Genomic DNA, 113,450 nt, shown 5'->3' with positions numbered 1-113,450 from the left:
CCGCAGCAGGTCACCGAGGCGTTCCCGCAGGGCGGCAAGGGCATCGATCTGAGCTGGCGGGCGCCAGCCAACGCGGGCGAGGGCACCACCTACACCGTGACCGGCGGAGGTGCCGACACCGACGGGAGCACCCGCAACACCGGTGCCCGGCTGCGGAACCTGACGAACTTCAGGACCTACACGCTCACGGTCGCCGCCCGGAACGCGGCCGGCTCGGGCGGCAGCGCCGTGAAGCAGGTCGACCTCTCCAACCCGCAGCGGACCAAGGTGCACAACAACGTGGACGACGGCGAGGAAGTGGGCATCCGCTCCCAGCCGAGCACCACGGGGGGAACCCGGCTGGGGCACGTCCCCAGCGGGCAGACCCCCGCACTCACGGTGATCTGCCAGACCACCGGCACCAAGGAGACCCACGACACCTACGGGTGGCAGAGCGACAAGTGGGACCGGATCGAGTGGAACGGCAGGACCGCCTACATCAGCGACCTGTGGGTGTACGCGACGAAGGCGGAACAGAACAGCTACAACCCGGAGGTCTGGCGGTGCCACTAGAGGACCAGCAACTCCCCGCGTCCGGCGCCGGCGCGGCCTCCCAGGAGTCCGTCGCGCTGCTCGCCCAGTGCTTCCACGCGCTCGGCGACAACATCGAGCGGGTCGTCAAGGGCAAGCGGGAGACCGTCGAACTGGCGTTGGTGTGCCTGTTCTCGGAGGGGCATCTGCTGATCGAGGACGTGCCCGGGACCGGCAAGACGACGCTGGCCCGCTGTCTGGCCGCCTCGCTGGACGCCGACTGGCACCGGGTGCAGTTCACACCCGACCTGCTGCCCTCGGACATCACCGGCGTGACCGTCTACCGGCAGAACACCGGCGCGTTCGAGTTCCTGCCGGGCCCGGTCTTCGCCAACATCGTGCTCGGCGACGAGATCAACCGGGCCTCCCCCAAGACACAGTCCGCGCTGCTGGAGGTGATGGAGGAGCGGCAGGTCACCGCGGACGGCAGCACTCATGCGGTGCCGCGCCCGTTCATGGTGATCGCCACCCAGAACCCGGTGGACATGGGCGGCACCTATCCGCTGCCGGAGGCGCAGCTCGACCGGTTCCTGATGCAGGTGACGCTGGGCTACCCGGACCACGCCTCGGAGGTCGCGGTGCTGTCCGGCGCGGCCGACCAGTCGGGAGTCGAGCAGTTGCCCACCATCGCCACGGACCGGCACATCGCGGAGTTCGTCCGGCTCGCGCGGCGGATCCAGGTGGCGCCGCGGCTGTACGACTATCTGGTGCGGGTCGTCGCGGCCACCCGGGAGCTGCCCGAGGTGCGGCTGGGCGCCAGTCCCCGCGGCTCGGTGGCGCTGCTGCGCGCCGTGCGGGTGCGGGCGGCCTCGCAGGGGCGCACCTACGCGCTGCCGGAGGACGTCAAAGCGCTGGCACGACCGGTGCTCGCGCATCGGCTGATCCTCACTCCGGAGGCGGAGTTGAGCGGCCGGAGCGGCGCCGACGTGATCGCCGAGGCGCTGGCCACGGTTCCCGTACCGCAGACGGGGGCAGCGGGCTGATGCTGTCGCCGACGGGGTGGGGGGCACTGGTCGGCGGCGGGGGGCTCGTCGGCGCGGGGTACGCGTTCGGCTACCCGGAGGCGGTGGTCCTCGGGGTCGGCTGCCTGCTCGCGGTGACCGTGGCGCTGGTCTGGACGGGCCGCCCCCCGCGACTGGCGGCCCGCCGCAGGGTCACCCCGCGCAAGGTGGCGCGCGGGGACCGCGCCGAGGGCGCCGTGACCCTCACCCATACGGGGGGCCGTACCCGGCGCGGGCTGGAGGTCGTCGACCGATGCGGCGAACGGCCGCTCGTCCTGCGGGTGCCGCCGCTCGCGGCGGGCGCGGAGCACACCGTGCGGTATGCGCTGCCCACCGAGCGGCGCGGCCGGATCGCGCTGGGGCCGCTGCGGCTGGAGCGTACAGATCCGCTCGGACTGGCCCGCCGGGTGCGGGTGTTCGGGCCCGGCGAGGGCGGCACCGACGCCCTGCTGGTCCGGCCCCGGGTGTGCCCGCTGCCTGTCCTGCCTTCCGGTACGGCGCACCATGTCGAGGGGCCGACCTCGGACACCGCGGACGAAGGGTCGCTGACCTTCCACGCGTTGCGCGAGTACGTGCTCGGCGACGATCTGCGGCGGGTGCACTGGCGGTCCACGGCCCGCACCGGAACGCTGATGGTCAAGCACCTGGTGGACGTCTCGCTGCCGCACACCACGCTCGTCCTCGACACCCGGCGGTCCGCCTACCGCAGCGAGGACGACTTCGAACTGGCCGTGGACAGCGCCGCCTCCGTGGCCTTCGCCGCGGCGCGCTCCCACTTCCCCGTCGAAGTGCTGAGCGAGACCGGAACGGTGCTGCGGACGGACGGTACGGGCGGCGACGACGCGGAAGCGCTGCTGGACCGGCTCGCACTGGTGCGCCGCTCCGAACACGCCTCGGCCGCGGGGGCCTTCGACAGCCTGGGGCAGGCACGCCGCCGCGGCTCGCTCACCGTCGTCACCGGTACGGGCGATGCCACCGGGCTGAGCGCCCTGGAACGGGTACGGCGCCGGTTCGACCGTACGGTGGTGCTGCGCACCGGCGGCGGGGCGGAGGACGATCGGCACGAGCCGCCTGCCCTCGGCAGCGACGTTCCGCAGCTTCGGGTGAGGGCGCTGGACTCCCTGCCGGCCGCCTGGCGCCGGGAGGCCGTGCGATGAGCCCGGCCTCCACCCCGCGCGCCGCCGCGCTGCCGGACGGGCGGCCGGCGGGGCTCCCCGGCCACGACGGCCCGTCCTGGGCGCCGCCGCGTCCGACGGCCCCGGGTGCGGCGGGGCCGGACCCGGTGGCCTCCGCGCCGGAGGGCGGGACGGTCGGCGACGGGCCCGCGGACGGGCCGGTGACGGCGGCACGTCCGGCGCCGCGCCGACTCTCGCTGCGCCGCCGCCTGTGGTCCCTGCTGCCGGTCACCGGGCTGCTGGCCGGTGCGGGCCTGGGCTTTCACCGGGTGTTCCCGCTCGGGCCGCTGCTGCCGGTGCTGATGGTCGCCGTGCCGCTGCCGATGGCGGTCTCGGCCGGACTCTTCCTGGCCCGGGCCCGCAGGGGACGGCCGGCACCGCTGTGGCCCTCGCTGGTGCTGGGGGCCGTGGTGTGGCTGGTGGCGGTGCGGGTGACGCTGTTCCGGGACGCGGCGGGCGGGCTCGCCTCGGGCGGTGCCGTGGGCGAGATCTGGTCGGCGCTGCTGGACGCACCCCACACGGTCCTCACCACGATCCTGCCCGCACCGACCGGACCCGGATTCCTCGTCCTGCCGCACGCGGTGGTGTGGGCGGCCTCGCTCGCCGCCACGGAGCTGGCGCTGCGCACCCGCTCACCGCTGCTGCCCGCGCTGCCGCCGGTGCTCGCGTTCGGCGTACCGCTGGTGCTGGGCGTCTCCGGGCCGGGCTCGAACACGTCCGTCGCGGCGGGCCTGGTGGCCGGAACGGGACTGCTGGTGCTGCTGCGGTCGCCGGCGGCCCGGCGCGGCACGGTCCGTGCCCTGAGCACCGGCCTGCCCGTCGTCGCCGTGCTGGCGCTGGCCGCTGCGCTCCTGGGACCCCGGTTGCCGGGGCTCTCCTCGCGCGAACCGTACGACCTGCGCCACCGGGTGCACCCGCCGGCCGTCCACCCGCAGTCCACCAGCCCGCTCGACCAGGTGGGCGCCTGGCTCCAGCACCCGGAGACGCGGCTGTTCAGAGCCCGGACCACGGCCGGGAGCCACAACTGGCGGCTCGCCGTGCTGGACCGGTACGACGGCGTGAAGTGGACGTCCGGCGCCGAACTGGCCCGCTCCGGCGGCCGGGTGCCCCCGCAGCCGGGCACCGACCCGGGCGGCCGGGAGCGGGTCGAGCAGCAGGTGACCCTCCAGAACCTGCCCGGCATCTGGCTGCCCGCGGCGGACCGGCCCGCCTCGGTGCGGATCACCCGCAGGGGCGAAGGCGATGCCCCCCAGACCGTGGGGCAGGGCACGGAGGACGGCACCGACGACGTGGCGCGGCAGCTCGCGGTCGACCCGGCCAGCGGCGTGCTCGCGCTGGGCGAGGGCGGCGGTGCCGGTGCCCGGGGCAACCGCGGATTGTCGTACACCGCCGTCTCGCAGGCGCCGGTCTTCGACGCCAAGCGGCTCCAGTACGCGGCGGTGCCGGACGGCGCGCCGCACACGGCCGCCACCTCGCTGCCCCGCACCGATGCGGCGGGCAAGCCGATCGAGGCGGTCAGGACGTTCTCGGAGCTGGCGGCCGAGGCAACAACCGGCAGCAGCTACCCGTACCAGCAGGCGCACCGGCTCGCCGCCTGGCTGCGCGAGCACTACCGCTACGACCCCACGGCGCTTCCCGGGCACGCCTACCGCAACCTGGAGTTCTTCCTCACGACCGGCAAGCACGGCACCTCGGAGCAGTTCGCGGCCTCGTTCGCGGTGCTGGCACGGACGCTGGGCCTGCCGACGCGGGTGGCGGTCGGCTTCCGCGCGGACGGCGCCGGCGGCCGGAGCGCGGGCGAGGACGGCACCACGCAGATCACCGGGCGGGACGCGCTGGCGTGGCCGGAGGTGCGGTTCGAGGGCGTCGGCTGGGTGCCCTTCTATCCGACACCGGGGCAGACGTCGAAGGACGGCTCGTCCGTCCCGCCGGCGGGACAGCCCGAGGAACGCGAGAAGACCGACCGGGCCATCACGAAGCAGCCGCCCCCCTCCACGGCACCCGACGAGCAGGACGGCGGCAAGCAGCACGACAGGGCCGCACCGCCCGGCGGCGGCGGACTGCCTCTCTGGGTGTACGCCGCAGCGGCGGTCGTGCTGCTGCTCCTGGCCTACTGCGGCGGTGCGGCCTGGGTTCCCTACCGGGTCCGGCGTCGGCGCCGCCGCGCACGCGATCCGGGGCAGCGGGTGCTGGGCGCGTGGCAGCAGATCGTCGACCGGCTCACCGAGGTCGGGCTGCCCGCCACCGCGGCGCACACCGCGACCGAGGTGGCGGCCTTCGGTGTCGCGCGGGTCGGCGGCAGCGGCAGTGAGCAACTTCCGGCGCTGGCACGGCTGGTGAACGAGGTCGGCTACGGCGGCAGGGCGCCCGACGAGACGGCCGCGGAGGCCGCCTGGCGGCACTGCGACGCGATCGAGACGAGCGTCGCGCGGACGGTACCGCGGCGGGAACGGGTCAAACGGGCGCTGCGGCCCAGCACGCTGCTACGTCACAGCCGATCAGGAGCACGCCAGTGAACACCATCCCGAACCGGGACAGCGCCAAGGCTCTCGGTACGTCCGCGCACCCCGCCGCGGCCGCCGCGCCGCAGGGGACCGCGGCCGGTGCGCCCGCCGCCGTGCCCGCCCTGCCAGACGGCTACCAGCCCCAGCGCCTCCTGGCGACGGGTGCGCGCAGCAGCGTCGTCCTGAGCCGGGAGACGTCCAGCGGCCGGGAGGTGGCTGTCAGGGTGCTGACGCCGCGGGTGGCGGACCCGCGGCGCCGGCTGGCCGCGCACTCCGAACTGCTGGCCGCGGGGGCCGCGGCCCGGCACCCGTGCGCCGTCACAATCGTCGACGCCGGAGCCACCGGAGCGGAACAGCTCTACGTGGTGGAGGAGTTCTGCCCCGGCGGCTCGGCACGCGGCCGGCTCGCCGCCTCCGGCCCGTTCCCGGTGGAGGACGTCCTGGTGATCGGGGTACGGCTGGCTCTCGCGCTGCACTGCGCACACCGCCGCGGCGTGCTGCATCTGGACGTGCGCCCCGCGAGCATCCTCTACGACGCCCAGGACGCCCCGCTGCTGGCCGGGCATGCCCTGGGCCGGGTGCTGCAGCGGGCCGCACCGTCGGTGGGGGCCGTCTTCGATCCGGCGTACGCGGCACGGGAGTTGTTCGGCTGGGAGGCTCCCGGTCCCGCCGCCGACGTGTACGCGCTGGGCGCGACGCTGTACGCGCTGCTGGCGGGCGAGCCCGCGCGCGCCGAGGCGGTGCGCCGGGGCGGCTCGGCCGTGTACGAGGCGGTGCTGGCGGGCGGACTGGCGCGGCTGCCGCGCGGCGATGTGCCCGGACCGCTGAACGCGCTGCTGGACCGGATGACGGCCCCGCACGCGGAGGGGCGGCCGCCGCTGACGGAAGTGCACCGCATCCTGCGGATGCTGCTGCCCCCCTCGTGCGCCGCGCGGGTGCCGGATCTGCAGCCGGAGGCCGAGCCCGAGGTTCCGCTGCCGGGCTGGGACCCGGCCGACGACGCGCTGACCCAGCCGCCGCCGGAGACGGACGACGACCCTGATGCGCCGGAGGCCGTCGCGCGCCGCCGCCGGAGACGCAACCGGGTGCTCGCTGCGTGCGGCGCCACGATGCTGGTGGGCGGGGCCGGGCTGGCTCTGTTCCTGGTGCGGGCCGCCGACGAGGCAGGTCCGGCCGAGGCCGAGGGACCTCCGCAGAAGGCCACCGGCTCGGCGCACCCGCTGCCCAAGGGCCAGGTGCCGGACTTCCAGGCCCAGGAGGTGAAGGTGACCCGGGTCGGGCGGCAGGTCCAGGTCGTGTGGAGCAAGCCGAAGAAGCCGCAACCGGTGTACGGCTACGCCATCACGGCCCAGTCCGCCGACGGGGAGACGGTGAAGGTGAAGAACACCGACGCGGACGAGCCGAGCGTCGTCTTCTCCTCCCCGCCCGTGGAACCCGGCTCCTGCTACGTGGTCACCTCGCTGGTGCAGACCGCCGACGGCAGCGTGGGGCTGGCGTCGGCCGAGTCGGTCTGCGACCGGGGAGAACAGCGCGGCTGAGCGGGTATTCACTCCGCACGGGCGCGTCGCAGTGCCGGACGCCAGCCGCTTCGCGCAGCGGAGCGGGAACACTGTACTGATCGGCTGCACGGGTGGTATCGAGCGCCTGCCGGGCGCCCGACGCCCGGCTGCCATGGGGGGAGCAAGCGGAATGGGTGAGTTCACCGGGGTCGACCCGCTTCGGCTGCGCAAGCTGGCCGACGCGCTGAAAGGGCTGGCCGACGCGCTGGACAGGGAAGGAAGCGTCATCCGCGACCTGTTCGACAAGTGGGAGGGGACGATCGGCCAGAGCGTGCTGCGGCAGCAGACCACCCAGGTCGGGGACGACGCACGGAACATGTCCCTGCGGGCGGATCTGGCCTACAGCTACTTTCTCCAGCCCGCGTTCAGGGATCCGAACAGCCCTCGGCCGACCTGGGCGAACATCCAGTGGGATGTCTCCGAGATCGACACCAGGGCGGAGGGGCAACTGGAGGCTCGCGCACTGCTGGCGACGCTCGACAACCCGGATGATCCGGGTGCGCGCGCCAGGATTCGGCTGCTCTCCCAGTCGCTGGCCGACCACGCGGACGACCCGGCTTTTCTCCAGGCGTTCATGAACGCCGGAGGTCTGGACGCCTCGGTGCGCGCGGCCCGGTATCTGCACAACCAGGACGGCACGCACGGCAAGAACGTGCTGTCCCAGGAGTCGCAGCAGATCCTCGGCAGGTTCGGGCAGGCGGTACAGTCCGCGACCAGCCTGGCTCAGCAGGGGAAGATCCAGCTCCCTGCCGACTATGCGAAGAAGCTGACGAGTCCGCCGGACGGTGACATGTGGTCCGTCGGCATGCTCTTCCAGTACGGCCCCAAGGGCGACAAATGGGATCCCACGCTGTTGTCCACCGTGGGCGGAGCGATGCTGGACTGGCGCTCGAAGCAGCAGATGCGCCCCAACTATTCGGCGCCCGGCATCACGGGCCTCGGCTATGTCCCCGGGGGCTACGTCGAGTCGGACAACCCCTGGTATCACAGCCTGGGCTTGAAGGTCTCGTACCTGACAGTGGGCGGAGAGGACGCGGCAGCCCGTATCCAGGGCATCGCCGCCAACGACCCGTCGGTCATCCTCATGCAGCGTGTCAGTGAGAATCCGGACGCCTCCCGCCTGCTGCTGACCGGGCCCGACGGCGCGAAGCACGCCAAGGTACTGGTCGACGACAGGTGGCACACCCCGGGCCCGCAGTCGTTCGACGAGGCGCGGTGGCCGGCCGCCGTCATCACCGCCGCCACCACGGACCGGAAGGGCCACCCGCACCTTTCGGCGGAGGCGGCCGCCAATGTCATCAACGCGGGCGCGGCCGAGTACGGCGACGAGAAGGGCAAGGGCGAATACGAGAAGTCGCAGTACCCGGTCCCGAACCGGATCACTCACGCCCTGGCGCAGGTGTTCGCCACATATGTGCCCGACTTCGCGCAGTCGCACGGCATGCCGAAGAACCAGGCGGCCACTCCCGCAACCGGGGCGAACAGCAACGGCATGCTGATCGTCGGCCACCAGACGGCACTCGATTTCATCAGCATGATCTCGCAGAACCACGGCGACGCGGGTCACTTGGTCAATTCCGTCAACGCGCAGATCTCCCTGACGGCGGCGCAGGGGATGGGCAGCCCGGAGGCGACGACGTATCTGAACAACCTGGCCGAGTTGCGGGGCGTCGTGACCGCCGGTGCCCACCGGACGGGCCTCGACGCGAAGAAGCTCCAGGACGAGGCGAACAAGAAGACCGTGCTGTGGGTCGACTCCGTCGGTGGCGCCATCACCGCCGTCCCGGGGCTGCCCATCGAGGGCGAATGGGTGCAGACAGCGATCGCAGCGGGCCTGCCCGCGGTGAAGGAGAGCTTCTCCACGGACAATGCGCAGAAGTACCAGGAAGAAGCCGGGCCGAAGTTCTACGACGACCAGTCCTCCATGCGGCTGCCCCTCCTGCAGGGTCTGGTCGTCAGCGGAAAGATCAAGCCCCCCGAGGGACACCCGGAATGGGCGAACGGACGGATCGACCTCAAGAACGCGAGCGACCTCACAGACTTCAACAGTTGGTGGCAGCAGGTCGCGCGGCACCAAGGTGGCAAGTTGGACACATTCGACGACGGCATGCGGGACGCGTTCGAGCGCGGAAACACCGCCAACTGAAGGGGGAGGGCATGGGCCAGCAGGAAGCCGATCTGTGCAGGCAGGACATGGCGAAGATCGAATCCGCGGTGGGAAACGTCCGCACCGCGCTGAAGGCGGTGACCGACCTCATGGGCTCCGACACCTGGGCGGGCACCGCGGCCGACACATGGGCCGGCGACTTCAACGGCCGGATGAGTTCGCTGAACTATCTCTTCAACTCCTACCCGGCAGAGGAGCAGCGGCTGATCACCAGAGCCGGGGAGGAGAAGCCGAAGTGAGGCTCCCCCCCGGGGAGCTCGAGCAGCCACGGCACCCGCGCATGCGGCGGTTCACCTGATCGGCACGACGGTGGGTTCGCCGGTCTTCGGATCCGGCGCGCCGGGGTGCTGCCGGCCGACGACGTGATCTGTTCGCTGCCCGCCGTCGCGCCTCGAAGCCGCAGGGGATGCCGTCGCTCGTCACCTTGCCGCCGCCTTCAGCCGGAGGCGTGCCCCTCGTAGGAGACTGCGCTGGCCTGCCCCCGCCGGTGCGCCGGTCCGGTGAACAGGTCCGCCTCGGGGGCAGGCGGACCGGCCGGGACGCCGGGACCGGCCAGGACGGCGACGGGCGGCGTCCGCGTCCGCTCCCGGGCAGGACACGTCTCCAGCCCTCGGACCAGGTTTCGATCCCAGGAGGAACTGCGCCGGCCGAGCGCGCTGTTGCATGATTGCTACCCGGAGCAGAGCGCATCGGTGCACGGGGCGACGAGTCTGGGACGCGGACGTACGCGTACCGGTCCGCGGAGCGGGCACCGGCCGACCACGGGGGAGCTCCCATGGAACTGCGGCTTACCGCCGCCGACGCCGCGGGCGGGCGGCGGGCGGATCTGCTGGTGGACGTCGAGCCCGACGCCCCGGTGGGGGCCCTCGCGCGGGAGGTCGGCCGGCAACTGGGCGCCGCCGCACCGGGCGGCCCTCCGGACGGGGGCACAGGCAGGGGCACGGACAGCGGCGCGCCCGTCCTGCATGTCAACGGCTGCCCTCTCGATCCCACCGTCCCGGTGGCCGGCTCCCCCGTCCGGGACGGCGCCACGCTCTCGGTGGGAGCGCCCGGCGCGTGCCCCGGTCCGGAGGCTCAGGGCACCGTGGAGATCCGGCTCGTGGGCGGACCCGACGCCGGGCGTGTGTACCGGCTGGGGCCGGGCGTGGCCGTCGTCGGCAGCGGCCCCGAGGCGTGGGTGCGGCCGGCCGACAGCACGCTGCCCAGCACCGCCTGCGAGATCGATGTGGCCCTCGACGGCTCCGTGACCGTCACACCGGCGTTCGGCAGCAGCGTCACCATGGACGGCAGCCGGCTCCACGAGAGCGGGACCTGGCGGCGGCGCGGTGTCCTGGCGGCCGGGCACTCCCTGTTCGAACTGCGTGAGCCCGCCTTCCCGGACGCCGCGCTCAAACCCTCGCAGGACGGCACGGGGCTCGACTTCAACCGCCCGCCGCGGATCACGCCGCCGGCGCGCAGGACCCAGTTCCGACTGCCGTCCAGGCCCAAGCAGTCGGAGACGCGGCCGCTGCCGTGGGCGGTGGCGCTGGCGCCGCTGCTGGCCGCCGTCGCGATGGTGGTCCTGCTGGGCAGCGCCCTCTACTTGATCATGGCGGTGCTGACCCCGGTCACCCTGGTCGCCAACCACTTCTACGACCGGCGGCACGGCCGCAGGTCGCACCGGCACAAACGCCGCGAGTACGAACAGCACAAGGTCTCCATCGAGTACCAGGCGCGCCGGGCGATGGCCGAGGAGACGGCCGCGCGGCGGCTGGCCTGCCCCGACCCGGCGGAGCTGTACATCGCGGCCACCGGCCCCGGCCAGCGGCTGTGGGAGCGGCGGCTGGAGGACGACGACTACGGCGTGCTCCGGATCGGCACCGGCGCACTGCCCTCGGAGGTGGAGGTCAGCGACCCCAACCAGCAGGAGCACCGCCGTACGGAGCCGCGGCTGCTGGCCGAGGTGCCGGTGTCGGTGCCGCTGCGGACCCACGGCGTCCTCGGGGTCGCGGGCCGGGGCGAACTGCCCCGCTCCCTCGGGCGCTGGCTGGTGGCCCAGGCGACGGTGCTGCACAGCCCGGCGGATCTCACCGTCTGTGTGCTGACCGATCCGTCCGGCCGGGAGAGCTGGGAGTGGGTGCGGTGGCTGCCGCACGCCCGGGGCCGCGAGGGCCACGGCGCGGTGGCGCTGCTGGGGACCGAGACGGAGAGCGTGGCCCGCCGGATCAGTGAACTGCTGGCGCTGCTCGGCGCACGTCAGGAAGCGGCCGGCGAGCGGCGGCCGGGCGGTGACGACCAGTGGCGCGGACCGTCCGTGCTGGTCGTCCTGGACGGCTCCCGCCGGCTGCGTGCGCTGCCCGGACTGACGCAGCTGCTCCGTGAGGGCCCCCGCTTCGGCATCCATCTGGTGTGCCTGGACGCGGACCGGGGACTGCTGCCGGAGGAGTGCCGGGCGCTGGTGGAGGAGGACCACTTCGGGCTGCTGCAGGTGTCGCAGTTCGGCGGGAGCCCGGTGCAGTCGGTGCGGCCGGACTGTGTGCCGCCCGCCTGGTGCGAGTCGGTGGCCCGCGCCATGGCACCGGTCCGCGATGTGAGCGAGAAGGAGAGCGGCGCGCTGCCGGACGCCTGCCGGCTGCTGGACCTGCTGGAGCTGGAGCCGCCGTCCGCCGCCGCGATCTCGGCGCGCTGGGCGGCGGGCGGCCGCTCGACCGCCGGCGTGGTCGGCGCCTCCTTCGACGGCCCGTTCACCATCGACCTGGTGCGCGACGGCCCGCACGGGCTGGTCGCGGGCACGACCGGATCCGGCAAGTCGGAGCTGCTGCAGACGCTGGTGGCCTCGCTGGCGGTGGCCAACCGGCCGGACGCGATGAACTTCGTCCTGGTCGACTACAAGGGCGGCGCCGCGTTCAAGGGCTGCGAGCAGCTCCCGCACACCGTCGGCATGGTCACCGACCTCGACTCCCACCTGGTCAAGCGGGCGCTGGTCTCGCTCGACGCGGAGGTGAGCCGACGGGAGCGGATCCTGGACCCGGTCGGCGCCAAGGACATCGAGGCGTACGAGAGGGCCGCCCGCCGGGACCCCTCGCTGGCTCCGCTGCCCCGGCTGCTGATCGTCGTCGACGAGTTCGCCTCGATGGCCCGGGAACTGCCGGACTTCGTCAGCGGACTGGTCAACATCGCCCAGCGCGGCCGCTCCCTGGGCATCCACCTCCTCCTGGCCACCCAGCGGCCCGGCGGCGTGGTCTCGCCCGAGATCCGCGCCAACACCAACCTGCGGATCGCGCTGCGGGTGACGGACAACTCCGAGAGCCAGGACGTCATCGACGCGCCGGACTCCGCCGCCATCTCCAAGAACACCCCGGGGCGGGCTCTGGTGCGGCTGGGGGCTTCCTCGCTGCTGCCGTTCCAGTCGGGCCGCGTCGGCGGGCGCCGGCCGCAGACGGCCGCGGAGCGCACCACCGAGCCGTGGGCGGTGCGGGTGGAGTGGACGGATCTGGGCCTGCCCGCACCCAACCGGCCCGAGCTGCCGGGGAGTTCCGAGGACGACCCGCTCACCGATCTGGCGCTGCTGGTCGAGGCGGTGCGCGGGAGCGCCGCGGCGCTGGACCGCCCGGAGCCGTACCGGCCCTGGCTGGAGCCGCTCTCCGACCTGGTGACGGTGGCCGAGGCGCCCCGTTCCGGCACCGGGCGGCGCGGCGACATCGCGCCCGTCGTGTTCGGCGTCACCGACGTTCCGGCCCGGCAGGCCCGCGAGGCGCTGACCCTGGACCTGGTCGACGGCGACCATCTGCTGCTGGTCGGCGGGCCGCGCTCGGGGCGCTCGACAGCACTGCGGACCATCGCCGCCGCGCTGGCCGACAGCGCCTCGCCTGCCGAGGTGCATCTGTACGGCGTGGACTGCGGCTCCAACACCCTGGTCCCGCTCTCGGTGCTGCCGCACTGCGGCGCCGTCGTCACCCGGGATCAGACCGACCGGCTCACCCGGCTGCTGGCCAGGCTCCAGGCCGAACTCGTCCGCCGCCAGCAGATCCTGGCGCGCGCGGGCGCCGCCAACGTCGCGGAACAGCGCGCGGGCGCCGCCTCCCCCGAGGAGCGGCTGCCGTGGCTGGTGCTGCTGCTGGACAACTGGGAGAGCTATACCGCGGCCTTCGAGTCCTACGACTACGGCAAGCTCGTGGACGGGATGACCCAACTGTTCCGCGAGGGCCCTTCGGTGGGTCTGCGGGTCGTGATGTCCGCGGGCCGCGGCGGACTGTCCGGCCCCGTCTCCGCCGCGTTCGGCGACCGGCTCGTCCTGCGGCTGGCCGACCCGAACGACTACTCGACAGCCGGGATGACGCCCAGGGACGTGCCCTCTCATCTGCCGCCGGGCCGCTGTCTGCGGCCCGGCGACGACGGGGTGCGGGAGAGCCAGCTCGCCCTGCTGGACCGCGACCCCTCGGGCCGGGCCCAGGTGGCCGCCGTCCGGCGGATCGCCGAGCGCACCGCGGTCGAGCACGGCGATCCGCCGCGTGCGCAGCGCCCCATGCGGGTGGACGCGCTCCCGGGCCGGGCCACCGCCACCGCGGCCTGGGCGCTGGACCCGCAGTTCGCTCCGCCGTCCCCGCTGTGGGTGCTGGTGGGGGTGGGCGGTGACGAGCTGGCCCCGACGGGTGTGGACCTCGGGCAGGAGGGTCCGGGGTTCGTCATCGCGGGACCGCCCAAGTCGGGCCGCTCGACGTCCGTGTGCGCGGCGGCACGCTCCTTGCTGCGCTCCGGTCTGCCGCTCGTCCTCGTCACCCCCAAGCGCTCACCCCTGCGCGAGCTGGCGGACGAGCCGGGGGTGCTGGGCGTGCTCCAGGACATGACCGACGCCGCGCCGCTCCAGGAGCTGTTGGAGCGGGCCGCGGCCGACGGCCGGTACGCGGTGGTCGTGGACGACGCCGAGCTCGTCCACGACACCCCGCTGGACTCCGCGCTGGAGGGAGTGGTGCGCAGCGGAGTCGACGGCGGGCACGGCCTGGTCGCCGCCGGGACCACGGACGCACTGACCTCGCAGTACCGCGGCTTCGTCAAAGAGGCCCGGCGGGCACGCAGCGGTCTGCTGCTCTCGCCGCAGAACAACGCGGAGGGCGAGCTGTTCTCCGTCCGGCTGCCCCGCGCCGCGGCGTCCGGCGTGCTGGGGCGCGGACTGCTGGTGCGCAGCGGCGAGATGACGGCCGTTCAGGCGGTCGTGGACGAGTGAGACCGGCGGGCCGGGCCCCGCAACCCGGTCCGGGTCCGGTTCGAGTCCGGTCCGGTTCGGTTCGAGTGCGGTTCGGTTCGGTTCGGTTCGGGGCACCGGACACGGCCCGGGGAACGGGTTCCGTTCCGGCCCGGTGCCCCGATCCGGTGCCCCGATCCGGTGCCCCGGGGCAGGCGCTGCCCACTGCCAGGCCGGGTACGCGGGGTCCCGCGGCCCCTTCCGGCCGGGCCGGGCACGCACGGCGGGCCGCAGCCTGGTCGGCTGCGGCCCGCCGGTTCGCGAACAGTTCCGCGGGGTCGAGCGCCCCGCCCCGGGTCAGTTGGTGGCGTGGTCGATGTTGTCCGCGTTGGTCCGCGCGGCGCGCCCCGCTTCCCGCAGCGTCTCCACGAACTTGTCGAACGTCGGCTTCAGGCTCTCCCACTCACCGCGGAACTGCTGCGCCTTGCCACCGGTCCAGTAGCTACCGCTGTCGTTGCAGGCCGACTGCAACCTGGTGATCAGTCCCTGGAGCTGGGTCGCGTCGCCGTCGAACTTCCCCGCGAGCTCCCGCAGCCGCTCGAGGTCCGCACCGTTCATTCCCATCTGGAACCCTCCCCGTCTTCCGCCTTCGACGTGGCCCGGCTTCGGCACGTCTCGCAGCACGGTAGCGCAATCACCCGCCGTAGCGGTCCGGTTCGTGTCACAGCCCCTCGACGGCCGTGTCGCACCGCCGCCCGTGGTTGCCGGGTCGCCGGGGGCACCGGGCGCGGGCGAACTGTCGACCGCTGCGGTGCCGTCCGCCCGGGTCGGGGCAGGGGCGGGAGCGGGAGACGGGCCCTCGTCGGTCGAGGGCGCGAGCGGCTGCCGGCTGCGCGGTGAGGCCGCGCCGTCTTCCTCGGCAGCCACCCCGGTGTCAGAAGACCAGCCGCGCGGCTGGTGCCGCTGTGCAGCAGGGTGCCCCGGTCCGGCTCCGGACCGTCGTCCCGCATGTGCTCCCGGGGTCGCCACCCCGGGAGCGATCCTTCGAGCCACGCCGGTTCGGCCGTCCGCGGAGAGCGGCCTTGCCCCTTGACGGCCGCGCCCGGGTCGGGGCGCGACAGCCGCCGTGGCTCGTCCTGTCGCAGCCGTTCCATGCCGTCCCCTATGCATGGGCCAGGAGAGCAGCGAGTACATCACCGTGATCCCCTGGCCACCCAGCGCAACCAGGGGGTGACTGATCCACCTGAATGTGCTATAAATCACACTGGATGGGGTGATTTACCCCGTTTGCTGGTCACTCTAGAGGAGTGGTGAACGGTTCAGCCGTTCACCGAAGGCACTCCAAGGAAGGAGGACGACCATGGCAGTGCCGACTACCGGTAGCAGCATCGAGCACCACCCCGACCTCGTGGAGATGCGAGCCCGGTACGAGAAGGCCGGATCCACTCCGGTCGCGCAGATCGTTGAAGGGCTGGCTTTCCTCTCCGGCCTCTACATAGCGATCTCGCCATGGGTGGTCGGTTTCAACGGGACGACGAGCCTGGCGGCGAGCAACCTCATCGTGGGGCTGGCGTTCGCGGTGCTCGCCTTCGGATTCGGTTCCGCTTACGAGCGGACGCATCTGCTGGGATGGACCGCGCCACTGCTCGGAGCCTGGGTGATCATCTCGCAGTGGGTGATCAACGGCGCTCCGGACACAGCGCAGATCGTGGTCAACAATGTGGTCGCGGGAGGTGTGGCAGCACTCTGCGGATTCGCGGTCATGGGGTTGGCCCTCATGGGCAGGCGGAAGACGTGAAGCCCGCCGGCTGACCCGCGGACAGCGGAGACAGGCACGACGCGCAGGATCTGATGCGCGTCCGGAACGGGCGGAGCAGCGCCAGGAAGGGCTGCGCCGCCCGTTTCGTGGTTCCGGCGCCGTTTCACGGTTCCGGCCGCCGCCCCGTGGCTCCGGACCCGCCGGATGGCTCTCCGGAGGGTGCGCACCGGCACGGCCTGGGATTGGCTGGGACGGCGAGGGCGGACCGGTACCGGCGCCGGGCGGGGTTTCCCGCCCGGCAGCACGAACCCCCGCACCTGGTTCCCCGTGCGGGCGACGACCGCGAGGCAACGGTCGGGCGCACGGGCAGACGGGCAGGTCGAGGAGGCGTCCGACGGGCCATGGGCATGGGCACGGCGCAGCGGATCGACGCCTTTCAGCAGCGGCACCGCTGGGCCGGTCTGCCGCTGGCCGTCGTCTACAAGGTCTTCGACGACCAGGCCCTCTACCTCGTCGCGCTCCTCACGTACTACACCTTCCTGTCGATCTTCCCCGTGCTGCTGCTCTTCGTCTCCGGTCTCGGCTTCTTCCTGGAGGACAACCCCGAGCTCCAGCGGCGACTGCTGAACTCGGTGCTCGGGGAGTTCCCGGTGCTCGGGGAACAGCTCAGGGGACGGATCCACGCCTTCCGCAGCAACGGCATCGCCCTCGCCATCGGCATTCTCGGCAGCCTGTACGGGAGCCTGGGTGCGGCTCAGGCCGCGCAGTACAGCCTCAACAAGATCTGGGCCGTCCCGCGCTACCAGCGGCACGACCCCTTCAGGTCTCGGCTGAAGGGGATGCTGTTCCTGATGACAGTGGCCTGCGGACTGTCCGTGACGCTGCTGCTGTCGCTGGCGACCTCGGAGTCCAAGGCGTTCGGGACCGACCTGGGCACCGGACTCCGCGCGACGATCACGCTGGTGGCGGTGGCCGTGAACGCCGGGCTGCTGCTGGCCACCTACAGCTTCCTCACCCACCATCAGGTGGCGCTGCGCAGGCTGTGGGCGGAGTCGCTCGGTGCCGCCTGCGCATGGCAGGTGCTGCAGTGGGCCGGCGGGTACTACGCGACCAATGTGCTCCGCGGCGCGAGCGCGACCTACGGGATGTTCGGCATCGTCCTGGGTCTGCTCGGCTGGATCTACCTGGGCGCGTTGATCTTCATGGTGGCGGCCGAGGTGAGTGTGGTGCGGGCCCACCGGCTGTGGCCCCGGAGTCTGCTGACCCCGTTCACCGACCGGGTGTGGCTGAACTGGGCCGACCGCCGGGCGTACACCTCCTACGCGACAACGGAGACCTTCAAGGGGTTCGAGACCGTCACCGTGGAGTTCCACCAGCGGCCGCCGCCGGGACCCGGCCCGACAGCGGCCTCTCCGGAGGACCCGTGGGGCGAGGGCCCGGGTGAGGCGCCCTCTCCGGACACGGACCCGGCGGAGTGGCGCCGGCCCCCGGAGGGCTCGGCCGGAAACCAGCCCCCGGACGCACCCGAGGGGCCGCCGGACCGCTAGCCGAACGAGTCCGGTCTCCTCGGTCCCAGGGGCGACGAATGACCGCGTGAAAGCGCGGGGGTGCGGGAGGCCCGGTCCGGTGGGGCGGTCCTCACCTCCCGCTCTCCGCTCTTGGGCCGTGACCGCGGTCGGCACACATACCCCTCCAGTGCGTACTGCAGCGCACCCGAGGGACAGCGCCGGATCACTTCGGCCAGGCGCTCGGCCTCGGCACCGTCCGGCCGGATCCACGGGCGCTCGCCCGGGTCGAAGACCTCCGGCAGACCGCGGACGCATTCGGCGGCATGCAGACAGCGCCCGGCCTCGAAGGTCACGGTGATGGACTTTCCCTCGTACGTCTTCTTCCCGGCTCGGCCGCTCATACCGCCTCCGTCGCTGCCATCCGGGTGTTCAGTGGGCCTCGTACCGCCCGGCCTCCGGAATGTCACTCACTCGAACTGACACGTGTCCTCCAAGCACCCTTCTTCTGAGCGTTCTTTCCCGTCGGTCGATCCGGTCGGGGCATCGACACCGGAATCAGCGAGCGTCACCTCGAAGTGGCGCTCACCGGAATCCGGCGCACCGGCGGGAGCCGGTGCGCCGGTCGCCTCAGGCGGCGCTGCCCTCGCGCCCGGCGAGGAGCTGCATCTCCCAGGCGAAGGCCACACCGCTGGCACCGCCGTGCTGCTGCTGGATCTCGGCGGCGCCCGGCACGGTCTCCTCACGCGCCCAGTCGCGCTGCCACTCGCCCAGGACGGCCATCCAGGTGATCGGCACCACGCCCGCCTGGATCATGCGCCGCACCGCCATGTCGTGGGCCTCCTTCGAGACACCACCCGCGCCCCGGACGCCCCGGAACGGGACGGAGACGACGACGGCGGGCGGGAGTGAGTGTCAGGAGCCGATCGGATCAATCCGTGACGGGCAGGCACTCGGCGAGCAGGTCGACGATGTCCCGCCAGGCTCGCTGTGCGTGCCGTGGGTGGTAGCCGACGCCGGGGACCGTGGGGTGGTCGACCGGTGGGTGGTGGAAGGCGTGCAGGGCTCCTCCGTAGACCACCAGGCGCCAGTCGACGCCCGCGGCCTGCATCTCCGCGGTGAACGCCTCCCGTTGCGCGGGCGGCATGATCGGGTCCTCCGAACCGACCCCGGCCCATACCGGGCAGCGAATGCGTGCCGCCTCGCCCGGCCGGCCCGTGGTCAGTCCGTTGACTGTCCCGATCGCGCGCAGATCGACGCCATCGCGACCGAGTTCCAGTGCGACCGCGCCCCCGGTGCCGTAGCCGACGGCGGCGATCCGGTCCGGGTCGGCCCGTGACTCGGCACGCAACACATCGAGCGCGGCGTGACCGATTCCGCGCATGCGGTCGGGATCGGCCAGCAGGGGCATGCAGCGGGCCAACATGTCCTCCGGGTCTTCCAGACAGCGTCCGCCGTGGAGGTCGAAGGCCAGCGCCACGTACCCCGACTCGGCCAGAGCCTCGGCCCGTCGGCGCTCGACATCGCTGAGCCCCATCCCCTCGGGTCCGATCAGGACTGCGGGCCGGCGCTCGGCACCGGCCGGGAGCGCCAGGTATCCGCTCATCGTCAGGTCGTCGGCCGGGTATTCGACCGTACGGGTTGTCACCGTCGTCATACGACTGGAGCGTAATGACCATTGCGCCCGCTCGGGGTGGTGTTCACCGATGGCAGACAGTGTCAGCCGCGGCGCCATCCGTACCGCCGTCGCCGGCCTCCTGCCCGAGCACGTCGCCGCCGCCGAACCCGTTCCGGCCCCGGAGTTGCCGGTCACCCTCGGCATGCCGGGCCGTGACGACCGACAGGAGCATCGTCGGCCGAAGCGGGGCCTCGTCCGGCTCCCGGCCTCCGGGGCTCCCGGAAGTGCGCCCTCAGCGCGCCTCGCGGAGGTGCAGAAGATACCCGGCGGTCAGCGCCACCGCCCGGTCCTCGTCGTGGGACAGCTCCTCGAGGGCGCGGGATGCCGTCGTCCCCGGAATGCCCGCCAGGGCTTGGGTCAGGCGTCCCCGTGCGTCCGCTGGGACCGCGTCGTGGGTGAGGCGGTCGACGAGCCCGGCCGCGATCCGGTCCGCCGTGGTGGTGTCGCCTGCCAGCTCGCTCAGCGCGTCGGCTGCATCGGTGTCGTTCGTTCCCGCCACGACCATGTCGACGAGCGTGGGCACCGCTTCGGCCGCCCCGCGCGGTCCGAGCGCCAGGGCCGCGTACCCGCGGACTCCGGGGTCGGGGTCCGTGAGAGCGTCCCGCAGGTGCGCGGTCGCCGCACCACCGGGCAGTTCGGCGAGGGCTTGAACGGCACGCCTGCGCACTCCGGCCACCGGTGAGCCGAGACCGTCGGCCAGCAGCGCCGGCCCTCCGTCGCCCGAGTGCGCCAGCGCCCATCGAAGGGCGCCCGCGACGTTCGGGTCCGTCTCGTGCAGCACGGCCTCGACCAGGGCTTCCACCGCCACCGGAAGCCCGTCGGCCGAGGAGAGGGCCGCGCGCTGGCGGTCGTCGGCGTGCTGGGATCCCAGCGCCCGGAGGAGTGCGACGCCCCGGAGGACGCCCTCCCAGTCGGTGGGGTCCGCGGCGTCGATCCGGCGCAGCCGCGTGAGCAGTTCGGTCTCGGCCGCGATGCGGTCGTGCGTCCGGCGGATGAGGTCGGCGACGAGGGCCGAGGGCGTGAACCCCGGGTCGTCGAGCGCGCGCCCGACCTCGCGCAGCGACAGGCCGAGCGACCGCAGGCTCTCGATGTGGAAGATGCGTCGGACGTCCTGCGCCGAGTACTCCCGATAGCCGGATCCCGTACGGCCCGACGGCCGCACGAGGCCGAGCGATTCGTAGTGCCGGAGCATGCGGGCACTCACCCCGGAACGGTCGGCCACCTCACCGATCAGCATGGTTCTCGCCCCTCTCCAGGGCCCCCGGCCAGGGCCACGACGCGCTTGGCCTCCTCGATCGCGGGCCCGAACCCGGCGTCCGGATCGTGCAGCAGCCGCTGGGTGGCGAGGGCGTGCGCGCGCACGCCCGGGTCGTCCGCCCGCGTCGCCTCCTCCAGGGCCGACGCGCTCACTTCGCCCAGCGCGACCAGCGCCTGGCTGAGACTGAGCCGCATCTCCCGCTCACCGCGCCCGAGTTGCCTCACCAGTACCGCGGCCAGGGAGGACTCCACGCCTTCCGGCACGAGCACGACCGCGGCCCGCCAGGCGCTTCGCGCCACCTCGTCGTCCGCATCGGACAGCAGCGCCGGTGTGATCGCCGGCCACGCCTGCCGGTCTCCGATCTTGGACAGTGTGTGCAGTGCCTGACTGCGTGCCTGGGCACGCTCCGAGCGGAGTTCCCGGAGCAGCCCGGGGAGCGTGAGGGACGCCGGGTGGCGGGTGAGCGCCCAGGTCAGCATGTCGCGGACGAAGAACTCGGGCTCGATCGCGCAGCGTTCGACGAGCGTGTCGACGAAGCGCGGGTCGGGTGCCGTTCCGGCGGCCAGCGCCGTGCGCAGTCGCACCGACGAGCGGCTGTCCTCCAGTCCCCGGAGCACTCGTACCGCGTCCGCGTCCTGCCTCACCGTGGTCATCGGACCACCTCCTCGGGAAGCAGTGAAGACCTTGTCACCGTGTCAAGGGCAAGCTGGACCGGCGGCGCGGCCGGTGCGGCGCGAGGGGCGGGCTGCCCTCACGGAGTCGAGGTCGCGGGATCGACCAGCGCGTTCGCGGTCCGGGTGAGGTGCTGGACGAGGAGTTCGGCCGCGGTGTCGGCGTCCCGGGCGAGGGCGGCTTCTTCCAGCCGGCGGTGCTCCAAGGGGCCGTCCCGGTCGGGTCGGCGGTGTGCCGACCACCGGCGGGCCAGCTCGCTCGCGGTCCACATCCGGTCGAACGTCTCCAGGAGCACGGGGTTGCCGCAGCCTTCCAGCAGGGTGCGGTGGAAGACGCGATGGGCTTCGGCCCACGCGCTGCTGTAGTGAGCGCCCTCGTCGGGAACGTGCACCGGGGTGCGGGCCAGGCGGTGATGGGCGGCACGCACCCGGACCTCCCAGTCGAGGTCGCCACGCTCGACGGACATCCGGAGCATGACCGGCTCGACGGCCCGGCGCGCCTCGACGATCTCCTGCCAGCGCCGGTCGGAGAAGGTCGGGACGGCGAAGCCCCGGTTGGGCAGCCGGTCCGCCAGGCCCTCGCCCACCATGCGCACGAGCGCCTCCCGTACGACGACCAGGCTGACGCCCTGGGCCTTGGCGAGGTCCTGCGGTTTGAGGGCGTCACCAGGGGCATGGTCGCCGCGCATGATCGCGTCGCGCAGGTGGACGTAGACCTGCTCGGAAAGCATCCGCTTCCCCGACGGGTCCGGGCTGTCAGGCGTGGCAGTCATGGCGCCAGTGTAGGCGACACAGTCGATAATCGATTATCTGTGTTACGGTCGATTATGCGAGGTCAGCGAAACCGCCGACGGCGGGTCCCGTCGGCCCCGCAACAGAACCGAGCGTGCGCCACCACAGCTCCGACACCGCTGGAAGGAACACCACGATGACCAACGACGCCCCCTTCGCCGGCCTGCCCGAAGCCCCTTGCTTCACCGTGGTCAGCACGACCGTCACCGACGGCGGCGCCTGGCCCGCCGAGCAGCATGCCTCCGCCCTCCCCGGCGGCAAGGACATCTCCCCGCAGCTCTCCTGGAGCGGCGCCCCGGAGGAGACCAGGAGCTACGCCGTCACCGTCTACGACCCTGACGCCCCCACGGGGTCCGGGTTCTGGCACTGGGCGGTCGCGGACATCCCCGCCACCGTCACCGAGTTGCCCGAAGGCGCCGGTGGCGACAGCGGCTCGGGCCTGCCCGAGGGCGCCTTCCAACTGCCCAACGACATGCGCACGGCCCGCTTCGTCGGCGCCGCACCACCGGCCGGGCACGGCCCGCACCGCTACCTGATCGTGGTACACGCCCTCGACGTCGCCTCCATCGGCGTCCCGGCCGACGCCACCCCCGCCGTCCTCGGCTTCACCATGGCCGGTCACATCCTCGGCCGCGCGGTGCTGACCGTCACCGCCGAGACACCCGCCTGACGAACCGCGTGTCCCACCTCATCGACACCACCGAGATGTATCTGCGCACCGTTCTGGAGCTCCAGGAGGAAGGAGTCGCCCCGCTCCGCGCCCGCATCGCCGAGCGTCTGGAGCACAGCGGCCCGACGGTCAGCCAGACGGTCGCCCGGATGGAGCGGGACGGCCTGCTGCGCCTCGCCGCCGACCGACACCTCGAACTCAGTGCCGAGGGCCGCGCAACTGCCACGCGTGTCATGCGCAAGCACCGACTCACGGAGTGCCTGCTCTTCGACATGATCGACCTGGAGTGGGAGCAGATCCACGCCGAAGCGTGCCGCTGGGAGCACGTGATGAGCGAGGCCGTCGAACGCCGCCTCTTGGGGCTCCTGCGGCATCCGACGCACTCGCCGTACGGCAACCCGATCCCCGGCCTGTCCGAACTCGGCGCGGAGGGCACGGCGGAACCGTTCCTCGACGGCACCCTCGTCAGCCTGGGCGACCTGCAGCCCGAGCGGGGCGGCGTGAGCACGACCCTGCGCCGCATCGGGGAGTCGGCGCAGAACGACTCCCGGCTGATGCACACCCTGCGGCTCGCGGGAATCCGGCCCGGAGCGGTGGTGAGCGTGACAGCTTCGCGCGGCGGTGTCACCGTCGGCAGCGGCCGGGCCACCACCCGGATTTCGGCATCGAGCGCCAAGTGCATCTTCGTGACCAGGCCCGGGCCGTGACCGGGCCCGGGCCGTGACCGGGCCCGAGCCGTGACCGGGTTCCGTCAGGGCCCTGGAGCCGCCACGGGCATCCGGCCGCGCAGAGCGGGCCGAGCCCGGTACGAAGTCGCCGACCACCTCCCAGGACCCGGCGTCAGGTGCGCACGGACGCTCACCCGCGTAGGGCGGTGTGCCGCCCGCGGCGGGCCAGCACATGGGCGTCGAGGAAGCCCCGTTCGGAGGCCGGGTCGTGGAGCAGCCGGGCGAACGTGACGAACCCGGCCCGGTCCAGCAGTGCCGCGAACCGGTCCGCCGGCCAACTGTAGGCGGGCGTGACCTTGTGGTCGAAGCGGATCGGCTCGGGCCCGTCGGTGGCGAAGAACGAGGCCAGGAGCAGGCCCCCTGGCTCGAGGACGCGTGCCTGCTCGGCGAGGAGCGCGGGCAGTTCTCCGGGCGGGGTGTGGATCATCGAGTAGTGGGCCAGTACGCCGCCGAGCGCGCCGTCCGCGACCGGCAGGGCCTCCATCCGCGCCTCGTCGAACCGCAGCGACGGATGGGCCCGCCGGGCGTGGTCGACCATGGCCGGGGACAGGTCGAGCCCGAGGGCGTCCAGTCCCAGGTCGTCGAGCATGGCCGTGAGATGTCCGGGCCCGCATCCGACGTCGGCGGCCCGCGGGTTGCCCGTTGCGCGCACGAACTCGGCGAAGGTGCCGATCATGTTCCGCGCGAAGGGCTGCGTCTCCAACCGGTCGGCGAACAGCGAGGCGTAGAGTTCGACGACCCCGTCATAGGCCGCCCTGGTCTGGTCCTGGTGTGCTGCCACGGGGAGGAAGTCAATCACCCCCCGTCCGCGGCCCCTCCCCCGCCACCGGCCTCCCGGGTCCGAGGCCCGTCTCCACGGACGCTCGCGGCAATCACGGTTCTCGGGCGCACCCCGGCGGGAAGAAGCCGCTCTGACGAGGGGGGCGTACATGGCGCCTCGGCCCGCCCTCCCGCGCTCGGGCGGTCTCTCGGGGCTGCCGACGGTGACGCGGGAGGCGGCCGGTCAGTCGATCCAGCCCCTGCGGACGGCGTGCAGCGCCAGTTGGAAGCGAGTGGTGGCACCGGCACGTGAGCTGAGGTCGGCCAGGTGGCGGGAGAGGGTGCGGCGGCTGATCCCCAGCAGTTCGGCCATCGTCTCATCCGTGAGGCCGCTGCTCAGCAGCTCCAGGATGCGCCGCTGGAGGGGCCTGAGTACTCGGGGTACACGTTCGCCGAAGTGCAGCGGGAGCGCAGCCTGCCAGGCGGTCTCGAACAGTCCGACCAGTGCGGACAACAGGCTGGAGGGCCGGACGACGAGCAGTGAATCGTCAGCCTCTGTGCCGGCGGAGGACATCGACACCTGCGCCTCCCGGCCGTCGAAGACTGCCAGTTTGACCGGCACGCCAGAGGCTACTCGGGCCTGTTCCCCGGCGCTGATGCACGGCATGACGTTGCCCGCGTAGTAGGCCGTGTTCTGTACGGCGGACTTGGCGTAGACAGCGCGGTACACCACGCCGCGGGCAAGGTTGTCGATCTCCAGCGGATTGGGGCCGCCTCCGGTGTGGTAGGGCGGCGAGTCCAGCCGCAGCACCTCGTGTTCCACGGCAGCCTCCACTTGGTGGATCCGCTCCTTGATGCGGTCTCCGGTCACCACCTCCACCAGGTCCTCGGTGGCAGGCGGATGCACGGTACGGCGGAAGGCACGGTAGGCGTGGGCGGCGGCCAGCCGGGCGTCCTGCAGTTCGGCGGACCGGACGGTCAGGAGCCGTTCCAGGGCCCAGGTGGGTTCGAGCGGGACCACTCCGGGGCGGCTGTCGCCGGAGCCGGCCAGCAGGCCAAGGCCGATGAGCCGTTCGGCGACAGCCTGTACGAGCGCCGGGTCGCGGTCCAGGCGGGAGGCCAGATGTTCCAGTGTGCAGGGGCCGGCGGCGAGGGCGGCACGGTAGAGGGCCTCCTCCTCCGCGTCCAGCCCGAGTCGCCGCAGATGAGCGGCGAGTGCCTCGTCGGGCATCCGGCTCTCCCTCTGTCCGGTCGGCAGCGGTTCGCGCCGGGCACCGGTCGCCGCACGGCCGTTCCATCGGCGGCATCGTGTTCCAGCACGTCGGCCATTCTGCCTCGCCGTAACCGCAGTACGGCCAGTCGTGCGCCGGAGCGCGAAGCGGTGTGCCCGGAGCCGCACTGGCTTCCGGGCACACCGCCGGAGGGAAGGCCGCCGCGGGGCAGCGGGGTCAGCCGGGTGGTCAGCGGGTGGTGAGGTCCAAGCCGTAGTACGACAGGGCGTCGTCCAGCGGCTGGAAGTACGAGTGGCCCTCGTCGTACACCCCGCCGCAGGTCTGGCCGATCGGGCCGCCGGAGGTCATGCCCTGGGCCTGGTCGCCGGAGATGTAGGCACCGCCGCTGTCGCCGCCCTCGGTGCAGACCGTGGAACTGCCCAGTCCGGTCACCACGGTGTCCGGACCGCCGTTGCGGTCGGTGTAGGTGACGCTCACGTCATAGCCCTCGACCGAGCCGCAGGTCCAGCCGGTGGTGGAGCCGGATTTGCACAGGTCCGCGCCGACGGGGGCCCGGTTGCTGCCCCGGACGGCGACGTTGCCGGTACTGCCCCAGGTGCCGACGGTCGGGGTGATGTCCCAGCCGGAGTCCACCCGGGCGACGCCCATGTCCACGCTGTGCTCCCCGACGTGGAAGCGGCCGGTGGTGCCCTTGGCGAACCGTGACCCGTCGAAGTAGAGGCCCGGGAGTTTCTCGATGCAGTGGCCGGCCGTCACGAGGTACTCGGTGCCGGAGGAACTGGTGGCACCGAAGCCGACGGAGCACCAGGAGCCTGGGTTGTTGTTCAGGTTCATCCGGCTGCCGGGGTACACGTCCCGCTGCACCGCGAGGCGTTCGGTGTCCTTCTCGACCCGCACGGCCTTGCCGTACTTGCGTGCGGCGGACAGGAAGGTGCGGGTCGCTGCGTCGCGGTCGGCGTCGGCCACCTTCACCACGACGGAGTCGGAGCTCAGGTCGGCGGACCAGGAGACGACGCCGGAGGGCGTCTTGCGCTTGGCACGGGCGTCCAGTTCGTCGGTGATCTTCTCCAGTGCGCGGGCGCCGCGTTCGGGCACCCGGGCGCTGAGTCCGGCGTGGCGGGCGCGCTTGGCATCGGACCGGCCGGTGACGTTGAGGGTGAGTCTGCCGTCTGTGAAGTAGGCCCCGTCGGTCTCGACCCCGTCTCGTCTCAGCCGGTCCAGCCGCTGCTGCTGCGTGTGCTGGTCGTCCAGGCGCTGTACGGCCGCGTGCTTGCTGATGCCGAGCGAGTCGGCGAGGGCCTCGACCATGGCGGGTTCGTACGTGTTGCCGGAGCCGGTGGGGGCGGGCTGCGCTTGGGCGAGCCCTGTGGAAGCCATGACGGCTGCTATCGACGTGGCGGCGAGCAGACAGTTCCGTATGCGGCGCATGCTGCGCATTCGGGGGGTTCCTTCCGCATGGGGGTGGCTGGAGCGCGCAGCGGCGGGAATTGCCGGACATTGGTGGGGAAATGCCGTACGGCGCCGTTTCCGGGCAGAGGTCGTCCGCCGCGGGTGGGGATTCCGGCCGCTGCGCAGTTCGAGACTGGCGGGCCCCTCACTTTGCCGACAAGAGCCCGGCGGACACCGCCTGTTAAGTCGACGGTGCGCTTCTCTTAATGACCCGCCCGCGGCACACCCGAACACTGGGTGCCATGCACACGCACCGGACCGAGCCCGGGGAACGGGCGGGTTTCGGCTGAGCCGGCCCCGGACCGCGCCCGATTCCGCCAATGGCGCATCCGGGACACCCGTCGCGCCGTATTCCCGGTAGAACGGCTCCGGCACGGCGGACTCCGCAATGCCCGCCGCGCCGCACCGGGTTGCGGGCACGAGCTGGGACGGGCCCGGAATATTGGTCCGGACTTTCGCGAGGAGAAACGCATGACGACCACCCGGCCGGCGCGTTCACAGAATGTGGAGAATCCCCGCGGAGAGAGAGGGAAGGGTGCGGGGGAAAGCACCGCCGGCCGACCGGGGAGCGCACCGGAACGCCGCGCCTTCGCGGCGGAACTCCGCGCGGCCCTGGTGCAACGGGGCCTGCCGCTGGAGCGGGTGTGCAGCCGACTGGCGGCCCGCGGTATCCGCCTCTCCCCCGCGACACTGAGCTATTGGCAGCGCGGCCGCACGGTCCCCGAACGGTACAACTCGCTGCGGGCCGTGGCGGAACTGGAGGACATTCTGCGGCTGCCGGGCGGCACACTCAGCGAGCTGCTGCCACCGCAGCGCCCGCGGGGCGGAGCCCGCGACGGCGCCGCGGGAGGCGGGGCCGCCCGTCAGCCGCTGTTCGGCGCCGGGTCCTGGCAGGAGCGGGCGCTGGGCACGGACCTCAGCCGTCTCAACGAGAACTTGACGGTCGTCTCGACCCGGGAGGTGCTGCATCTCGACGACCGGGGGCGGTTGAGCCACCTGAGCGTCAGTCACCTGGTGCGGGCCCGGGAGAACGGGGCCTGCCGCATGGTGAACCTGCACTGCCTCGACAATCCGGGAGCCTCGCGGGTGCACCTGGACCCCGTGTGCGGACGGACGGAGCGGCTGCACCTCCATCCGGAGAGCGGGAGTGTGCTGATCGCGACCGGCTTCGGGCGCGATCTGCTGCGCGGGGAGACCGCGCTGGTCGAGTACCGGCTGCGCCCGGAGGACGGAGTACTGCCCGCCGGCCGGCACGAGCATGGGGTCAACAGCCCGCACCGGGCGTATCTCCTGCAGGTGTTCTTCCATCCCGCGCGCGTGCCGACGGTGTGCCAGACCACCTTCCGCCAGGACGCGGACGCGGAGCCGAAGGGGCTCCGGCGGCTGCGGCTGGATGTCTCGCACAGTGCCCATCTCCACCGGAGCCGCTGCGAACGGGGACTGCACGGCCTGGCCTGGACATGGCCGAAGGACCTCATGGCCGGACGGCCGGCCGCAGCCTGAGAGGAAGGCCGGCAGCCGGTCCCGGTCGTGGTCGGTGATCTTCCAGGGCGCGGGGGAACGTCCGGTTTCCGACCCCGGGCGGGGACCTGCCCTGACATCGTCGTCCTGATTGCCAGGTCCACTTCAGATGGCGGAAGGGGCGGGCACCGAGGTGGCCCGCCCCTTCGGTTCGCGCTCCGGTGCGCCCCTTCGGGGACCGGAACCGGTACCTGGAGCGGGCCACCGCGGCGGCCCGCTCACCGCGCGGGCCCGCTCACCCGGCGGCCCGCTCACCCGCCGGCCCGCTCACTGCGGCGGCCGGGCTCCGGAAGTGAAGCCGATCATGCGCCAGATCCGGACCTCGCGCACCAGACCCGGGAACTCGCGGACCAGCATCGCCAGGACGACGGCGCCGAGGACCGCGACCTGGCCGAGGAGTACCCGCTTGGCCGCGCACGGGCCGGAGCGGGACCGCCGGCCGCGCGCGGAGGCGCACCGTGGTGTCGGGGACATGGGACGTCGCTGCATGTGCCGCTCCTCAGCCGGGCGAGATGTTGGGCATGATCTTCATGATGGCGTTGTGCTTCTTCCCCTGGATGCCGGTGGACCGCCTCGCATCCGCGGTGCCGTCCTCGTGGTGGCCCGGCTGGCATCCGCCGGGGCCTTCGTTGCCCTGGCGGATGCCCCGGACGTGGGTGGGGGTGTCGGGTTCGACCTGCGGTTGTCCGACGCGGATACGGCCCATGGTGTCCTCCTTGCCTCCGTGGTGTCCGGTCCCGGGTGGTGCCGGTCCCGGACGGTCCGGTCCCGGGCCTTTGGTCCCGGGGGCATCCGGCCCGGCTGTCCGGGTCGTCGCCGCCGTGCGCGGGCCGGGCCCTCGGTGTGTCGCGCGGTCACCCCCGCTGTTCGGTCAGCTCGGCGAAGAACCGGTCGATCTCGGGCCACACCCGGCTGCCACCGCTCAGGCCGTGCCACTCCCGCCGGACGACGGCCACCATCCGGTAGCAGTCGTCGATCGGGACGATCCAGTGCTGCTCCCGGCCCTGCACGGTGTTGACGAGCAGCGCCTCCACCTCGGCTGCCAGGGTTTCCAGCTCGGGGCAGCTTGCGACGGCCCCGCGCCACGCCTCGGGGTCGAGCTCCCACCGGGTCGCCCCCGCGGGACTGGGATAGTGCGCGCGTACGCTCCCGTCCGTGCGGGGGACGAAGAAGGCCAGCCCGACCGGGACGCCGAGCGCCGCGGTCGGAACCGGCTCCAGCCGGGTGCGCCGGTGCGGGATCAGCCGGTAGTGCCCCTCGCTGGCGGCTTCCCGGACGAAGAGCACCGAGCACGGCCGGCAGGCGCACAGCACCTGCTCCCCGGCGGTGTCCAGCAGGTGCCGATGGTCGCCGGGGGCGGGGGCGCCGCACAGGTCGCAGCGCTCCGCGTCCGGGCGGACGGCGGGCCCGGTGGCCGGGTCCGCCGCGTCGCGGATGACGCGGGCGAGCGCTCCGGAGGTCATGCCGTCCCCGTGGCGGGTGCGGCGGCGGGCAGCAGGGTCTCCAGCGGTACGAATGCGGATGCCGGTTCGTCCGGTACCCGGCGGACGTCCAGGAGTTCGGGCGCGGCGGCCAGCAACGCGTCGCGCACGGCTTCCTCGACGCCGGACGCGGAGCCGCCGCACCCCTTGGTGGTGAGCCGGACTGCGGCGACGCCCTCGTCGATGCCCACCAGTTCGAGGGTGGTGCCGCGGCGGCGCAGTGCTTCCGCGGCATGGTCGACGGCGGCGGCGACGCGCTGTTCGACGGGGTCGGGATGGAGCCGGTGCAGCACCAGGAGGTGGTCGAGGAGCTGGTCGCCGGTCAGCCGCTCGGCCAGTTCGGGATCGGCGAGGTCGCGGACCCGGGCCAGCGCCTCGCCGTAGATCTCGGTGAGTCCGCGCACGGCGGCGAGGGCGGCGTCGGCGGCCGGCCCGGCGACCGTCTCCACGCGTTCGAGGAGTTCGTCCAGGTGAGCCAACCGCTGTTCGACGTCGTCGTCGGTCAGCCGGAGGGTGTCAGCCATGGCCGGCTCCGGTCCCGTTGCCCGCGCCGAACATCGGCGAGTGCGTCTGCTGGAGTTCCTTGCCCTTGCCCAGGTACATGTGGACGCCGCAGGGCAGGCAGGGGTCGAAGCTGCGGACGGTGCGCATGATGTCGATGCCCTTGAAGTCGTCCGGGCCGTTCTCCTCGAAGACCGGCTGGCCCTGCACCGCGTCCTCGTAGGGGCCGGGGTTGCCGTAGATGTCCCGGGGGCTGGCGTTCCAGGGGGTGGGCGGATAGGGGTGGTAGTTGGCGATCTTCTTGTCCTTGATCACCAGGTGGTGCGAGAGGACGCCGCGCACCGCCTCGTGGAATCCGCAGCCGATCCCCTCCTCCGGCAGCTCGTAGTCGTTGAAGATCTTGGTGTCCCCGGCCCGCACCAGGTCCATCGCCTGCTCCGCGAACTGCAGGGCCATGGCGGCCGAGTAGGCGACGAAGTAGGGGCGGGCCCGGTCGCGCTCGAGGGTGTTGGACCACTTCGGGATCTCCCACTCGAACGTCATCTCGGGCAGCTTCTCGCTCTTGGGCAGCGAGATGCGCACGCTGCGCCCGGTCGCCTTGATGTACGGCGTCTCCACGAGCCCGTTGAGCGCCGTGGACCAGAGCCTGGCCAGCGGACCGCCGCCGGTGTCCAGCGGCAGGTGCTGTCCGCTGGCGCTGTCGTACCAGCGAGGGCTCATCACCCAGCTGTAGTTGCCCTCGAAGTCGCGCTTCTGGGGCGCGGGGACGGTCGTCTGGTTCCACGGGTGACGCATGTCGACGGGGTTGCCGAGCGGGTCGCGGGTGACGAACGGCTCCTCGTTGACCCAGTCCTCGTAGTACGAGCTGCCGAGCAGGATCCGCATGCCCAGGTTGATGTCGACGAGGTTGTTGGTGACCAGTTCCCCGTCGACGATGATGCCGGGGGTGACGAACATCTTCTTGCCCCAGGCGTTCATGTTCTCGTAGCGGTAGTCGCATGCCTGGTGGTCCTGCCAGGCGCCCCAGCAGCCGAGCATGATCCGGCGCCGGCCCACTTCCTCGTAGCCGGGCAGCGCCTCGTAGAAGAAGTCGAAGACGTCGTCGTTCATGCAGACCGACTTCTTGACGAAGTCGAGGGTGCGCATCAGGCGGGAGAGGTAGTCGGTGAAGGTGGTGGGCGAGGGCATCGTCCCCACCCCGCCCGGATACAGCGTGGAGGGGTGCACATGGCGCCCCTCCATGAGGCAGAACATCTCCCGGGTGATCCGGCTGACCTGCAGCGCCTCCTTGTACACGGCGCCTTCGAAGGGGTTGAAGGCGCGCATGAGGTCGGCGATGGTGCGGTAGCCGTGCACGTGGGCATGGGGGGCCTCGGTCCGCTCGGCCTTGGCCAGCACGCCGGGGTTGGTGGCCTTGACCATGGCCTCGCAGAAGTCCACGAAGACCAGGTTGTCCTGGAAGATGGTGTGGTCGAAGAGGTACTCAGCGGCCTCGCCGAGGTTGGTGATGTGCTCGGCCAGCGGCGGAGGCTTGACCCCGTAGGCCATCTGCTGCGCGTAGTTGGAGCAGGTGGTGTGGTTGTCGCCGCAGATGCCGCAGATGCGGCTGGTGATGAATCCGGCGTCCCGCGGGTCCTTGCCCCGCATGAACACGGAGTAGCCCCGGAACAGTGACGAGGTGCTGCGGCACTCGGTCACCTCGCGGTTGGCGAAGTCGATCTTCGTGTAGATGCCGAGGTTGCCGATGATCCGGGTGATCGGGTCCCAGGACATGTCCACGACCTGCGGGGTCTTGCGCCCCGCGGTGGCCCGGTCAGCGGTTGCCGTCATATCAGTCCTTACCTGGTCACCGGGCCGGGGCCCGTCGCGGTCTGTCTGCTGCCGTGCAGGGGGTCAGGAGCGCCAGTGCGGGTCGTACCCGCTGGTCAGCGCCGGTTCGTTGTGGCGCCACTTGGGCTCCTGGTTCACGGCGAAGTTGGTGATGCCGCGCATCCGCCGGATGAACGCGCCGTAGGGCCGGATCAGGGTCGCGGAGAGGCTGCCGCCGGTGGGTTCGTCCATGAACGGCATGAAGGCGTCGGGGAAGCCCGGCATGGTGCAGCCGATGCAGATGCCGCCCACGTTCGGGCAGCCGCCGATCCCCGCCATCCAGCCGCGCTTGGGGACGTTGCAGTTCACCACCGGGCCCCAGCAGCCCACCTTGACCTGGCACTTGGGCGAGTTGTAGTCCTTGGCGAAGTCGCCCTGCTCGTAGTACGCGGCCCGGTCGCAGCCCTCGTGCACGGTCCTGCCGAACAGCCACTGGGGCCGCAGCTTGTCGTCCAGCGGAGGCGGCGGCGCGGCCCCGGCCGCGTGGTAGAGCACCCAGGTCAGGGTCTCCATGAAGTTCTCCGGCTGGACGGGGCAGCCGGGCACGTTCACGATCGGCAGCCCGGCCTGCGAGGTGTAGTCCCAGCCCAGGTAGTCGGCCAGTCCCATGGAGCCGGTGGGGTTGCCCGCCATCGCATGGATGCCGCCGTAGGTGGCGCAGGTGCCGATCGCCACCACGGCCCAGGCGTGCGGGGTGAGGTGGTCGAGCCACCAGTTGAGGGTGAGCGGCTCGCCGGTGTCCTCGTCGTTGCCGAACGAGGTCCAGTAGCCGTCGCCCTCGATGATGTTCTGGTTGGGGATCGATCCCTCGATGACGAGGATGAACGGGTTCCGCGACGCGCCGCGTGCCGCAGCGCGGAAGGGGGCGAGGAACTCCTCGCCGCCGAGGGTGGGCGAGAGCACCTTGTTGTAGAGGTTGATCTTGGGAAGCCCGGGAATGAGGCCCTGGACGACGTCCTCGATGGCGGGCTGGTCCGCCGCCGTCATCGACACCGTGTCGCCGTCGCAGCTCATGCCCTCCGAGATCCACAGAATGTCGATCTCACCGATGCCGCCGCGCCCGTCGGCGGAGTGCTCGCTCGTGTGCCTGGTGCCGCTCGCTGTGGTCATCTCCTCGGCCTCCCTTGCAACCGGTCCCGCATGCGGTCGTGGACGGTGGCCGCCGACGGCGGCCCGGGGCGTACGGACCCGGTGGCGCGGTGGCCGCCGGAGAGCCGGTCAGCGCCCGCGTGGTCGTGCTCGGGCACGTGGACGGGGTTCATCCGGCCTCTCCTCCCGGCGGCGACCCGGTCGGGGGCCGCACCTCCCGGTGGCCGTCGGCCAGTGGCCGGACCTCGTCCGGACGGAAGTAGTGGTAGCGGCCGTACCAGTCGTGCAGTTCCGCGGCCGGATCGTCGTCCAGCGTGACGGCGAGGTGCATGCTGCCGTCCACGTCGTGGAAGACGCCCGCGACGTGTGCCGTGCGGTCCACCAGGAACATGTCGTGCGCGTCGGCTCCCCGGCGGCGCGGGCGCAGCCGGACCCGGTGCCCGCTCCGCACCGGCACGCCGTCGACCAGCACACTGTCCGTGGTCGGCGACACGCCCTCGTCCCCGCCCTCCTGCCACCAGGGCACCGGCCCGGGAGGCGCCGCGGGTACGGCGGGGGCTGCCGGTGCGGCGGGTACTGCGGCGGGCTCCAGGGAGCGGATCGCGCCGTGCAGCCCCGCGAGGACCTCTTCGGGCATGCTCTCGACCTGGTCGAGGATGGCGGCGGCGCGCGGGTCGGTGGCCCGCGCCTCCCGCTTCTCCTCGTCGGTCAGCAGGAAGGTGCGCAGCGAGAGGATCTCGTCGATCTCCGCGGCGTCGTGCAGGTCGCCGGGGCTCTCCGGGGCGATCCGGGGATGGTCGTCGAGCAGGATCGGCGAGGAGAACAGCACCGACCGCACGCGCTCGTCCCCGGCGAGCACCGGGAAGGTGAACTCGTTGCGGCAGTCGGCGGCGTGGGGCCGGGCCCGGGCGGGCGGGTCGATGAGGGAGTGGAATTCCAGGCCGTCGCCGCCGAGCAGGGTGTGAGTGGCGAGCAGGGCGCTGCGCAGCGCCTCCTCGCGCGGCGCGGAGGCGGGGACGCTGCTGTCGGTGTTCTCGGTGCGGACGGTCAGCCGCAGTGGGCCGGCCGGGCCGCCGAGCCGTTCGGCCCGCAGGGTGGTGCGGGCCCGTACCGGAAGGCGGCGGCGTTCGGTGCGGGCCGCCGGACCGGTGCGGATGGCGAGTCGGGCCGTGTCCGTGCCACCGGGAGCGCCGACCGGGTAGGAGCGCTGACCGGCCAGCAGGTCGGCGACGGGCACTTCGATGTCGGCCTCGCGCGGTACCGCCTCTTCGAAGGAGAGGTGCAGTTCGCCGTCCACGTCCAGGGCTTCGACCGGCTCCCAGGCGCCGTCCGCGCCGGTGCGCCGCTGCACGCTCTTGTACTGGGCCTGGAGGTAGCGCACCCGGACACGGAGGACCGCGTCGGGCGCCGCGTCGCAGAGGCAGTGGGTCTGCTGGTACCAGGACTCGGCGGCTCCGGAGACGCCGGGCTGCCCACTGCCGTGCACCTCGGCCCAGGCACGCGGGGCGAGGACGCCGAACTGCCAGCGCACCCGGTTCTTCGGGGAGCTGCGGCGGTACGGATAGAGCAGGTATCCCTCGTAGCAGATGGCGTCCGCGACGGCGCGTACCTGCGCGAAGCCGTCACCGGAGCCGTCTCCCGAGCCTTCGCGGCAACCCGCTGCGCTGTCTTCGCCGGGGTCGCCGGGGTCCGCCGAGCGGCCCTCGCCGGAGGCGTCCCGGTCGGCGTCCGCACCCGCGGGCGGGTAGACGTCCGCGGCCGCGGACGAGCCGGCGTCCGGGTGCGCGGCCGACACCGCGGCCGCGTCCGTGTCTGGGGACGGCGTAGGAGCACCGCACGTCGTCTGCGCCGGATCGTCCACCCTTGCGCCTCCCGGTCCATCGGCGCCCGCGGCGCCCTTGCCCACACCGACGTCCATATTTGCACCATTTATTCTGCTTGGCGCATTTTGCTGCTCCCGGTGTGGCGTGCGAGGCATCCGGACGGCCACCGGGGTACGGCCATCGAGGCACGTACGGGCCGCGCCATCTCGTCCGTCGCGTCACCCGCACGGGGGCGGGCTTCCCGAGGCAGGGCAGGGAGGAAGGGAGTCACGGCTGCCGGAGGCGCACTTCCAGCACCCCGTCGTCCCCCACCCGCGTCTCGAATCCGGGCTGGGGCGCGGTGGCCGGGCCGCCGACGTTCCAGCCGTCGGAGAGCCGGAAGGTACTGCCGTGCCACGGGCAGGTCACGCACCCGTCGGCCACCGTTCCCTCGGACAGTGGTCCGGACTCGTGGCTGCACCGATTGGCCAGCACCCGCACCGCGCCGGAGTGCTCGCGGTGCACCAGCAACTCGACCTCACCCAGCGAGGCGCTCGCCGACTGTCCGACGGGGAAGGCGTCCACCTTCCCCACCCGGTGCCAGCCCGGCCCCACCAGGTAGGGCACCGGTTCGGCCTTGTTGGCTCCCGCCGCCTGCCGGTAGGCCAGGTGGCCGCCGATCATGGCGCCGGTACCGGCAGCGGTCAGCCCGCCGAAGCCCAGCAGTCGCCCCTTGCACTCCCGGCCGCGCAGCCGCGCCGCGAGCGAGGCCGTGTACAGGCCCAGGGCCGCGCTGGTGGCCAGCCCATGCACCAGGCCGGTGCGGAGCTGCGGCTGATGCAACCGGGCCCAGTCGGCGGCCCCCGTGGCCGCGGCCGGGAGCGCGGTGAGCACCCCGACGCCGACCAGCACCCGGGCGGCGCGGCGGGTGCCGGGCAGCAGGTCCAGCAGTCCGGCCGACATCCACGCGCCCATCGGAAGCTGCACCAGCGCCGGGTGCAGCGGATGTCCCAGCCACCGGCCGTGCAGCACGTCCCGTGTCCGGCTGCTCAGCGGCAGCTTCCGGACGGCAGCCCGGAGCGGGCCGACCGCCGGATCGAGGACGCGGAGCCTGCCCAGCGCGTCGAGCGGCGCGGCGAGGGGCGGCCGCCCCGGACCGTTCTCGATCGCGCGGAGCAGGCGCGGGCGCTGTCGGGTTCCCTTGCTGAACACGTCGGACGACATACCGCTCCGGTTGCCGCCCGCGCCTGCGCGCAAAACGGTCCGCGCCGTGCACCACCCGGTCGGCCGCCGGTCCGGCACCGTCCGGTCGCCCCTCGCCGGTGGACCGCCGACCGACCCGTGGGCGACCGTCGCCGATACCGAGCCCGCGGCCGGTGTCCGGCACCGACCGCACAGCCGGAATCCGGCACCGGTTGCACGGCCGGTCAGCGCGGCCGGTCAGCACGGCCGGTCAGCACGGCCGGTCAGCACGGCCGGGATCCGGCACCGACGGAGCACTCACCGGCGCCCGTCGAGGCTCGGCGAGCGCGGACAGGGCGCGGCGGCATGCACGCGGCGGGGGCAGACGCCGGCGAGGCGTATGCGACCGGGAGCGGCGCGGGGGCCGTGCGCAGGAGCAGGCGCGGCCGCCGGGCGGGCTCCGCCGGGACCAGGTGCGGACGGTCGGCGGTTGCGGAGGCCGCGGGTGCGGACGGCCGCGGGTGCGGGCGTTCGCGATCCCGAAGCCCGCGGCATCCTCCGGCCAGGCACCCGGCGGCGGCTCGCCCGCCCTCAGGGAGGAGCCGTCCGGCCGTCGACCGGCCCGGCTCCCCGAGGACGGCTCAACTGGCGTGCGGGAGGCTCCGGTTCATCCCGGAGGCCGCCCGCGCAGCACGGTGTGCCTGCCGCACGCGGAAGCACCGCGCACCAATTCGGCTGTCTCGCTGACGGGCCCATCCCCCCTCGCTACTGTGAACGGCATGGACCACAGGGACGCCGACCCCGCTGATGCCTGGCCGCTCCCTCCCGTGTGGATGTGGGGGTGCGAGAAGTGCACCGATCTGTACAAGGCGATGAAGCACGCCCTCGACGTGACCAACGCGGCGCGCGAGGAGTACGGGCCGACATTCGACTGCGACCCGTTCGACACCGTTCTCACCAGTCAGATCCGCCTCGCGGAGCACCTGGCGACCGAGCACACGGACGACATCCCCGCCTCGTACCCGGAGTGCGCCAAGTGCACCTCCCCGGAGATGGTTCACCTGCCGCACCGCTTCGTGCTGGAGCACCGCGCCCGCCATCTGTTCGCGCCGCCGAGCGTCGTCGACCTGCTGTGAGGTCCGGTCCGGGAGCGGATGCCCGCTCCCGGACGTGCGGAGACCGCTCCGGCGGTCCGGCCGGAGCGCGCCCGCGCGGCACCGCTCCTACTCCGTCGGCTTGAGCCCCACCGCCGCCCAGCAGCCGACCTCCTCGGGGGTGATCGACCCCGCCGGGCGCCGGATGCCGTCCTGCCGGTCGACCAGCTCCGGGTGCCAGTCGCAGGTGGCCACGATGCCCGGCTCGACGAGCGAGAAGCCGTTCGCGGAGAAGAACTCGCGTACCCCTTCCCGGTCGCGGAACCGCAGGGTGATGCCTTGCGCCCGGTAGATCTCCAGCACCTTGCGGAGGGAGACGTCGAGTTCGTCGGTGCCGTGCGAGACGATCAGGGCACTGCCGGGAGCGAGCCTGTCCACGAGGGTGCGGACGATCCCCTGCGGGTCGTCCTCGTCGGCGATGAAGTGGAGCAGGGCGACGAGCGAGAGGGCGACCGGCTGGTCGAAGTCCAGCGTGCCGTTCGCGTGGTCGAGGATGCGCTTGGGGTCACGCGCATCGGCTTCGATGTAGTCCGTGGCCCCCTCGGGCGTGCCGCTCATCAGGGCACGGGCATAGGTGAGGACGATGGGGTCGTTGTCGGCGTAGACGACGCGGCACGCCGGGTCCTCCTGCTGGGCGACCTGGTGCAGGTTGGGGGCGCTGGGGATGCCGGTGCCGATGTCGAGGAACTGCCGGATGCCCTGTTCGCGCGCCAGATAGCGGACGGCACGGTGCATGAACTCGCGGTTCTCGCGAGCCGCCGTCAAGGTGTTCGGGAACGCGGCCACCGACTGCGCCGCGGCCTCCCGGTCCGGACCGTAGTTGGTCTTGCCCCCGAGGAAATAGTCGTACATCCGGGCCGAATGGGCCTTGGCTCCGGTCGTCTCGGGCATCTGGTGGCTCATGCGCGGCGGCTCCAGGACAGGGGTGTGGTGGCGGACATCGGCCTGCTGACGGGCGGCTCGGTCGGACAACTACTGTCGTACAGAAGGGGTTTGAAATCCAGAGAGCCTCCATGACGAGGTGATCACGGGAAGACCGCCGAAGGTCTCCGACCGCCCCCGGGCCCGGCCGTCCCCGCCGAGCCGCGCCAGGGACGGGGACGGGAGCGGGGGCAGGAGCGGGGGGCAGGGGCGCGCGTCCCGGACAGTGAGCCCGGTCACCGGAGGCTTCCCTCGCTGGACCCCGGGGTAAGGTCCGGCTAAGTTAGGCCCGCCTCACTTTGGAGGCCCGCTCGCACCACTCGTCCCCGCTGGAGTCCGTATGCGTCCCGTCCGCCTCTGTGCCGTCAGTGCTGCCCTGGCTGCGATATCCCTCGCCGCCGTCAGCGGGTGCGCCGAAAAGGCGGACGCCGGTGGCGAGGGTGCCATCAAGGTGACCGCCACCGACGACTCCTGCGAGGTCTCCCGCAAGACCTTCCCCGCCGGGCATGTCCAGCTCGCGGTGGAGAACAAGGGCTCCAAGGTCACCGAGGTCTACGTCCTGTACCCGGACGGCCGGATCGTCACCGAGCGGGAGAACATCGGCGCGGGCACGAAGGCCGAGGTCACCGCCGAGATCAAGGCAGGGGACTACGAGATCGCGTGCAAGCCCGGCATGAAGGGCGACGGCATCCGGCAGAAGGTCGAGGCGACCGGCGGCGGCAAGCCCGCGAAGCGCGACCCGAAGCTCGACGCGGCCGTCTCCGCCTACCGGGACTACGTCCTGGAGCAGGCGGAGCTGACGCTGCCCAAGGCCGAGAAGTTCGCGGAGGCCGTCAAGGCCGGCGAACTGGAGAAGGCGAAGAAGCTCTACGCACCCTCCCGCATCGGCTGGGAGCGCACCGAGCCGGTCGCGGAGTCCTTCGGCACCCTCGACCCCAAGGTCGACCTGCGCGAGGACGGCCTGGAGGACGGGCAGGACCCGGAGAAGGACTGGACGGGCTGGCACCGGCTGGAGAAGTCGCTGTGGAAGAACAAGAAGATCACCACGACCGACAAGAAGCTGGCCGACCAGCTCGTCAAGGACCTCACCACCTGGCAGGAGAAGGTCGGCAAGGCCGAGATCACCCCCACCTCCATGGCCAACGGCGCCAAGGAGCTCCTCGACGAGGTCGCCACCGGCAAGGTCACCGGTGAGGAGGAGCGCTACAGCCACACCGATCTCGTCGACTTCAAGGCCAACGTGGAGGGCGCCCACAAGTCCTACGAGCTGCTCGAGCCGGTCGCGAAGAAGAACGACGCCGCCCTGGTCAAGGAGCTGGACACGCAGTTCGCCGCACTCGACGAGCTGCTGGACACGTACCGCGAGGACGACGGCAAGGACGCGGACGAGTACGCGTTCACCTCGTACGACGAGGTCGGCAAGGACGAGCGCAAGAAGCTCTCGGACGGCGTGAACGCCCTGGCGGAGCCGCTCTCGAAGCTGGCCGCGGCCGTCGTCAAGTAACCACGAGCAACCGGCCACCGGCCCGCCGGAGGCGACCGGACGGTGGAGGCACGAGGAGCGCGACCGTGACAGCGGAAGAAGAGAGCAACAGCACCGGGCAGAGCCCGGAGGCGGGCAGCCCGGACGTCCCGGAGCCGGCCGCCCGGCAGGAGCGGGAAGCGGCCGCCGAGCCGGATCCGGAGCCGCGCCCACGGGACGGGCAGGCCGAAACCGTCGGCACCCGGTCCTCCGTCGGGCGGCGCGCGCTGCTGGGCTGGGGCGGTGCCGGGCTGGCCCTGGGCGCTGTGGCGGCCGGCGGGACGGCCACCGCGCTGCACAACGACGAGGCGGACGCCGGTTCCGCCTCCGCCGGACAGGCGGTGCCCTTCCACGGCGCCCACCAGGCCGGGATCTCCACCGCGGTGCCCGACCGGCTGCACTTCGCCGCCTTCGACGTGACGACCGAGGACCGGGACGAGCTGATTCAGCTCCTCAAGGACTGGACGACGGCCGCCGCCCGGATGACGGCGGGCCACGCTGTCGGCGAGGGCGCGTTCGGTCCGGTTCCCGAGTCGCCGCCGGACGACACGGGCGAGGCGGCGGGACTCAAGCCCTCCCGCCTGACCCTGACCGTCGGCTTCGGCTCTTCCCTCTTCGACAAGGACCGGTTCGGGCTGGCGGAACAGCGCCCCGAGGCGCTCGTCGACCTGCCCGCCTTCCCCGGCGACAAGCTGGAGAAGGCGCGCAGCGGCGGCGACCTGTGCGTCCAGGCGTGCGCGGACGACCCGCAGGTGGCGGTGCACGCGATCCGCAACCTGGCCCGCATCGCCTTCGGCAAGGCCGCCATCCGCTGGTCGCAGCTCGGGTTCGGCAAGACCTCCTCCACCACGCCCGACGCGCAGACCCCGCGCAACATGTTCGGCTTCAAAGACGGCACCCGGAACGTCTCGGGCAGCGACAAGAAGGCACTGGACGAGCACGTGTGGGTGGCGGAGAAGGAAGGCCCGGCGTGGCTGGCCGGCGGCTCCTACCTGGTGGCCCGGCGGATCCGGATGCACATCGAGACCTGGGACCGCACCTCGCTCAAGGAGCAGGAGGACATCTTCGGCCGGGACAAGCGCGAGGGCGCGCCCGTCGGCAAGGCCAAGGAGCACGACGAGCCGTTCCTCAAGGCGATGCTGCCCACCTCGCACGTCCGCCTCGCACACCCCGACGCGCACAACGGGGCCCGCATCCTGCGCCGCGGCTACTCCTTCACCGACGGCACGGACGGGCTCGGGCGGCTGGACGCGGGGCTGTTCTTCCTGGCCTACCAGCGGGACGTGCGCCGCGGCTTCATCCCGATCCAGCGCAGCCTGGCGCGGCACGACGCACTCAACGAGTACATCCAGCACGTCGGCTCGGCGCTCTTCGCCATCCCGCCGGGCGTCCGCGACAAGGACGACTGGTGGGGGCGCGAGCTGTTCTCGTGAGCTGTTCGTGCGAGCAGGGATCCGGTCGGCGGCGGTGTCAGCGAAGGTGGAGGAAGGTCCGGCATGCTCGGTAACTATCTGATCGGCCTGCGGGAGGGCCTGGAGGCCAGCCTGGTCGTCTGCATTCTCGTGGCCTACCTGGTCAAGACCGGGCGGCGGGACGCCCTGCGGCCGGTCTGGCTGGGTATCGCGGCGGCCTGCGCGATCTCCCTCGGCTTCGGCGCCGCCCTGGAGTTCGGCTCCCAGGAGCTGACGTTCGAGGCCCAGGAAGCCCTCGGCGGCTCGCTGTCCATCCTCGCCGTCGGGCTGGTGACCTGGATGGTCTTCTGGATGCGCCGCACCGCCCGGCACCTGAAGAGCGAGCTGCACGGCAAGCTGGACGCGGCCCTCCAGATGGGCACCGGAGCGCTGGTCGCCACCGCACTGCTGGCGGTGGGCCGCGAGGGGCTGGAGACGGCACTGTTCGTCTGGGCCTCGGTCCGGGCCAGCGGCGAGGGCAGCGCGACGCCCCTGGTCGGTGTCCTGCTCGGCCTCGCCACCGCCGTCGTCCTCGGCTGGCTCTTCTACCGCGGCGCCCTGCGGATCAACCTCGCCCGCTTCTTCACCTGGACCGGCGCCATGCTGGTCGTCGTCGCCGCCGGGGTGCTCGCCTACGGCGTCCACGACCTCCAGGAGGCCCGCTTCCTGGGCGGCCTGAGCACCAAGGCGTTCGACATCAGCTCCGCCGTCCCCCCGGACAGCTGGTACGGCACGCTCCTGAAGGGCGTCTTCAACTTCCAGCCCGACCCCACCGTCCTCCAGTTGGTCGTCTGGGTGCTGTACCTGGGCGTGACGATGGCGTTCTTCCTCGCCCCCCGGCGGGACGCCTCCGCGCGGAAGCCGTCGCCGACGGCCGCCTAGGAGTCCCGTGCGGTTTCCTGATCCCACCAGCGGGTTCGTCGGTGGGTCGTCGTCGGTGGGTCGTCGTCGGTGCGCCGCGTGAGGCCACGGGCTGTGGCAACCTGCTCCGAGTGGCTCACCGTCCGCCACGAAGCACGCGTCCTCGTCGCAGCCGCCGGCGAGTGGCTTTGACGACCCGCCGACGCCTGCGTACCGCTCGACCCGAAGATCTGTACCGCGTCCGCCGGCTGTCGCCCTTCCCCGCGTGCGTGGAGCGGTCCGTCGCGAGCCGACCGCAACCGGCGCAGATCGTCAGCCGGCGGGCGGCAGCAGCCGGGCGATGAGTCCGGCGACCAGGGCCGCCCGGCGGGGCAGCTCGGCGATGACGGCATATTCCCCCTCGGCGTGGGCATACGCGCCGACGGCGCCGAGGCCGTCGAGTGTGGGGATGCCGATCCCGGCGGTGAAGTTCCCGTCGGAGGCACCGCCCACATGGACGGCACGGATGCTTCCCAGGGCGAGGTGCCTGGCGGTGGCGCGGGCCAGGTCCAGAAGGTGCGCGGCCTGATCGCTCTCCATCGGCGGGCGGTTGGGACCTCCCTCGACGGTGACTCGTGCTCCGGGGAGCACCGGGGACAGGGCGGTCATGCGGGTGTGCAGGACGTCCTGTTCAGCGCGGGTGGTGGCGCGGGCGTCGACGTGGAAGCAGGCTTCGGCGGGCACCGTGTTGGCCGTGGTGCCGGCAGTCGCCAGGGTAGGGGTGACGGTGAGCCCGCCGGAGCCGAACGCCGCCACGGCGCCCACCTGGGCGGTCAGCTCCATCAGCGCGTTCACCCCCTTCTCGGGCTCCAGGCCGGCGTGCACGGCACGACCGGAGATCCGTACTGCGTACTGGCTGACGCCCTTGCGACCCGACTTGAGCGCGCCGTCCGCGCTGGCCTCCAGCACGAGCACCGCCGCGGCGCGGCCGGCGGTCTTCTCGATCAGCGGCCGGGAGGTGGGTGAGCCGATCTCCTCGTCGGTGGTCAGCAGCATGCCGCAGCCCGGCGGGGCGCCGAGCGCGGCCATCGCGTACAGGCCGTGCACGATGCCGGCCTTCATGTCGAAGACGCCGGGGCAGCTGATGGTGGTGCTGGTGCGCAGTGGCTTCGGCCAGCGGGCCAACGTGCCGACCGGCCAGACCGTGTCGAGATGGCCGAGCAGCAGCACGCCGCCTCGCGCCGGTTCCCAGTACAGCGCGGGCCGGCCCTGCTCCTCGATCAGCTGTGGTGTGCGGCCGAGCAGACGAGTGCCCAGCTCGGCGGCCTGCTCCACGGCCTCGGCCAGTCGCCCGAGGTCGTGCGACGGCGATTCCACCAGGCACAGATCGAGGGTGTCGCGGACCATGTCCTCGGTGCGCGCGGTCAGTTCGTCGAGCGGGGTCACGGCTTGAGCACCAGCGTGGAGACGGTGAGTTCCGCCAGCACCTCGGGGATCGGCGCGACGCCGATGCCCGGTGTGGTCGGTATCTGGATATGGCCGTCATCGGTCATCGTGATCGGCTCGGTCAGGTCTTGCTCGAAGTAGCGGTCGGAGGCCGAGATGTCCGAGGGCAGGGTGAAGTTGGGCAGCCCGGCCAGGGCGAGGTTGGCCGCCCGGCCGAGGCCGGTCTCCAGCATGCCGCCCGCCCAGACGGGGATTCCGGCCGCGGCACAGACGTCGTGCACGCGCCTCGCCTCCAGGTAGCCGCCGACCCGGCCGGGCTTGATGTTGACGATCGCGCAGGCACCGGTGCGGATGGCTTCGTAGGCGGCTTGAGCCGAGACGATGGACTCGTCGAGGCAGATCGGGGTCCGCACCACACGGGCGAGTTCGGCGTGCCCGGCCATGTCCTCCTCGTCGAGCGGCTGCTCGACGAGGAGGAGCCCGAACGCGTCGAGCTGCGCCAGATGGCGGGCGTCGCTACGGGTGTAGGCGGCGTTGGCGTCCACCTGGAGCAGCACGTCCTCGCCGAATCGCTCTCGTACCGCGGCCACCGGCTCGGTGTCCCAGCCTGGCTGGATCTTGAGCTTGATCCTGCGGTATCCGGCGTCGAGGTAGCCCGCCACCGCGTCGAGCAGTTCCGGGACGGAGTCGTGGATGCTCACCGACACTCCCGCCTCGACGTGTGTCGCAGTCGCTCCCAGACAGCGGCCGAGGGGGATCCCGGCAGCTTTCAACTGGGCGTCGAGCACGGCCGTCTCCACGGCGGCCTTGGCCATGCGGTGCCCGCGTACCGGCTTCAGCAACTCGGCCACCTGCTCGGCGCTGAGGGGACCGGCGTGGAACAGGCGGGGCAGCAGATGGTCTGTGATCACCCGATGTGCGCCGTCGGTGAATTCGCTGGAGTACAGCGGGTCGGCGGTCGCGACACACTCGGCCCAGCCTTCGGCCTGGCCGGTGATGACGCGGACGAGCAGGACGTCGCGTTCCGTCTGGGTGCCGAACGAGGTGCGGAAGGGGGATGTCAGCGGCATGCCGACGCGCCGCAGTTCGACCGCTTCGATGTCTACGGGGTTCATGGAGTTCATGGGGCTTCTGGTGTTCCTTCACGCAGGGGGAGGGGTGAGCACGTAGGTGCCGTTCTGGTCGGCTGCGGTCCAGCGGAATCCGGATCGCAGCAGAGGCTCCAGCACCTCGCGCAGGGCGAGGCGCCAGTGCAGGGCCAGTGACGTGTCGGCTGGGACCGTGCGCGGGATACGCAGCCGCACGTCCTCGCGGGTCATCAGGTCAGGGACGCCGTGCACGGGCTCTCCCGCCGCTCCCTGGAACAGCAGGCAGCGAGCAGTGGACTCAGCCGCGCAGGCGCCGCGCGGCTCACTGCCCGTCAGGTCCCAGTGCACCAGGACACGGTCCGTGGGCATGCCGTGGTTGAAGACATCGTTCATCTGACCGTAGAAGTCCGAGTGATAGGAGACGCCCGTGGCGCCCAGCCTGGTCAGGTTGAAGTAGGCATTGGCGGTCCGCAGCGGGTCGAAGGTCCAGGCCATCCTTGTGATGCCGCGCTCCAGGCACCAGGAGCGCTGGCCGAGCTTGATCTTCCGGCCCAGACCCGCGCCTCGCCACTGCTCGTCGACGCCGACCACATGCGAGTGCAGCAGTGGGCCGTCCGGGTCGGAGCTGAGGAAGCCGACCGCTACGGCGGCGAGGCGCCCGGCGACGAAACAGCCGAGTATCGGCGCCCCGGCAAGGCCGAGCGCCCGCATGAAGGGGAACGGCACCGGCGGTGTCTGCGCCTGCCATACCCGGGTGATCAGGTCGGTCGCTGCCGACGTCTCCTCGGCGTCGGCCAGCTCCCGTATCTCCGCGTTCGCGACCATGAGCCGTAGTCTGGCGGGATCGCCCCGGCCGATTCTTGTGGATCACCCCAAAATGCGACCGGCCGGATGAGTGTGTACGACAATCCTCCAAGGCTCGGTGACACCCATGGCTCAAGCGCTCACACTCCACCGTCTCGTCCAGGACATCGGCGACCCCCTGTTGCGGCTCGCGGTCGATCCGGGCGGCGCGAAAGAGCCCGTGGCAGGGGTGGCCATCCACGATCCGGCCGACGGGGGCGGGCTGGAGCCGGGGTGCCTGGTGCTGTGCGTGGGCATGGACGCGGGACCCGCGCTGCTCGCCCTCGGCAGCGCCGCCCTGCGTGCCGGAGCAAGAGGGCTGGCCGTGAAGGGGCCACTCCCCGCGGAGTGCGCCGAGTGCCCCGTGCCGGTCGTCGAGGTCAACCCCGGCGCTTCCTGGATGCACCTTGCGGCCACCGTGCGGCAGCGCTTGCTGGACCACTCGCGTGCGCAGTGGGAGCCCGCAGGCGCCACCAGCGATCTGTTCCAGTTGGCCAACACCATCAGTGCGATGATCCAGGCTCCGGTCGCCATCGAGGACGCGGCCTCGGCGGTACTGGCCTGGTCAGCGGGGCAGGGCGACGCCGACGAGTCGCGAGTGGAGACGATTCTCGGCCGTGCGGTACACCCGGACCGGCTGCGCCGGCTCGCCGAGCAGGGCGCCTTCGAACGGCTGCGCCGCACGACCGCGCCGGTGTACATCGAACCGCACGAACCCGGCATGCTGCCCCGTGTGGCGATGGCTGTACGTGCGGACAGCGAGGTGCTCGGATATGTCTGGGCGGTCGTCACCGCGCCGCTGTCCCCCGGATGCCTCCGGTCGCTGGAGATGTTCGCGCCGGTCGTCGCCTTGCACCTGATCAACAACGCCCACGCGGACAGTTCCGGCTGGGCCCGACGGCAGCGCCGGGATCTGGCCGCGGCCGTGCTTGCCGGAGGCTCTGCCGGGATGGGTGCGGCCCGCGAGCTGCAGTTGGACACCGGGGCCCTGTGCCTGGTCGCTGTGGGTCTGCGTCCGTACAGCGCCGTCTCCGACACGGCTGCCGCACAGGCCGCCGTCGCCGCGGCCAGGCTGCGCCGACTCGAGGAAGTCCTGACTCTGTACCTCACCGCGATGCATCCCGCGGCGGTTGCCGTGCGCGGTGATCGTGCCGTCTACGCGCTGGCGACCTGGCCGAGGACAGACCCGGACGAGGCGCTCACCGCGGCCCGCTCACTGGCCGCGGACTTCGTCTCGCGCTCGGCCACGGCACTCGGCGACGGCTGGATGGCCGCAGTCGCCGGGCCCGCCGCCGAACCGGGCCAGGTACCCACCATCCGGGCCCAGGCCGACGCCGTGCTGCACGCCATGCGCAGGAGCGGGGAGGCGACACCCGCCGTGGCCACCCTGGACGAGACGGCGCTGCAGGTACTGCTCGACCATCTCCGTGACATCACCCAGTCGCTCGGCCTCCCCCCGGCCAGCGGAGCACTGCGCCGTCTCGCCGCACACGAGGGAGCCGACGGATACCTCACCGAGACTCTCGCCGCCTTCGTGGCAGCACAGTGCGTGTCCGAGGATGCCGCCGCCCGGCTGCGGGTACACCCCAACACTCTGCGTTATCGGTTGCGCCGCATCAGGGAGGTGTCCGGCCTGGACTTCCAGGACGCCGACCAGATGCTGCTGGTCCAGCTACAGCTACGGCTGCAACGGCGTGAGCCGACGACTCCGTTTGACGCCACGGACAAGGCGCCGGACTCGAATTCGTCATAGAGCACAAGACCCACCTTCCAGGCGCCGCCAGACTGTCTCATCATTCCTCGCCCGCGGTCGGCGCGCACTGGCGCGCTCGCGAGCGAGCAGAACCCGACTCATGAGAACGGGCGCCGTCGCATGAACACGCTGGATTCCTGGATTCTTCAGATCAACGACTACTTCTGGACGTACCTGCTGATCCCGTTGGTGGCGATCGCGGGCGTCTATTTCACCCTCCGCTCCCGGGCGGTACAGGTGCGGCTCCTTGTGGAGACATTCCGTATCTTCCGGGACAAGCCGAAGGACGGTGTGAGCCCCTTCGGCGCCTTCAGCATCTCGGCCGCAGCCCGCATCGGGACCGGAAACATCGCGGGTGTGGCCACGGCCGTCACGCTCGGCGGCCCCGGCGCGGTCTTCTGGATGTGGGTCATGGCCGTGGTCGGCGGTGCTTCCGCCTTCGTCGAGGCGGTACTCGCCCAGCTCTACAAGGCGCGCGGCAAACAGCCCGGTACCTACCGCGGAGGACCCGCGTACTACTTGGAGCGCGCACTGGGAAAGCGCTGGCTCGGCGTCCTCTTCGCCGCGCTGATCACCGTGACCTTCGGCTTCGTCCTCACGGCGGTGCAGTCCAACACCATCGCGGTCACCGTCAAGGGATCACTGAACGGCGCGGACCCCGCCTGGTTCGTTCCCGCACTGGGTGCCGCGCTGGCCGCTCTGCTCGCGCTGGCCGTGTTCTACGGCGTGAAGCGACTCTCCATGGTCACCCAAGTGCTCGTCCCGGTGATGGCCGGCTTCTATCTGATCCTCGGCTCGGTGGTGGTGCTGATGAATATCACTGCCGTTCCCCAGATGCTCGGCGACATCATCGGCGGAGCCTTCGGCATACGCGAGGTGGCGGGCGGCGCCGTCGGCGGAGCGATCCTCCAGGGCATGCGGCGCGGGATGTTCTCCAACGAGGCCGGTATGGGCTCTGCCCCGAACGCCGCCGCAGCAGCGGAGACCACGCACCCGGTCAAGCAGGGCCTCGTCCAGACCCTCGGCGTCTACTTCGACACGCTGGTCATCTGCACCATGACCGCCTTCGTCGTCTTGAGCGTCAACCCCTCACTGGCCGAGCGTGGCGGCGCCGACGTCACCCAGTCCGCGTTCCACGCCGCTCTGGGCGCCTGGGCCGGTCACGCTCTGACACTCGTGGTCTTCATGGTCGCTTTCAGTTCCATGATCGGTAACTACTACTACGGTGAGTCCAACATCGGATTCATCACCCGGAACAGGTGGGTGATGGTGGGCTACCGGGGGGCCATTCTGGCCTGCACCGTCCTCGGCGTCATGGGCTCGGTGAGCATCGTCTGGAACCTGGCCGACATCACCATGGGCGCGATGGCACTGGTGAATCTGCTGGCGATCCTGCCGCTTTCGACCATCGCCTTCAAGCTGCTGGACGACTATGTGGCCCAGCGCCGCGAGGGTCTGAATCCGGTCTTCACCCGGGACCGCGTCCCTGGCCTGAAGGGCGTGGAGTGCTGGGAGCCGCCTGCCGCTGCGGAGGAGCCGCAACGGCCCGAACCCGAGGCCGCGAGAGGTCCTTCGAGTCCCGTTGAGCCGCTGCCTCCATGCGACACAGGCGCGGTCCGCGGGCCGGGGGCTCCCCCGGCCCGCGGACCGCGCAGCGAAGTCGACAGAATCCCCTGATCGGCCGTCAATCACCTCTCCGAGCGAGAGGTGGTCGACGACGGCGAGCGCACTCCTACGCGGAGTGTCGTTGCAGAAGTCACTGTCCTCGTCGCGGCCCTCAACGAGTGCTTGTGATCGGCACACGTCACTACAGGTCATAGTCCTGGGCCAGCTCCTCCCAGCGAATACTGCGAAGCTCGAGGTCAACATCCTCACCCGCCGGTACCTCGGGTGCTGGCTGGAACCAGGTGACGATGAGGGTGGAACCGTCCATTGCCGGATCGAGCGCCGTGGAGTCGAAGGCGCCGACGCAAGCCACGGAAGGCAGAACCTCAACGGGACCGAAGGCGCCGGCTCTCTCGTTCGGGTACTCGCGGGAGGGCGGAACGAGATGGACCGGCGTGGCGGGAAAGGCGCGTTCGGCCTGCCGCTGGAGCCGACTGACCTTCAGGTCGTTGATGCGCTTGCACGGGTAGCCCTCCAGCATCCCGTCGTAGGTTGAAGACATCCGCAGCTCGGTGAGCCGGATCGCACGACCGGACAAGAGGACGATGTGACCCAAGGACATGCCGACACCCTATGCGCACGATTCACTTTTGATACCCGGCCTGGCGGGTGGGGACGCTCGCACGGGCAAGGACGGACAACTCGAACGGGCGGAGCGTGTCGGCGCGTTCCCACTCCGCTGGGTCGATCGTCTCCCGCTGCCGGGCGTACTCGATCGGCTGGAGCCCGTGCTCACGCAGGAGGGCGTCCATCTGCTCGATGCTGAGGAACGTCTGCCAGGGCTCGCCCTGCTCGGCCGCCGCAGCCATGACGCTCTCCGCATACGACTGACCTGCCCCGTCGCGGAGTCCGGTCGGCAGGAGATGCTCCACGACGAGCTCTGTGCCGGGTGCGAAGCCGCTGACGACGGCCAGGGTCTGCCTGATCGCCTCCGAGGTCAGGTACATCGTGACCCCGAGCCAGCTGACCAGCGCGGGCCGGCCCGGGTCGAAGCCGGCCCGCACGAGGTGATCGGCAAGTGACCAGGCGGATTCCTTCTCAAAGTCGACCGGGACGAAGAAGGCGGACGGTGGAACCGGTATCCCCGCCTCGACCAGCATCGCCCGCTTCCAGTGCTGGGTCGTCGGCTTGTCCACCTCGAACACCCGCACGTCGACGTCCAGTTCCGACCGGTAGGCGAACGAGTCCAGCCCCGCGCCGAGAATGACGTACTGTCCGACGCCCCGGCCGGCCAGCTCGGACAGTCGGTCCTCGGTGTAGCGGCTGCGGGTGACGGCCGTCGTCCGCGCGCCGGACAGGACGGGGTGCCCGCCGTAGGACTGGTGGTAGCCGAGGAGTTCTTCGGCACGCTCCCCCAGGAAGGTCTGCGCCAGGGTGTCGGCAAAGATCGAGGGAGTCTCGTCGACGAGGAGGTGTGCCGCGCGTGCTGCAGCCGACATGAGAGCTGTCCGGCTGGGGTGCCCCTTGTTCATCATGATGCCAGACGATAACTCCCCTTTTTGACACAATATCACAAAAGGTAAATTTTGGGAAGAGCTTGCGGGTTCTGTTTTGGTGAAGAACGCGATCCTCGCGGTCCCTGGACCGACCTGCGGGGTCGCTCCGAGCGGCGACGTCACCGTGCGCATTCCATCCCTCGCGACAAGGACCGACGGTCAAAGGGCACCGGATCGATTCGTGCAGCCCCCCGAACACGTTGCCCTGCTCGCGCACCCGCGGAGCACCACCCGGAACACCGGGACGCGGGACGGGTCGTTGCGGGACGAGACGTCTTGACGTTCAGCAGATGAGGGCTTTGACAGCTACCCGAGCAGGGCGTGCGGCGTTCGCGTCTCCGGTGATGGAGGCGGTGACGATCGCACCCTCGGCCATGAGGCACAGGGGCTCCGTCGGAGCGTCCGCGGCGGCCTCGCGCTGGGCGTGTGCGGGTGCCTTTTCGGCAAGCATCTGAGTGATGCGGCCAGCCCTTCCACATCACTCAGATGCGCTGCTCCCGAGCTGTCGACAAGCACCTGGGTGAAGAGCCGCTCAACGAGGCCCTGCAGACCGCACACCTGATGATGCACTGAGGCTCTTTCGTCCTGAATAGCTGCAGGTCAGGAGAGTGTGGATGGCGGTGACGGCACGGCCGATGCGGCCGGTCGAGCAGCGTGCTCTGTGGAGGAGGCGCCAGGACTTGAGCCTGACGAAGGCACGTTCTCCGGGGGCGCGCAGGCGCGCATGAGCGCGGTTGAACTGCTGGTAGTGCTCCGGGAGTTCGTTGTGCCGGTAGTACGGCGTGCGGAATGTGTGGTCGGCGCCTTGGTAGGCGCGGCCGGCGAGCACAAGAATCTGACGGGTGAAGCAGGCTTCGGGGACCCCGTGGGCACGGGCCGCGGTCAGGTCGTGCGTGCGGCCCGGAGTCGCCCGTGAAAACCACAGGGGCCTCCCGTCCGGCAGTGCGATGGCCTGCACGTTCATGCCGTGCTTCCGGTGTTTTTGTGAGTAGTACGGCTCATCGGCGGCGACGCGGTCGATCGGGATGAGCGTGCCGTCGACGATGACGAAGTCGCCCTCGCCCAGGCCGGTCAGGGCTCGCGCAGTCCGGGTGGCCAGCCGGCCAGGACGTCGATGGTCTCGTCCACGTACCGCCATGCAGTCGCCTCCGAGATTCCGAACCCGGCCGCGAGCTGGGCGAGCGTCGTGTTCTTGCGCAGGTGTGCCAGGGCGAGGAGGACCTGGTGAAAGCAACCCACCTCTACAGCACAGGGTGAAAGAGGTTCAGTCACGGCTGGAGCAGGCGCAGACAGCTTTGGGCCAGAATTTTCGCCGTTCACGATCGTGCGCCATTCGGATGGGGATGCATGAAGTGTTGTATGTCATCCCGGTCGACACGGTAGTGAGCAGAGGACGCCCCTGAGCAGAATGAACATTGACTAACACCCCCGAGATTGATTGCTCAATCTCCCGAGGAGACACAATGAGTTCCCGGCCTGAAAGACCGCCAAGTGGACCCGTAGTACACATTCCCGAGCGCGCGCATGCACGAATTTCAAGGGAGCTGGCGAATTTCGTCCAGACCGCAGGCTCGCTCACTTTGGACGAGCGACGCCTGATCGTCGACCAGGCATTGATCCTACTGGAACAGAACTATGTACATCTCCCGTTGAAAGCAGCAATGTACGGCGTGAATCCTGTTCAACGGTTGCGCGTGCTCCAGCGGCGCACGGAGAAGCAAACAGAGCAGACGATGCCTCCCGAGTGGAAATTCCACGCCGATATCTCGGAGATCTTCCTTTCCCTTAAAGATCTACATACGAACTATCTACTGCCGGAGCCATTCGCTGGTAAGGTAGCCTGTCTACCGTTCTTGATCGAGGAGTACTCAGACCAGGACGGTTCCAAGTTCATGGTCACCTACGTCTCCAAGGGCTTTCATGTCCCTGGCTTCGCTCCGGGGGCACAGGTCACTCATTGGAGCGGCATCCCGATCTCGACAGCGGTCGAACTCAATGCCTCACGCTTCGCCGGGAACAACCTCGCAGCACAGCGTAGCCGCAGTGTGCAGTCGATGACGATCCGTCCACTGATGGTCCATCTTCCGCCATTCGAGCAATGGGTGACCGTCAACTACATCGGACCAGATGGAAAACATCGGGAGATGCGTGAAAGTTGGCGTCTCTTCGATAGCCCGCCCGGGCCAGTCGATACGGGTACCGCCAGCTCCGCCGCTCTCTCCCAGGCTGTTGACATTGATACGCAGGAAACGAATCGAGCCAAAGTAGCATTGTTTGCCCCACGGGTTCTTGCACAGCAAAGCGCGGTCGCTACTGGCCAACCTTTTCCGGGATTGCGCCCCGGAGAGATTCCCACAAGAATCCCGATCGCTTTCCGAGCTCAAGAAGTCCAGACACCTTCCGGGGTCTTTGGGCATCTCCGCATCTTCACTTTTGAAAGCGATAGCCCAAGAAGTTACGTCGAGGAGTTCATTCGTCTCGTGCGTCTCCTCCCGGATCGGGGGCTGATCCTGGACGTCCGTGACAACGGCGGCGGCGATATGAGGGTCGCCGAGTGTCTTCTGCAGGTCCTCACTCCGCGCAAGGTGGCACCCGAACCCGTTCAATTCCTGAGCTCTCCGCTCAACTTGCGAGTCTGCCGAGCAGCACGGTCTCTGGACATCGACTTCAGCGCCTGGATTCCTTCGTTGGATCAGGCCCTCGAACTAGGGGCCGCCTTCTCTGGCGCCTTTCCTGCTACGTCCCTTGCGGCTGCTAACTCAATCGGTCAGAAGTACTTCGGTCCCGTCGTTCTCGTCACAAACGCGAGATGTTTCTCCGCGACCGATATCTTCGCAGCTGGTTTCCAGGATCATGAGATCGGGCCTGTACTCGGCACCGATCAGAATACCGGTGCCGGAGGTGCCAACGTGTGGACTCACGACGTCCTGTGCGATCTCATGGCCAATGATCCGACCTCGCCCTATGTGCCACTGCCCAAGGGATCGAGTATGCGGGTTGCTGTCCGCCGCACTTTGAGGGTCGGCGCCCAGTCCGGCACACCGGTTGAGGATCTCGGGGTTACGCCAAACAGGGTCCACCGGATGACTCGGCGGGATCTCCTGGAGGGTAACGCCGACCTCCTCAACCGGGCCGGCCGCATGCTAGCGGAGGAGGGTGGGAGTTGAATATCCGGGTCGACAACCGGGCGTGGTTGTCCATCGATGTGGTCCCCGACGTCACCGTCCCGGAATTCCTTCGAGCGTGGCTCGCGTGGAGAGCTCCTGCCGCGGACGCTACTATTGCGGCGGGTCCCAGGGGCCTTCCGGCCATTCATCGGGCGGGCGCGGCGGATAGCGAGGAGGGGTGCCGCAGGCAGAGGCCATGAACCTTTCGAGGTGGCGTTGAGGACGGCTCATGTCGAAGGGATCTTCCTGCGATTCCCCCGGCTGCTCCCTCAGAGGAGCATCGCGACGGCGCTCACCACGCTCGTTGCGATTTCCGTTCGGCTCTTTCGTCGTATAGGCCATTCTCTGTCGCAGGGCCTCTTTCATGGCTTCGACCGGCTCTACGCTCAATGCAATCGAGTGGCATCCTCGGGCGGCAAGTTCCTCGATTACCTCATCCCACAGATCATTCTGCGAGATCGTCCGCACCGCGAAGACGAATCTCTTCAGTGAGACAACATTCATGTTGAGAATGTTGACCTCGGGCGGCGATACTTCCCCATTCGGCATGCTACCTCCTGCACCGTGGACGACGTGAAGCAACGGCGATCGGATCGACCGGTCATTCTGGCGCGGCTATGGCCACATTCTTGCGTGGGCCGCGCTCCCAAATGACCATAAGCAGCTGCACGCCGCCACGGGGACGCGGCCAGACGGGTGATTGCTTGATGAGCTCGTGCGCGGTGGGCGGTGAACGTTGAGCCTCTGATCGTCGATCATGGTCGTGTCTTGGGGAACGCGTTTCGTGCAGCTATCATCAGCGGCCAGAGGATCACGGGTCTGTCGGCCGGCGTGACCGCTGAACTGGTGGCAGAGCTGGGCCCGTTGTGGCAGGAAGTCACCAGGTCAAGCTTGCGTCTCGGACGCGGAAGCGTGCTGTGGGCGCAGGTGTGAAGTACCGGTTGGTATTCGTCGACCGGCCCTGGCCACGCTCGTGCACCTCCGGCACGCCACTACGCACGACGTGCGCGCCTGCTGGTTCGGTGTCGACCGCTCCACCATCACTCGCGCTATCGCAGAGGTGCAGCCCTTGCTCGCCCAGCGAGGGTCGAGGCGCTCGTCACCGCATCGGCGAGAGACGGGGAGACCCCGGCCGGGAGGCCGACGGCCTCGGCGATCTACCGGTGGTCGGTGGTGGTGCCGACCCCGAACCCGGCGGCGAGCTGCGCGTAGTGCTGTGCCCGTGAAGGTTCGCCGGGTTGGTCGCGATGTCCTCCATTGCCGGACGGTTGGACAGCCCGACCTGTCCGGCGATGGGGCCTCCTGAGGTCCTCCCTCAGCGGGTGCGCCCTCCTCCGCAGGGCGAGGGCAGTCCGCCGTAGTGGACGACGCGCGGCTGCCCTGTTCAGAGCCAGCATGTACGTCATGACGACAGCGAACGTCCCTCTCCCCACCGCTGCACCCGCGCCGGGAACTCATCACACCTCAGGGCGGGGACATCCACCCAGCGCGAGTCACGTCCTCACAGGGGTTGTACTCCTTCTTCTTGGAACAGGACTCGAACCGCTTGGCGTATTTCTTGACGGCCGACTCGAACACGTCCTCGGAGGAGACGATGGTCCACTGCGTCTTCTCCACACCGAAGGTTCGGTCGAGCTTCAACCGGGTTCGGTCCTCGGAGAGAGCCCCTTTGACGTTCCCATAGTCGGTCAGGCCTTCGAACTCGAACATGGTGCCGGTGCCGGTGCCGCGGCCGTTGAAGTCGGTCTTCGTCCGGATTTCACGGCCCGATCCGTCGAAGTGGATCAGCGTGTACTTCCCGACCACCTGGCCCCCCGCCGGGTAGACCTTGAACGCCAGCATGGCGTGCAGTTCGCCCTCCGCGGTCATGGCGACATACTTGCGGTTCCGGGACTCCTGTGCGGCGCTCGGGGACTCCGACCCCTCGTGGCCGCCTGCCGAACTCGCGGTCGCGTCGCCAGGGGTCAAGCCCGTCGGATTGCCTGACTCGCCGTCCCCGCAGCCCACGAGCACGGCCGACAGCAGCAGCGCGATCGCGCCGCCCCGTAATGCCGCTCCCAGTGGGCGTCCGCATCCCCACACGTCAACTCCCCGTTCCTGTAAACCGGGCCGCTTCCCGTCCACCATCGGCACAGTGCCCGGAAGGAGTCAGAATTCCCCCTCCCGGAGCGCCGTGCAAGGCCATCCGTCGCCGATCCCCCACCGGAGCCCTACAGCCCCCACCGGTGGTTGGCCGTCGCCAGCTTCACCGACATCACCTCGGCGCGGCTCGCCGACCGCAGGTCGTCGGGATCGGCGTGCCACGCGGGACCGCCGGGCCGCACGAGACGCACCGAGCCGTCCTCGCCGACCGAGTGGACGATGCCCGCCGTGCGCCGGGCCAGGTCGCTGACGACCTCGCCCGGCCGCCACTGACCACGGCTCAACGCGGCTTTTCGCCCAGCGCCTCGGCCAGCTTCTCGGCCGTCGCCAGGTTGCAGCCGCCCAGTTCGAGCAGCGGGCCGCGCAGCGACCTGTCCGCGCAGGAGGCCAGATCCACGCGAAGGGACGGCAGCATGATGCCCGCCTCCGTGAGCGCGGCCCGCAGCCGTTCGTGGGTGCCCTCCGCCTCGCGGAGCTTGGCGAGCGTCGGGGTACGTCGGCGATCTGCCATGGAACTGCGCCTTTCTCAGGGGACTTTCACTTTCCGTGCCCCTACCGTGGCGCTCCGGACATAGCCTTGTGCAGAGCAATCGCTGTGCACCTGTGCTTGTCAAGAGGCGGAGAACGGAATGGCAGCAGAGCGCCGGAACGACGCGGACCCCAAAGCAGACCCGAAGGTGTCGACCCTCGCCTACTTCGGCACCGAGTTGCGGATCAGGAGAGAAGAGGCCGAGCTGAGCCAGGCCGAACTGGGCCGCCGCACCTTCTGCACGCACTCGTACATCTCCCGGATCGAGTCCGCCAGCCGCGTCCCCAGCGAGGAGTTCGCCCAGCGCTGTGACGAGGTCCTGTGCACGAGTGGATTGTTCGCCCGGCTGTGGCCCGTGGTCATCGAGCACGCCTACCCGGACTGGTTCCGCCCCTTCGTGGACTTGGAGAAGGATGCTGTCAGTATCTGGGACTTCGAGAACCAGGTGATCCCAGGGCTGTTGCAGACCGAGGAGTACGCCCAGGCACTCTTCGCTGCTGCTCACCTGTCGAACGCCGACGAGTTGGTAGCCGCCAGGATGACGCGCCAGCACATCCTGGACAGCAACGAACGTCCCAGGCTGTGGGTCGTTCTCGACGAAAACGTCCTACGTAGGACAGTGGGTGGTCCTCACACCATGGCGTCGCAGTTGCGGGCCGTCGTCCAGGCAGCGGACGATCCCCGCACCATCGTGCAGATCGTCCCCTTCGACGTGGGAGCACATGCCAGCATGGACGGGCCATTCGCTGGGCTCAGCATGAATGAGGGAGCTGACATCGTGTACATCGACGGTCGCGCTCGCGGATACATCAGCGCTGCGCCGGGCGAGGTGGCCGACTATCACCATGCCTATGATCTGCTGCGAGCCGATGCACTTCCTCCTCGTGCATCGGTCGATCTGATCGCCGCCAGAGCGAAGGAACTCTCATGACCAGCTCGACCGATCTTCCCGTGACAATCTGGCGCAGGAGCAGCTACAGCGGCCAGAACGGCGGCAACTGCCTGGAGATGGCTGCCGACCACCCCGGCCCTACCCTCCCCGTCCGGGACTCCAAGAATCCCACCGGCCCCGCACTCCTCATCCCCACCCCCGCCTGGCAGGCGTTCATCATCCAGGTTCGGGCAGACGGATTCGGCCGAGCCTGAGGGGCAGATCATCGAACGGTAACGTCACCCGCCTCAGACGCGGTCGTCATACGTACCGGCCGCCGCACCGTCCGCAAGGGCAGCGTCGTCTCTGCCGTGCTCATGGCGGTCGGCATCGGTGGCATGCTCATGGCCGTCACCCGCGATGCGAACCCGCTGGAGACATACGGGGGATCACGGTGCTCCTGTTGTTCGGTGGCTTCGGCGTCCTGACCCTTCTCACAGCGTGGAAGGGCCACAACGCCACGGTGAGTGTGGACGGGACGGGGGTGTGGTTTTCCGACGGGGGAGGCAGAACGTGATCCCGTGGCGCACCCTCGCCGGGGCCGGTCTCTGGACGAGTCCGATGGGACGCGGCGGGATGATCCACTCGTTGGAACTGTGTCCGGAGGGCGCCATCGACCGCGACGATCCCCTCCTGTGGCGGCTGGTCCGTGACGAGGAGCCGCTGCGCCCCGGGCTGCCCCGGCTGCGATACCGCGTTCCACTCACGTCCGGCAGCCGGCATGAGGTGGTGGCCGCCGTTCGCCGGTTCGCTCCCCGGCTCTGGTTCGGCGAGTCGGAGCGGGCGCCGGGGCATATCGGCCGGCCGGACACCGAGGGCCATCGCCGCCGCACCGGGGGTCGGATCCGTTGAGCAGGTGGCCGACCCGGGCTCAGCAGCGGTGCAGCTCTCCCTCCAGTGGACTATTTCGTTTCGACGAGGCCCGCGTCGTGGGCGATCAGGCCCGCCTGGGTGCGGTTGACGCATCCCAGCTTGTCCAGCGTCCGGGAGACATAGCCCTTGATGGTGGCCTCGGACAGGTGGAGACGGGCCCCGATCCGCGCGTTGGACAACCCCTCGCCGAGGCCGGAGAGCACCTCCGCCTCCCGCTCGGTCAGTGAGCCGACCAGCTCCCGCGCACGGTCCCCAACCGCGTCCCGGTCGGTGGAGGCGGCGACGAGGCGGCGGGCGGCGGCGGCCGAGAGCACCGTGTGCCCCTCGGCCGCCACCCGCACCAGTCCCACCAGTTCCTCCGGCGGCGTGGACTTGATCAGGAATCCGGACGCGCCCGCCCGCAGGGACCGCAGCACGTACCGGTCCGCGTCGAAAGTCGTCAGCACCACCACGGGAGGCGGCTCGGGCAGCTGCAGGATCCGCTCGATCGCGGTCAGGCCGTCCATTCCGGGCATGCGCAGGTCCATGAGGACGATGTCCGGCCGTGCACGGACGACTGCCTCGACTCCGGCCGCCCCTTCGTGGGCCTCCTCGACCACCTCGATGTCGCCGGCCGAGCCGAGGATCGTGCGCAGAAAGCTGCACACCATCGGCTCGTCGTCCACGACCACTGCTCTGATCACCATCACACCGCCGGTTCCGCAGTCGGTACGTATGCGGGAAGTACGGCCTCGACGTCGAATCCGCCGTCCTCCGAGCGTCCGGCACGCAGTGTGCCGTGCACCAGCTCCATGCGCTGCCGCAGATAAGGGATGCCCAGGCCCGAGCCGGTCCCGGTCAGCATGCTGCTCGGACGGCCGGCCGGCGGACCGTTGCGGATCGTGAGCCGGACCCGGGACTGGCCGTACTCGATCCGTACCGCCACCCGCGCGCCGGGCGCGTGCTTGCGCACGTTGGTCAGCGCCTCCCGAACGATCCGGTAGCAGGTGCGCCCGACCACCGGGGAGACCAGTTCCGGGTCTCCCACCTCCGTGAACTCCGTCGGTACCCCCACCGCGTCGGACTCCTCGACGAGCGCCCGGAGGCCCTCCACAGACGGTGTCCGGTCGCCTTCCGGAACGGTGCGCAGGATGCCCACCAGGTCCCGGAGCTCCTCCAACGCCTGGCAGCTCCCGGCGCGCAGATCCTCGGCCGCCTGCGCGGTCGCCTCGTCCTGCGCCGTCATCCGCAGCGCACCGGCTTGGAGAGCCATCAGACTCACCCGGTGGGTGACCACGTCGTGCATCTCCCCCGCCAGCCGGGCGCGCTCCTCGGTCCGTGCCTGCTCGGCCAGCAGGTGCCGCTCCCGCTCGGCACGCTCGGCACGCTCGGTCAGGGCCATCACCAGTCGACGGCGGGCGTCGAAGTACAGACCCAGCAGCGGTCCGACGGTGGTGCGCAGAACCCCGATCGTGATGACCGTGAAGGACGGTTCCCAGGGCCGCGCGACGACGGCAGCCAGCAGGGCGAGCGCGAGATAGGCGCTCCGGCGGCTGCTGCGGTCCTTCCGGTAGAACAGCGGCCCGAACGCCGCGACCACCGTCGAGAAGGGCGCCCACAGCTTGGCGCCGGGCTCCGGAGTCAGCACCCCGGCCGGTGAGATCAGCAGGGTCACCAGGAGGGTGAATCCGCCCAGGACGGCGACGACGGTGAAGGGCGCGAACCGGCGGACCGCCAGCGATGCACAGGCCGCCGCCTGCACACCGAGCAGTACCCAGGCGAGCATGTCCGGCCGGGCCGGCCACCAGGAGGCGCCCGCCAGCGTCGTGGCGGTGTCGAGCAGCACGAAGAGGACCGCCACGGCCACATCGCCCGCGACCGGGTGGCTTCTTCGCCGCGGCTCGCCATCATTGCACACGCAGTGTGACATTCCAATCACGCTCCGCAGGCTCGGTGTGCGACGAACACCGACAGCCTACGAAAGTCGCACGGGCGGCCCACGCGGCCATCCGTTCGTCGGTCCCGTCACCGACGCCCTGCTCTGCCGAGCCACCCCCGGAATGCCGTGGAATCGAGGCATGCAGGCGAAACAGAACGACGCAGCAGCCACCCCGAGGCTGGGCCGCTACCGGATCGACACCGGCGCCTCGGCCGTCGAATTCGGCAGCAGGCACCTGTTCGGGCTCATGCCGGTGCACGGAACCTTCAAGGTCCGGTCCGGGACGGTCGACATCGCGGAACCGCTCACCGATTCCAAGATCCAGGTGGATATCGACGCGGCAAGCTTCCACACGGGCGACGAGCGGCGGGACAAGGATGTCCGCTCGGCGCACTTCCTCGACAGCGCCGGGTATCCCGTCATGGCGTTCGTCTCCGCGAGTGCGGACGCGACGGGTGTCACCGGCACGCTCACCGTGTGCGGGATCACCCGGCCCGTGGCCCTCTCGATTCAGGACTCCGAGGTGACCCCGGACTCCTTCACCGTCCGGGCCACGACCCGGATCGACCGGATCGAGTTCGGAGTGACGCGGGCCCGCGGGATGGCCGGGCGCCACCTCGACCTCACATTGAAGATCAAGTGCGTACGTGTCTGAGGAGTTGCCGTCTGCCGGGTGCGCGGCAGGTCCGCACGCGCAAGCCAGGACGTGCTCACCGATGTACCCGGCTCAGCCCAGCAACGGCCCCGTGGTGAGCGGCAGGACCGCGCCGCCGGCCAGGCCGAGGAGCAGTGAACCGGTGCCCGCCACGTAGGCGGTGCCGACTGTCACCCGGCCGGTGACCGCGTGCCGTTGGGTACCGCCCGGCCGGAAGACCGGGGCGAGCCAGCGCAGGTAGTAGAAGAGCGAGGCGACGGTGTTGGCGACGGCGACCGCCGCGAGCCAGGTTCGGCCGCCGTCCACGGCCGCCGTGAAGATCTCCAGTTTGCCGAGGAAGACGCCGGTCGGCGGGGTGCCCACCAGGCCCAGCAGGCAGACGAGCAGGACGGCGGCCAGCCCGGGTCGTCGTCCGGCCAGCCCGCGGTAGTCGTCCAGGGAGCGTGCCTGCGGGAGGGCGGTGACGACGGCGAACGCCCCGAGGTTGGTGAGCGCGTAGGCGGCCAGATAGAGCAGCAGGGCGCGTTGTGCAAGGTCGGTGTGGGTGGCGACGGAGAGCGCCATCAGCAGGTAGCCGATCTGGCTGATGGTGGAGTAGGCGAGCAGCCGCTTGGCGTCGGTCTGGAAGAACGCGGCGAGGTTGCCCCAGGTCATGGAGGCGGCGGCGAGGACGGCGAGCAGCAGCGGCCAGTCGACTCCGCAGCCGGGCAGCGCTTGGTGGAGCAGGCGGTATCCGGCGATCAGCGCACCGACCTTGGGCAGGGTGGTGACGTAGGCGGCGACCGGTGGTGCGGCTCCCTCGGTGACGTCGGGCACCCAGAAGTGGGCGGGTACCGCACCGGCCTTGAACAGCAGCCCGGCCAGTACGGCGACCAGACCGGCGGCGACCAGCGCGGGGTCGGCGCCGGGGAGCCCGTCGCGCAGCGTGCGGTAGCCGGTGGCGCCCGCGGCGGCGTACAGCAGCGCGACTCCGGCGAGCATGACGGTGCCCAGCAGCGCTCCGAACAGGTAGTACTTCAGGGCGGCTTCGGTGCCGTGGGCGTCCTTGGCGAATCCGGCGAGCGCGTAGGCGGGGATACTGGCGAGCAGATACCCGGCGAACAGTGTCAGCAGGTCGTCGGCGCCGATCAGGACGAGCGTGCCGGTGCCGGTCAGCAGCAGCAGGACGTAGTACTCGCTCTCCCGCTTGTGGCCGCGCAGCGACTCCGCGGACATCGCGACGACGAGCAGCAGCGCGGTCAGGACGGTCAGCCGTCCGGCGTTCGTCGGCGCGTCGACGGCGAAGGTGGTGTCGAAGACGGTCTGTTCCCGGCCGGTGGCCATGGTGTGGCCGGTGGCGGCGATGCCGGCCAGGCACGCGGCGGCGGCCAGTGCCGCGACGGCCCACTGGCGGTGGCGGGGCAGCCAGCTTCCGGCGAGCAGGCCGCAGACGGCTGCCGCGGCGAGGAAGGTTTCGGGGAGGAGTGCGGCGACGTTCTGGTTCACCGTGCCACCAGTTCCGTCACGGAGCGTCCGGCCGGTTCGACCACGTCCAGCAGGAACCGCGGAAGCACACCGATGACCAGCGCGAGGACCAGCAGCGGGTAGGTTGCGGCGGCCTCCCGGGTGCGGAGGTCGGCGAGGCCCGACAGGGGGATTCCGGCGGGCAGCCGGGGCGGGCCGAGGAAGAGGGAGCGCAGGGCGCGCAGGAAGAGCGCCGCGCTCAGCAGGATGCCCAGCAGCGCGATGCCGGTCGCGGCGGCCTGGGAGGCCAGGCTGCCGGTGAAGATCTGGAACTCGGCGACGAAGCCGGAGAAGCCGGGGATGCCGAGGCTGGCGAACGCGGCGACCCCGGTGGCGGCGGCGAACCGGGGGGTGTGCGCGGCCAGTCCCGAGTAGGCGTCGAGCGCGTAGGTGCCGCCCCGGTCGTACAGCACTCCGGTGAGCAGGAACAGGGCGCCGGTCAGCAGGCCGTGGCTGACCATCTGGACGACGGCTCCGGTGACGGCCAGGGAGCGGGCCTGGGCGTCGCTTCCGGCGAGTGATCCGGCGGCGCCGATGGCCAGCACGACGTAGCCCATGTGGTTGACGGAGGTGTAGGCGATCATGCGTTTGAGGTCGGTCTGGGCCAGGGCCACCAGTGCGCCGTAGACGACGGAGACCACGCCGACGACGACGAAGACCGGTGCGTACTGCCGCCAACTGCCGGGCAGCAGCGGCATGGCGATGCGCACGAACCCGTAGGTGCCCATCTTCAGCAGGACTCCGGCGAGGATCGCGGAGCCCGCGGCGGGCGCTTCGGTGTGGGCGGGCGGCAGCCAGGTGTGCAGCGGCACGGTGGGCGTCTTGACGGCGAGCCCGGCACCGACGGCCAGCAGCACCAGACCCGCGTACAGGCCCTGGCCCGCCAGCGGGTTGCTGCGGGTCAGCTCCACGAGGTCGAAGGTGTGCGGATCGGCGGCCAGGTACAGGCCGATGAAGCCGAGCAGCAGGGCGAGGGAGCCGACGAAGGTGTAGAGGAAGAACTTCAGCGCCGCCGCGCGGGCCCGCTCGCCGTGGCCCCAGCCCGCGATGACGACGTACATGCCGACGATGGACAGGTCGAAGAAGACGAAGAAAAGGATCAGATCGAGCGCCACGAACAGGCCGACGCCGACGGTCTGCAGGAACAGGAACAGGCAGGCGAGCGCGCGCACCCGGCGGGTCTCGCGCAGCATGTGGACGGCGGCCGCCAGGAAGAGGACACAGACCATCGCGACCAGCGGCAGGGACAGCCCGTCCACACCGACGTGGTAGCTCACCCCGGCGCCGGGCATCCAGCGCGCCCGCTGCTCGTACTGCAGTCCGCCGTGCGGATCGAACCGGACCCAGACGGCGATGACCAGGGCCAGGTCCGCGGCGGCGGTGGCGATCCACACCCAGGAGCACACCCGGTCCGGCACCCGGACGGCGCGCGGCAGCAGGGCCAGTACGGCACAGGCCAGCAGGGGGAGGAAGGTGACGACGGTCAGCACGAGTGGGTTACCTCACCAACAGCACGAGCAGGGTCAGCGCCGCGAAGCCGACGACGGCTTGGGCGTAGTACTGGTGCAGCAGACCGGTCTGCGGGCGCCGGGCCCAGGAGCCGAGGCGGCGGGCCCCGGCGGCGAGCGCGCGGACGGCGGCGTCCAGCCCGCCGTCGTCGGCCCGGCGCGCCAGCCGCGCGAGGGCCAGTCCGCCCCGCCCGAGCTGCCGTACGGCGCCGTCCACCACCCGGTCGTCGAAGGCGGCCAGCGCCCGGGCGAGCGCCATGACGGGCCGTACGAGCAGCAGATGTGCGGCGCGGTCCAGGCCCAGCCAGCGCTCGGCCCAGCGCACGGCGGGGCGCGGGCGGGAGGCTGCGTCCCCGGAGCGGGCGATGCGCGGCAGCCATGTCCAGGCGGCTCCCGCGGCGGCGAGGGCGACCGCCGCGGAGACCACCGCTTCCCAGGGGTGGAGCGCGGGCCGGTCGCCTGCGCCGAGCAGGGCGCTCAGCCAGTCGGCGGGGCCGGGCAGGACCAGTACCCCCAGGCCGGCCCCGGCGCAGGCGAGCGCCCACAGCGGCAGCAGCGCGGAGCGGGCGGGACGCTGCTGGTGGCCCGGCCGTTCGGCGGTGTACTCGGCGTACCCGGCATACCCGGCGTCGCCCGCGGCCGGTTCGCCGGGCAGCGGGCGGGTGACGTACCAGAGCGCCTTGACGCTGTAGCCCGCCGCGAGGGCGCTCGCGGCCAGGGCGGTCACGTACAGCGCCGGGTCATCGGCACGGGCGGCGCCGAGCACCTCGTCCTTGGCCGCCCACAGGGACAGCGGCGGCAACCCGGCCAGCGCCAGTGCGCCCACCGCGAAGGCGGCACCCACTGACGGCCACCGTCGGGCGGCGCCCTGAAGCGCGGGCAGGTGCCGGGTGCCGAGCGCGGTCAGCCAGATTCCGGCGGCCAGGAACAGCCCGGACTTCACGGCGGCGTGTGCCACCAGTTGTACGGTGCCCGCGGCCACTCCCCCGCTCCCCGCCGCGAGCACCATGAAGCCCACCTGCGCCGAGGTGGAGGCGGCCAGCAGTTGTTTGACGTCCCGCTGGGCGACGGCGACCGCGCCCAGCAGCAGGGCGGTGAGCGCGCCGGTCCAGGCGACCAGCGGTCCCGCCCAGTGGGTCGCGGTCAGCAGCGGGGACAGCCGCAGCAGCAGATAGGCACCGGCGGCGACCATGGTGGCCGAGTGCAGCAGCGCGGAGACCGGGCTGGGGCCCTGCATCGCCCGCGACAGCCAGAAGGAGAAGGGCAGTTGTGCGGACTTGCCCAACGCCGCGAGGACGACGCCGGCGCCGGTCACGTGCAGCCAGACCCCGTCGGCCTGCGGCAGCGCGTCCAGCCGCAGGGAGCCGACGCCTCCGGCCAGGGCGGCCCCCGCGGCCAGGTACATGCCCAGGTCGGCGGCGCGGGTGGTCAGGAACGCGGTGTCCGCGGCCCGCGCCCGGCCCGGCTGCCGCCACCGGTAGCCGATCAGGGCCCAACTCGCGGCGCCCATCACCTCCCAGGCCATCAGCAGCAGTGCCAGCGTGGTCGCCGTGACGGTGACGAGCATCGCGGCGGCGAACAGCAGCAGCAGTCCGAAGTAGCGCCCCCGGTTCTCGTCCGGGCCCGCCTCCCGGGCGGAGAAGACCAGCACGGCGGTGGTGACCGCGGCGACGGTGACCACCATGACCGCAGAGAGTCCGTCCACCCGCAGTCCGGCCCGGATCCCGGCGAACAGCGGGGCGCTCGCCTGGGGCCGGGCGACCGCGGCGGCGACCGCCAGGGCCAAGGTGGCGGCCCCCGCGGCCGGGGCGGCGACCGGGGCGCAGGTGTTCCAGCCGCGTCCGCCGAGGCAGAGCAGGGTCCCGGCGCCGAGGGGAAGGGCGAGCAGCGCCCACAGCAGTGCGCTCATCCCTTCAGGTCCTCGGCCATGTCGGTCATGTCGACCTGGCGTGCGCGGTAGATCGCCGTCGTCACGGCGAACCCCATGGCCATCTCGACCGCCATCGCCACCACGGCGGCGACGATGACGACCTGCCCGTCGGCACCGGAGGGGGCGAGGAAGTGCCAGAACGCGGCGGCGGCGACGATGACGCCGCCGATCATCAGCTCGATGCCCATCATGATCATGACGATGGACTGCTGGGACAGCGCCCCGAACAGCCCGACACTGAACAGGCCGGCCGCGAGTACGCAGACGAGTTCGAAGGTCACCGTCCCACCCCTCCCCCGACCGGGTCCCGGGGGGTGCGCCGGTCGAGTGCGTCGCCGAAGCGGTCGTAGCGGCCGCGCCGGGTGGCCAGCACGGTGGCACCGACCATCGTGGCCAGCAGTACGAAGCCGAGCACGATCATGGTCAGCATCTGTCCGCCCATCAGCGCCCTGCCGACCTGCACGGTGGTGTCCGGCGGCGGCCCGCCCCGCCGCGCCGGCCAGGGCACCAGGAAGACCGCGATGACGAGCGCGGCGAACACCCCGGCACCGACGGCCAGCGAGCCGCGCCTGTTGTGCAGCATCGACATCGGCATCAGACCCGCGGGGTTCATCATGTAGGCGACCATGAAGACGGCCATCACCACCATCTCCATGATCATCATCAGTACGGTCACCACGCCGAGGTAGGGCAGTCCGAGCAGCGCCACCACGCCGCCGACGCAGCACAGCGAGAGCAGCAGCGCGAAGGTGGCCCGCGCCATCGAGTCGCAGCGGAAGACCAGCACACCGCCGGCCAGGGCGAGCACGCCCAGCACCGCCAGCAGTACGGATTCCACGTCGTCCCTCCTCCTTCGGTCGGCCGTCGGCGGGATGCCGACGGGACAGCCAGCGGCAGTTCAGCGTCCGAGTACCACCAGCGCGGGCACGAGGACCTGCACGAGGGTCAGCGGGACCAGGACGACCCAGGCGAACTCCACGTACCGGTCGGCCCGCACCACCGGCATCCGGCGCAGCACCCACACCAGTACGGCGAGCACCGCGAGGGTCTTGAGCGTCGACCAGGCCCAGCCGGGCAGTCCGGGCCCCGCCCCGCCGCCGAGGAACAGCGGCACGGCCATCGCCGCGCCGGACGTCAGCCACAGCCACCGGCCCGCCTCCAGCAGCAGCCGGTCGACTCCCGAGGTCTCCCCCAGCACACCCGCGGCGACGTCCTCGCCCGCCGGGTAGCGGAACGGCCCCAGAAAGCTGAACGCCAGCACACCCGCCAGGTAGACGGCGAACGCGAGGGGCATCCACACCGCGAACCACAGGCCGTGCTGGGCCTGCGCGATGTCGCCCACCCGCAGCGACTCGGCCGCCGTGGCAGCGGAGAGGAGGGCGAACATCAGCGGCAGTTCGTAAGCCAGCCCCTGGGCGACGAAGCGGTAGCCGCCGATCAGCGAGAACGCCGCGTTCGGGCCCCACCCGGCCAGCCACAGTCCGGCCCAGGTGAGCACCTCCATCGCGTTGAACCACACGACGCCCACCGGCAGATCGGCGACCGCCGTCCCACCGAACGGAATCACCAGGGCGGACAGCACCGCCGCCACGGGTACGGTCACCACTCCCAGCCGCCACAGCAGCCGGTCCGCGGCCGGAAGCCGCCGGGGCTGCGCGGCCAGCAGCCGGGGCACCTCCAGCAGGGGGCGCAGCGCGGTCCGGACGGTCGCCGGGCGCCCCGCGGCCCGTGCGGCCAGCAGCGCGTCCCCGGCGACGGCGAGCACCGCCCCGGCCAGCAGCAGCGCGGGCGCGGCCAGCAGCGACCACCAGGCTGCGGTCTCCGTCACGCGTCCACCTCCCGCGGCACCGCCGCCAGTTCGTCCGGATCCGGGTCCAGGCTGGCCACGACCAGTCGCGCCGCTGCCAGTTCGGCACCCTCCAGCAGCCCCGGCAGCACCCGCACCAGCGCCGCCGACGGCCACCGACCGTCCGCCGCGCCGCCCCGCGGGCCGTCCTCGGCCGGGTCCAGCGGTGTCCGGTCCGCCAGCCGGTCCACGTCCCGCACCAGAGCTGCCAGCCAGGTCCGGTAGCGGGCGGGGACGTCCCCGTCGGCCCGTGCGGCGGGCCCGGTCACCCCGGCGTCCCGCGCAGCCTCCGCGGTCAGCACCCCCGTTCCGCGGGTCAGCCAGTACAGCGTCCGGGAGCGGCCGACCCTGCGCGCGAACCGCCGCACGCCCGGTCTCAGCTCCGCACTCGACGCGCCGTCGAGCAGGTCGTCCCGCAGCCGCCGGGCCGTGGTCGCCGCGCCCGCCCATCCGGCGACCGCCAGCAGCCGCCCCAGGCTGTCCGCGTGCGCGGCGGCCCGCCGCCGCGCGCCCTCCCCCGCGGCGACGCGTTCCCCGGCGGCGGCCCGCGCCCAGGGCTCCCCCCAGAACGGCGGGCAGGAGCCGCCGCCTCCGACGGGCGGCCGCTCGAACTCCAGACGCTGGACCACATCGCCCTGCAGCGTGAGACGGGCCGCCAGCCCGTCCGGCCAGTCGGCGAGGAACGGCCCCAGGGGCACGTGGAGTTGGTCGAGCGTCAAACCGTCCCGGTCCTCGCCCTGCCCGGCCATCGGCAGCCCCCAGGGCGGCCCGGAGTCACCGTGATCGCTGTGGGAGCCGTGGCTCTCGTGACCGCCGTGACGGCCGTGGCTGCCGTGCGAGCCAGGCGATTCGTGGCTGCCGTGCGAGCCGGGGGAATCGTGGCTGCCGTGGTATTCACCGGCTTCGTGGCCCTCATGACCGCCATTGCCACCGTCGGGGCCATGGCCGTCATGGCGCTCATGGCCGTCGTGGGCACCCCCGCCGTCGCCGTCACGCTCGTCCCGCCCGTTGCCGAACTCCGCGTCGGGCCCCTCGTCGGGACCGACGCCCGCGGGGTTCTCGTGCCGGTGCTCCGCGTGCCGCAGGCCGCGGGGCTCGGCGAGCTCGGCGCGGCAGCGTTCCAGCGCGTCGGGAAGAGCGCCGGGGGTGGCGGCACGGGCCCGGGCACGGGGTGCGGGGAGGCTCTGCCACAGCCGGTCGATCGCCGGCCGCAGCCCCCGGCACTCGGGGCCCGCGACCAACAGGACGTCGGCGTCCGCGGGCGTGCGGGCCTGCGGCAGGTCCTGGAGCCGGAGTTGGCGCTCGGCGGCCAGCCGGGTCGCCGTACCGCCCGGCGTCGTCACCAGCAGGACGTGCGGCCGGGCGGCAGCGGCCCGCAGCGGAAGGGCCGTCAGGTCCATCGCAGCGCGCCCTCCCGCCAGGCGTACACCACACCCGCGACCAGCACCGCGAGGAAGACGAACATCTCCGTCACCGCGCTCGCCCCCACCGCGGAGACGACCCGCGTCCACGGATACATGAACACCATCTCCATGTCGAAGGCGAGAAAGAGCATCGTGACCGTGTACCAGCGGACGTGGAAGCGGCTGACCGCGTGCTCGCTCGGTGCCAGCCCCGAGTTGAACGGTCCGGCGGGCAGCGGGTCGGCAGGACCGCGCAGTGCACGGGCGGCCGCGTAGAGGGCACCGACTCCGAGCAGGGCGATCCCCAGCAGCGCCACCGCGGCGGTGAGACCACTCATCGGGCCCGCGCCCCGGATGGATGCCGTACGTGCCGAACTGCCATGACTGTCGCTCCCTTCCGCGCCGTTCCGTTCCGCCGGGTCCGCGTACCCCTGGGGGGCATCTTCATGCGGCGTGATCCACTGTCGGCTTCGAGAGTGCCCGCTGCGGGTCCGGCTTCCCGGCATGCCACGCCAGCGCGGCCCGGCTCCGATCCGGGGTGCGCGGGGTGTTGTCGGGGCACCCGGCGGCTGTTTCACTGCGTGATGCCTGCGCCACGCCGGTCCGGCTCCCCCAGGGAGGCCCCATGGAGATCCCCCGTCGACATGTGCTCTCGCTGCTGTCCGCCGCGGGGCTGGCAGCGGTGCTCCCGGCACCCGAAGCTCTCGCAGCCGATGCCGCCCGGCCCGGTGCGGACGGCACTCCGGGCGGCGGCGCCGACGCGGGAACCGAACGGCTGCTGGACAACGCGCGCGCGATCCTGGCCGGTACGGCGGAGTCCAACGCGCGGCCGGAGACAGCGGCGAAGCTGGCAGCGGTCACCGAGGCGGCGCGCGGCCATCTGGCCGACATGGCGGCCGCGGGCGACGGGGAGCTCTTCCGCGGCCTGCCGCTCGGCAGCAGCGACAGCCACCTCAACACGTCCTTCAGGAAGCTGTACGAGATCGCCCTGGCCTCCCGGAGCCCGGGCGTCCCGCCCGGCGGCCCGCCGCACGACACGGCCACCCGGCGCCGGGTCCTGGACGGCCTCGTCCTGCTCCACGAGCGCTACTACGGCGACCAGTCGCAGGGCTACTACGGCAACTGGTTCACCTGGGAGATCGGCATCTCCACCAGCGTCACCGCCACCCTGGTGCTGCTCGCCGAGGACGCCGCGGCGCAGCACCCCGGGCTGCTGGGCCGCTACATCGACTCCATGGACGCCTATCTGCGCCACGGCAAGGACGGCGACGTCGATCTCGACTCACGGTTCCACACCGGTGCCAACCTCGCCGACATCACCACCAACCGCATCCTGCAAGGAGCGCTGCTGGACGACGGGGCCCGCATCGGCAAGGCGCTGGAGGACCAGCTCACCGTCTACGCGACGGTGGACCCCTACCGGCTCCGGCACGGCGTGACCGACGGGCACTACGCGGACGGGTCGTTCATCCAGCACGCGTCCGTCGCCTACACCGGATCGTATGGGAAGGGGCTGCTGGCCCGTGCGGTGCAGACCCTCGGGTTCCTGGACGGCACGGGGTACGCGCGCACCGAGGCACTGGTGCCGGTGGTGCACCGGTGGGTGACCGACGGCTTCGCCCCGGTCGTCTTCGAGGGCTGGATGATGGAGATCGTCAAGGGCCGGGCCGTCTCCCGTACCGGCGGCGGCTACGCCGACTGCGCCACCGTCGCGGAAGCGGTCACCGATCTGACGGCGTATGCGGACGGCGCACGGGCCACCGCGCTCAAGAGCTATGTGAAGTATCTGCAGACGGTGTCGGCGGCGCCGCCCGACCCCGCCCGCTTCGCCTCTCCGCTCACCGTGGTGCGCCACGCCGCCATCCTGGCGGACGGTTCGGTACCGGCCGAGGACCTGAATCCCGCGGCGCGCTGCACCGCCTTCGACGCGATGGACCGCACGGTGCACCGCCGCCCCGGCCACGCGTTCGCGCTCGCCCGCAGTTCGGAGCGGATCAGCAAGTACGAGTACATGAGCGGCGAGAACCTGATGCCGTGGTTCCAGGGAGACGGCGCCTACTACCTCTACCTGGCCGGGGAGGACCAGCGGCAGGCGTTCGGAGTCGACTACTACACCGCCGTCCCGCCCACCGAACTGGCGGGCGTCACCGCTCCGGAGGAGCACCGCAGGACCGTACCGGAGCTGTACGGGACGCCGTACTACGACAACCCGGACCACCCGCTGCACTTCACGCCCTCGTCCGAGTCGCAGAACACCTACGTGTACTTCCCACGCGGCACCGCCCGCCACTCGGGCGGCACCGTACTGGACGCCTGCGGAGCGGCCGGGATGGTCCAGTCCGACGACGTCGCCTACGCCGAACGCGACCGGCTGCCGGACGACTTCACGGTGTACCGGAACGCGACCGCGACCAAGTCGTGGTTCCTGCTGGACGACGAGATCGTGGTGCTGGCCGCGGGGGTCGGCGACCGGGCCGGACGCGCGGTCACCACGACCGTGGACGCCCGCATCGCGCCTCCGGGCGACGTGCTGCGGATCAGCGCGGAGGACGGGGACGGCGACCGGCGGACGACCGCCACGGGCACCGCACCGCTGCGCTGGCTGCGGTATGCGGACGAGACGCGCGGGGCGGCCGTCGGGTACGCGTTCCTCGACTCGCCCGGCGCGGAGCGCCACCCGGTCACCGTCGGGCTGGAGACCGTCACCCGCAGCCGCCGCCTGGTCCGCACCGCGAACCCGGACACCCCCGTCACCCGGCAGCTCTTCCGCGCCGGATTCCGCCAGGAGGCGGGTGCCGCACCGCGCGCGCTGGCCTACGCGCTCGTGCCGCACGCCTCCGAGCACGCTCTGCGCCGGTACGGGGCCCACGACGGCCCGCTGTCCGTGCTCGCCAACACCACCCGGCTCCAGGCGGTGCGGCACACCGGCCTCGGTCTGCTCGCCGTGAACTGCTTCGACCGCGGGCCGCAGACGGTCGCGGGACTGCGCCTCGACGGTCCGGCCTCGGTCCTCGTCCGCCGGGAGCCGCACAGCGGGCCGCGGCGCCAACGGGAGGTGACCGTCGCCGTCTCCGACCCCACGATGCACCGCGACCGGCTCACGCTGCTGCTGCACGGCCGGCGGCTACAGCCCGTCTCCCCCGCGCCGGGCGTCGGCGTACGCCACGTCCGCGGCGGCACCCTCCTCGTCGTCCGCACACGGCACGCCTACGGGCGCACCTTCACCGTCACCCTGCGCTGAGCGGCCCCCGGGGAGCTGTCCTGGCCAGGGCCGTTCCGCCGCTCTCCGCCGCCGGGTGCTGTCCGGTCCGCTGGGTACCCGGGGGCGGGTGGGCCGTGCGCGGCCGCCACGGCCCGTGTGCCCAGTGAGAGGAGCGACACGATGAGTGACCAGACCCCGATGCCCTCCCAGGCGGAGGGCGAGCGCGACAACGGCTTCGCGGAGACACGTTCCCTCTCGCCCGCCGAGCGGCGCAAGGCGGAGCACCCCGACTGCCCGCGCACCACTCCCTCGCAGGCCGAGGGCGAGCGCGAGGAGGAGCCGCCCCGGTGACGGCCGGTCCGCCGTCACCTCCCGCGGACAGTCGGCGGCACCGCCGCTCCGGTCGGCCCCGGCGCCACCGTGCGCTCCCGCTTTCGGACGGAACAAGGAGACGTTTCTTCACCCGCGCGCACCGCGGCCGCCCCGGAGGATTACGCCGCGCCCGGCGGTCGATTATCCGCTGGTCGCATTCCTCGCTCGTTCGGATTCCTCCGCTGTTCGGATTCCGTGACGCGGGCGGCGGGCATTCCGCTTCCGGGGACGACAGCGCGGCGATGCGCCCCCTGCCCAGGTCATGCGCCCCCGACGCATCCGTTCCGCTCCCTCGGGGGGTTATTCACCGCTTCTCTTGCAGGCACCGGCCTCGTGACCACTGAATGGAAATCCACTGGAGCACTGCGGAAGGGCGGATGCTTCAGCGGAGCGCACTCCGAAATGCACCACGAAATGCGACACGCAACCCCACAGAAAGGCGGATCCTCCGGAGCGCGCCCACCCGGCTGTTGGCCCGGCCGGGAGCCTTTCAGGCACCAGGTGCCCCCGGCCCGCTTGCACCGGACGGCCGGGGGCACCGCCGCGAGGGCACCCGCCCGCGTCGGACCGCCTCCGCCCCCTCCCCGGTCTGCGACGTGCACCGCCAGGACCCCGGAACGCCGGATCCCCGCGGCTCCGGGGAGCCCCACCGGCGAACATTCCTCCCCCCCCCCAGAGCCAGAGCGACACGCAGCGGGCGGCAGGCAGCCACCGCGACGGGGAACCGCCGACGAGATCAGCGGGAGCGCAAGGGACGCGGGGGAACACCCTGCTCCGCGCGGCACAGCCGGACGACGTCGGGCGGGCTTCCGGACGAGCACTCCGCAACGACGTGAACATCGGCGTGACCGGCGTCACATGGCACGTCGGGCCATCCGGTGAACTTTTCGCGGCGTGAGCGCATCACATCTTCCGTAAACCGGCCATGCACCCCGATTGAGAGGGGAATACCCGACATGACTGAGCAGCACCGCAACAGCACGGCACGCGGACGGGCGGCACAGCGCTTCGGCGCCGCGGGGCTGGCCGTCGCAGCCGCCGCGGGCCTCGGCCTCGCCGGTGCGGGAGCAGCCCAGGCGCTCGGCAGCCAGGCGCTCGGCGGCCAGGCGGCAAGCAGCGCGCCCACCTGCAGCACCTCGGGGCTGACCGCCTCCTTCGGACAGAAGCTCGGCGGGGGGATGAACCATGAAGGCGTCGTCCTCAAGCTGAAGAACACCAGCGGTCACACCTGCAACCTGCGTGGCTACCCCGGCCTCGGCCTGGAGGACTCCGGCCACCGGACGCTCAGCTCGTCCGTGCACTGGGGCGACACCTGGTACGCGAAGGACCCCGGCAAGAAGACGATCGCACTCGAGGACGGCGCGAGCGTGGCGGCCGTGATCTCCTGGACGCACGCCAACACCGGGACGTCCGACGCCCGGGACGCCGCGTACCTTCAGGTCACACCGCCGGCCAACACCACGCACAAGACGTTGAAGTTCCCCTCCTGGGTGGACCACGGCCGGCTGGAGGTCACCGCGCTGGCCACCGACGCACACATCGGCTGAACACGCTCCGCAACTGCCTGCACGAGGCGCTGTCCCACGCCGGACAGCGCCTCGGCGTGCGCCGGGGCCCACTCCGCGGCATCCCTCCGGGGTCCGCCCGGCCGTGCGGCACCGGCTCCATGTCCGGCGCCGCACGGCGAGTCGGGGACGGATCTCCCCTGCACCCCGACCACCGGCTACTTCGCCGGGGCGGCGGGCTTCTCCGCCACCGCCCCGGGAACGTCCAGGGCCAGCCGCAGCTTCCGCACCGCGTGGTAGAGCCGCGACTTCACCGTGCCCGGGGGTATGCCGAGCACATGGGAGACCTCACGGGTCGACCTTCCGGTGTAGTACGTCTCGTACAGCACCTCGCGGTGCGCGTGCGACAGCGTCCGGAACGCCTCGACCAGGACCAGCGAGGAGAGCACCTGGTCGACATCGTCGGCCTCGGAGAGCACGTCCTCCAACCAGGCGGCACCGTCGACCTCCTTGGGGCGGGCCCGGCGCAGGCGGTAGTCGTCGATGACGAGGTTGCGCGCCACCTTGAACAACCAAGGACGCAGGTCCTGCCCCGAGCCGACGAGTTGCTGATTGCGCCAGCAGCGCAGCAGCGTCTCCTGGACGACGTCCTCGGCGCGCTGCACGTCACCACCGAGCAACTGCAGCACATAACCCTGTAACGGCCGAGCGTGCTGCTCGTAGAGCGAGCGCATCGCCCGCTCCTGGGCGCTGGCCGCGCCCTCAGACCCCAAGACGATCCAACTCACGGTTCCAACCCCTCGAATCATGCCGCCGACGACGACGGACCGGCCCCGGGACACGCACAGCGGCCCCCTCACATGGCAGAGAGTCGCGAGGGAAGGTCCACATGCCGTTGACGACCGTTCGCCCTTCCGTGAAATGCGCACAGCGCAGTACAAATTGGGCGTAGACAGTCTTTTCCCGCTAAACCAGTGTCTTCCGTGCTTTACGAGGGATTAGATGCGCACCCTGCGGCGGAAGTTCACGACAGATCGGAGGGATTGCGTGACGCCGGTCACACACGTCGGCGGCGGGGCCGCCCTCAAAGGGCAGCCCTCGCCGTCAATCGAATATTGATGTTGCTGGTCAGCGGTCTCCTCTCCGCCCGTTGTGAACTGTGTCGCCCTCGGGACCGTGCGGCCTTCCCCGGCCTGAAGACATGTCAGACCTCGGACATCGGGCACCCGGTCGTCACGTCGGCCTGCCCGCGGTGTCCGCCAACGCGTCCATCCGCAGCCGCATATGGCGCGGCAGCGTCGTGTCGTCCGCCGCAGGTCCCCCCTGCGCCGCGAGCAGCGACCATGCTTCGAGCAGCGCCTGCCCGAGCGTCAGCACCTTCTTCGGGTCCGCGAGCAGATACCAGTTGCCGACCGCGCGCCGCAGATACCCGTACGCACGGTGGTCGCCCTGCTGGTGGCAGATCCGGGTGAGCTCCAGATAGGCCCCCGCCGCCTTCCCGTAGTTGCCGCCCTGGCGGGCGACGAACGCCTCCAGATCACGGGCCTCCAGGGCGTAGGGGTGCTCCTCTCCGTAGCTGCGCACCGCGTGCTCCCGCAGCCGGAACGCGAGCACCATCGCGCGCTGCGCCTCGCCGTCCGCCGCGGCCCGGTTGATATGGGCCACGGCCTCCGCCAGCTCACCGGGGACCATCGGCCCGGTGGGTCCGGCGACCGGTTCGGCGGGCCCGGCCACGGGTTCCGACGCGTCCGGCTCCGGGCCGGGCAGCGGGGATACAACAGCGCGCGTTTCCGGTGCCGTTGATTCCGGCGCGGGTCCACCGGGTGCGGGCGGGGCCGCCGCTTCGGGCCCGCCCTGGGCCGCCTCGGAACCGGGCTCCCCGGACGGCTCCGGGCCGGTCGCGGACGGCTCCCCCGCGGCCACCTCCGCCTGCGGCTCCACCAGTTGGCTCGACCCGTCCGGTGCGACGCGGATATGGGTCGCGTATCCGCCCTCCCGCAGATCGAGAACGGTCGCCTCGACCGGCTCGCCGCGCTCCTGGGCTGCGCGGTGTATCGCGTCGAGGACCGCGACATGGACCTCTTCCCCACTCGCCACCGGCAGGCGCTCCCCGTTGAGCGCCACGCTGCCGTTGCGGGCGATGAGGGCCTCGAAGCGGTCCGCGAGGAGCGGAGGAGCACTGTCGCCGCCCGGTTCCGAGCGGTGACCGTGCGCCGGGCCGTCGGTGGTGTCGGGCATGCGGCTCACTCTCCGCTCTGATCGGGGTCGGGCGACGGGGACTCCGAGGCGTCGGGGACGTCGTAGTCGGGGAACTCGGAGGGCGCGACCGAGCCGCCGATCCCCTCGAACCGCGGGAAGAGGGACCGGACGGTGATGACATAGCTCTGGGCCTTGCTGTCCTCGGGAACGCCGTTGGCTTCCTGGACGGCCTCCAGGCCCACCTCGTAGGCCGCGAGTGTCAGGTCCAGGACGCCCTCGTCCTCGGGGGCTCTGCCGCTGTCGACGATCGGCTTGACGCTCTTGGCGAGCGAGCACAGGTAACGGCCCTGGGCCATGATCGAGTCCTCGGGATCGGTCGCCGAGGTCTCGTCGTTGTCGTCCTCGTCCTCGCCGAACTCGTCGAACTTCTCCGGCGGGAGTTGCGAGATGCCCTTCTCGCCGTGCGGCCCGAGCATGTCCTTGTTGAACGACGACTCGTGCTCGATCTGCGCCGCGATGACGACCGGGCCGATGGCGTCGCAGATGTCACCGGCGTCCTGGATGGTCTCGGCCAGGTCCTCGGGGACGGTCTTCTCGTCCAGCTCGCCCTTGCCGTCGCCCTGGACCGACGCGGCGACCGCGTCCTCGTCGACGTCGGCCTCCGGGTTGTCGGCTCCGCTGCCACCGCCGCCGAAGAGCAGGATCAGCGCGATGATCGGGGCGAAGAGGACGCCCAGCCCGCCGAAGATGATCAGCAGGACCACGATGCCCGCCGCCGCGGGAGGCAGCATCAGGCAGCCGCAGCCCGTTCCGGCCAGGCCGACCATGGCCGCCTTTCCGGACGCTCCGCCGCTCTCGCTCACCGGCTGCCTCCTCCCTTCCGTACCGCTACCGCCACCGTTCGCCACCGAGTGTCAAGAACGGTGAACCACTTTTGCCGAAGTCCCGTTGTGGCTCTCCGACGGAGTACAACGCGCTCGCACTTCGGAACGGGAACGAGGACGAATCAGTTCAATTCGTCTTCACCATCCAGTACTCCGACCCCACCGCAGTCCTGCGGCAGCCACAGGAGCCATCAGTCGCACGAGAGGAGGCTGGACACGCGATGAGCGTCCCCCCACCGGGGTCCGCCGGGCAGACACCCGCCGGACCGCACATGTGGGTACGCGGACCGACCGCGCCCCAGCCCGAGCAGGAGGCACCGGAGCGGGCCGAGCCGTCGGCTCCGCGCCCCGAGGCGGCCCCGCAGACCGGCCCGGTGCCGGATCCGGCCGCGGCGGTCACCGCGCCACTCGACGCGGTGCGCCCGGCCGCACCGCAGCCCGACCAGGCGGCGGCACCCGCGCAGCAGCCGGACCCTGCGGTCGCCTACCAGCCGCAACCGACGGCCGCGCCCGCGCCCAGGCGGAACCCCGCGCCCGTTCCCGGGTCGGCTCCCCCGCCGGCGACCGACCCGCACCCCGGTCAGCCGGTTCCGGCTGACCCGGCGCAGCAGTGGCAGCCGCAGCCCGCGTCGCCGGCGGCTCCGGATCCGGCGGTGCAGCGCCCCGCGCCCCGTGCGACCCCGCGCCCCGGCCTGGGCCAGGCGGCGGTCCCCCGTGCGACGGCTCCCGGCGGCGGGCCCGTCAGCTGGGTCGGCGCACACGGCGGGGCGGGCACCAGCACGCTCGCCGAACTCGTCGGCGGCAGCGACCTGGAGCGCCGCCTGCCCGACCCGGCGCAGGGCGAGCCCGGACGGATGCTGCTGGTGGCGCGCACCCACGCGTCAGGGCTGCGGGCGGCCTCCCGTGCCCTGGAGGCGCTGCACTCGGGCCGGCACCCGGCGGGCGTCGACCTGCTCGCGGTGGTGCTCGTCGCCGACGCGCCCGGACGCCTCCCTCTCCACCTCATGCAGCGGATCCGCGTACTGCGCTCGGTGGCCGATGTGCACCGGGTCCCCTGGATCCCGGCGTGGCGGGGGGAGAAGCGCTCGGGTGCGCTGCCCAAATCCGTGCGCCTGCTCGCCGAGTTGGCGGGGGGCGCGGTCCAGCGCCCCGGAAGACGAGAGAAGAAGCGATGAGCGTACTGACCCGGCTGCTGGACGACGAGCCGCCCTTCGACCCGGAGACGGTGCCGCCCTACAGCCCGACCGGGAAGACGGCCGCGAACGCAGACGCGCTGCTCAACTGGCTCGCCTGGGGCGCCTCGGTGGCCGGGGTGCTCGGTCTGATCATCGTCGGCACCCAGCTCTCGCTCCAGTTGCGCCGCGGAGACATGGGCGAGGGCGCGACCTATTTCCGGGGGCTCTTCATCGTGCTCGTCGCCTCGGTCATCGCCACGACGGCGGGTCCGATCGTGGAGTGGTTCGGCCCCTACAACACCTGAATCCGTCGGGTCTCCCCCGACCGTCCCCTGTCACCAGACAAAGACAAAGGAATCCCCATGAAGATGTCGATGGTCTACTACTACCTGGCCGAGGCGGGCGTTCCGCAGCCGGAGCGGGAAGTGCCCGACGGACTCGGTGGCAAGATCAACCAGATGCTCGGCATGGCCGCGTGGGTCGGCACCGCCGCCGGCGTCCTGGGCATCGTGATCACCGGCGCGATGATGGGCATCTCCCTCAAGCGCGGCGAGAGCTCCGAACACATGAGCAGGCTGGGCATGGTGCTGGCCGGCTGCTGCCTCATCGCGGCCGCGGGTCCCTTCGCGAGCTGGCTCTTCGGCGACAGCGGCGACGGCGACGCCGCCGGGTTCCTCATTCGCGGCGGCAACTGAGCGATGCTCGGCCGTGAACGGAACGAGGTGGCGGACGACGCCCCCTTCTGGAAGCAACGCAGTTGGGTCTATTCGGCCGTGTTCCTGGGGACAGCGCTCGTCATGGCGACCTTCTCCTACCTCACGGGGGCGGACAACGGCCGAGCTGACGCCGCAACACCCGTGCCCAAGGCGGTGAAGGGCCCCCTTTCCCCCGGTGCAGAAGGCGACGACCCGCTGCCTCCGGGCAAGCGCCCGCACGGGTGCCGCACCGAGGACCAGGACATGAAGGACGCGGACGAAGAGGGAAAGCAGGAGAAGAAAGGGGAGGAGCCGGGCGAGGAGAAGCCCGGAAACGGCCTGAGCAGCGCCCGGCCGACCGCCGCACCGGAGGATGTGGTGTGGAAGAACCTGGACGGCATGCATGTGCCGACCTCCCCGTCGGTCGGGCCCACCCGCTTCGACGGACCGGTGTGGTGGTGCTACGCGCACACACCCATGGGCGCCGTCATGGCGGCGCACGGAGTCCTCACGCACATGGGCACCGACGACTGGCGCACGGTCGCGGAGCAGCAGATCGTGCCCGGAGAGGGACGCGACTCCTTCATCTCCCAGCGGTCGGGTCTCGGGCCGGATCTGGACCGCGAGGATGCCGGGGTGTACTCCGGATTCCTCGTCGGCTCGTACACCCGGGACAGGGTCCAGGTCCGTCTGCTCATCAAGGGCGTCGGCGGAGGGCTGGGAGCGACGACGGTCACCATGCGGTGGAGCGGCGGGGACTGGAAGGTCGAGCCGCAGTCGGACGGCACCCTCTACTCCGCATCGGAATCCACCGTGAGCAGCGGCGGATTCGTCAGATGGGGGGCTGCCTGAGATGGGTGACGTCTGCGGTGGTTCGGGAAATCCGCTGCTCGACGCTCTGGTCGGCTTCTTCAAGTTCCTGGGCGACCCGGTCGGCACCATCATGCGGGGCATCGGGGACCTCGTGATGCTGGGCGCCCTGGGCGCGTTCCAGTCACTGACGAAGAACATCCCCACCTTCCTGCCGAGTGCCTCGAGCCCGGTCCAGGGCCAGTTGCACTGGCTCGTCGTCTACACGGCCATCGGATCGCTGCTCTTCGCGTGCATCCGGATGGCGGCGGAACGCCGTGGTGATGCGGGGCAGACCGCGCTGCGGGGCATGCTGCGTCTGATCGTGGTGGCGGGCGGCGGAACGGCGGTCGTGGGCGCCGCCGCCGCGGTGGGCGACGGGTTCGCCTCACACCTGTACACCACCGCCATGAAGACGCAGATGAAGTCGATGGCGTGCGGTTCCTCGAAGGGCATTCCCGCGTTCCTCTACGTGATCCTCGCCTTTCTGCTGCTCATCGCGGCCATCATCCACGGGATTCTGCTCTACATCAGGCTCGCGGTGATGATCGTGCTGTTCGGCACGCTGCCGCTGGCGGCCGCTGCCTCCATGAGCGACTGGGGTGGCGGCTGGTGGCGCAAGCACATCGGCTGGATGGTCGCCTGGCTGCTCTACAAACCCGCGGCCGGCCTCGTCATCTTCGCGGGGACGGAACTCCTCACCGGAAACGCGCCCGTGAAGGATCCCAGCGACAAGGTCCACATCAAGATCGCCGGCATTTGCGTGATGCTGCTGTCGGCGATCGCCCTGCCCGCGTTGCTGAAGCTGATCGTCCCCGCCACAGCCGCGCTCGGCGGTGGCAGCGCCTTCTCGGGTGCGGCCTCCGCCGCCGGTGGCGGCATCGCCACCGGCGCGAAGTCGATCGCCTCCGCCGGGCTCTCCGGCGGAGGCGGCGGCGGGGGCGGCTCCAACTCCGGTTCCAGCACCCGGTCCGGCCCCTCCGGCGCCTCCGGGCCCGGCGGGCAGTCCGGATCCGGCGGCCGTTCCGGACCGGGGGGCAGAGCCGGGCCCGCCGCACTGGCCAAGACCGGTGGCGGAGGCGGCGGGGGCTCCGGCGGCGGGGACGGAACAAGCCCCACCGGCAGCCGTAACTCCCGCGGCGGCGGAGGTTCCGGCGGCGGCGGCAGCGGTGGGTCCGGCGGCGGAAGCGGCGGGGGCCCGAGCGGGGCCATCAGCCGCGGCGCCGGGGCGGCGGGTGTCGCACTGGCGGCCGGCGAGGCCGCCAAGGGCATCGCCAAGGGCACGGGGCAACTGTTCACCGGCGCGGTGAACGACTCCAACCCCGACCTCGGCCACAACAAGTAGGGCGCACCCGGCCGGGTGCCGCCGGACCTGCGGGACCGGCGGCACCCGGCCCGCCGCGGACCTTCGGACCCGGCGCCACCGGGACCGGAGGACCCCCGGGACACGGCCGGACCCGGCGGGCCCCGGCGGGCCTGGCGGAACCCAGAGGGACACGGAAGGAAGCAACGCATGTCAACCCAAGCCGCGTCGAGCCCGACGTACGGGAACTGGCGCAGGCCGAGACGGCCGGGACTCGGCCCCTTCGGCATGCTCGGCACCGCCGGGGTCTTCGGCGGACTGGTCGTCACCCTGCTGGCGTCGCTGATCTCGCTGTCGGCAGCGGTCGTGATCCTGGTACCGCTGACCATCGTGCTGGTGCCGCTGATCATCCGGACCCAGGACGGGCGCAATGCCTACCAACTGCTCGCGCTGCGGATCGGTTGGATGCGCCGCAAGTCCAAGGGGTCCACAACCTACGTCTCCGGGCCGCTGTCCCGGCGTCAGGAAGGGCGCTTCCAGCCGCCGGGGCTGCTGGGCCGGATGCAGATGCACGAGGGCCGGGACGCCTACGACCGGGACTTCGGCGTGCTCTTCCACCGCAGCCGGAACTTCTACACCATCGTCCTGGGCTGCGACCCCGACGGCGGTTCCCTGGTGGACCCGGACCAGGTGGACACCTGGGTGGCGTCGTGGGGCGGCTGGCTCTCCCGGCTGTCGCACGAGACGGGACTGCGCGGCGCCTCGGTCATCGTCGAGACGGCCCCGGACTCGGGCACCCGGCTCGCGAACGAGGTGCTGCCCCGGCTCGCTCCCGACGCCCCGGCCGCCGCGCGGGCCGTGATGGAGGAGGTCGTCGCGTCGTATCCGCAGGCGTCCTCCGAGATGCACACCTACATCACCCTCACCTACGGCCTGCCCCCCGGGCAGAAGCTCAAGCACGACGAGCTGATCACCGATCTGGCCACCCGCATCCCGGGGCTGCTCTCCGGGCTCGTCGGCGCGGGCGGCGGCGTCGCCTACCCGCTGTCCGCCGAGCGGATCGCCGAGGTGGTACGGGTCGCCTACGACCCGGCCGTCGCGGGCGAAGTCCTCGACATCCGCGCCCAGCACGGCGGGACCGGGCTGGAGTGGGAGGACGCCGGGCCCTCGGCCTGCGTCGAGAACGTCGCCTCCTACCAGCACGACTCCGGGGTCTCCCGCACCTGGATGCTCACCCTGGCCCCGCGCGGCACCGTGCGGGCCAACGTGCTCCGCAGCCTGCTGGAGCCCTCCCCCGGCACCCGCCGCAAGCGGGTGGCACTGCTCTACCGGCCCATCGACCCGGCGACCTCGGCGCGGATCGTGGAGGCCGACCGGCGCGCCGCCCAGTTCATGGCCACCTCCGGGCGCGGCATGGTGCAGGCGCGTGCGGCCACCGAGGTGCGCGCGACGGAGCAGACGGCCCAGGAGGAGGCGACCGGCGCCGGCCTGGTGGAGTTCTCGCTGATGCTCACCGCCACCGTCGACGACGAGGAGGACCTGGCCGACGTGAGCGCGACCATGCGCAACCTGCAGGGCGCGGCGCGGCTGTCGATGCGCCCGGCGGACCGGATGCAGGCAGCGGCCTTCAGTTGCACCCTGCCCACCGGGATCCTGCCGTGGGAGCTCACCCTGGTGCCGCGCGATCTGCGGGAGGCGCTGTGAGTCCGCGCGGCGGCCAGAAGCGGCCGAAGCAGAAGGCACCCCGCCGGGAGCCCGTCGCACCCTCCCGCGGCTGGCCGGGCCCCGGCGGCGGGCAGGTCGGCGGCATGGACCCGCCCACCATGTGGCGGGCCACGACGGTGCAGGCGTGCGGGCTGTGGCCGTTCGCGGCGGGCTCGGGCGCGCCGATGACGGGCGTCCCGTTGGGGCAGCACCTGCACACGGGCGCGACGGTGTGCGGCGACCCGCTCTCCTGGTTCACCCGGGCGCGCTACATCTCCAACCCGTCGCTGTTCATGCTCGGCATGCCGGGCCTGGGGAAGTCGACGCTGGTCAACCGGATGCTGATCGGACTGTCCGCGACCGGCGTGGTGCCGCTGGTGCTGGGCGACCTCAAGCCCGACTACGCGGACACGGTGCGGGCCCTGGGCGGTCAGGTGATCTCCATCGGCCGGGGCACCGGCGGCATCAACCTGCTGGATCCGGGCGCCATGGGCGCCGTCGCCGCCCGGATCGGCGGCAAGGCCGGGCAGGCGTTGATGGCCGAGGCGCACGGCCGGGTGCTGAACATGGTGGCCGCGCTGATCACCATCGTGCGCGGGCGGCCGATGGACGACCACGAGCAGGCCGTTCTCTCGGCTGTGCTGCACCATCTGCGCGAGCGGACCCGCCCGGGACAGGCCCCGCTGCTGCCGGATGTGCTGCGGGTGCTCAGCGAGGGCCCGGACCGGGTCCGCGCGGTGACACTGGACCGTGGGGACGAGGCCCGCTACCGGGACGCGGTCGACCCGCTGCACCGTTCGCTGCTGGGCATCCTGGACGGTCCGCTGGGCGACACCTTCGCCTCGGAGACCTCGACCCGGGTGGATCTGCACGCACCCGCGGTGTGCATCGACATCTCCCGGATCGGGGAGGCGGACACCCAGTTGACGGCGGCGGCGATGCTCGCCGCGTGGTCGGACGGGCTCGGATCGGTGGCCGCTTCCCACGCGCTGGCCGACGAGGGACTCACGCCCCGGCGCTGGTTCTTCACCGTGCTGGACGAGTTGTGGCGGCCGCTGCGCGCGGCCACCGGCATCGTCGACCGGATCGACGCGCTCACCCGCCTCAACCGCACGCTCGGCATGGGCGACGCCAAGATCACCCACACCCTCAAGGACGCCGAGTCGCTGGGCACCGACGCGGACCGGGCCAAGGCCCGCGGCTTCGTCGAGCGCGCGGGCATGGTCGTCTGCGCGGGACTCCCGCGGGCGGAGATGGAGGAACTGGGCAAGATCGTCGGACTGTCCCAGCGGGAGATCGAACTGGTCTCCTCCTGGTCCTCGCCCCCGGGCTGGGCCGTGACCGGGGACCGCGAGGAGCCGCCCGGCCGCGGCCGCTTCCTGATCAAGGTGGGCGGCCGTCCCGGTCTCCCGATCAAGGTCGGGATCACCGAGACGGAGAGCCGGCTGCACGACACCAACGTCCGCTGGGTGCAGAACGACGCCCCCGCCGAGCAGCCCGGCCCGGGCACCGGCACCGAACAGCAGCCCGCGGCTGCGCCGGATCCGGCGGCCGGGCCCGCGGCCCCGCCGGAGCCGGACAGGAGGATCGCATGAATCCGAGCCCGAGCGCGGCAGGGGGCATGCACGGCCGGGATCTGTGGCCCTGGGCCATCGTGGGCGTGATGGTGCTCGCCCTGACGACGTCCGCCGGGGTGTGGCTCGGCGGGACGCTCGGGGCCGCGCTCAACGGCGCCGGCTGGCACCCTCCGGCGTTCTCCGTCACGCTGCTGGCCACCCTGCTCACCAAGGGCTCCGGGGCACTGTGGCCGCAGGCGTCGCCCGTCGCGGTGTACTGCGGGATCGTCCTGGTCTTCGGGGCGGCCACGGCCGCGGTCGTCGTCCCTGTGTGGAGGCTGATCAACCGTTCCCGGTCGCAGACCAAGGGCCTGGCCGGGCGGCGGGAACTGGCCGCCATGCTGCCCGCCGGGATCGAGAAGCGCGCCCGGGAGCTGCGGCCCTCGCTCAAGAACCAGGCCGAACTGCATCCGGACCAGACCGGCAACCTGCTCGGCGATCTGGCGCCGGACGGGCCCGAGCTGCGCTCCTCCTTCGAGGACGTGGAGCTGGACCTGATGGCACCGCGGGCCGGCAAGTCCACCGGCATCGCGGTGCCCCGGGTGTTGCGGGCCAACGGCGCGGTGCTGCTGACCTCCAACAAGTCCGATGTCTACGCGGTCACCCGGGCGGCACGCGAACGCACCGGAGTCGTCTGGACGTTCGACCCGCAGGGCATCGCCCACAGCACGCGGGGCATGTGGTGGGACATCCTGGCCGACTGCCACACCATCGAGGGCGCCCGTCGGCTGGCAGGGCACTTCGTCGCGTCCGTCAACGACGACGCCTCCAAGAAGGACTTCTGGATCTCGGCCGCCCAGAACACCCTCACCGCGCTGTTCCTGGCCGCGGCGCGCGGCGGCGCCGCGGTCACCGACCTGCTCGGCTGGCTCGCCGACCCCGCCGACCGCACCCCCGTGGACCTGCTGCGCGACGCCGACATGATCGCCATGGCCGAGCAGCTCCAGGGCACGGTGCGCGGCGCCGTCGAGACCCGGGACGGCATCTACGAGACGGCGCGGCAGTGTGTGGCCTGCCTGCTCGACCCCGAGATCGCCGCCTGGGTGCAGCCCGACCCGGAGCTGCCCGAGTTCCGTCCGCACGAGCATGTACTGGGCCGCGACACGCTCTACCTGCTCTCCAAGGACGGCGGCGGCTCCGCCGCGGGCGTCATCGCCGGACTCGCGGACGCCACCCTGCGTGCCGGAGTGATCGCCGCCGAGCGGATGGGCGGCCGGCTCGACCCGCCGATGACGGCCGTGCTGGACGAGGCCGCCAACGTCTGCCGCATCTCCGACCTGCCCGACCTCTACAGCCACCTGGGCTCCCGCGGCATCAACGTGGTGACCCTGCTGCAGAGTTACCGGCAGGGCTCCCGGGTGTGGGGCGAGGCGGGCATGGACGCGCTGTGGAGCGCGGCCACCGTCAAGCTCCTGGGCGCAGGACTGGACGACGCCGACTTCGTGGACAAGGTCTCCAAACTCGTCGGCCAGCAGGACGTGAAGACCGCGTCCTACTCGCGCAGCAAGGAGGGCGGCTCCCACTCGGTCTCCTACCGGCTGGACCCCATCCTGCCCCCGGACAAGATCCGTGCGTTGCCCAAGGGCACGGCTCTGCTCCTGGCCACCGGTATCCGCCCGGCGCTCATCCGGCTGCGTCCATGGTTCAAGGAGCCGGGCGCGGGAGCCATCTCGGCCGCGGCCAAGGCGGAGGCCGAAGCCATCACCCGGCGGGCGGCCCAGGCTTGGGCGGGCAGCGGGACGGGCGGGGGCGCACCCGCCGGAATGAGCGTCGGAGTCGAGCACAGCGCGGAAGACCACGAGGACGACTACGACTACGACGACTACGCCAACTACGAGGACGACCACGAGCGCGACCACGGATACGACGACGCCCCCTACCCGTCGGACATCGGCCGCCCGGCGCCGCCCTCCGGCTGGGCAGCGCCGGAAGACGCCCAGGGGGCGGCGTTCCTGGAGAAGGCCCCTCCGGGAGACGTGGACCGCTCGGAGAGCGCCGGGTACGTCACTCCGGACGGCCCCGCAGGCAGCGGCCCGTCCCACGGCCTGTCCGACGACGGGTTCCGGTGGACCCGCGAAGCGACGAAGTGACCGGTCGCAGACCCGCCTCGACCGGGAAGGGGCGGGGCGGCGGCAGGTGAGGTGCCGCCGCCTCACCTGCCGGGCCACCCGCACAGGAAGCCCGTCGCGTCCACCGCACCCGCCGCACCCGCCGTGCCCGTCGCGTCCACCGCACTCCTAACGGCTGCGCGACGGACCCCGCTTCGGTGTCCCGGTCTGCTGCACGGCGGGAGCACGGTAGGGCGACGGCGGCGAGGGCGCCGGGGTCCCTGTCCCCCGCGCCTCGCCGCCGGGAAGGTGGTGCTCGAGCGACTGGTTGGCCACGACCGGGCTGAAGCTGGGCGAGACGGTCCGCGACACCGGACTCACGGTGGGACTGACCGGTGTTCTGACGGTCGGATCGGCCGAGCTCTGAGCCGGACTCACCGGCCTCGTCCCCGGACTCCCCGCAGGCGAGGAGTTCCGGGCCCGACCGGGTGCGGTGTCGGGCGCGTCCAGCGGAAGCTTGGGAGGAGGGACGGGCAGTTTGGGCGGTACGGGCGGACCGGTCCGGCGCACCGCGGTGTCCGCCCGGTCGGGAGCCACGGCCCGGGACACCGCACGGGTGGCGGCATTGTCGGTACGGGGCCCCGGAGCCGCCTGCGGAAGAGGGGCACGGGATGGCGCCACCGGCGTCTGGCCCGCATAGTGCGGCAGTTGGGGCAGTCGCGGTGGCGCGGCCATGCGGGCCCCGGGGACCGCAGGCGCACCCTCCTCGGCCGTACGGGCACGGGTGCCGCCCTGCTGCGCCGGTTTCCGGGCCGTCAGCCTGGAGAGCCAGGACCGTTCGGACGGCGGCGCCTCGGTGCTCTTCGCGTACGAGCGGGCCGCTTGCGCGAGTGAGACGTTGAAGGGCAGCAGATTGCGGCTCGCGGCCACCTGGTAGCGGGTCTTGCCGTCGATGAGCTTCGAGACCTCCGCCCGGACAGCCGCTTGCTGCTCAGGGCGGAGCTTCCCGTACTGCTCGAGGGCCGAGACGGCGCCGTCTGCCGGCTGCTCCTTCATCAGGCGCCGTTGCCCGTCGCGCTGTTGCGGCGGCGGCGCGAAGCCCTGGCCCGGAGGAGGCATCGGATAGCCGGGCCCCTGCGGTGCGAAGCCCGGCGGCGGCTGGGCGAAGGGGGGTGCCCCAGCGGGACCGCGCCCCTGCGCGAAGCCCGGCGCCTGCGGGAATCCGGGCGCCTGGGCAGAGCCCGGTGCTGCCAGGGACTGCTGCCTGCCGGGGGGTTCGGGGTTCCACTGGTACCCCTGGAGATCCGGGGACTGCCGGGCCTCGGCCCATGGCGCCTGGTAGTCCTCCTGGCTCCGGGTGGGAGGCGGCTGTTCGAAGTGGTGCTCTCCCCCGCCGGCCGCCGGCGCCGGTCCGGGCCGGTAGCGCAGCACGCGCAGCCAGATGTCGCGCAGCACGCGCAGCAGTTCGTCCGCGACATCGTCCGTCGCCTGTCCCGCCGAGCCCGGAGCCGGCGGTGGGCCCGAGTGCTGTACCGCCGCTCGGGGCAGCGGTCCCCAGGCGGGAGGTGCGGCGAACTCCTGCTGTCGCGCACGCGTGCTGGCCCGTAGCTCCTCGTCGAGCAACTGCCGCGCCAACCGCTGGGGCCGGAGACGGCGTGGACCGGTCGGCTCAGGCATGGGGACGTCCTCCGCGTCGTCGGCACCGGCTGCTCGACGACGTCACGGATCCGCTCGGCGTTCGGTTCAACGGTCCGCCGGAAGCCGACCGGACCGGGTGAACCGGGCGCGGCCGCGGCACGTGGTGTTCTCGACGGCACTGCCGGAGCCGACCGTGACCGCAGGAGCAGGAGTACCGGAAATGTCCATGGACGACGAGACCTTGAGCCACGCCCAGGACGGCGGGGGGAGCGCGGTGGATCGGCCGGACGGTGCCGAGGAGAAGTCCGCCACGCCCCGGTTCATCCTCTACAAGGACGGGCCGGAGTACCAGATGGAGTTCCAGCGGCTGACCCAGTGGACGCACCACGTCCTGCTTCCGGTCTACGGCCGGGAAGTCACCTCCACCGCTCCCTGGTGCTCGCGCTGGTGGGAACACCCCGAAGCGATCGCGCAGCTCCACGGTCTGTGGCTGGCATGGGCCGCACTGACCGGCCCGGACGCGGACATGACCGGCCCTGCTTCCTGGCACCGGGACTTCCTGGGACCGGTGATGAGCAGTCTCCGGGACCCCTCGGGTCCGTTCGCCGGATGCAAGCCGGGGAACCACCGGCCGAAGGAGGTACCGCCCGTGGAGTCGCTGTTCCCGCCACCGCACGCCGCCTGAGAAGCGGGTCCCGCCACCGGATCCGACCGGTGCCTCCCGGTACGATCTCGAACACGTCACGTTCCGAAGTCCGGGCGGGAACCTCTCGGTGAGAAATGCAACCGGGTGCTTCCGGATCGTTCGGGCCTCGGTAGAGTCGAACTCGTGAACGTGAGCCATACGACCTCCCTGCGTGTTGCTGTTTTAGGACCGGTCCGAGCCTGGTGCGGGGAGCAGGAGGTGGCCCTCGGGTCACCGCAGCAACGTGCCGTGTTCGCCGCGCTGCTGCTGCGCCGCGGGCGGCCCGCGACGGTGGGCGAACTGGTCGACGCCATCTGGGGCGAGGACCCGCCGTCAGGTGCGGTCACCGTGCTGCGTACCTACGTGTCGCGGCTGCGCAAAGTGCTGGAGCCGGGCCGGAAGTCCGGGCAGGCTCCGCGAGTGATCGTCTCCTCCGCGGACGGCTATCTCGTCAGGGTGGCCCAGGACGGCTTCGATCTCGACGTGTTCGAGCGACGCGTGGCCGAGGCGAAGAAGCTGCGCACCGGCGGTTCGCTGCGCGCCGCCGACGAGTTGCTGCAGGCGGCACTGGAGCTGTGGGACGGCAGGCCGCTGGCCGGCGTCCCGGGCCCGCTGGCCGCGGCCGAGCGCTACCGGCTCGACGAGCAATGGCTGAGCACCTGCGAGAGCCATCTGGACCTCGGCCTGGAGCTGGGGCGCCATGAGGAAGTGGCCGCCGGGCTGACGGCGCTGACGACCGGGAACCCGCTGCGCGAACGGCTCTACGAGCTGCTCATGCTGGCGCTGTACCGGTCCGGGCGGCAGGCCGAGGCCCTGGCCGCGTACGGCGAGATCCGCGGGACGCTCATCTCGGAGCTGGGCGTCGAGCCGGGCGCCGCCCTGGTCGACCTGCACACCCGGATGCTGTCGGCCGATCCGTCGCTGCGCGCGCCGGCCCCGGCGCAGTCCTCCCAGGGCACGGCGGCGGACTCCCCGCAGCCGGCGGCTGCGGCCCGCCCGGCGCAACTCCCCGCCGATCTGCCGGTCTTCACCGGCCGGGAGAGCGAACTGGCCCAGACGCACAGCCTGCTGCCCGCCGACGGCGGGCATCCGAACGCGGTGGTGATCAGTGCGATCGGCGGCATGGCGGGGGTGGGGAAGACCACCCTGGCGGTGCACTGGGCGCACGAGATCGCCCACCGGTTCCCCGACGGCCAGCTCTACGTCAACCTGCGGGGCTTCGACGCGACCGGGTCGGCGATGGTTCCGGACGAGGCCACCCACGGGTTCCTCGACGCGCTGGGCGTGCCCCCCGGGCAGATACCCGAACGCCCCGACGGGCGCACGGCGCTGTTCCGCAGTCTGCTCGCCGACCGGCGGGTCCTGCTGCTGCTGGACAACGCCCGGGACACCGAACAGGTGCGGCCCCTGCTGCCCACCGGCCCCGGCTGCCTCGCCATCATCACCAGCCGCAACCAGCTCACCGGTCTGATCGCCAACGACGGAGCCCATCCGCTGACCCTGAACCCCCTCCCGCTCGCCGACGCGCGCGACTTCCTGGCCCGGCGGATCGGTACGGCCCGGATGGCGGCCGAGCCGGAGGCCGCGGACGAGATCATCGCCTGCTGCGCACGGCTCCCCCTGGCGCTGGCCATCGTCGCCGCGCGCGCCGCGACCCACCCCAGTTTTCCGCTGTACGCGGTCGCCGAGGAGCTGCGGGACAACCACGGCAGCCTCGACGCGTTCACCGGCGGCGACCTCAGCACCGACGTGCGCGCGGTGTTCTCGTGGTCGTACCACGCGCTGTCGGCCCCGGCCGCCCGGCTGTTCCAGTTGCTGGCCGCCGCGCCCGGACCGGACATCTCCGCGCCCGCCACCGCCGCCCTGGCGGGCCTCGACCTGCGCGAGTCCCGCGGGCTGCTCACCGAACTCACGCACGCCCATCTGCTGACCGAGCACTTCCCCGGCCGCTACGCCTTCCACGACCTGCTGCGGATCTACGCCCACGAGCAGGCAGACTGCGAGGAGGCGGCGCCGGAGCGCGCGCAGGCGGTCGAGCGGATCCTCATCTGGTATCTGCACGCCTCCGCCGCGGCCTCCCGGTTCATCACCCCGAACCGGCCGCGGGTGCCGCTGGTGCCGCTGCCCGAGGGCTGTGTCGCGCCCCGGTTCACCACCTACGACCAGGCGCTGAAGTGGTGCTCGGCCGAACGCCCCAACCTGATCGCGGCGATCAACCAGGCCGCCGCCGGCGGCCACTCCGCCCTCGCCTGGCGGCTGACGGCGGCCCTGTGGGGCTTCTTCTATCTGCGCAGCCACACCAACGACTGGCTCTCCTGCAACCGCGTGAGCCTGGCGGCGGCGCGCCGGGACGGTGACCGGAAGGGCGCCGCCGAAGCACTCACCGGGGTGGCCAACGCGCTGACCAACGCGGGCAGGCTGGACGAGGCCATCGACCACTACCACCAGGCGCTGGCCGCCTGGCAACTGCTCGGCGACGAGAGCGGCGCCTCGCGGATCACCGGCAACCTCGGCGACGTCTGCCTGCGGGCCGGCCGGATCGAGGAGGCCCTGGTACACCTGCGGAAGGCGCTGAAGACCTACCAGACGCTGGGACACGGCTGGGGCGAGGGCATCTGCCTGAACAACCTGGGCGAGGCCCATCTGCGGCTCGACCGGCTCGACGAGGCGCGCACCTACCTGGAGCAGGCACTGGAGGTCCAACGCGCCACCGACAACACCTGGGTGGAGGGCATCTCGCTGGACTTCCTGGGGACGGTCCACCACCGCCTCCAGCACCACGACGCGGCCATCGAGCACTACCAGCACGCGCTCACCAAGCACCGGGCGGTCGGCAACCGGTGGGGCGAGGCGCAGACCATCGACCACCTCGGCGACGTCCACCTCGCCACCGGTGCGCCGGATGCCGCGCGCAAGCACTGGAGCCGTGCCCTGGCGCTGCTGGAGGAGTTCAACCATCGGGACGCCGCCGGCATCCGCGAGAAGCTCGGCTCGCTGGACGGCGAGCCCGACGGGGCACCGCAGGGCTGACCCTCCGGTCGGCGCCGAGTGCCGGTCGGCCCGGGGGCCGGGCCCTCCCGCCGCGCGGCCGACGGTGGGCGCAGCGGGGGCCGGAAGGCTGGGCGGCGGGGCCGCGAGCCGGGCCCGTGAGCGGGGCCCGGCCGACGCCGGTAACCGCTGCGCTCCCCGGTCGGGCCCGGGCCTCACGGCTTCTTGAAGCGCCACTGGTGGTCGTCGGCGTCGTCACAGCCGAAGATCAGCAGACGGGCGTTCGTCTTCTCCCCGGCGCCCGCCACATCGAGGCACTGGTTGCCGCTCTCGTGGTTGCGGATCCAGTACGTGCCGTTGGAGCGCTTGTCGAGCCACCAGAGCTGGTTGTCGTTCTTGGGACGGCAGTGGTACTCGGTCACCGGCGCCCGCGCCGCCACCGGACCGTATCCGGCCAGGTCCAGGCACAGGTTGTCCTTGACGTTGCGGATCAGGTAGAGGTCGGCCTTGCCGGGGCCGCCGTCCTTCACCTTCAGGTCCAGCTTCCACCGCTGGTTGCCGCCCCGGGCCCCGGCGGTGGTGTCGCAGGCGCCCTGCTGGACCGGGCCGTCCGGCTTGCCCTTGCCGGTGCCGGGCACGTCCAGGCAGCGGCCGGTCTTCCGGTTCACGACCATGGTCACCCCGTGCGGGATGCGGCTGCGCTTCGGCGCCTTCTTGACGTGCTTGTCCTTGTCGCCGGAGGACTTCTTGTCGGACGAGCCGGAGTCCTTCGCGGTGTCCTCGTCGCTCTCGGCGTCGTCGTCGGACTTCTCGGGCTTCGAGTCCGCCGACTTCGGCTTGTCCTTCTCGTCGTCCTTGTCCTTGGGCGAAGGAGACCCGGACGGGGAACCGCTGGGGTAGGGCGGGCGGGAAGGGTGCACCGACCCGCCGGGGCCGCGGTCCGGCTCCTCCTTCGGATCCTCGACCCGGATCTTCCCGTCCGCCTTCTGGTCGGTGCCCCCGCTGCTGGCCCCGGCCAGCGCCAGCGGCGTGGTGACCAGCGCCGCCACCGCGACGGCCACGCCTCCGACCACCCACGGCTTCTTGAGCAGGCTGGTGGGCACGAACTCCACGTCCGAGCCGCGCGTCGCGCCGCCCGCGGCCTTCCCGGAGCCGGGCGAGCGCCCCGGGAGGGACGGGCGCCGTATCGACGGCATCGACGGCATCGACGGGCGCGGGATCGAGGGCCGCGGGATCGACGGCATGGCGGTGCGCGACCGGGCCGCGGCCTCAGCAGGTCGCGGCTGCCCGGCGGGCGCGGCCGCCGCGCTGCCCGCGACGGCCGGTGCGCCGTTCCCGGCCGCCGGTTGCGGGACGGTCGGCCCCTCCCCCGCCGCGGGATCGGCCGAGGGCATCGGCGCCGGTCGGGCCGGGGCCGCGGCGTCGGCTTCCCTGGCGTCGGCGGCCGCGGCGTCGGCTTCCGCAGCGTCGGCGGCCGCGCCGTCCTGGCCCACGAGGCGGCTGGAGCCGTCGGGGCCGACCTCGACGCGCACCGCGTAGCCCGTCGCCGGATTGGAGATGGCCGCCGTGACCGGGTCGTCCCGAAGCTGCGCATACCCGTGCAGGGTGTCGAGGATCGCGGTGTCCAGCGGCTGGTCCCCGAGCACCGGGACCGGCTCGCCGTCGATCGATGCGGCGCCCTCGCCGGTGATGACGACGTCGAAGGGGACGGGCTCGGACTGCCCCGGCGGCACGCCGGGCGGCCGCGCTTCTCCGTCCTCGCTCATGTTGCACCACTTCCTGACGTCTCGGCTTGCGACGAACGAACTCCCGGATGAACACGGGCTCCTGGACGGATCGGTTCAACCGCCGTCGCGGCAGCCCGCAACCGGGCCCGCCCCGTCGCCGGACCGGGCCCGGGGCGCCGAACGGGGAGCGCGCCCCGGGCCCGACTCGGGCGGAGACCCGGGTGGGGGCCCGGCCTCCGCCTCTGTTCACGGATCGGAGGCCGGAACGGTTCACCGGCGGGGCCGGGAGGTCGCCCCGGCCGGCCGCCGTGGGCTCAGGCCGGTTTGTTCCAGCGCTTGTTGGTGTTGTTGACGTCCAGTTCCCCGGCGGTCAGGTCCACATGGACGGGGATGCCCGGACGGCTGCCGACCTTGACCAGGAAGTTGCCGAGGCCGGGCGGGTCGGCCTGGCGGCTGCGGGAGCTGTCCCAGGCCGGCGGCGTGGACCAGTCGACCAGCAGCCGCTTCTCCACCTCGGTGAGCTCCACCACCTGGGCCAACTGCGGCATCTCGGCCGGGGGCAGACCGGCGCAGACGACCATGCCCGCACGCTCGACGAAGCCCTTCGCCTTGATGCGGTCCTCCTCCGTGGGCAGCGCGAGCAGGTCGCCGATGGTGTGGGTGACCATGGCGAGGCCCACGCCGCGCTGCCGGTCCAGCCGGGTGAGGGCGTTGACCCGGTCGACCAGCCCCCGGCCCGCCTGCAGCACCCGCCACAGTTCGTCCATCACCAGGAAGTGGTTGCGCTGCGGCTCCAGTCCGGCGTCCGCGAGCGCGTGCGCCGTGGAGACCGCACCGAACCCGTAGGACCAGCAGGACAGCAGCGCGGCGGCCTGGAGCAGGGTCTCGCTGTCGTCGATGCTGCTGACGTCGAAGCACACCGGCCGGTCGAGTTTCATCGGCTCGGTGGTCGGGCGGGCGAACGAGTCGCCCAGCAGGCCGTCTCCCAGCAGCGCGGTCAGCGACGCCTCCAGGTTCTCGGTGATGTCCCGGTAGCGCGTGATGTCGCCGCGGTCGAGGGCGACGGCGCGCACCGACTCCGGGGCCTCCTTGATGACCTGCACCAGGTCCGCCAGGACCGGTGTCCGGCCGGCGCCGTGCCGGTCGTCGAGGACGTCCAGCGCCGCGGCCAGCACGGTCTCCTCGCGGTCGCTCGGCGGCTCCGAGCGCAGGATGGTCACCAGCGCGGACACCATGTGCAACCGGCGGCTGTGGGTGGCGGCCAGCAGTTGCCGGCGCGCGTCCCCGGTGAGCCGGGCGGCCGCCGCCGTGGACTCCCCCGGGTCGAGGACGTTGAGATGCCCGCGTCCCCGGCCCAGGCTGATGACCTGCCCGCCGATCGCCCGGATGAGGTCGACGTAGTCGGGCTTGAGGTCGCCGAAGATGAGCGGGTGGACACCGTAGCCGGACAGGCCGAGCGCCATCCGCCGCACCACGGTGGACTTGCCGAGTCCGGGGCGGCCGAGGACGAACATCGACGGGTTGGCCAGCAGGCCCGTGCGCATGAACCAGCTCACCGGATCGCAGCAGACCGTGGCCCCCGAGTCCAGGTCGCGGCCGAGCGGGACCCCCACCATCGGGGTCCCCGCTCCGGCCCCGAACGGCCACAGGCCGCAGACCTGGACGGAGGTGCCGCGCCATTCGGGTGCCGGATCGACGTATCCGACCATGCCGCCGCCGCGGCCGGGCCAGCCCCGCGCGGTGGCCTGCGGCAGGCTCGGGTCGGCCCCGCGTCCCCGCGTCTTCTCGGCCTTGCGTGCCATCGAATCCTCCTGTGCTGTGTGGCCGTGTCCGGGGGTGCCCCTGGCCCGATCCCCCGGCCTGCGGGTACGTGGTGGCTGAGCGCGCAGTCCGCCTGCCCCGCACGGGCGCGTCCCCCGTGCTGCGAAGCCCGGGCGATCCGCGCCCGCGGGGCAGGGCGGGCAGCAGCGCAGCCCCTTGCCGGGGCCGCGGGATCCGCCGGGCACCGCCATGGCGATCCGCACCTACATCGCGTCCCGTACCGTCTGCGGCAGCGCGGTGTGCAGCGGCAGCACCAGGCCCAGCGGCAGCGCCGCGGCGAAGGCCGCAGCCTGCGAACCGTAGGCGGGCCGGACCGCGATGCGGGCGGCCGGAGCCAGGTTGTCCACTGCAGCGGTGGCCCGGGGCAGGTCCTCGGCGGAGTCGACGGTCGCGGTGATCAGCATGCCGAACTGGATCACCCCGTGTCCCTGGGCCTGCTCCTCGGCCGCCTTCCGGGCCGCCACCACCTCCGCGTCGTCGCTGGCGCGGCCGATCGGCTGCTGCTGAGCGGTGAACAGTGCGTTCTTGTAGTCCTGTTGGACGACACGGGCGCCCTCGGCCCGGCTGTGCGGACGGTAGAGCAGCGTGACCCGCTTGCGGGCGATGTCGCGGCTGGGCTGCACCAGCCCGGTCAGCACGTTGGAGAACACCTCGCCCTGCGGGGCCTCGGTCATGGCCCAGGTGATGCTGTGCACCCCGTCGTGCCGGTAGTGGTCCCACTCCTCCTGCGCGGCGGTCGGGCCCGCCTCGTCCCAGGTGAGTCCGGTGCCTCCGGCGGCGCGCGCCTCCTCGACCAACTGCGCGACGGTCGGGTCGTAGGCGACGCGCACCGCCTCGGCGAGTTCGGTCGCCGTCATCGGGACGGCCGTGCCCGCGCCGGTCATGGACAGTCCGGCGGTCAGTCCCGGCAGCCGGGTCCCGATGTGCACCGCCATCTCCTCGACGTTGCGGCGCGGCGCACCGGCGCGGGGCGCACCGGAGTAGGTCAGCGCGATCCGGGTGCTGATCTGCGCCGAACCGCTGGGATAGGCGGCGACCACGTCGCGCAGCATCTCCCGCGCCAGATCCGGCGCGTCGTTGACGGCGTTGGCGCCGATCTCCTGCTGGAGCCGGACGCCGGGGTCGGGCGCGGTCTCCACGGTGACGCTGGCGGCCACGAGCCCCGGTTCGGTGCCGAGCGCCGAGAGCCACTGGCCCCAGTGGGCCACCCAGATGTCGACCTGCCGCTCGTCGACCAGCGCCGCGCCGTCGGCGTCGCAGGAGACGACTACCGTGTGGTGGTTGGTCGCGGGCACGGTGAGGACGGCGAACGGGCGGCCGTAGCCGTCCTGGGCCTCGCTCAGGGACGACTGGGCGGCCAGTCCCGGCAGTCGGCAGGTGCCGCTGCCTGCCCGGCCCAGCGGACCGGACCGGTAGAGGTTGCCGCCGGAGGAGGTGGTGCGCCACCAGGCCAGCCGTACCGCGCCGCGCTGCATCAGTGTGCGGCCGTGCCGGTCGCGCACCGCCAGCGGCGCCATGGCCAGCGCCAGCACGACGGCCAGGGCCAGCGCGATCCACACGGAGACCAGCGTGCCGAGGACGACGGCGATCAGGCCGCCGAACAGCAGCATGGTCGCCCCCAGCGACAGGCCCCGCAGTCCGGAGGCGCGCGGCTTGCGGAAGTTGCCGTAGGTGCGCGGGCCGGTTCCTTCAGTCACTGCCATGGGGTTCCCCCTGCTGGTCGTCGCGGTGTCGGTGGCCGGCCGTCGAGAGCGCGGAGGAGAGCGTCTCCTTGACGGCCGCCGGGTCGGCCGGGGCGGCGGGATCGCCCGGGGCGGTCTGCTCCGCCTCTCCGGGCCGGTCGAGCAGGGCGGCCGGACGCGACCGGCCCGCGCGCTGGTCGGCGGCGGAGTGTTCGGATCCTGGCGTCGCCTGTGTCCCGCCCGCGCCCTGTGCGGGCCGGCGGCTGCTCGCGGCGTGCCCCGGACTGCTGCGTGCGCCGGTGGCGTCCCCGCGCTCCCGGCTCACGGTGGCGCCGGAGACCGACCGTCCGGCCGCGGGTCCGCGCAACTGCGGTACCGCCTGCGCGCCGCTGGCCACGACCCGGCCGCCGCCGGAGCGGGCGGAGGAGCCGCCGCCGAGGCCCGCGGTCGTCGCCTGCACCGCGGGGGCGGCGAGGCGCAGCAGCGCGGGGAGGGTGCAGCAGGCCAGCACCAGCAGGACGACGCCCGAGACCATGGAGATGATCTCGTTGCCCTCCCCCTTCGGCGTGTTGCCGGCCATGGAGAACGCGGCCGCGTACACGACCGCCGCGGTGGGTTTGTAGAGCACGAAGGCGAGCAGCCAGCCGACGGACTTGCGGAACCAGGCTCGTCCGGACGGGGTGGAACTGGCCGCGGCGGACAACGGAAGCGTGCCGGTGAGGATCACCAGCAGCGCCACCCGGGCGATCATGAGGGCGATCTGCACCAGACCGGCCCCGATCACCAGCAGGGACATGATCAGCACGAGGAAGGAGGAGTCCGTGCCGCCCAGCGCGAGCATGGCCGAGACGCGGTCGTCGAACTCGTCCACGCACTGCTGGACCGGTTCTCCCGCGGCGCTGATCTGCTCGCAGCCGGTCGACCTGTCGATGATCCAGACGCTGAACTTGTCCCCGGCCACGGTCAGCAGGTTGACGGCCGCCACCCCGGCCGAGGAGACGACGATCAGGTTGAGCAGCCCCCGCACGGCCTGCCTTCCGGGTTCGCCGCGCCGCTGCCAGGCGATGTGCCCGGCCGCGATCACCAGGCACAGCACGGCGGTGAAGGAGGTGAACCACAGGGTGGAGCCGCGCAGGAACGCCGCGGGTCCGCTGTCGTAGCTCAGCAGGGGGCTGTCGATGTCCGTCCATGCGCTGCCGAGCGCCTTGACGGTGTCCGCGGCCGCCTGGGCCGCGCTGTCGGCGATGTTGTCGAACGCGCTGTCGCCGAGGTCCTTCGGGCCCGTGCCCTCCCCGTCGCCCACGCAGTACCCGCCGACCGTGGGGCGCACCCAGCCGAAGTCGCAGCCCGCCATCACACACCACCCCATTCGACGTATCCGGCCAGGGAGTCGACCGGGGCGGGCGCCGGCGGATCGGCCGGGTACTCCAGTTTCCAGTCGCCGTCCCGCCACAGCACGGTGGTGCTGGCGGCCTGCATCCGGCCGTCCTGGAACCGCCACACGGTGCGGATCACGGCCGTGCTGCCCGTGTAGCTCACGAAGTCGAACCCGGCGATCTGCCCCTGGGCCGCGCCGTCCAGGGCCTCCGGGTCCGCCGTGCGCTCCGAGGCGGCCCGGGCCTTCAGGTAGGGCTCCCGGCCCTCGCCGACGGTCTGCGCACGGGTGACGCCCTGCCAGTCGTCGGCGGCCAGATAGCGGACGCTGATCTGACTGGTCGCCAGCAGGGCGCCGAGCGGGGTGTGCGCGTAGCAGCGCGCCACGTCCTTCTCGACCACGGCCGGGCCCGCCGCCTTCGACGAGGGGAGCGCGACGGAGTGGAACAGCTTCCAGTCCACGCCCTCCGGCGGTGCGGCGGGGACCTTCCTGCCCGTGTCGTCCAGTCCGGGGCAGTCACCGCGGTGCGCTGCCGCGGACGGCGGTGGCTGCCCGGTCCGGGCGTCCGCGCCCGGCGTGGACGAGGCCGCGGTGGAGCCGCCTTCCGGCGCGTCGGAGGAGACGAGGACCGCCACTCCGATGACGGCGACGAAGCCGATGAACGCGACCGCGAGGACGAAGCCGTTCCGCAGCCAGGGGCTGCGCGAGTCGTCGTTCCCCCCGCGGTTGCCGGGCTCTGCCATGTCCCTTCCCATCCCTGTGATCCGCATCTGCGCGCTGTCCGTGGCGGTCCGTCAGACGAGGGCGCCGACGATGCCGGAGGCGGAGCCCACGAGCAGGCAGGCGCCCAGCACGTAGCCCAGCCCCTTGGCGTGCTCGCGTCCCCCGCCCCGGGAGTGGTCCAGGGCCATCCGGGCCGCGACCCCGAAGATCCCCGCGACGCAGAGCGCCGTGACCGTCCACGCCACCCACTTGAGGACCGTCAGCAGGCCGTCGGCACCGGGCGGCGCCGCGCCGCCGCCGACGTCCGGAGGCCCGGAGGGCACCGACCCGGCGGCGAGCTGGGCGAGATCCTGTGAGGCGGCCGAGGCAGCCGCCAGCAGAGTGGACATGCGGGGTTCCCCTTCAGGCGGGTCGGATGAGTCGGGTCAGATCGCGTGCCAAGGGCGCGCATTCCTTGGGGAGATGGGTCAGTGGCGACTCCCCGAGCCGCCACTGCTCCACCCACGGGATCTCCCACAGCCGCGGCACGGCACCGGAGACGAGGTACAGCAGGTCGCGCAGGGCCTTGGGGCGTCGGCCGGGGGCGTCGGCGACGACGACCAGGCCCAGCAGTTCGACACCGGTGACGAGTTGCGAGGCCCACTGCTGGGCGGCGCTCTGCACGGCCTTCAGACCGCCCGCGTCGGAGCGCGCCACGAGGACGACCGGCTGCGGCGTCCCGGCCGAGGGCCAGGCGCGGCCCGCGTCCCGGCCGCCGGGCACCGCCTGCTCCAGGGTGCTGACCCCGGCGCCGCCGTGGACGCCCAGCCACCACCAACCGTGCCCGGTGTCCTGCCGTGCCGGGGAGACGGGCAGCATGCGGTCCGGCCACGGCACACCGCCCTGCGGAGCGGTCGGACCGGTGACCGGCGTCGGACCGTCCTGAACCGATCGCCGCGGCTCCCCGTTGTTGCCCCCCGAAGGGCGGCCCGGGGTCGGAGAAAGCCAGGGGTTGGAAACCGGCACTTCCCCGGCCATGGCCTCTCCCTTCGGCGGCGTGCTCGACGCCGCGCTCGAACTCATGGGTGGTCACGTGGTTCCACGTGCTGGATTTCGGACTGCGGACCCTCATACGGACTTTCGCCGGAACTGGTTCAAGAGGGGGTGCGGATGCCCGCAACCGCGTTGAGGGTGGCTGGGGGTGTCGCAGCCGGTCTGCTCGCCATGCTGGTCGGACTGTCCGTCGTGGCGGCCGCCGAGGAGGAGGAAGCCGGCGCTCCGGTCGGGCTGGTGACCACGCTCGACTCCCGGAGCGTCCCGCCGGAGTACGTGGCGTGGGTCGAGCGGGCCGGACGCGAGTGCGCCGAGGTCAGTGCCCCGTTGATCGCCGCGCAGATCGAGGCGGAGTCGGGCTGGAACGCCACCGCGAAGAGCCACGCCGGGGCGCAGGGGCTGAGCCAGTTCCTGCCCGGCACCTGGAAGACCTGGGGGGTGGACGCGGCGGGCCGGGACGGGAGCTCCGAACCGGACGGGACCGCCGATCCGTTCACGCCCGGAGACGCCATCATGACCCAGGCCCGCTACGACTGCTGGCTCGCGAAGAAGGTGGCGCCGCTGGGCAAGGGCGGGGACCTGACCCGGCTGATCCTCGCCGCCTACAACGCGGGCCCCGGCGCGGTCCAGGAGTTCGGCGGTCTGCCGCCCTATCCGGAAACGCAGAGCTACGTCACCCGGATCATCACGGCGATGACCGGCTACTCCGGCGACATGGCGGACGAGGAGGGCGGCCCGTTCGGCAACCGGGTGGTGGCCTACGCCAAGAAGTGGCTCGGCACCCCGTACGCCTGGGGCGGCGGCGGACCGGAGGGCCCGAGCCGGGGCTTCGCGCAGGGGGCGAACACGGTCGGGTTCGACTGCTCCAGCCTGGTCCAGGCGGCCGTCTACCACGCCAGCGGCGGCCGGACGCTCCTGCCCCGCACCTCGCAGGCCCAGGTCACCGCGGGCAAGTCCGTGGACCGCGACGCGCTGCGGCCGGGCGACGTGATCGGGTTCGACCTGCACGGCAGCTTCGACCACATCGGCATCTACGTCGGAAACGGGCAGTTCATCCACGCGCCGAAGACCGGCGACGTGGTGAAGATCAGCCGGCTCGGTGACAGCTACTACACCAGCAGGCCCCAGAAGGTGAGAAGGTTCGGATGACAGCACTTGGTCGGCGCGCCGGGACCGCGGCGGCGGTACTCACGCTCACACTCGCCGCCTCCCTGGCCGGATGCGGCTCCGAGGACGAGCGCTCCGCCGCCTCCGAGGGCGCCACGCAGCAGCCTCGCGCGGGCGCCACGCCCTCGCCGTCCGGGTCCTCGGCGTCCGAGTCCTCGGCGTCCCCCGGCGGCGCCTCGCACCCGCCCTCGCCCAGCGGTTCGGCGGAGGCGGAGAAGAAGCCGCCGGGCACCCCCGAGGGCGGCGTCCCCCGGCCCGGGGACGTGGACGAGAAGGACCCCGACGAGGTCGCCGAGGGGACGCTCACCGCCATGTGGACGCACGACACCACCGTCGACGACGGGCCCGGGGACGCGGCCCGGCGCACCGCGGACGCGGGCTGGCTGACCCGCTCCTACGCACGGACGCTCGGCGGCCGCCGCGCCGGTTCGGCGCCGGGTGCCCAGTGGCAGCGGTGGGCGGACCACCGCGCCTACACCACGGTGGCGTTGGACAGGACCGAGGACGCGGCGAAGCCGGAGGACACCGACACCGTGGCCTGGCGGCAACTGACCGTCACCACCACTCCGCACGGGCGCGACGGATGGACGCGGGAGCCGGCCTCCGTGGTGGCGTACGTGCACCTCGTCCGGAAGTCCGCCGACGCGGACTGGCGGGTCGCCGACGTCACCGTGCGCTAGCGCCGGGGAACCTCTCCAGGAAGGGAGCTCCATGCCCACCACCTACGAGCCCGCCGAGGTACCCGGCTGGCCGGCCTACGCCTTCGTCGTCCAGGACAGCGGCCGCGTGGCAGTCTCCGGTCCGCTCCTGCCCGCGGCCGAACACCCCACCCGGGCCTCGGCCGTGGACGCGGTGGCCGCGGCGGCCGCGGGGCTCGGACGGCCGGTGCGGGCGCAGGCGACCGAACGGGACGGCGCCGTGTGGCACCTGGTGATCTCACCGGACGGCGCGGTCGGGGAACTGTCCGTCGGCGCCCGGCAGGGCAAGGCGGCCAAGAAGCGCACCGCGGCCGGTCGCACCCGCCGCCCGGACCCCGGGCGGGCGCAGCCGGCGCCGGAGCCCGCCACCGCTGCGCCCGTCGCGGGAGCGACCACCCCCGAAGCCCTCTCCGAGGCCGTCTCCCGCCTGGACGCGCAGGCGGCGGCGGGCCGCGCGGACGAGGCCGAGACCCTGGCCGCCCAGCTCGACGAGCACGCCGCGAACGCGCTCGGCCTGTCCCACCCCGACGCGCTGCTGGTGCGGGAGGCGCGGGCGCGGATCACCGGCCTGGCCGGGGACGCCGTCGGTGGGGTGCTGCTGTACCGGGACGTCGCCGAACGCTGGCACTACCGGGGGGCCTACGAGCAGGCCGAAGCGGTCGCGGACCGCGCCCAGGCGCTCTGGCTGGAGATCGCCGACCTGGCGACCGCGATCGCCGCCGGGGTCTCGGTGGTGCGCATGCGCAATCAGATCCCCGGCGAGGGAGGCGGCGCGTTCGCGGCCGCGGTGGAGCACCAGGCGCGGCTCGAAGCCGCCCGGGACGCGGGCGCGGGCGCCGCCGGACCGCACCGCGCGGCGGCGCGGTAGCCGGAGCGTTCCGTGCGGGCCCGGTGCCGGGCGGCCGAGGCGCGGGTCCGGGGCGGGACGGCGGAAGGCGCCGGGCGGCGCGACAGGGGGTGCCCGCCGTGCCGGTGCCGGGCGGCGGATTCTCCCCCGGGCACCGTGTCCTGCACGCCGGACCTGCGTCGGCGCCGATACTCGGGGACATGCTCAGCGGAGTTCGTGCCCGTGTCCTGCCGACCGCCCAGCGCCGCTCACCGGACGAGCTGGCCCGGGATCTCGCCCCCGCCTGCGGGGACACCGCGGCCAAGGCGTCGGCGTTCTGGACGATACTGACGCTCTCCTCGGTGATCGCGGCGGGCGGGGTGCTCACGGACTCGACGGCCACCGTCATCGGGGCAATGATCATCGCACCGCTCTCCACACCGATCATGGGTATCGCGCTGGGCTCGGTGCAGCGCCTGCGAACCGGCGCGGTCAGGGTCGTCGTCTGCGCCTGCCTCCTGGTGATCGCTGTCGGGGCGCTGTTCTCACTGGTCCTGCCCGCCGACTTCAACCTGCTGTCGGACAGTCAGATCGCCTCGCGGACCTCGCCGGGCCTGATGGACCTGGTGGCCGCCCTGGCGACAGGCTTGGCCGGTGCGGTCGCACTGGCCCGCCGGGACGTCGCCGCCGTGCTGCCCGGGGTGGCGATCGCCATCTCCCTCGTCCCGCCGCTGGTGGTGGCCGGGGTGTGCCTCGGGCACCTGGCGGGATGGCTGGCGCTGGGGGCGCTGGTGCTGTTCGTCTCCAACCTCTTCGCGCTGGTCTTCGGCGGCATGGTGGTCTTCGCCGCGCTCGGCTTCGGCACGGGGGCGGCCGGATCCGCCGGGGGCTCCGGACGGCCGACCCGCAGGACGTACGCGGCCATGGCGCTGCTGTTCGCCGTGGTGTTCGTCCCGCTGTCGGCCAACACCGCGCTCACGCTGCTGCTGAACATGTGGACCGGCCGGGCCAAGGACGTGGCCCAGCACTGGCTGGCCGACGTGCCCGGCTCCTCCGTCACCCGGGTGGACGCGGCCTCCAGGACACTGCACATCCACGTGCGCTCCCCCGGCGAACTCCCGCCGGTCGCACCGCTGCTCGACGGTCTGGAGGGGCGGATCCCGGACGGCATCCCGGTCGTGGTGGACGCGACGCGCGGTCGGCGCGTCGACGCGAGGCGCACCGGCGGCTGACGGCCGGGGCTCCGGGCCCCGGGCGGGTCCGCACCGTTCCGGCACCGGGTCAGTCCGCGGCGGTCTCCAGGAAGGCCCGGACCTCCCGGTTGAAGGCCGCGGGGTTCTCCCAGAACGCGAAGTGGCTGCCGCGCCGGTCGAGGATGCGCAGCGTGGCACCGGGCACGGCGGAGGCGACCGAGCGCGCCGCCGCGGTGGGAATCACGCTCTGCGCCCCGCCCATGGCCAGCGTCGGAACGGTGATCCGGGGCAGGACGTCACGCCAGTCCTGCATGACGTTGTCCAGCAACAGCCGGCCCGCGAACTCCCGGGGGAAGAGCAGGTTCTGGGCGAGGACCCAGCGGCGGTCCTCCTCCGTCGCGGCCGGGGTCCACATGGCGTCCAGGAATCCGGCGGTCAACGTCTCGGCGTCGGCTTGCGGGTCCTGGAGCTGTGCGACGACGTCGGTGATCTGTTCGAGCCCGTACAGCGCGCCGAGGCGGGACGCCAGCCCCTCCGGCCAGTACGGCCTGTGGATCAGCACGGCGGGCTCGTCGAACAGCACCAGGCGCGCCAGACCGGCGCCGCCGAACAGTTCCCAGTAGGACCAGGCCAGCGCACACCCCATGGAGTGGGCCACCCAGACGACGTCGTCCAGCTTCAGGGAGCGCATGAGCTGATGGATGTCCGTCGTCAGCCGGGCGATCCGGTAGCCGTGGTCCGGCTTGTCCGAGCCGCCGTGGCCCCGGTGGTCGACGGCGACGACATGGTGCGTGCGGGCGAAGTCGGCGATCTGGTGGCGCCATTGCGCCGCGGTCTGGGACCAGCCGGGTACCAGGAGCAGATCCGGACCGCTGCCGGACTCCACGTAGTGCAGCCGCACCCCGTCGTCCATCACGGCGAAGCCGCTGCGCACGCCGTCCATCCCACCTCCCGCGCCCGCTGCCGCACCGGCGGCTTCGCCGGGAGCGGCACGGTGGCGCTCACCGGCGCCGCACCGGCGCTTCACCGTGAAAAGCGGAGCATGTACGCCAAAACTGTCCACCTGGCACGATAGCCGACATCGGACGTGAAGCACGGGCACGCCGTTCCGGGCGCCGAGGGAGCCCCCGAAGGTGCCGGACGGGCCGGGACCGGGGGCCGACGACGCGTCGGGGCGCAGGCCGGCAGCCGGGAGTCGGCGTCCGGGGTCCGGGCGTGCCAGACTCGCGCGCGGACCGGACGGCCGCGGCGCCGCTGTTCCCCGACGGTCCCCGAAACCCGACCACTCCTCCGAGGAAGCGACCACATGAGCGAGACCGACCGGCGTGAACGCTATGCGACAGCGCTGTACCGCACCCTCGGGTACAGCGCCGAGCGGCACCCGTGGGCGGGTCTTTCCGCGGCGCGGCGCGCGGTCTGGTACACCCGGGCCGAGGCCGCCATGGCCGTCGCGGACGAGGAGATCGCGGAAGCGCTGCGCACGGCGGACTGAGCCGCGGCCACCGCGCGGCGCACACCACCGCGCGACGGGCCGTGCGGGCCGCTGCCGGCCCCCCGTCGGCGGATGCGTCGGCTCAGCTCCCTTCCAGGACCCGCCGCGCGGCCGCCATCCAGGCACGCTGGGCCCGCAGCAGTTTCGCGAAGGCCGCTGGGTGTTCGCCGATCGCCGCGCGCTGGATGCGGTTCTCGGCCGCGTTCCACACGGCGACCAGGTCGGTGCCCTTCTTGCAGCGGACGTCCGTGCGGGCCTGCCGGATCTCGGCCGCGGCGGCCCGGTCGCCCCGCAGCCAGCGCTCGTCCGAGAGCGCCTGCATCGGATCGGCGTAGCGGTAGCCGGATTGCCGCATGCAGGCGCTCCAGGCGCGGAAGACCCGCGCCACGGACCGGGCCTTCATGGAGCGCTCGTAGGTGGTGCCGATGGTGTCGTCCAGCAGCGCGAAGTCCGCGTCGGGCACGTCGTCGAGCAGTGCGTCCTCCGCCTGCTTCACACAGCCGCCGGTTGCCTTGCCAGGACGTCCTTCCGGACCGTAGGCAGCCGTCTTGCCGGCGTCGCCGAGTCCTGCCCGGCGCGCGGCCGCGGCCGCCGCACGGCGGGCGACGCCGGGCCGGTCCGGGGGCAGGTGGTAGCCGTAGCCGCGGGCGATCGCGGGCTCCACCACCCCGTAGCGGCGCCGGTTGCGCGGCTCTGCGTCCTGCGCGGCGGTTCTCGGCAGCCGCTCCCAGGACAGGCCCCGGCGGCGCATGCACCGGGCGGTCAGCAGGTCCTCGGCGGCGTCGAGGACCTCCTGTTCGGCGGGCGAGGGGTCGTAGCGGTCCAGCGGCACGCTGATCGCCCGCGCCTCCTCGCCGGGCGGCGGGACGGAGGCGGCGGCCGGTCCGCCTGCCGCGGCCTCCGGATCCGGTCCGGGGTGCGGCTCCCCGGCGCATCCGGTGAGCAGGCAGAGCAGGCAGAGCAGGCAGAGCAGCGTCGAGTTGAGGGGCAGGACGGCCCTGGAACGGCAGAGCGGCACGATCGGCCTCCGGCGAGCGGGGGCGCGGCGCGGACGGGTCCGCGCCGCGCTGCTGCATGAGCATGTCGTCGGGCTTCGGACCGTTCCTAGAACTGGAACTTCACCGAACTGGCCTTGTTGTCGAAGTGGTTGTTGGTGAAGTCCTTGTCCTCGCTCTGCTTCCGGGCGACATAGCGGGTGCCGCCGTAGTTCTTGTACTGGTACAGCGTGACGCTGTAGCCGGTGTTGTTCGACATGGAGCTCGCCTTGTTGTCGAACCTGTAGTCCGAAGCCGCCAGGTTCGGGACGTTCTCGAGGAAGATGCGGGCGCTGTCGCCGCGGTAGGCGTCGTGCTGGAAGAGGCAGAACGTCCAGTTGGTGCAGTGCAGCTTCGCGAGGTCCGCGTCGGCCTGCTGGGCCTGCGCGACGGAACCCGAACCCAGTACGGCGACGGCACTCAGGAAGACGGTGCCGAGCAGTCCGCCGATCCTACGCTTCACGTGGAATCCTTCTCTTTGCAAGAGACAAGCGAATGACATAACAACGCCTAGCGTGCGGGCAATTGAGGCACACGCTAGGCATCGCGGAAGTGAAGTAAAGCATCAGAGGCAGCGGTTGTACACGGGTTCGGCCGCCCGGCCCGCCGACCGCCACCCAGCCTTCGGCAGACACGTTAAGAAAATCTCACACTGCCAAATTCTTCTTCCTCTCACTAGCGTCGTGACCGGCGACGAAGAGACCGGCCCCACGCCGCCCCGGTGAGGTCGCGCGCCCCGTGTGGGCACGCCGAACCCGGCTGCTCCCCGTCGTTTCCCTGTACGGACGCAAGAAGGAGATTCCGCGTGTTTGAGCGCATAGCCGAGCTGGCGATCCGCCGGTCCCGGCTGGTATTGAGCATTGCCGCCGTGGTCGTCGCCCTCATGGGCGCCCTGGGCGCGGGCGCGTTCGGCAAGTTGCTCGCGGGCGGCTTCGACGACCCGGCCTCCCCGTCCTCCCGGGCCCGGGACGTCATCGAGAAGGAGTTCGGCGGCGAGACGAATCTGGTCCTGCTGGTCCGCGCCGCCGACGGCCGCGTCGACGACCCGGCGGCCGAGCGGACCGGCCGCGCCCTGGTCTCCGATCTCAAGGCGGAGCCGGAGCTGGGGAAAGTGGTCTCGTACTGGGACACCGGCAGTGCCGGGCTCCGCTCCGAGGACGGCCGCGAAGCCCTCGTACTCGCCCGGGTGAAGGGGCACGACGCGGAGCAGCAGGAGAACACCGAGCGCGTCCTCGACGCCTACGGCGGAACGTACGAGGACACCCTCACGGTCCAGGCCGGCGGCAGCGCCGGGGTCAGCCACGAGATGGGGCCGCAGACCGAGCAGGACCTCGTGCTGGCCGAGTCCATCGCCGTACCGCTCGTCCTGGTGCTGCTCCTGGTCGTCTTCGGCACCGTGGTCTCCGCGCTGCTGCCGCTCCTCATCGCGCTCATCGCCATCGTGGGCGTGTTCGCGCAACTCTTCCTCGTCGGCAGCGTCACCGACGTCTCCGTCTTCGCGATCAACCTGACCACCGCCCTCGGTCTCGGACTCGGCGTCGACTACGCGCTGCTGATGATCAGCCGGTTCCGCGAACAGCTCGCGTCGGGGGCGAGCGTGGAGGACGCCGTCCGCACGACGACGAGCACCGCGGGGCGCACGGTCGCGTTCTCCGCAGCGACCGTGGCGGCCGCGCTCGCGGCGCTCATGGTCTTCCCGCAGTACTTCCTCCGCTCGTTCGGCTACGCCGGGGTCGGTGTCGTCGTCATCGCCGCCCTGGCGAGCCTGTTCGTGATGCCGGCCCTGCTGAACGTGCTGGGGCGCCGCGTCGACAGCGGGCGGATGCCGTGGGCGAAGCCGGGGCGCTCCGGTTCCGCCGCGACCGGCTGGGGACGGCTGGCCCGCACCGTCATGCGCCGCCCCGCGCTCACCGCGCTGCCCGTGCTGGCGGTACTGCTGGCCGCGGCGAGCCCGCTGCTGGGCATCACCTTCGGCACCCCGGACGAACGCGTGCTGCCCGAGAACGCCGAGAGCCGCCAGGTCTCGGCGTCGCTCCGGGAGGACTTCGACGGCAACGACGCCGCGGCCCTGCACATCGTCATCGACCGTTCCGTGGACGAGCCCGCGCTGGCGTCGTACGCGGCCGGACTCTCCGAGCTGGACGGAGTCGTCCGGGTCGAGACCGGCACGGGGATCTACGCCGACGGACGGACCGCGGCGACCGGCCCGGGCAACCCGGCACTCAGCCGCCCCGCCGCGCAGCAGCTCGACGTGGTCAGCTCCCTCACCCCGAAGTCGGACGCGGCCCGGAACCTGGTCGAGGAGGTCCGGTCGGCCTCCCCGCCGCCGGGGACGCATCCGCTGGTGGGCGGGACCGACGCCGAACTGGTCGACTCCAACGCCTCCATCGCCGGCAGGCTCCCGCTCGCCGTGGGTCTGATCGTCGTCACCACCTTCCTGCTGCTCTTCCTGTTCACCGGCAGCGTCGTGCAGCCGCTGCGCGCCCTGGTCCTCAACGTGATCAGCCTGGGGGCGACCGTCGGCGTCATGACCTGGATCTTCCAGGACGGCCATCTCTCCGGGCTGCTCGGCTTCACCCCGCAGCCGATGGAGACGTCGATGACGGTGCTGATGTTCTGCATCGCCTTCGGGCTCTCGATGGACTACGAGGTGTTCGTCACCAGCCGGATCAAGGAACTCCACGAGCTCGGCGAGGACAACGAGTCCGCCGTGGCCAACGGCCTCGGGCACACCGGCCGCATCGTCAGCGCCGCGGCCTGCCTGCTGGCGGTGAGCTTCTTCGCGTTCGGAGTCGCGGAGATCAGCTTCATGAAGCTGTTCGGTCTGGGCAGCGGCCTGGCCATCCTCATCGACGCGGTCGCCGTACGCGGGATCCTCGTCCCCGCCGCGATGCGCCTGCTGGGCCGCTCGGCCTGGTACGCACCCGGTTTCCTGCGCAGGCTCCACGACCGCTTCGGCCTCAGCGAGGGCGGTCCCGCACCCGCGGCGGCGGAGCCGGAGCGCACGGCGGAGCCGGAGCCCGCGCCGGACGGTTCCGCGGCGGAGCCGGGACCGCGGCCCGCGGACTCCGCGCGGATCTGACGCCGCGGGCGCGCGCCCCGCGGCCCGCCTCCCGGTACGGGGAGGCGGGCCGCGGGGCGCGCGGCTGCGGAGAATGCGCCGCCACGGGGCGACCGGTCGGCCCGCGGACGGGTGGCCGGGTGGCCGGGTGGCCGGGTGGCCGGGCCGGGGCGGGCGGCAACCGCCCGCGGGCCCGGCCGGTGGACCGGCTCCGGCGCAGCGCGATTCCCGGGGCGGCGGGAGAGCCGCTGCCGAGCTGCCCGTCCGGGGCACGGCGGCTGCTGACCGCCGCCCCCGTGCCCTACCGCAGGGCGCCGCTGATCACCCACAGGTGGCCGAAGGGGTCGCGCACCCGGCCCTGCCGCTTGCCGTAGGGGCGGTTCTCCACGGGGATCACCAGTTCACCCCCCAGCCGCACCATGCGGTCCGCCGTGGCGTCCGGATCGGACACATGGACCGTGAGGAGGACGGGTGAGCCTCCCAGCGAGGCGGGATCGTGCCATCCCCAGTCCGGGACGCTCTGCGCCAGCGCGAGGGTCGTGGAGCCCACGGTGAGTTCGGCGTGGTGCACGACGCCGTCGTCGCCGGCCACCCGGGTGGTGAGGACGGCGCCCAGCGCCTCGGTGCAGAAGTCGATCGCCGCGTCCGCGTCGGACACGAGCAGCTTGGGGGTCAGTTCGTCGGTCATGGCTCGATGATCACGCAGAGCGGAGGCGGCGGCCTTGTAGATTCCGGCCCTCTTCCGCGAGCCACCCGGTCGGAGTCGTCCGCATGAGGTCCCTGAAGTCGCGGACGAGGTGGCTCTGGTCGTGGTGGCCGCTCTCGGCGGCCACCCGGGCCCAGGAGTCGGCCCCGGCGCGGGCCCGGTCGGCGGCCGCGGCCAGCCGGGCGACGCGGGAGGCGAACTTCGGGCCGATGCCGAGCGCGCCGTGCATGACCTGCCGCAGGCGGCGCGGACTGAGGTGGACCTGCCGGGCCAGCTCCTCGACGGAGATCCGCCCCTCGCAGGCCCCGATGATCCGCAGGGCCGCGTGCGCGTCCCGGCACACTTCGACCCGGTCCGCGCGGTCCAGATGCCGGAGGAGGCGCTCCCGCATGAGGGCCTCCCGCCCGTCGGCGGGCCGGGCGGCGAGTTCCTCGCCCAACCGGTGCGCCCACGGCAGCAGCACATCGGCGCCGACCCCGCCCGCGTCCACGTCGCGGGGCGGCACCGAGGTCAGCCGGTGCAGGGCCGAGGGTGACAGGTCCGCGTACACCGTCGGCTGGTGGGGCCGCAGCACGAGCTCCGGGGTGGCCGCACCGGGCCGCATCAGTCCGGCGACCACCGCCTGCAGATGCCGCACCTGCCCGTCGTACCGCACCTCCATCGGGGCGCCCAGGCTGACGACGAGCCGTCCGCGCAGCGCGGGCAGGGCCCGGTGCAGGCGGGGAGGGCCCACGTGCTCGCTTGCGGCGACCACACCGATACCCGCCGCGCGAGCGGCCTGACGCAGTTCCACCCCGCCATTGTCGCACCGCACGGCGGAACCGGACCGGGCCACGGGCGCCCAGGGACGCTCGTGGCCCGGCAGCCGTCGGCCCGCCGGCCCCCGCCTGCGGGGCGGGCCGACGGGGGAGGTCACCTCCGGTGGCGGGTCAGCCCGCGGACCGGAAGGCCCTTCCGCCGGCGTTCGCGGTGGGACCGTTGTAGAGACCGGTGGGGCTGGTCTCGGTGTTGAGCGCGAACCAGGCGTACCGCTTCACGAAGTCCAGATTCTCCAGCTTTTCGGTGGAGGACTTGATGAAGGCGGTCTGCTGCTGCTCGTCCGGGTAGCGGGGAGTGCCCTGGGTGAAGTCGATGAGGGCGTACTCGGTCACCCAGACGGGCTTCTTGTACCGGTCGTGGACGCGCTTGACGTAGTCGGCGAGCTGGTCGGCCGCGGCAGGCCCGAAGTCGGAGCCGTACCAGTGCACGGGGATGAAGTCGACCCGCAGCCCGCGCTCGTCGGCGCCCTTCATGAACCGGTCCAGCCAGCCGCCCGCCTTGTCGGCGCCGGTGGCGACGGCCGGGGCCCCCATCCGCAGGCCGGTCTTCTGCAGCCGGGGCCACAGATCCAGTGCCTGCTCGGGCGTCATGTTGGCCTGCGAGGCCGAGTCGGGCTCGTTGAAGGCCAGCAGGTTCTTGCCCTCCTTCGCGGCGTTGTTCAGCTCGGCGTCGGTCACCGATCCGGGGCCCCAGATCGTCGGGACGAACTCGGCGCCCTCGGGCTTGTCGACCCCCGCGCTGGAGGAGGCCCAGTTGTGGTACCAGTGGGCGCCGGAGTCCTTGAGCGCCTGGGAGGCGCCGCCGACGGGGTTGAGCGCCACGCCCTTGCCGTTCGCGGGGCCGGCGTCGTCGCCGTGCCGGGGCTCTTCCTGGTCGCCCGGCCTGGGGGCGTTGCGGGGCTTCTCGGTGCCGCCCCGGCCGTGGAAGGTGACGGTCAGGCCCTTGCAGTGGCTGCACTGGCGCACGACCTGGTTACCGCTCTCGGCATCGTGCTTGGACCACGCGTAGGCGGTGGGGCACTGCTTGGTGAGCGCCTCGCTGTAGGCGGTCTTCGCGTCGCGGTTCGGGTTGACGCACACCAGCGGCTTGCCCGTCTTCCCGTCCTTGGTCAGGTTCTCGGGCGGGCAGTGGGACAGCAGGTCGGTGGGGCACCCCACCGCGGCGCACTCCCCGCCGTTCTCGGGCGGGGTCACCCCGTCGGGGGTGATGGTGACCGCCGCCGAGACGGCGTTGACATAGCTGACGTTGTACCAGGGAGCCGCGGAGTCGGCCGGGTCGAAGTTGAACTCGGCCAGGCTGGTGGGCTGTTCACCCGTGGTGCAGTGGTCGGCGTAGGGCCCGCAGTCGCCCACGGCGCAGTGGAAGGTGCTGCCCTCCTCGCCGCTGCAGCCCTGGCGGGCGAAGAACTTGCCGCGCCAGTGCCCCGCCGAGGAGTGCTCGGGAATGGTGACGGTGGCCGACTGCCCGGGATCCAGCACGGGCAGTCCGGTGAGCGGCTCGGAGCCGTCTGCGTTGACCCCGGCTCCGACCCAGACGCGTTCCGCTGTCCGGTTCCGCAGGGTGACGGTGTGTTCCGAGCCGGACGCCGACGCTCCGGTGATGCGGTCCTTGCCTTCGGAAGGGCCGCGGAGCTCCGCCGCGGTGACGGCCGACACACCGGCGACGACCAGCAGCAGAGCGAGTAGAAGGGGTTTGAACGATCGCAGTGATCGCAATGATGTCAGTGGTCTCGCGCGCACAACACGCCTCTCGGGTCACCTCTCGGGTCAATTCGTCTGCGTACGCACGACGGATGCGCGCAGCGGACGGTTCACCGGCGGCCCGCCACCGGCCGGGCCCGGAAGCTGCTTTCCGCCGGTGCTTTCCGTCGTGACCGGCGCTTCGGGCAGGAACGGGAGCAGGGGCTCCTTCGGGCCCGGCCTGGAGCCGGGGCGCATCCGACCGCAAATCCACACCAGGTACGATTTTGAACCCGGTATGACTAGGCTGGCCCGGTGACCGGGCTACGCGAACGCAAGAAGGAACGCACCAGGCAGCGGATCGCCGCGGCTGCACTGCGGCTGTTCACCGAGCGCGGCTTCGACGCGGTGACCGTCAACGAGATCGCCGCGGCCGCCGAAGTGGCCAAGGCGACGCTCTTCGCCTACTTCCCCACCAAGGAAGCGCTCATCCTGCACGGAGTCGGCGACGACGATCTCGCAGGGATCGTCGCCCGCCGCCCGTCCGGCCGAACGCCCCTGGAAGCACTGCGCGCGCACCACCGAGACCTCGCCGCCACGCAGTTGCCGGAGTCCGAACTGGAGGAGGTGCTGGCCCGGGTCCGCGTCATCCACCGCAGCCCCGCACTCCACGAGGCGGCGAACGGCCTGCTCTATCAGCAGCGCGCGGCGCTGGCGCGGGTCCTTGCCGAGGAGTACGGCCCCGCGGCGGCGGCACTGATGGCGGCGCAGATCGCGGCGTCGCTGTCGACCCTCCAGGAGAGGTACTTCCAGTCCCTGCTGGCCGGCGCCTCCGCAGCGACCGCCGGCCGCGCCCTGGCCGAGAACGTGGAACTCGCCTTCGAC

Annotated in this window: 99 protein-coding genes and 2 pseudogenes (2 of these 101 running past the window's edge); 44 read left to right on the top strand and 57 right to left on the bottom strand. The window is 72.1% G+C overall.

Annotated elements, in window-relative coordinates; translation table 11 throughout:
• The 8 genes from BMX65_RS12365 to BMX65_RS12330 form a co-directional block, all read left to right on the top strand.
• On the top strand, positions 1–552 hold the 3' end of the coding sequence (locus tag BMX65_RS12365) for a YncE family protein (RefSeq protein ID WP_112494228.1). The gene continues 1,788 nt to the left of window position 1, outside the view; 552 of the gene's 2,340 nt are visible here — the last part of the coding sequence; the start codon falls outside the window, past its left edge; the stop codon is at positions 550–552.
• Positions 543–1,553: an AAA family ATPase gene (locus tag BMX65_RS12360; RefSeq protein ID WP_075000239.1), complete on the top strand. Its 1,011-nt coding sequence runs from the start codon at positions 543–545 to the stop codon at positions 1,551–1,553. The genes BMX65_RS12365 and BMX65_RS12360 overlap by 10 nt, the downstream gene beginning before the upstream one ends.
• A complete protein-coding gene (locus tag BMX65_RS12355; protein ID WP_075000238.1) occupies positions 1,553–2,728 on the top strand; it encodes a DUF58 domain-containing protein in 1,176 nt (391 codons plus the stop codon). Before BMX65_RS12360 ends, BMX65_RS12355 begins: the two co-directional genes overlap by 1 nt.
• Positions 2,725–5,262, top strand: coding sequence for a transglutaminase TgpA family protein (locus tag BMX65_RS12350; protein WP_075000237.1), 2,538 nt, complete (start codon positions 2,725–2,727; stop codon positions 5,260–5,262). Before BMX65_RS12355 ends, BMX65_RS12350 begins: the two co-directional genes overlap by 4 nt.
• On the top strand, positions 5,259–6,788 hold the full coding sequence (locus BMX65_RS33930; protein ID WP_075000236.1) for a serine/threonine-protein kinase: 1,530 nt from the start codon (positions 5,259–5,261) through the stop codon (positions 6,786–6,788). The genes BMX65_RS12350 and BMX65_RS33930 overlap by 4 nt, the downstream gene beginning before the upstream one ends.
• 151 nt (positions 6,789–6,939) lie before the next feature.
• On the top strand, positions 6,940–8,955 hold the full coding sequence (locus BMX65_RS12340; protein WP_075000235.1) for a hypothetical protein: 2,016 nt from the start codon (positions 6,940–6,942) through the stop codon (positions 8,953–8,955).
• An 11-nt stretch (positions 8,956–8,966) separates the two neighbouring features.
• Positions 8,967–9,215 carry a hypothetical protein gene (locus tag BMX65_RS12335; protein ID WP_075000234.1) on the top strand — a complete coding sequence of 83 codons (249 nt, stop codon included), beginning with the start codon at positions 8,967–8,969 and terminating at the stop codon, positions 9,213–9,215.
• A 536-nt stretch (positions 9,216–9,751) separates the two neighbouring features.
• A complete protein-coding gene (locus tag BMX65_RS12330) occupies positions 9,752–14,179 on the top strand; it encodes a type VII secretion EssC family protein (RefSeq protein WP_075000233.1) in 4,428 nt (1,475 codons plus the stop codon).
• A 315-nt stretch (positions 14,180–14,494) separates the two neighbouring features.
• On the opposite strand, the gene BMX65_RS12325 is transcribed toward BMX65_RS12330, so the two are convergent.
• Complete coding sequence (locus BMX65_RS12325; protein WP_019354028.1) at positions 14,495–14,761, bottom strand: WXG100 family type VII secretion target; 267 nt, start codon at positions 14,759–14,761, stop codon at positions 14,495–14,497.
• A 736-nt stretch (positions 14,762–15,497) separates the two neighbouring features.
• Between BMX65_RS12325 and BMX65_RS12320 the strand changes: the two genes are divergently transcribed.
• Positions 15,498–15,935: an SPW repeat protein gene (locus tag BMX65_RS12320; RefSeq protein WP_075000232.1), complete on the top strand. Its 438-nt coding sequence runs from the start codon at positions 15,498–15,500 to the stop codon at positions 15,933–15,935.
• A gap of 362 nt (positions 15,936–16,297) precedes the next feature.
• A complete protein-coding gene (locus BMX65_RS12315; protein ID WP_075000231.1) occupies positions 16,298–17,443 on the top strand; it encodes a YihY/virulence factor BrkB family protein in 1,146 nt (381 codons plus the stop codon).
• Here BMX65_RS12315 and BMX65_RS33475 read toward each other — a convergent pair.
• The 6 genes and pseudogenes from BMX65_RS33475 to BMX65_RS12280 form a co-directional block, all read right to left on the bottom strand.
• Positions 17,440–17,805, bottom strand: a complete 366-nt coding sequence (locus tag BMX65_RS33475) for a (4Fe-4S)-binding protein (protein WP_239501994.1) — start codon at positions 17,803–17,805, stop codon at positions 17,440–17,442. The two genes, BMX65_RS12315 and BMX65_RS33475, sit on opposite strands and share 4 nt — an antisense overlap.
• Positions 17,806–18,031: 226 nt before the next feature.
• A pseudogene (locus BMX65_RS12305) lies at positions 18,032–18,262 on the bottom strand (hydrolase); the annotation flags it as partial.
• A gap of 70 nt (positions 18,263–18,332) precedes the next feature.
• Positions 18,333–19,058: a dienelactone hydrolase family protein gene (locus BMX65_RS12300; protein WP_075000230.1), complete on the bottom strand. Its 726-nt coding sequence runs from the start codon at positions 19,056–19,058 to the stop codon at positions 18,333–18,335.
• A 253-nt stretch (positions 19,059–19,311) separates the two neighbouring features.
• Positions 19,312–20,316, bottom strand: coding sequence for a MerR family transcriptional regulator (locus tag BMX65_RS12290; protein ID WP_075000229.1), 1,005 nt, complete (start codon positions 20,314–20,316; stop codon positions 19,312–19,314).
• A complete protein-coding gene (locus BMX65_RS12285; protein WP_075000228.1) occupies positions 20,310–20,990 on the bottom strand; it encodes a HEAT repeat domain-containing protein in 681 nt (226 codons plus the stop codon). Before BMX65_RS12285 ends, BMX65_RS12290 begins: the two co-directional genes overlap by 7 nt.
• A gap of 98 nt (positions 20,991–21,088) precedes the next feature.
• Positions 21,089–21,781: a GntR family transcriptional regulator gene (locus tag BMX65_RS12280; protein WP_075000227.1), complete on the bottom strand. Its 693-nt coding sequence runs from the start codon at positions 21,779–21,781 to the stop codon at positions 21,089–21,091.
• A gap of 155 nt (positions 21,782–21,936) precedes the next feature.
• On the opposite strand from BMX65_RS12280, the gene BMX65_RS12275 reads away from it, so the two are divergent.
• Entirely contained in the window at positions 21,937–22,470 is a 534-nt protein-coding gene (locus BMX65_RS12275; RefSeq protein WP_075000226.1) for a YbhB/YbcL family Raf kinase inhibitor-like protein, read from the top strand.
• Between the two features lie 8 nt (positions 22,471–22,478).
• Positions 22,479–23,177: an iron-dependent transcriptional repressor DtxR gene (locus tag BMX65_RS12270; RefSeq protein ID WP_075000225.1), complete on the top strand. Its 699-nt coding sequence runs from the start codon at positions 22,479–22,481 to the stop codon at positions 23,175–23,177.
• Between the two features lie 151 nt (positions 23,178–23,328).
• On the opposite strand, the gene BMX65_RS12265 is transcribed toward BMX65_RS12270, so the two are convergent.
• From BMX65_RS12265 to BMX65_RS12255, 3 genes are all read right to left on the bottom strand, one after another.
• The gene (locus tag BMX65_RS12265; RefSeq protein ID WP_075000224.1) at positions 23,329–23,979 is read right to left on the bottom strand and encodes a class I SAM-dependent methyltransferase; all 651 of its coding nucleotides are present in this window, start codon (positions 23,977–23,979) and stop codon (positions 23,329–23,331) included.
• A 222-nt stretch (positions 23,980–24,201) separates the two neighbouring features.
• Positions 24,202–25,188, bottom strand: a complete 987-nt coding sequence (locus tag BMX65_RS12260) for a helix-turn-helix transcriptional regulator (protein ID WP_075000223.1) — start codon at positions 25,186–25,188, stop codon at positions 24,202–24,204.
• A 229-nt stretch (positions 25,189–25,417) separates the two neighbouring features.
• Positions 25,418–26,626, bottom strand: coding sequence for a S1 family peptidase (locus BMX65_RS12255; protein WP_075000222.1), 1,209 nt, complete (start codon positions 26,624–26,626; stop codon positions 25,418–25,420).
• Positions 26,627–27,109: 483 nt separating this feature from the next.
• On the opposite strand from BMX65_RS12255, the gene BMX65_RS12250 reads away from it, so the two are divergent.
• The gene (locus tag BMX65_RS12250) at positions 27,110–28,141 is read left to right on the top strand and encodes a hypothetical protein (RefSeq protein WP_079171841.1); all 1,032 of its coding nucleotides are present in this window, start codon (positions 27,110–27,112) and stop codon (positions 28,139–28,141) included.
• 285 nt (positions 28,142–28,426) lie between these two features.
• Here the strand turns inward: BMX65_RS12250 and BMX65_RS12245 are convergent, their stop codons facing one another.
• From BMX65_RS12245 to BMX65_RS12210, 9 genes are all read right to left on the bottom strand, one after another.
• Positions 28,427–28,648, bottom strand: coding sequence for a hypothetical protein (locus tag BMX65_RS12245; protein ID WP_143081839.1), 222 nt, complete (start codon positions 28,646–28,648; stop codon positions 28,427–28,429).
• A gap of 10 nt (positions 28,649–28,658) precedes the next feature.
• Positions 28,659–28,865 carry a hypothetical protein gene (locus tag BMX65_RS12240; RefSeq protein WP_075000220.1) on the bottom strand — a complete coding sequence of 69 codons (207 nt, stop codon included), beginning with the start codon at positions 28,863–28,865 and terminating at the stop codon, positions 28,659–28,661.
• A 148-nt stretch (positions 28,866–29,013) separates the two neighbouring features.
• A complete protein-coding gene (locus BMX65_RS12235) occupies positions 29,014–29,622 on the bottom strand; it encodes a DUF5947 family protein (protein WP_075000219.1) in 609 nt (202 codons plus the stop codon).
• Complete coding sequence (locus BMX65_RS12230) at positions 29,619–30,164, bottom strand: NifU family protein (RefSeq protein ID WP_075000218.1); 546 nt, start codon at positions 30,162–30,164, stop codon at positions 29,619–29,621. The genes BMX65_RS12235 and BMX65_RS12230 overlap by 4 nt, the downstream gene beginning before the upstream one ends.
• Positions 30,157–31,971, bottom strand: coding sequence for a nickel-dependent hydrogenase large subunit (locus BMX65_RS12225; protein ID WP_019354007.1), 1,815 nt, complete (start codon positions 31,969–31,971; stop codon positions 30,157–30,159). The genes BMX65_RS12230 and BMX65_RS12225 overlap by 8 nt, the downstream gene beginning before the upstream one ends.
• Before the next feature lie 63 nt (positions 31,972–32,034).
• Positions 32,035–33,120: an NADH-quinone oxidoreductase subunit B family protein gene (locus BMX65_RS12220; RefSeq protein ID WP_075000217.1), complete on the bottom strand. Its 1,086-nt coding sequence runs from the start codon at positions 33,118–33,120 to the stop codon at positions 32,035–32,037.
• On the bottom strand, positions 33,117–33,272 hold the full coding sequence (locus BMX65_RS32835; protein WP_162637654.1) for a hypothetical protein: 156 nt from the start codon (positions 33,270–33,272) through the stop codon (positions 33,117–33,119). The genes BMX65_RS12220 and BMX65_RS32835 overlap by 4 nt, the downstream gene beginning before the upstream one ends.
• Positions 33,269–35,017 (bottom strand): hypothetical protein, encoded by a 1,749-nt coding sequence (locus tag BMX65_RS12215; protein WP_177214246.1) that lies wholly within the window; start codon positions 35,015–35,017, stop codon positions 33,269–33,271. The genes BMX65_RS32835 and BMX65_RS12215 overlap by 4 nt, the downstream gene beginning before the upstream one ends.
• 172 nt (positions 35,018–35,189) lie before the next feature.
• Positions 35,190–36,125, bottom strand: a complete 936-nt coding sequence (locus BMX65_RS12210) for a Rieske (2Fe-2S) protein (protein ID WP_075000216.1) — start codon at positions 36,123–36,125, stop codon at positions 35,190–35,192.
• A 737-nt stretch (positions 36,126–36,862) separates the two neighbouring features.
• Here BMX65_RS12210 and BMX65_RS12205 point away from each other — a divergent pair.
• Positions 36,863–37,219 (top strand): hypothetical protein, encoded by a 357-nt coding sequence (locus BMX65_RS12205; RefSeq protein ID WP_075000215.1) that lies wholly within the window; start codon positions 36,863–36,865, stop codon positions 37,217–37,219.
• An 87-nt stretch (positions 37,220–37,306) separates the two neighbouring features.
• Here BMX65_RS12205 and BMX65_RS12200 read toward each other — a convergent pair whose 3' ends face one another.
• Positions 37,307–38,140, bottom strand: coding sequence for an SAM-dependent methyltransferase (locus BMX65_RS12200; RefSeq protein WP_075000214.1), 834 nt, complete (start codon positions 38,138–38,140; stop codon positions 37,307–37,309).
• 358 nt (positions 38,141–38,498) lie between these two features.
• On the opposite strand from BMX65_RS12200, the gene efeO reads away from it, so the two are divergent.
• The 3 genes from efeO to efeU all read left to right on the top strand — a co-directional run bounded on the left by efeO (position 38,499) and on the right by efeU (position 42,013).
• Positions 38,499–39,662 carry an iron uptake system protein EfeO gene (efeO, locus tag BMX65_RS12195; protein ID WP_075000213.1) on the top strand — a complete coding sequence of 388 codons (1,164 nt, stop codon included), beginning with the start codon at positions 38,499–38,501 and terminating at the stop codon, positions 39,660–39,662.
• Between the two features lie 65 nt (positions 39,663–39,727).
• Positions 39,728–41,113, top strand: coding sequence for an iron uptake transporter deferrochelatase/peroxidase subunit (gene efeB, locus BMX65_RS12190; protein WP_075000212.1), 1,386 nt, complete (start codon positions 39,728–39,730; stop codon positions 41,111–41,113).
• Positions 41,114–41,176: 63 nt separating this feature from the next.
• On the top strand, positions 41,177–42,013 hold the full coding sequence (gene efeU, locus BMX65_RS12185) for an iron uptake transporter permease EfeU (protein ID WP_075000211.1): 837 nt from the start codon (positions 41,177–41,179) through the stop codon (positions 42,011–42,013).
• A gap of 291 nt (positions 42,014–42,304) precedes the next feature.
• Here the strand turns inward: efeU and BMX65_RS12180 are convergent, their stop codons facing one another.
• From BMX65_RS12180 to BMX65_RS12170, 3 genes are read right to left on the bottom strand one after another with little or no spacing between them, the layout of a single operon-like run.
• Complete coding sequence (locus tag BMX65_RS12180) at positions 42,305–43,417, bottom strand: M20/M25/M40 family metallo-hydrolase (RefSeq protein WP_239501997.1); 1,113 nt, start codon at positions 43,415–43,417, stop codon at positions 42,305–42,307.
• A complete protein-coding gene (gene menC / locus BMX65_RS12175) occupies positions 43,414–44,541 on the bottom strand; it encodes an o-succinylbenzoate synthase (RefSeq protein WP_239501998.1) in 1,128 nt (375 codons plus the stop codon). Before menC ends, BMX65_RS12180 begins: the two co-directional genes overlap by 4 nt.
• Positions 44,542–44,559: 18 nt before the next feature.
• Positions 44,560–45,330: a hypothetical protein gene (locus tag BMX65_RS12170; RefSeq protein ID WP_075000210.1), complete on the bottom strand. Its 771-nt coding sequence runs from the start codon at positions 45,328–45,330 to the stop codon at positions 44,560–44,562.
• Positions 45,331–45,436: 106 nt separating this feature from the next.
• Between BMX65_RS12170 and BMX65_RS12165 the strand changes: the two genes are divergently transcribed.
• Both BMX65_RS12165 and BMX65_RS12160 read left to right on the top strand, forming a co-directional pair.
• A complete protein-coding gene (locus tag BMX65_RS12165; protein WP_075000209.1) occupies positions 45,437–47,101 on the top strand; it encodes a PucR family transcriptional regulator in 1,665 nt (554 codons plus the stop codon).
• Between the two features lie 120 nt (positions 47,102–47,221).
• Entirely contained in the window at positions 47,222–48,778 is a 1,557-nt protein-coding gene (locus tag BMX65_RS12160; protein WP_079171840.1) for an alanine/glycine:cation symporter family protein, read from the top strand.
• A 130-nt stretch (positions 48,779–48,908) separates the two neighbouring features.
• Here BMX65_RS12160 and BMX65_RS12155 read toward each other — a convergent pair whose 3' ends face one another.
• From BMX65_RS12155 to BMX65_RS12140, 3 genes and pseudogenes are all read right to left on the bottom strand, one after another.
• A complete protein-coding gene (locus BMX65_RS12155) occupies positions 48,909–49,328 on the bottom strand; it encodes a hypothetical protein (protein ID WP_075000208.1) in 420 nt (139 codons plus the stop codon).
• Positions 49,329–49,350: 22 nt separating this feature from the next.
• On the bottom strand, positions 49,351–50,241 hold the full coding sequence (locus BMX65_RS12150) for a class I SAM-dependent methyltransferase (RefSeq protein ID WP_239501999.1): 891 nt from the start codon (positions 50,239–50,241) through the stop codon (positions 49,351–49,353).
• 553 nt (positions 50,242–50,794) lie between these two features.
• Positions 50,795–51,504, bottom strand: a pseudogene (locus BMX65_RS12140) (transposase family protein); the annotation flags it as partial.
• A 338-nt stretch (positions 51,505–51,842) separates the two neighbouring features.
• Here BMX65_RS12140 and BMX65_RS31365 point away from each other — a divergent pair.
• On the top strand, positions 51,843–53,429 hold the full coding sequence (locus BMX65_RS31365) for a S41 family peptidase (protein ID WP_239502000.1): 1,587 nt from the start codon (positions 51,843–51,845) through the stop codon (positions 53,427–53,429).
• A 111-nt stretch (positions 53,430–53,540) separates the two neighbouring features.
• On the opposite strand, the gene BMX65_RS32465 is transcribed toward BMX65_RS31365, so the two are convergent.
• Entirely contained in the window at positions 53,541–53,978 is a 438-nt protein-coding gene (locus BMX65_RS32465) for a hypothetical protein (RefSeq protein ID WP_143081838.1), read from the bottom strand.
• A 424-nt stretch (positions 53,979–54,402) separates the two neighbouring features.
• On the opposite strand from BMX65_RS32465, the gene BMX65_RS33470 reads away from it, so the two are divergent.
• Entirely contained in the window at positions 54,403–54,735 is a 333-nt protein-coding gene (locus tag BMX65_RS33470; RefSeq protein WP_342342267.1) for a helix-turn-helix domain-containing protein, read from the top strand.
• Positions 54,736–54,893: 158 nt separating this feature from the next.
• Here the strand turns inward: BMX65_RS33470 and BMX65_RS32830 are convergent, their stop codons facing one another.
• The 3 genes from BMX65_RS32830 to BMX65_RS12115 all read right to left on the bottom strand — a co-directional run bounded on the left by BMX65_RS32830 (position 54,894) and on the right by BMX65_RS12115 (position 56,082).
• Complete coding sequence (locus BMX65_RS32830; protein WP_162637655.1) at positions 54,894–55,556, bottom strand: hypothetical protein; 663 nt, start codon at positions 55,554–55,556, stop codon at positions 54,894–54,896.
• Positions 55,557–55,639: 83 nt separating this feature from the next.
• A complete protein-coding gene (locus BMX65_RS12120; RefSeq protein ID WP_075000205.1) occupies positions 55,640–55,855 on the bottom strand; it encodes a hypothetical protein in 216 nt (71 codons plus the stop codon).
• The gene (locus BMX65_RS12115) at positions 55,852–56,082 is read right to left on the bottom strand and encodes a hypothetical protein (protein ID WP_075000204.1); all 231 of its coding nucleotides are present in this window, start codon (positions 56,080–56,082) and stop codon (positions 55,852–55,854) included. The genes BMX65_RS12120 and BMX65_RS12115 overlap by 4 nt, the downstream gene beginning before the upstream one ends.
• 118 nt (positions 56,083–56,200) lie before the next feature.
• Here BMX65_RS12115 and BMX65_RS12110 point away from each other — a divergent pair, with 118 nt between their 5' ends.
• Together BMX65_RS12110 and BMX65_RS12105 are read left to right on the top strand one after the other, a co-directional pair.
• Entirely contained in the window at positions 56,201–57,031 is an 831-nt protein-coding gene (locus tag BMX65_RS12110; RefSeq protein WP_075000203.1) for a helix-turn-helix domain-containing protein, read from the top strand.
• Positions 57,028–57,246, top strand: a complete 219-nt coding sequence (locus BMX65_RS12105; RefSeq protein WP_075000202.1) for a DUF397 domain-containing protein — start codon at positions 57,028–57,030, stop codon at positions 57,244–57,246. Before BMX65_RS12110 ends, BMX65_RS12105 begins: the two co-directional genes overlap by 4 nt.
• A 687-nt stretch (positions 57,247–57,933) precedes the next feature.
• Here the strand turns inward: BMX65_RS12105 and BMX65_RS12095 are convergent.
• Both BMX65_RS12095 and BMX65_RS12090 read right to left on the bottom strand, forming a co-directional pair.
• A complete protein-coding gene (locus BMX65_RS12095) occupies positions 57,934–58,590 on the bottom strand; it encodes a response regulator transcription factor (protein ID WP_075000200.1) in 657 nt (218 codons plus the stop codon).
• Positions 58,590–59,744 carry a sensor histidine kinase gene (locus tag BMX65_RS12090; RefSeq protein ID WP_239502002.1) on the bottom strand — a complete coding sequence of 385 codons (1,155 nt, stop codon included), beginning with the start codon at positions 59,742–59,744 and terminating at the stop codon, positions 58,590–58,592. The genes BMX65_RS12095 and BMX65_RS12090 overlap by 1 nt, the downstream gene beginning before the upstream one ends.
• A 217-nt stretch (positions 59,745–59,961) precedes the next feature.
• Here BMX65_RS12090 and BMX65_RS12085 point away from each other — a divergent pair, with 217 nt between their 5' ends.
• The gene (locus tag BMX65_RS12085; RefSeq protein ID WP_075000198.1) at positions 59,962–60,477 is read left to right on the top strand and encodes a YceI family protein; all 516 of its coding nucleotides are present in this window, start codon (positions 59,962–59,964) and stop codon (positions 60,475–60,477) included.
• A gap of 72 nt (positions 60,478–60,549) precedes the next feature.
• Here BMX65_RS12085 and BMX65_RS12080 read toward each other — a convergent pair whose 3' ends face one another.
• Genes BMX65_RS12080 through BMX65_RS12045 form a run of 8 tightly spaced genes read right to left on the bottom strand, consistent with a single transcriptional unit; the run spans position 60,550 to position 69,005 of the window.
• On the bottom strand, positions 60,550–61,962 hold the full coding sequence (locus BMX65_RS12080; protein ID WP_075000197.1) for an NADH-quinone oxidoreductase subunit N: 1,413 nt from the start codon (positions 61,960–61,962) through the stop codon (positions 60,550–60,552).
• Positions 61,959–63,470: a complex I subunit 4 family protein gene (locus BMX65_RS12075; RefSeq protein ID WP_075000196.1), complete on the bottom strand. Its 1,512-nt coding sequence runs from the start codon at positions 63,468–63,470 to the stop codon at positions 61,959–61,961. Before BMX65_RS12075 ends, BMX65_RS12080 begins: the two co-directional genes overlap by 4 nt.
• A gap of 7 nt (positions 63,471–63,477) precedes the next feature.
• The gene (locus BMX65_RS12070) at positions 63,478–65,397 is read right to left on the bottom strand and encodes a proton-conducting transporter transmembrane domain-containing protein (RefSeq protein ID WP_075000195.1); all 1,920 of its coding nucleotides are present in this window, start codon (positions 65,395–65,397) and stop codon (positions 63,478–63,480) included.
• A complete protein-coding gene (locus tag BMX65_RS12065; RefSeq protein WP_075000194.1) occupies positions 65,394–65,699 on the bottom strand; it encodes an NADH-quinone oxidoreductase subunit NuoK in 306 nt (101 codons plus the stop codon). Before BMX65_RS12065 ends, BMX65_RS12070 begins: the two co-directional genes overlap by 4 nt.
• Positions 65,696–66,256, bottom strand: a complete 561-nt coding sequence (locus tag BMX65_RS12060; protein ID WP_075000193.1) for an NADH-quinone oxidoreductase subunit J — start codon at positions 66,254–66,256, stop codon at positions 65,696–65,698. The genes BMX65_RS12065 and BMX65_RS12060 overlap by 4 nt, the downstream gene beginning before the upstream one ends.
• Positions 66,257–66,316: 60 nt before the next feature.
• Complete coding sequence (locus BMX65_RS12055; protein ID WP_075000192.1) at positions 66,317–67,246, bottom strand: complex I subunit 1 family protein; 930 nt, start codon at positions 67,244–67,246, stop codon at positions 66,317–66,319.
• Positions 67,243–68,664 (bottom strand): hypothetical protein, encoded by a 1,422-nt coding sequence (locus BMX65_RS12050; protein WP_075000191.1) that lies wholly within the window; start codon positions 68,662–68,664, stop codon positions 67,243–67,245. The genes BMX65_RS12055 and BMX65_RS12050 overlap by 4 nt, the downstream gene beginning before the upstream one ends.
• Entirely contained in the window at positions 68,655–69,005 is a 351-nt protein-coding gene (locus BMX65_RS12045) for an NADH-quinone oxidoreductase subunit A (protein ID WP_075000190.1), read from the bottom strand. Before BMX65_RS12045 ends, BMX65_RS12050 begins: the two co-directional genes overlap by 10 nt.
• Positions 69,006–69,292: 287 nt before the next feature.
• Here BMX65_RS12045 and BMX65_RS12040 point away from each other — a divergent pair, with 287 nt between their 5' ends.
• From BMX65_RS12040 to BMX65_RS12035, 3 genes are all read left to right on the top strand, one after another.
• Positions 69,293–71,908 carry a polysaccharide lyase family 8 super-sandwich domain-containing protein gene (locus BMX65_RS12040; RefSeq protein WP_075000189.1) on the top strand — a complete coding sequence of 872 codons (2,616 nt, stop codon included), beginning with the start codon at positions 69,293–69,295 and terminating at the stop codon, positions 71,906–71,908.
• A 141-nt stretch (positions 71,909–72,049) separates the two neighbouring features.
• Positions 72,050–72,220 (top strand): hypothetical protein, encoded by a 171-nt coding sequence (locus BMX65_RS32825; RefSeq protein WP_177214245.1) that lies wholly within the window; start codon positions 72,050–72,052, stop codon positions 72,218–72,220.
• A gap of 977 nt (positions 72,221–73,197) precedes the next feature.
• Positions 73,198–73,788, top strand: a complete 591-nt coding sequence (locus BMX65_RS12035; RefSeq protein WP_075000188.1) for a DUF4232 domain-containing protein — start codon at positions 73,198–73,200, stop codon at positions 73,786–73,788.
• A gap of 176 nt (positions 73,789–73,964) precedes the next feature.
• Here BMX65_RS12035 and BMX65_RS12030 read toward each other — a convergent pair whose 3' ends face one another.
• From BMX65_RS12030 to BMX65_RS12020, 3 genes are all read right to left on the bottom strand, one after another.
• Positions 73,965–74,534, bottom strand: a complete 570-nt coding sequence (locus BMX65_RS12030) for a sigma-70 family RNA polymerase sigma factor (protein ID WP_239502003.1) — start codon at positions 74,532–74,534, stop codon at positions 73,965–73,967.
• A gap of 445 nt (positions 74,535–74,979) precedes the next feature.
• A complete protein-coding gene (locus tag BMX65_RS32060) occupies positions 74,980–75,984 on the bottom strand; it encodes a hypothetical protein (protein WP_075000186.1) in 1,005 nt (334 codons plus the stop codon).
• Positions 75,985–75,989: 5 nt separating this feature from the next.
• Positions 75,990–76,808 carry a transglycosylase SLT domain-containing protein gene (locus tag BMX65_RS12020; protein WP_075000185.1) on the bottom strand — a complete coding sequence of 273 codons (819 nt, stop codon included), beginning with the start codon at positions 76,806–76,808 and terminating at the stop codon, positions 75,990–75,992.
• Positions 76,809–77,050: 242 nt separating this feature from the next.
• Between BMX65_RS12020 and BMX65_RS34140 the strand changes: the two genes are divergently transcribed.
• The 8 genes from BMX65_RS34140 to BMX65_RS11980 all read left to right on the top strand — a co-directional run bounded on the left by BMX65_RS34140 (position 77,051) and on the right by BMX65_RS11980 (position 86,261).
• Positions 77,051–78,004 carry a DUF6668 family protein gene (locus BMX65_RS34140; protein ID WP_143081837.1) on the top strand — a complete coding sequence of 318 codons (954 nt, stop codon included), beginning with the start codon at positions 77,051–77,053 and terminating at the stop codon, positions 78,002–78,004.
• The gene (locus BMX65_RS12010; protein ID WP_079171836.1) at positions 78,001–78,309 is read left to right on the top strand and encodes a hypothetical protein; all 309 of its coding nucleotides are present in this window, start codon (positions 78,001–78,003) and stop codon (positions 78,307–78,309) included. The genes BMX65_RS34140 and BMX65_RS12010 overlap by 4 nt, the downstream gene beginning before the upstream one ends.
• 57 nt (positions 78,310–78,366) lie before the next feature.
• On the top strand, positions 78,367–78,699 hold the full coding sequence (locus tag BMX65_RS12005) for a hypothetical protein (protein WP_075000183.1): 333 nt from the start codon (positions 78,367–78,369) through the stop codon (positions 78,697–78,699).
• 3 nt (positions 78,700–78,702) lie between these two features.
• Positions 78,703–79,551 carry a DUF8175 domain-containg protein gene (locus tag BMX65_RS12000; protein ID WP_075000182.1) on the top strand — a complete coding sequence of 283 codons (849 nt, stop codon included), beginning with the start codon at positions 78,703–78,705 and terminating at the stop codon, positions 79,549–79,551.
• Between the two features lies 1 nt (position 79,552).
• Positions 79,553–80,893: a TrbL/VirB6 family protein gene (locus BMX65_RS32820; protein WP_075000181.1), complete on the top strand. Its 1,341-nt coding sequence runs from the start codon at positions 79,553–79,555 to the stop codon at positions 80,891–80,893.
• Between the two features lie 168 nt (positions 80,894–81,061).
• Positions 81,062–82,555 (top strand): SCO6880 family protein, encoded by a 1,494-nt coding sequence (locus tag BMX65_RS11990; protein ID WP_075000180.1) that lies wholly within the window; start codon positions 81,062–81,064, stop codon positions 82,553–82,555.
• A 119-nt stretch (positions 82,556–82,674) separates the two neighbouring features.
• Positions 82,675–84,150 (top strand): ATP/GTP-binding protein, encoded by a 1,476-nt coding sequence (locus BMX65_RS11985; protein WP_079171855.1) that lies wholly within the window; start codon positions 82,675–82,677, stop codon positions 84,148–84,150.
• Entirely contained in the window at positions 84,147–86,261 is a 2,115-nt protein-coding gene (locus BMX65_RS11980; RefSeq protein ID WP_239502004.1) for a type IV secretory system conjugative DNA transfer family protein, read from the top strand. Before BMX65_RS11985 ends, BMX65_RS11980 begins: the two co-directional genes overlap by 4 nt.
• A 147-nt stretch (positions 86,262–86,408) precedes the next feature.
• On the opposite strand, the gene BMX65_RS11975 is transcribed toward BMX65_RS11980, so the two are convergent.
• Positions 86,409–87,896: a hypothetical protein gene (locus BMX65_RS11975; RefSeq protein WP_143081836.1), complete on the bottom strand. Its 1,488-nt coding sequence runs from the start codon at positions 87,894–87,896 to the stop codon at positions 86,409–86,411.
• A gap of 187 nt (positions 87,897–88,083) precedes the next feature.
• On the opposite strand from BMX65_RS11975, the gene BMX65_RS11970 reads away from it, so the two are divergent.
• Positions 88,084–88,542: a DUF4913 domain-containing protein gene (locus tag BMX65_RS11970; protein WP_079171854.1), complete on the top strand. Its 459-nt coding sequence runs from the start codon at positions 88,084–88,086 to the stop codon at positions 88,540–88,542.
• 219 nt (positions 88,543–88,761) lie between these two features.
• Positions 88,762–91,572 (top strand): AfsR/SARP family transcriptional regulator, encoded by a 2,811-nt coding sequence (locus BMX65_RS11965; protein ID WP_079171835.1) that lies wholly within the window; start codon positions 88,762–88,764, stop codon positions 91,570–91,572.
• Between the two features lie 173 nt (positions 91,573–91,745).
• Here the strand turns inward: BMX65_RS11965 and BMX65_RS11960 are convergent, their stop codons facing one another.
• From BMX65_RS11960 to BMX65_RS11925, 7 genes are all read right to left on the bottom strand, one after another.
• Complete coding sequence (locus BMX65_RS11960) at positions 91,746–93,296, bottom strand: RICIN domain-containing protein (RefSeq protein WP_075000176.1); 1,551 nt, start codon at positions 93,294–93,296, stop codon at positions 91,746–91,748.
• Between the two features lie 275 nt (positions 93,297–93,571).
• A complete protein-coding gene (locus BMX65_RS11955; RefSeq protein WP_075000175.1) occupies positions 93,572–95,059 on the bottom strand; it encodes an ATP-binding protein in 1,488 nt (495 codons plus the stop codon).
• A 222-nt stretch (positions 95,060–95,281) separates the two neighbouring features.
• A complete protein-coding gene (locus BMX65_RS11950; protein WP_075000174.1) occupies positions 95,282–96,781 on the bottom strand; it encodes an SCO6880 family protein in 1,500 nt (499 codons plus the stop codon).
• On the bottom strand, positions 96,768–98,129 hold the full coding sequence (locus BMX65_RS31345; RefSeq protein ID WP_177214244.1) for a TrbL/VirB6 family protein: 1,362 nt from the start codon (positions 98,127–98,129) through the stop codon (positions 96,768–96,770). The genes BMX65_RS11950 and BMX65_RS31345 overlap by 14 nt, the downstream gene beginning before the upstream one ends.
• Positions 98,114–98,878, bottom strand: a complete 765-nt coding sequence (locus tag BMX65_RS11935; protein ID WP_075000171.1) for a DUF8175 domain-containg protein — start codon at positions 98,876–98,878, stop codon at positions 98,114–98,116. The genes BMX65_RS31345 and BMX65_RS11935 overlap by 16 nt, the downstream gene beginning before the upstream one ends.
• Before the next feature lie 51 nt (positions 98,879–98,929).
• Positions 98,930–99,247, bottom strand: coding sequence for a hypothetical protein (locus BMX65_RS11930; RefSeq protein ID WP_075000170.1), 318 nt, complete (start codon positions 99,245–99,247; stop codon positions 98,930–98,932).
• Positions 99,248–99,260: 13 nt separating this feature from the next.
• Positions 99,261–99,734 carry a DUF6668 family protein gene (locus BMX65_RS11925; protein ID WP_143081835.1) on the bottom strand — a complete coding sequence of 158 codons (474 nt, stop codon included), beginning with the start codon at positions 99,732–99,734 and terminating at the stop codon, positions 99,261–99,263.
• Positions 99,735–100,028: 294 nt separating this feature from the next.
• On the opposite strand from BMX65_RS11925, the gene BMX65_RS11920 reads away from it, so the two are divergent.
• The 4 genes from BMX65_RS11920 (at position 100,029) to BMX65_RS11905 (ending at position 103,813) form a co-directional block, all read left to right on the top strand.
• Positions 100,029–101,039 (top strand): C40 family peptidase, encoded by a 1,011-nt coding sequence (locus BMX65_RS11920; RefSeq protein ID WP_162637656.1) that lies wholly within the window; start codon positions 100,029–100,031, stop codon positions 101,037–101,039.
• Positions 101,036–101,737, top strand: a complete 702-nt coding sequence (locus BMX65_RS11915; RefSeq protein ID WP_075000167.1) for a hypothetical protein — start codon at positions 101,036–101,038, stop codon at positions 101,735–101,737. The genes BMX65_RS11920 and BMX65_RS11915 overlap by 4 nt, the downstream gene beginning before the upstream one ends.
• A 31-nt stretch (positions 101,738–101,768) precedes the next feature.
• Positions 101,769–102,623, top strand: a complete 855-nt coding sequence (locus BMX65_RS11910; RefSeq protein WP_075000166.1) for a hypothetical protein — start codon at positions 101,769–101,771, stop codon at positions 102,621–102,623.
• Positions 102,624–102,802: 179 nt separating this feature from the next.
• Entirely contained in the window at positions 102,803–103,813 is a 1,011-nt protein-coding gene (locus BMX65_RS11905; protein WP_075000315.1) for a DUF389 domain-containing protein, read from the top strand.
• Between the two features lie 49 nt (positions 103,814–103,862).
• On the opposite strand, the gene BMX65_RS11900 is transcribed toward BMX65_RS11905, so the two are convergent.
• Positions 103,863–104,717 (bottom strand): alpha/beta fold hydrolase, encoded by an 855-nt coding sequence (locus BMX65_RS11900; protein WP_075000165.1) that lies wholly within the window; start codon positions 104,715–104,717, stop codon positions 103,863–103,865.
• A gap of 363 nt (positions 104,718–105,080) precedes the next feature.
• Here BMX65_RS11900 and BMX65_RS11895 point away from each other — a divergent pair, with 363 nt between their 5' ends.
• On the top strand, positions 105,081–105,266 hold the full coding sequence (locus BMX65_RS11895; RefSeq protein ID WP_075000164.1) for a hypothetical protein: 186 nt from the start codon (positions 105,081–105,083) through the stop codon (positions 105,264–105,266).
• A gap of 82 nt (positions 105,267–105,348) precedes the next feature.
• Here BMX65_RS11895 and BMX65_RS11890 read toward each other — a convergent pair whose 3' ends face one another.
• Both BMX65_RS11890 and BMX65_RS11885 read right to left on the bottom strand, forming a co-directional pair.
• Positions 105,349–106,284, bottom strand: a complete 936-nt coding sequence (locus BMX65_RS11890) for a hypothetical protein (RefSeq protein ID WP_079171832.1) — start codon at positions 106,282–106,284, stop codon at positions 105,349–105,351.
• An 86-nt stretch (positions 106,285–106,370) separates the two neighbouring features.
• Positions 106,371–106,763 carry a peptidase inhibitor family I36 protein gene (locus tag BMX65_RS11885; protein WP_075000162.1) on the bottom strand — a complete coding sequence of 131 codons (393 nt, stop codon included), beginning with the start codon at positions 106,761–106,763 and terminating at the stop codon, positions 106,371–106,373.
• Between the two features lie 342 nt (positions 106,764–107,105).
• On the opposite strand from BMX65_RS11885, the gene BMX65_RS11880 reads away from it, so the two are divergent.
• A complete protein-coding gene (locus BMX65_RS11880) occupies positions 107,106–109,382 on the top strand; it encodes an MMPL family transporter (protein ID WP_075000161.1) in 2,277 nt (758 codons plus the stop codon).
• A gap of 280 nt (positions 109,383–109,662) precedes the next feature.
• Here the strand turns inward: BMX65_RS11880 and BMX65_RS11875 are convergent, their stop codons facing one another.
• The 3 genes from BMX65_RS11875 to BMX65_RS11865 all read right to left on the bottom strand — a co-directional run bounded on the left by BMX65_RS11875 (position 109,663) and on the right by BMX65_RS11865 (position 112,601).
• The gene (locus tag BMX65_RS11875) at positions 109,663–110,049 is read right to left on the bottom strand and encodes a VOC family protein (protein WP_075000160.1); all 387 of its coding nucleotides are present in this window, start codon (positions 110,047–110,049) and stop codon (positions 109,663–109,665) included.
• A 10-nt stretch (positions 110,050–110,059) separates the two neighbouring features.
• Positions 110,060–110,860 (bottom strand): helix-turn-helix domain-containing protein, encoded by an 801-nt coding sequence (locus tag BMX65_RS11870; RefSeq protein ID WP_075000314.1) that lies wholly within the window; start codon positions 110,858–110,860, stop codon positions 110,060–110,062.
• 136 nt (positions 110,861–110,996) lie between these two features.
• On the bottom strand, positions 110,997–112,601 hold the full coding sequence (locus BMX65_RS11865; protein WP_239502005.1) for a glycosyl hydrolase: 1,605 nt from the start codon (positions 112,599–112,601) through the stop codon (positions 110,997–110,999).
• Positions 112,602–112,880: 279 nt separating this feature from the next.
• On the opposite strand from BMX65_RS11865, the gene BMX65_RS11860 reads away from it, so the two are divergent.
• Positions 112,881–113,450, top strand: the 5' portion of a protein-coding gene (locus tag BMX65_RS11860; protein WP_075000159.1) for a TetR family transcriptional regulator. The gene runs 39 nt beyond the window's last position; the window shows 570 of its 609 coding nt (coding positions 1–570); it begins with the start codon at positions 112,881–112,883; its stop codon lies off the right edge, out of view.

This window comes from Streptomyces qinglanensis (assembly GCF_900111245.1).
Lineage (GTDB): Bacteria > Actinomycetota > Actinomycetes > Streptomycetales > Streptomycetaceae > Streptomyces > Streptomyces qinglanensis.
Note: the sequence above shows the minus strand (reverse complement) of the source record. Positions and strands in the feature narration are given on the sequence as shown.

What these genes read in the sequence shown, in the direction of transcription:
- BMX65_RS12355 (WP_075000238.1), top strand. Translation starts at nt 1,553, where the DNA reads ATGCTGTCGCCGACGGGGTGGGGGGCACTGGTCGGCGGCGGGGGGCTC.
- BMX65_RS12350 (WP_075000237.1), top strand. Translation starts at nt 2,725, where the DNA reads ATGAGCCCGGCCTCCACCCCGCGCGCCGCCGCGCTGCCGGACGGGCGG.
- BMX65_RS12340 (WP_075000235.1), top strand. Translation starts at nt 6,940, where the DNA reads ATGGGTGAGTTCACCGGGGTCGACCCGCTTCGGCTGCGCAAGCTGGCC.
- BMX65_RS12335 (WP_075000234.1), top strand. Translation starts at nt 8,967, where the DNA reads ATGGGCCAGCAGGAAGCCGATCTGTGCAGGCAGGACATGGCGAAGATC.
- BMX65_RS12330 (WP_075000233.1), top strand. Translation starts at nt 9,752, where the DNA reads ATGGAACTGCGGCTTACCGCCGCCGACGCCGCGGGCGGGCGGCGGGCG.
- BMX65_RS12325 (WP_019354028.1), bottom strand. Translation starts at nt 14,761, where the DNA reads ATGGGAATGAACGGTGCGGACCTCGAGCGGCTGCGGGAGCTCGCGGGG.
- BMX65_RS12320 (WP_075000232.1), top strand. Translation starts at nt 15,498, where the DNA reads ATGGCAGTGCCGACTACCGGTAGCAGCATCGAGCACCACCCCGACCTC.
- BMX65_RS12315 (WP_075000231.1), top strand. Translation starts at nt 16,298, where the DNA reads ATGGGCATGGGCACGGCGCAGCGGATCGACGCCTTTCAGCAGCGGCAC.
- BMX65_RS33475 (WP_239501994.1), bottom strand. Translation starts at nt 17,805, where the DNA reads ATGAGCGGCCGAGCCGGGAAGAAGACGTACGAGGGAAAGTCCATCACC.
- BMX65_RS12300 (WP_075000230.1), bottom strand. Translation starts at nt 19,058, where the DNA reads ATGACGACGGTGACAACCCGTACGGTCGAATACCCGGCCGACGACCTG.
- BMX65_RS12290 (WP_075000229.1), bottom strand. Translation starts at nt 20,316, where the DNA reads ATGCTGATCGGTGAGGTGGCCGACCGTTCCGGGGTGAGTGCCCGCATG.
- BMX65_RS12285 (WP_075000228.1), bottom strand. Translation starts at nt 20,990, where the DNA reads ATGACCACGGTGAGGCAGGACGCGGACGCGGTACGAGTGCTCCGGGGA.
- BMX65_RS12280 (WP_075000227.1), bottom strand. Translation starts at nt 21,781, where the DNA reads ATGACTGCCACGCCTGACAGCCCGGACCCGTCGGGGAAGCGGATGCTT.
- BMX65_RS12275 (WP_075000226.1), top strand. Translation starts at nt 21,937, where the DNA reads ATGACCAACGACGCCCCCTTCGCCGGCCTGCCCGAAGCCCCTTGCTTC.
- BMX65_RS12260 (WP_075000223.1), bottom strand. Translation starts at nt 25,188, where the DNA reads ATGCCCGACGAGGCACTCGCCGCTCATCTGCGGCGACTCGGGCTGGAC.
- BMX65_RS12255 (WP_075000222.1), bottom strand. Translation starts at nt 26,626, where the DNA reads ATGCGCAGCATGCGCCGCATACGGAACTGTCTGCTCGCCGCCACGTCG.
- BMX65_RS12250 (WP_079171841.1), top strand. Translation starts at nt 27,110, where the DNA reads ATGACGACCACCCGGCCGGCGCGTTCACAGAATGTGGAGAATCCCCGC.
- BMX65_RS12245 (WP_143081839.1), bottom strand. Translation starts at nt 28,648, where the DNA reads ATGCAGCGACGTCCCATGTCCCCGACACCACGGTGCGCCTCCGCGCGC.
- BMX65_RS12240 (WP_075000220.1), bottom strand. Translation starts at nt 28,865, where the DNA reads ATGGGCCGTATCCGCGTCGGACAACCGCAGGTCGAACCCGACACCCCC.
- BMX65_RS12235 (WP_075000219.1), bottom strand. Translation starts at nt 29,622, where the DNA reads ATGACCTCCGGAGCGCTCGCCCGCGTCATCCGCGACGCGGCGGACCCG.
- BMX65_RS12230 (WP_075000218.1), bottom strand. Translation starts at nt 30,164, where the DNA reads ATGGCTGACACCCTCCGGCTGACCGACGACGACGTCGAACAGCGGTTG.
- BMX65_RS12225 (WP_019354007.1), bottom strand. Translation starts at nt 31,971, where the DNA reads ATGACGGCAACCGCTGACCGGGCCACCGCGGGGCGCAAGACCCCGCAG.
- BMX65_RS12220 (WP_075000217.1), bottom strand. Translation starts at nt 33,120, where the DNA reads ATGACCACAGCGAGCGGCACCAGGCACACGAGCGAGCACTCCGCCGAC.
- BMX65_RS32835 (WP_162637654.1), bottom strand. Translation starts at nt 33,272, where the DNA reads ATGAACCCCGTCCACGTGCCCGAGCACGACCACGCGGGCGCTGACCGG.
- BMX65_RS12215 (WP_177214246.1), bottom strand. Translation starts at nt 35,017, where the DNA reads ATGGACGTCGGTGTGGGCAAGGGCGCCGCGGGCGCCGATGGACCGGGA.
- BMX65_RS12210 (WP_075000216.1), bottom strand. Translation starts at nt 36,125, where the DNA reads ATGTCGTCCGACGTGTTCAGCAAGGGAACCCGACAGCGCCCGCGCCTG.
- BMX65_RS12205 (WP_075000215.1), top strand. Translation starts at nt 36,863, where the DNA reads ATGGACCACAGGGACGCCGACCCCGCTGATGCCTGGCCGCTCCCTCCC.
- BMX65_RS12200 (WP_075000214.1), bottom strand. Translation starts at nt 38,140, where the DNA reads ATGAGCCACCAGATGCCCGAGACGACCGGAGCCAAGGCCCATTCGGCC.
- efeO (WP_075000213.1), top strand. Translation starts at nt 38,499, where the DNA reads ATGCGTCCCGTCCGCCTCTGTGCCGTCAGTGCTGCCCTGGCTGCGATA.
- efeU (WP_075000211.1), top strand. Translation starts at nt 41,177, where the DNA reads ATGCTCGGTAACTATCTGATCGGCCTGCGGGAGGGCCTGGAGGCCAGC.
- menC (WP_239501998.1), bottom strand. Translation starts at nt 44,541, where the DNA reads ATGAACTCCATGAACCCCGTAGACATCGAAGCGGTCGAACTGCGGCGC.
- BMX65_RS12170 (WP_075000210.1), bottom strand. Translation starts at nt 45,330, where the DNA reads ATGGTCGCGAACGCGGAGATACGGGAGCTGGCCGACGCCGAGGAGACG.
- BMX65_RS12165 (WP_075000209.1), top strand. Translation starts at nt 45,437, where the DNA reads ATGGCTCAAGCGCTCACACTCCACCGTCTCGTCCAGGACATCGGCGAC.
- BMX65_RS12160 (WP_079171840.1), top strand. Translation starts at nt 47,222, where the DNA reads ATGAACACGCTGGATTCCTGGATTCTTCAGATCAACGACTACTTCTGG.
- BMX65_RS12155 (WP_075000208.1), bottom strand. Translation starts at nt 49,328, where the DNA reads ATGTCCTTGGGTCACATCGTCCTCTTGTCCGGTCGTGCGATCCGGCTC.
- BMX65_RS12150 (WP_239501999.1), bottom strand. Translation starts at nt 50,241, where the DNA reads ATGATGAACAAGGGGCACCCCAGCCGGACAGCTCTCATGTCGGCTGCA.
- BMX65_RS32465 (WP_143081838.1), bottom strand. Translation starts at nt 53,978, where the DNA reads ATGCCGAATGGGGAAGTATCGCCGCCCGAGGTCAACATTCTCAACATG.
- BMX65_RS32830 (WP_162637655.1), bottom strand. Translation starts at nt 55,556, where the DNA reads ATGGTGGACGGGAAGCGGCCCGGTTTACAGGAACGGGGAGTTGACGTG.
- BMX65_RS12115 (WP_075000204.1), bottom strand. Translation starts at nt 56,082, where the DNA reads ATGGCAGATCGCCGACGTACCCCGACGCTCGCCAAGCTCCGCGAGGCG.
- BMX65_RS12110 (WP_075000203.1), top strand. Translation starts at nt 56,201, where the DNA reads ATGGCAGCAGAGCGCCGGAACGACGCGGACCCCAAAGCAGACCCGAAG.
- BMX65_RS12105 (WP_075000202.1), top strand. Translation starts at nt 57,028, where the DNA reads ATGACCAGCTCGACCGATCTTCCCGTGACAATCTGGCGCAGGAGCAGC.
- BMX65_RS12095 (WP_075000200.1), bottom strand. Translation starts at nt 58,590, where the DNA reads ATGGTGATCAGAGCAGTGGTCGTGGACGACGAGCCGATGGTGTGCAGC.
- BMX65_RS12085 (WP_075000198.1), top strand. Translation starts at nt 59,962, where the DNA reads ATGCAGGCGAAACAGAACGACGCAGCAGCCACCCCGAGGCTGGGCCGC.
- BMX65_RS12070 (WP_075000195.1), bottom strand. Translation starts at nt 65,397, where the DNA reads ATGAGCGCACTGCTGTGGGCGCTGCTCGCCCTTCCCCTCGGCGCCGGG.
- BMX65_RS12050 (WP_075000191.1), bottom strand. Translation starts at nt 68,664, where the DNA reads ATGGACCTGACGGCCCTTCCGCTGCGGGCCGCTGCCGCCCGGCCGCAC.
- BMX65_RS12045 (WP_075000190.1), bottom strand. Translation starts at nt 69,005, where the DNA reads ATGAGTGGTCTCACCGCCGCGGTGGCGCTGCTGGGGATCGCCCTGCTC.
- BMX65_RS12040 (WP_075000189.1), top strand. Translation starts at nt 69,293, where the DNA reads ATGGAGATCCCCCGTCGACATGTGCTCTCGCTGCTGTCCGCCGCGGGG.
- BMX65_RS32825 (WP_177214245.1), top strand. Translation starts at nt 72,050, where the DNA reads ATGAGTGACCAGACCCCGATGCCCTCCCAGGCGGAGGGCGAGCGCGAC.
- BMX65_RS12035 (WP_075000188.1), top strand. Translation starts at nt 73,198, where the DNA reads ATGACTGAGCAGCACCGCAACAGCACGGCACGCGGACGGGCGGCACAG.
- BMX65_RS32060 (WP_075000186.1), bottom strand. Translation starts at nt 75,984, where the DNA reads ATGCCCGACACCACCGACGGCCCGGCGCACGGTCACCGCTCGGAACCG.
- BMX65_RS34140 (WP_143081837.1), top strand. Translation starts at nt 77,051, where the DNA reads ATGAGCGTCCCCCCACCGGGGTCCGCCGGGCAGACACCCGCCGGACCG.
- BMX65_RS12010 (WP_079171836.1), top strand. Translation starts at nt 78,001, where the DNA reads ATGAGCGTACTGACCCGGCTGCTGGACGACGAGCCGCCCTTCGACCCG.
- BMX65_RS12005 (WP_075000183.1), top strand. Translation starts at nt 78,367, where the DNA reads ATGAAGATGTCGATGGTCTACTACTACCTGGCCGAGGCGGGCGTTCCG.
- BMX65_RS12000 (WP_075000182.1), top strand. Translation starts at nt 78,703, where the DNA reads ATGCTCGGCCGTGAACGGAACGAGGTGGCGGACGACGCCCCCTTCTGG.
- BMX65_RS32820 (WP_075000181.1), top strand. Translation starts at nt 79,553, where the DNA reads ATGGGTGACGTCTGCGGTGGTTCGGGAAATCCGCTGCTCGACGCTCTG.
- BMX65_RS11990 (WP_075000180.1), top strand. Translation starts at nt 81,062, where the DNA reads ATGTCAACCCAAGCCGCGTCGAGCCCGACGTACGGGAACTGGCGCAGG.
- BMX65_RS11985 (WP_079171855.1), top strand. Translation starts at nt 82,675, where the DNA reads ATGTGGCGGGCCACGACGGTGCAGGCGTGCGGGCTGTGGCCGTTCGCG.
- BMX65_RS11980 (WP_239502004.1), top strand. Translation starts at nt 84,147, where the DNA reads ATGAATCCGAGCCCGAGCGCGGCAGGGGGCATGCACGGCCGGGATCTG.
- BMX65_RS11975 (WP_143081836.1), bottom strand. Translation starts at nt 87,896, where the DNA reads ATGCCTGAGCCGACCGGTCCACGCCGTCTCCGGCCCCAGCGGTTGGCG.
- BMX65_RS11970 (WP_079171854.1), top strand. Translation starts at nt 88,084, where the DNA reads ATGGACGACGAGACCTTGAGCCACGCCCAGGACGGCGGGGGGAGCGCG.
- BMX65_RS11960 (WP_075000176.1), bottom strand. Translation starts at nt 93,296, where the DNA reads ATGAGCGAGGACGGAGAAGCGCGGCCGCCCGGCGTGCCGCCGGGGCAG.
- BMX65_RS11955 (WP_075000175.1), bottom strand. Translation starts at nt 95,059, where the DNA reads ATGGCACGCAAGGCCGAGAAGACGCGGGGACGCGGGGCCGACCCGAGC.
- BMX65_RS11950 (WP_075000174.1), bottom strand. Translation starts at nt 96,781, where the DNA reads ATGGCAGTGACTGAAGGAACCGGCCCGCGCACCTACGGCAACTTCCGC.
- BMX65_RS31345 (WP_177214244.1), bottom strand. Translation starts at nt 98,129, where the DNA reads ATGGGGTGGTGTGTGATGGCGGGCTGCGACTTCGGCTGGGTGCGCCCC.
- BMX65_RS11935 (WP_075000171.1), bottom strand. Translation starts at nt 98,878, where the DNA reads ATGGCAGAGCCCGGCAACCGCGGGGGGAACGACGACTCGCGCAGCCCC.
- BMX65_RS11930 (WP_075000170.1), bottom strand. Translation starts at nt 99,247, where the DNA reads ATGTCCACTCTGCTGGCGGCTGCCTCGGCCGCCTCACAGGATCTCGCC.
- BMX65_RS11915 (WP_075000167.1), top strand. Translation starts at nt 101,036, where the DNA reads ATGACAGCACTTGGTCGGCGCGCCGGGACCGCGGCGGCGGTACTCACG.
- BMX65_RS11910 (WP_075000166.1), top strand. Translation starts at nt 101,769, where the DNA reads ATGCCCACCACCTACGAGCCCGCCGAGGTACCCGGCTGGCCGGCCTAC.
- BMX65_RS11905 (WP_075000315.1), top strand. Translation starts at nt 102,803, where the DNA reads ATGCTCAGCGGAGTTCGTGCCCGTGTCCTGCCGACCGCCCAGCGCCGC.
- BMX65_RS11900 (WP_075000165.1), bottom strand. Translation starts at nt 104,717, where the DNA reads ATGGACGGCGTGCGCAGCGGCTTCGCCGTGATGGACGACGGGGTGCGG.
- BMX65_RS11895 (WP_075000164.1), top strand. Translation starts at nt 105,081, where the DNA reads ATGAGCGAGACCGACCGGCGTGAACGCTATGCGACAGCGCTGTACCGC.
- BMX65_RS11875 (WP_075000160.1), bottom strand. Translation starts at nt 110,049, where the DNA reads ATGACCGACGAACTGACCCCCAAGCTGCTCGTGTCCGACGCGGACGCG.